This window comes from Pseudomonas retamae, assembly GCF_043496865.1.
Classification (GTDB): domain Bacteria; phylum Pseudomonadota; class Gammaproteobacteria; order Pseudomonadales; family Pseudomonadaceae; genus Aquipseudomonas; species Aquipseudomonas retamae.
The window spans coordinates 1-113,657 of the sequence record NZ_JBIEIL010000008.1 but is presented as its reverse complement, the minus strand read 5'-3'; the positions used below and the strand labels follow the sequence as shown (position 1 = coordinate 113,657).

Genomic DNA, 113,657 nt, shown 5'->3' with positions numbered 1-113,657 from the left:
ATCGGTAAGGTAGGGGTCACAATCCAAGACCCGCGAGGAGTAGTGATGAGCGAGGCGTTGTCCATCCACCATGACCAGGCTGGTCATCAGTTCGAGACCACCGTGGACGGTCATCGTGCCTACCTGACCTATATGGATCTGGGGAAACAGACCCTGGATATCTACCGCACGTTCGTGCCCAACGCCCTGCGTGGCCGTGGCGTCGCTGCCGCGCTGACCGAAAGTGCGTTGAATTACGCTGAAGAAATGGGCTACACGGTGATCCCGTCGTGCTCCTACGTCGAGCGCTACATGGAGCGTCACCAGCGCCGCGCTGCGAAGATCTGAGCCGCACTCACAAAAACGCCGGGCAATGCCCGGCGTTTTTTTATGCCTGCGAAACGTCGATCAGGTGCGCTGACGTTTCGGCAACACGTCCTTGAGCTTGGCGTGCATGCTGCGCAGGGTGGTCTCGGTGGCGGACCAGTCGATGCAGGCATCGGTGATCGACACGCCGTATTGCAGATCGGCGAGGTCTTTCGGGATTGCCTGGCAGCCCCAGTTCAGATGGCTCTCGACCATCAGACCGATGATCGACTGGTTGCCTTCGAGAATCTGGTTGGCGACGTTTTCCATCACCAGCGGTTGCAGGGCCGGGTCCTTGTTGGAGTTGGCGTGGCTGCAATCGACCATGATGTTCGGCTTGATCTTCGCTTTGTTCAGCGCCTGCTCGCACAGGGCGACGCTGACCGAATCGTAGTTCGGCTTGCCGTTACCACCGCGCAGCACCACATGACCGTAGGCGTTGCCTTTGGTGGTGACGATCGACACGCCGCCTTCCTGGTTGATCCCGAGGAAGCGGTGCGGGCTCGACACCGACTGCAGAGCGTTGATCGCCACGGTCAGGCCGCCATCGGTGCCGTTCTTGAAGCCGACGGCCGAAGACAGGCCGGAAGCCATTTCCCGGTGGGTTTGCGATTCGGTGGTGCGCGCGCCAATCGCCGACCAGCTGATCAGGTCCTGCAGGTACTGCGGCGAGATCGGGTCGAGGGCTTCGGTGGCGGTCGGCAGGCCTTTTTCCGCCAGATCCAGCAGCAACTGGCGACCGATATGCAGGCCGTCCTGAATCTTGAACGAGTCATCCAGGTACGGGTCGTTGATCAGGCCTTTCCAGCCCACGGTGGTGCGCGGCTTTTCGAAGTACACGCGCATCACCAGATAGAGGGTGTCGGACACTTCTTCAGCCAGCAGCTTGAGGCGATCGGCGTATTCGTGGGCGGCCTTGATGTCGTGGATCGAGCACGGGCCGATCACGACGAACAGACGGTGGTCGGTGCCGTCAAGAATGTTGCGAATCACTTCGCGGCCCTTGGTGACGGTGCGCAGGGCGGCGTCGCTCAGAGGGATATCGCGCTTGAGCTGATCGGGAGTGATCAGGGTCTCGTTAGAGGCGACGTTCAGGTCGTTGATCGGTAAATCAGCCATCGTTTACTCGTCAGGTCACGGGTGCCGGCCGCCAGCGATCCCCGCGCGGCGGGGCACAGCAGATTTAGCGCGTCGGGGGAGCCGAACCTTAGCGCGTCGGGCGCGGCTCGACAATGGGCAAACGGCGCTTTAGTCCAATGTCGGCGGCATAAAAGCCTTGCGCACGGTGTCGTGGGAGAACTCGTCGGCGTGCTGCTCGACCCATTGCAAGGCCAGCGCCTGAATATCCTGCAGATCGTCGTGGCTGTTTTTCATCCGGTAGAAGCGCTCGATCTGACACACTTGCTCACCCATTCGCGCACTGAACAGCGTCTGCTCATCGGTGAAGGCGATGCCTACCAGATAGCCTTTCTTGCGGCGCAGACACCACGCCACATAGCCCGGATAACACAGCTCGGCGTTGACGCTGGGCATGCGCACCTGCAGGGCGGTGCCATGGCGCCACGCGCGGTGGTAATTGCAAGCGATGCCGCCGAGGCTGATAGTGTGCAGCTGTTGTCTGGAAATGCATTCAGGCTTGAGCAACGTCAATTCAACCGGCACTTCGTCCGGATGAGGAATGAAACGTCCCATGAGCACAGACTCCCTGTGTCGGCCATCTGACATTGTTTCCCCCAGTATAGTGGTCGAATCCGAACTGACCGATTTCGACGCCGACCAGCGCCTGTTGGCGATGAGCGGCGTTTCTCTGGTGATATTCACCAGCGTCGGCTGCGCCAGTTGCCGCTATGCCCGCGAAGTGTTGCCGGGGCTGCCACTGGCCGTTGATCGACTGTGCTGGATCGATGCCGGCGACAACGGCGGGCTGGTTGAGCGTTATCAAGTGTTTCATTTGCCGGCGCTGTTTGTGGTGCGCGACGGCGAGTTCTTTGGTGCGTTGCACACACGCCTGACTGCCGGTGCGCTCAACGCCGCGCTGGCGCAGGCACTGGATCGAACTGCAGAGGAGTTGCCGTGATGGGGGCAGTGCACAAACCCGTGGTGGGGATTATTGGCACCGGGGCGATTGGGGGTTTTTACGGGGTGATGCTGGCGCATGCTGGCTTCGATGTGCATTTTCTGTTGCGCAGCGAGTTTTCAGCGGTGGCCGAACGCGGCTTGCAGGTCAACAGTGCCGTGCATGGCCCGCTTGTACTGAACCCGGCGCAGGCCTATCGCGGCGCCGCCGACATGCCCAAATGCGATTGGTTGCTGGTGGGCGCCAAAACCACCAGCAACGTCGACCTGGCGCCGGCGATCATCGAGGCGGCCAAGCCAGACGCAAAAGTGTTGTTGCTGCAGAACGGCCTGGACGTTGAGGACAGCTTGCGCCCATTGCTCCCCGATTCTCTGCATCTGTTGGGCGGCTTGTGCCTGGTCTGTGTACATCGAGAGGGGCCTGGGGTAGTCACCCATCAAGCCTTGGGCGCGGTAAACATCGGTTATCACAGCGGCCCGGCCATTGATGAGATGGCGCGCATGGCGATTGTCGAGGAGGGCGCCGGGTTGTTTCGCACTGCCGGCATCGATTCCCAGGCGATGCCCAACCTGCATCAGGCGCGCTGGCAGAAACTGGTGTGGAACATTCCCTACAACGGGCTCTCCGTGTTGCTCGGCGCCGGTACCCGCGCGCTGATGGCCGATGCCGACAGTCGCGCATTGATCCAGGCGTTGATGGCCGAAGTGGTGCGGGGCGCCAAGGCCTGTGGCCACGACATGCCGCCGGGCTACGCTGATTACCTGTTCAGCATGACCGAGAAAATGCCCGACTATTGGCCAAGCATGTACCACGACTTTTTACACAAGCGGCCAATGGAGCTGGAAGCGATCTATGCTCGCCCACTGGCGGCAGCGCAAGCGGCGGGCTGCGAACTGCCGCGCATCGAATTGCTGTACCGCACTTTAGGATTTATCGACCGACGCGACCTTTAACCGGTCGCTCTGGGGGAGAACATGGCCAATAACATCGATGACAAACTGGTGCTGGCGATTTCGTCGCGCGCCTTGTTCGACCTGAGCGAAAGCCACAAGGTCTATCTGTCGAGTGGCGTCGAGGCCTATCGGCAATATCAGATCGAACACGAGGACGAGATTCTTGCGCCCGGCGATGCTTTCCCGCTGGTGGAGAAACTGCTGAGCCTGAACAGCCGCCTCGGCCGCGCGCGGGTCGAAGTGATCCTGGTCTCGCGCAACAGCGCCGACACCGGGCTGCGTGTGTTCAATTCTATCCATCATTATGGTCTGGCGATTTCCCGCGCGGCATTTGTTGGCGGGCGCAGTCCTTATCCTTATCTGAAAGCCTTTGGCTGCGACCTGTTTCTGTCCACCCATGCCGAAGATGTGCGCGCCGCGCTGGACGCCGGGTTTGCCGCGGCGACGATTCTGTCCGGTGGCGCCAGCCGTGCTGCCAGTGACGAATTGCGCATCGCCTTCGACGGTGATGCGGTGATTTTTTCTGACGAGTCGGAGCGTATTTATCAGTCCGGCGGCCTCGCCGCGTTCCAGGCCAAGGAGCGCGAGTCGGCGCGCGAGCCGTTGCGCGGCGGCCCGTTCAAGGGCTTTCTCGCGGCGCTCAATCTGCTCCAGCGCGAGTTTCCCGACGATGCCTGCCCGATCCGCACCGCGCTGGTCACCGCACGCTCGGCGCCCGCTCACGAGCGGGTCATCCGCACGTTGCGCGAGTGGGACATTCGTCTCGACGAATCGCTGTTTCTTGGCGGCCTGACCAAGTCGGCATTCCTCGAAGCCTTCGCCGCTGACGTGTTCTTCGACGATCAGACCGGACACTGCGAACTGGCCCGTGAGGTGGTCGCCACCGGGCACGTGCCCCACGGCATCAGCAACGAGCCGTCAATTTAAACCCTTTGGCTCAAGACGTTGCGTCGCCCGTCGTACTCGTCAAGGCACTGCTAAGCTGAATCAATCTCCGCCATGTTGGCTTGCGAGGAGGTCATATGATTCGTTCGATGCTGTATGCCACTGACCTCGGTCTGTACGCCCCGTTCGTGATGCAGCATGCCCTGGCGTTGGCGCGCACCTTCAATGCCGATCTGTACGTGGTGCACGCGGTGGAGCCGATGGGGCTGTTCGCCGAATCGGTGTTGCAGAGTTATCTCGACGAGCAGGCATTGAACGAATTCCACAGTCAGGGTCTGAAAACAGTCATCGCCAATATCGAGCAGCGCGTGCTGGAGAGCTTTCGCGAAGAACTCGGCGACGATGGCGAACTGGACCTGCAGCGCATTCGTGCGGTGCGCGTACTGCAGGGCGATCCGTCGCAGGTGATTCTCGACCAGGTGCAGAAACTCTCGGTCGATCTGCTGATCGTCGGCAGTCATAGCCACGGGGTCGGCGCGGAAACACCCTTGGGACGGACGGCGGCGCGGGTTCTGCAATTGGCCAAGGTGCCGGTTTATCTGGTGCCATTGGTCGAGCGTCGGCGGCGTGAAGATCGCTGAGGCAAAATAATGGCGCTTCGATGAAAAAGTTCTAGATTTATTCTTCAAACCATTAATATAGTTATATACCGTCGCTGATGCCCGTGGCGTCTACCTGCTTTGAGGGATTGATATGAAGCTTCAACAACTGCGCTACATCTGGGAAGTGGCGCACCACGACCTCAACGTTTCCGCTACAGCCCAAAGCCTTTACACCTCGCAACCGGGCATCAGTAAGCAAATCCGTCTGCTGGAAGACGAACTGGGCGTCGAAGTGTTCGCCCGCAGTGGCAAACACCTGACCCGCGTGACCCCGGCCGGCGAGCGCATCATCACCACCGCTGGCGAGATTCTGCGCAAGGTCGAGAGCATCAAGCAGATCGCCCAGGAATTCTCCAACGAGAAAAAGGGCACCCTGTCGATCGCCACCACGCACACCCAGGCCCGTTATGCGCTGCCACCGGTGATCAGCAATTTCATCAAGCAATATCCCGACGTGGCCCTGCACATGCATCAAGGCTCGCCGATGCAGATCGCCGAAATGGCCGCTGATGGCACGGTCGATTTCGCCATTGCCACCGAAGCGCTGGAGCTGTTCGGCGATCTGGTGATGATGCCATGCTACCGCTGGAACCGTTGCGTGGTCGTGCCCCAGGGTCACCCGCTGACCAAGCTGCCGAAGCTGACCCTGGAAGCCCTCGCCGAATACCCGATTGTGACCTACGTGTTCGGTTTCACCGGCCGTTCAAAGCTCGACGAAGCCTTCAGCCATCGCGGCCTGACGCCGAAAGTGGTGTTCACCGCTGCCGACGCCGACGTGATCAAAACCTACGTGCGGCTGGGTCTGGGCGTGGGCATCGTGGCGAAAATGGCGGTCGACACCAAACTCGACAACGATCTGGTGGTGCTCGACGCCAGCGAGTTGTTCGAGTCGAGCGTGACCAAGATCGGTTTCCGTCGCGGCACGTTCCTGCGTGGTTTCATGTGCGACTTCATCGAGAAATTCGCCCCGCACCTGACCCGCGAAGTCATGGCCAGAGCCATTCAATGCCACAACAAGCAGGAACTGGAAGAACTGTTCGACGGCGTCGAACTGCCGGTTCACTGATCCGCTGTCTCAGAGCACCTCGGTAACAGCAAATTGTTGCCGGGTGCCCGCCACCAGAATCTCCACCTCATCGCCCTCGAACTTGCCCAGCAGGCTTTTGCCCAGCGGCGAGCGCGGGGTGATGACGGTGATCGGCTGACCCACCACATCGACTTTCAGGCCCGCCGCGTCCGGCGCCAGGAACAGCCATTGCTCGCGGCCCTTTTCGTCTTCCAGACCGAGCAGGGCGCCGATCTCGATGCCACGCTGTTCATCGTAGGCACGCAGCGTCAGGTTCTGGCACAGCGCCAGCGACTGGCGAATCTCTTCGACCCGTTTCGCCTGACCCGCCGCCAGATACGACGCCTCCAGCCCCAGTGTGTCGTACTTGTTTTCGGCAATGTTCTCTTCGTGAGTCGCGGTTTCGTAAGCGGTCTGCGCAGCGCGCTCGGCGATGTCGAGGTCGATGCGCAGTTTGCCGAGAATCAGCTGGTGGACGGTGTGTTTATTCATGATCAATCGCAAAATTGTAAAACGTTGGCGCGGCTCTTTTCGCTGGGCGCGGTCTGGTCCTGCTGCAGCCAGAACTGGCATTTGGGGTTGGACGCGTTGCGCGAATTGGCGCGCGCCTGATCCAGTCGAGCCTGCTGTTCGTTCTTGCGCAGGTTTTCTTCGTACTGCTCGAACAGCGGATTCTGCGGCGGGATGTCTGGCCGGGCTTGCACAGACGCAGGCGCAGGCGCAGGCGGATTGGCGATTTGCTGCACGGCCTGCGCGACCGGCGCAAGCTGCTCGGCAAAGATGAACCGCGACAGCAGCCAGCAGGTCAGAGCGATGGCGAGGAAGCCCAGCCACATGCCCAGGGCGATGCTGCCGATCAGATGCAGAGCGCTAAGCTGAACAGGCAAGGGGCGACGCGAACGGGGACGGTAGGGCATGGCTGCCTCCTGGCGGTTGAATGCGGGCAAGTGGCGATTGTCGCACGAAGATTAATCGGCGTCGGCTCTTCTGCGCGAGGGCATTTATGCGGACAATCGGCGCTTTTGCCAACGGGAGCCTTGAATGACTGAAACGAACACCCGCTGGGATATTTTCTGCACCGTCGTAGATAACTTCGGCGACATCGGCGTGACCTGGCGCCTGGCCCGACAACTGGTTGCCGAGCATTCATTGACAGTGCGCCTGTGGGTCGATGATCTGCGCGCCTTCGAACGTATCTGCCCACAGATCGATATCGACGCCGCGCAGCAATTTCAGCAGGGCGTCGAGGTGCGGCACTGGCCCGAGAAATGGGTGCACACCGACGCCGCTGACGTAGTGATCGCCGCGTTCGCTTGCAATCTGCCCAGCGATTACATGGACGCCATGGCCACGCGTGAACGGCCGCCGCTGTGGCTGAACCTCGACTACCTTAGCGCCGAAGACTGGGTCGTCGGTTGCCACGGATTGCCCTCGGTCAAATACAAAACGGTGCAGAAGATTTTCTTCTTCCCGGGCTTTCAGTCAGGCACCGGCGGACTGTTGCGTGAGCGCGGCTTGCTTGAGCAGCGTCGGCAGTTTCAGCAGGATGCCGCAGCGCAGCGACAATTTCTGCAAGGGCTGGGCATCGAGCGCGCACCTGATGCGCAACTGATTTCGCTGTTCGCCTACGAGAACCTCGGGCTGGCCAGTTGGCTCGACGTACTGGCCGCCGCCGATACACCGACCCATCTGCTGGTGCCGGAAGGCCGGATTCTCGGCGATGTTGCGCGTTGGCTGGAGGTGGAGACGCTGACCGTCGGCGCCATCCATCAGCGTCAGGCGCTGACCGTGCAGGTGCTGCCGTTCGTCCGTCAGGATCAATACGACCATTTGCTCTGGTGCTGCGATTTCAACGCGGTGCGTGGTGAGGACTCGTTCGTGCGTGCGCAATGGGCGGGGCGGCCGATGCTCTGGCACATCTATCAGCAGGACGAAGACATCCATCTGGACAAGCTCGACGCCTTCCTCGCGCTGTACACCAAAGGTCTGTCGCCGGCGGCTGCCGAGGCGATGAACGGTCTGTGGCGCGCCTGGAGCGCAGGCCAGCCGATCGGTGAGCACTGGCTCGCGGCCCGCAAACACTGGCCAGAGCTGCAGGAAAACGCCGAGGCGTGGTGTCTGGAACAGGCCTTGCAGGCGGATCTCGCCACGGCGCTGGTACAGTTTTACCTAAATTGGATATGATACGCGGCCTAGATTTTTGTAAATCCCATCCAAATTCGGATATTCGCAATGAAAACTGGTAAAGAACTCAAACCCGGTACCGTGATCCGTATCGACAACGATCCTTGGCTGGTTCAGAAAGCTGAATTCACCAAGTCGGGCCGTAACAGCGCGATCATGAAGACCAAGCTGAAGAACCTGCTGACCGGTTACAAGACCGAAACCGTTTACGGTGCGGACGACAAGCTGGACGACGTGATCCTGGATCGTAAAGAAGCCACCCTGTCGTTCATCAGCGGTGACACTTACACGTTCATGGACACCACTGACTACACCATGTACGAGCTGAACGCCGAAGACATCGAAAGCGTTCTGCCTTTCGTTGAAGAAGGCATGACCGACGTTTGCGAAGCCGTGTTCTTCGAAGAGCGTCTGGTTTCCGTAGAACTGCCGACCACCATCGTGCGTCAGGTTGACTACACCGAAGGCTCCGCTCGCGGTGACACTTCCGGCAAGGTGATGAAGCCTGCCAAACTGAAGAACGGTACCGAGCTGTCGGTTGCCGACTTCATCGAAATCGGCGACATGATCGAGATCGATACCCGCGAAGGCGGTTCCTACAAAGGCCGTGCGAAATAAGCACTGCTTTTTACGGAAAGAAAAAACCCGACCATTGAGTCGGGTTTTTTTGTGCCTGTGTTAACGCCCTGCATCCTGTGGGAGCGAGCCTGCTCGCGAAGCGGTGTGTCATTCAACGAAGCGTTGTCTGACAGGACGCCTTCGCGAGCAGGCTCGCTCCCACAATGGCGTTGGGTTTATTTCAGATGCTCTTTCAGCTCTTGCGAAGCCTGCAACATCGCCGAACGCACCGCTGGCACCTGGCTGACCACGTTGAGCAAACCGTAATCGTGGATCATGCCGTTGTAACGCACCGACGTCACCGGCACACCGGCTTCGTCGAGTTTGCGCGCATACGCTTCGCCTTCATCGCGCAGTACATCGGCGCTGGCGGTTTGCACCAGTGCTGGCGGCAGACCTTTGAGTTGCGCGGTGGTAGCGCGCAGCGGTGAGGCGTAGATCTCGTTACGCTGTTTAGCGTCGGTGGTGTAGTTGTCCCAGAACCACTTCATCATGTTGCGAGTGAGGAAATGCCCCTCGGCATACTGGTTGTAGGAGCCGGTATCGAAGTTGGCATCGGTCACCGGCCACAGCAACACCTGGTATTTGATCGCCGGTGTGCCCTTGTCTTTGGCCATCAGCGCAACCACTGCGGCCATGTTGCCGCCGACGCTGTTGCCGGCCACGGCCAGGCGTTTGCCGTCGACGTTGATCTCCTTGCCGTGTTCCGCCACCCATTTGGTGGCGGCGTAGGCTTGGTTGATTGCCACCGGGTAATGCGCTTCCGGCGAAGGGGTGTAATTGACGAACACCGCCGCCGCACCCGAACCGGCCACCAGATCGCGAACCAGGCGCTCGTGGGTCGGGAAATCCCCCAGCACCCAGCCGCCACCGTGGAAGAACATGAACACTGGTAGCTCGCCTTTGACCCCGGCCGGCCGGACGATGGTCAGGCTCAACGGTTGACCATCAACCTGGATGGTCTTCTCGCTGACATCGGCTTTTGGCAGTGTCAGTTTGACCCCGGACTGCGCGCCGACCAGCACGGCGCGAGCATCCTTGGGCGACAGCTGCTCGATCGGCTTGCCGCTGCCGGCATTCAGCGCATCGAGAAACGCCTGGGTGTTGTGCTCGACATCACCGGCGAAGGCGCTGTGCACGGACAGGGCGAGAAGGGTACCGGTCAAGACTTTGCTGAAAGTGTTCATGTTCATTTCCTTGTTCGGGCCGGGGCTCAGTGATTACACGGTGACGTGCAGACGGACGTCGACGTTGCCACGGGTGGCGTTGGAGTACGGGCAGACCTGGTGAGCAGCGTCGACCAGCGTTTGCGCATCGGCTTGTTCCAGACCTGGCAGGCTGATGTGCAGGTCGATGTCCAGACCGAAGCCACCGGGGATCTGACCGATGCCGACGTGGGCGGTGATCGACGCGTCATCCGGAATCTTGTGTTTGGTCTGGCTGGCAACGAATTTCAGCGCGCCGATGAAGCAGGCCGAGTAGCCGGCAGCGAACAGTTGCTCAGGGTTGGTCGCCGCACCGCCAGCACCGCCGAGTTCTTTCGGCGTGGCGAGTTTGACGTCGAGGATGTTGTCGCTGGAGATCGCACGACCATCACGGCCGCCAGTGGAAGTTGCGATTGCGGTGTAGAGAGTTTGCATGGTGTGAGCCTCATTGGGTGTGGTGTTGTGCGCTAATTGTTTGCGCGCTAAGTAGGTGTGAAGAAAATGTATAGCGCTAATGTTTAGTGCGCAAGATAAATTTTTGGAAAAAGTCCGATTTCATTAAGGGTCAAGGTGTTGAGCGGGGCTGCAAGGCTTGATCTAGAGCGGTTGGCGACGGGTTTTTCGATGTGAGGAATATTTTTGGTATCGCAGAAAACATTCTGGGAGCGAGCCTGCTCGCGAAAGCGGTGTGTCATTCAACGAAGTGTTGTCTGACAGGACGCATTCGCGAGCAGGCTCGCTCCCACAGGGGAATGTGGTGGGGCTTAATTCAGGCTGTCTTGCAGATGCCCGCGCAGTGCTTGTAATTCCGCTTGCAGCTTCTGTAGGCGTTCCAGAGTAAAGCCGCTGGCGCCAAGAATGCACTGGGGAATACTTTGCGCCTTATCGCGCAGCGTCCGGCCTTGTTCGGTCAGTTCGACGATGACCACCCGCTCATCCTCACGACTGCGCGTGCGGCTGAGCAGGCCTTCCGCTTCCAGACGCTTGAGCAGTGGCGTCAGTGAGCCCGGATCGGTGAGCAGGCGCGAGCTGATTTCTCCGACCGTCAAACCATCCTGTTCCCACAACACCATCATCGCCAGGTACTGCGGATAGGTCAGGTTCAGCGCCTGCAGCAGCGGCTTGTAGACCTTGGTCATCATCAGCGAGGTGGAGTGCAGGGCGAAGCAGGCCTGATTAGCCAGCAGCAGATCGTCGCAGGTGTCGCGTTCGGAAGTCATGGTGCAAGCCTTGTTCAGTGAAGCAATGAATCTAGCGCTCGAATCTTTAATGCGCCAGATAATTTTCCTTTGACCTTGAGCCTAGTGCCGGCCCAGATCCCGTTGCAGCGCCAGATCCCAGGGAGGCACAGGGCTGAAGCGGGTTTTCAGGTATTCCAGCAGCAAGCGACTGCGCGAGTGGGTTTGTTGGCCCATACGCAAAGCGTAAATGCCAGCGGATTCCGCCCCGGGCAAGCCGTTGTCGCAGAACAGCGCCAGCAGTTCGCCGCGCACCAGGTATTCACTGGCCAGCCAGGTCGGCAGGTGGGCGATTCCCAATCCGGCCAAAGCGCCGCAGACCAGTGCTTCGGCATTGTTGGCGCTCAGGCGGATGCGGCCTGGACGGTGCAACTGCAATTGCCCGTCGAGTTGAAAACGCCAGGCGAAGGGCGGGGCGAGGCCGTCCCAGTCAAGCCCGTCGTGTTCATTCAATTGCGCGGGATGGCTCGGCACGCCACGGCGTTTCAGGTAATCGGGGCTGGCGCAGGCGATGCGCACGATGCTTGCCAGCGGCGTGGCGACCAGGCGCGTGTCGGCCAATTGACCGGCACGCAGGACCAGATCGACTTTGCCCAGGTTCGACCCGTCCATGTCGATAAAGCTGTCGATCAAATGCAACTGCACGTCCAGGCCCGGGTATAACAACAGAAAGTCAGCGAGGACCGGTGCCAGATGGCGGCGTCCGAACGCGGCGGGCGCGTCGATGCGGATCAAGCCTTCCGGTGCACTGCTCAGGGACACCGCTTCGGCGCGGGCCAATTGCAGCTCGGCAACGATTCGCCGTGCGCGTTCGGCAAAGGCCAGCCCGGCTGGCGTTGCGCGCACCGCATGGGTGCTGCGCACGAACAGCTGGCTGCCCACCGCGCTTTCGAGATTGTCGATGCGTCGGGCGACCGCCGAAGGTGTGAGCGGATGGCGGCGTGCAGCGGCGGAAAAACTGCCGCTTTCCAGTACATCGAGAAACAGTCCGAGCTGATCGGTCAGTTGATTGGGGTTCATGGTATTGAGCGCTTATGCGGAATCGGCACAGCCATTGTGCGTTGCTGTGCGTTTCCCCGCCAGCCGCGACTGCGTAGCATGACGAGCCTGACGAAGAGGAATGTGCGGTGATGGAATTCTTATTGTACCTGTTGTTCGGCGCCGCGCTCGGCACACTCGGCGGCATTTTCGGTATCGGCGGCGGCTTGATCGCTATTCCGTTGCTCGGTGTGTGGTTCGGGCTCGATCAGCAGATCGCCCAAGGCACGGCGCTGGTAATGGTGGTACCGAACGTGATGCTGGCGCTGTGGCGTTATCACCAGCGCAATCGCATCGAGGTGCGCCATGCGCTACCGTTGGCGCTGATGGGCTTTTGCTTCGCCTGGCTCGGTTCGATCTGGGCGGTGGGCATTGATGCGCAAACCATGCGCATCGGTTTCGTGGCCTTTCTGGTGGCGCTGTCGGTGTACAACCTGCTGAAGATGTTCGGCCCGGCACCCGCAGCGACCTCGCAAATGCGCTACTCGTGGCCGTGGCTCGGTGTGCTCGGTGCCGCTTCGGGAACCATGGGCGGTTTGTTCGGCGTGGGCGGGGCAGTGGTGGCGACGCCCGTGCTGACCAGTCTGTTCGGTACTACGCAAGTGGTCGCTCAAGGTCTGTCGCTGGCACTGGCCTTACCCAGCACTGGCGTTACCCTGGTGACTTATGCAGTGCACCACGAAGTCGACTGGATGATCGGCTTGCCGCTGGCGCTTGGCGGTCTGGCCAGCATCAGTTGGGGCGTGAAAGTCGCCCACGCGATGCCGGAAAAACTCCTGCGCGGGCTGTTCTGCGGTTTCCTCGTGCTGTGTGCGGTAATGCTCGCGTTTAAAGTTTGAAACCTTCGACGATGTGCTCGGCCAGGCATTCAGTGATCGGCGACGGGTTGTTCAGGTTGCGGATCAGCATGATGCTGGCCTCGGGCAGCACCGGCAAATCTTCGGCGGCGCCCAGAATTCGAAGGTCCGGGGTGATCAGGCTCTCCAGTTGCGCGGTGATCGCCAGACCCGCGCTGACCACGGCCATCAGCGCCGACAGGCTGGTACTGTTGTAGGCGATGCGGTATTCGCGGCCCATCGCGTCCAGCGCATTGCACGCCCATAAACGGCAGAAACAATCACTGTTGAACATCGCCAGCGGCAACGGCGTCTGCTCATGGGCACTGAAGTTTTGCGCCTCGGCCCAGACGAAACGCTCCTTGCGCAGCAGTTGGCCAATCTCGTTACCCGGCTCGCGGGTGACGATCGACAAATCCAGATCGGTGCGCTGCAGCAACTGTTTGCTCGACTCGCAATGCACCTCGATCTGGATCAGCGGATAGAACTGCGCAAACCGCGAGAGAATCCCTGGCAGAAAACGCATCACGTAATCATCCGGCGTGCCGATGCGCACGGTGCCGACCATGTGCGGCTCGCGCAAAGTGTTGAACACCTCGCTGTGCAACTTGAGGATGCGCCGCGCGTAGCCGAGCAACACCTGACCTTCGGCGGTGAGACGCACCTGACGGCCATCACGTTCGAACAACTGGCGCTGCAACACGTCCTCTTCCAGACGCTTCATCTGCATGCTCACCGCCGATTGCGTGCGGTTGACCATCTCGCCGGCGCGGGTGAAACCGCCCTGATCGGCAATCGCTACAAAGGTGCGCAGTACATCGGTATCGATACTGGGGTAAGCGGACAATTGATGAATCTCCGTGATGCATGCCATCAGAAACATTCGTTGGATTGATCTTAGCGCCGGGACGAGACTTGAGCCATCCACAAAAGGAGGCAAGACGATGAAAGGTCAAAGAGAGTATGTGAACCAAGAGCAACTGTCCGGCCACGGCCATATCGTTTCCGATCTGCTGCACAAGTTTAGCCGCTGGTACGAACTGCACCGTGAACGGGAATTGCTCGCCAGTCTGAGTGACGAAGCGTTGAAGGACATCGGGGTCAGTCGTGCCGACGTTGAGCACGAAGCGGTGCGGCCGTTCTGGGACGATCCGATGCATAAATGATGAGGCCATCGCTACACAAACCCCTTTCAGGTGAGGTAGGTTGCGAGCAGACATGGAGGAATAAATGCCCGCGACGATGTCCTTTTCCCTCAAACAGGCGCGACGTCTGGCGCTGGCTGCCCAAGGGTTCAACGGGCGCCAGCCGCCGACCGTCAACGCGAACCATCTCAACCGGCTGATCGAACGGCTGGGTCTGCTGCAAATCGATTCCGTCAATGCCGTGGTGCGCTCGCACTACCTGCCGCTGTTTTCCCGTCTCGGTGCCTATCCCTCTGAGTTGCTCGACCAGGCTGCCTGGAGTTCGGGGCGTCGGCGCACGTTGTTCGAATACTGGGGCCATGAAGCGTCGCTGCTGCCGCAGTCGATGTACCCGTTGCTGGGCTGGCGCATGCAGCGCGCCAGACGCGGCGAGGACATTTATCAGCAACTGGCGAAGTTCGGTCGCGAACAGCAAGAGACCATTCGCCGCGTGCTGGCATCGGTAGAAGAGCAGGGCGCCTTGGGCGCTGGCAGTTTGTCGACTCGCGAAGACAAGGCCGGCCCGTGGTGGGACTGGAGCGCGGAAAAACTTGCGCTGGAATGGTTGTTCGCTGCCGGTGAAGTGACCGTGGCCGGGCGACGCGGTTTTGAGCGTTTATACGATTTGCCCGAACGGGTGATCCCCGCGGCGATCCTGCAACGGCCGATGCCTGATGAGGCCGAGGCGCAACGCGGGCTGTTGCTGCATGCGGCGCGAGCGTTGGGCGTCGGTACCGAGAAAGACTTGCGTGATTATTTCCGCTTGAGCCCGACGGATGCGCGGCCGCGCCTGGCCGAGCTGGTCGAGGCGGGGCAATTGCAGAGGTGCGAAGTCGCCGATTGGCGGCAAATTGCCTATTGCCTGCCGGAACCCAAGGTGCTGCGCAAGGTGGTTGCCAGTGCGCTGTTATCGCCGTTCGATTCGCTGATCTGGGAGCGCAGCCGCACCGAGCGCCTGTTCGATTTCCGCTATCGGCTGGAGATTTACACGCCGCAACCCAAGCGGGTCTATGGCTATTACGTGTTGCCGTTTTTGCACAACGAGCGGATCGCCGCGCGCGTCGATCTGCGTGCCGAGCGGGCGGCGGGGCAGTTGGCGGTGCATGCGGTGCACGAGGAAGAGCCGGGGCTGGACGAGGAGGGGATGCTGGCGCTGGCGGTGAATTTGCGCAGGATGGCGAGTTGGCTGGGACTGGCGCGGGTGCAGCTCAACTGTCAGCGCGAGAGTGCTGCGCGGTTGCGGGTGGCATTGGCGCAGATTGATGCTGGCTGAACTGACGCCTTCGCGAGCAGGCTCGCTCCCACAGGGCTCGCGACACGACGCTGAACGTGTGGGAGCGAGCCTGCTCGCGAATCGGGGCGACGCGATCTAGCGCCGGACTTGTTTCAAAGTCTCGGCAATCAAAAACGCCAGTTCCAGCGACTGATCGGCATTCATCCGCGGATCACAATGGGTGTGATAACGGTCGGACAAGCCATCCTCGGTGATCGGCCGCGCACCACCGATGCATTCGGTGACGTTCTGCCCGGTCATCTCGATATGAATGCCGCCGGCGTAACTGCCTTCAGCTTCGTGCACCTGGAAGAACTGCTTCACTTCACCAAGGATCTGCGCAAAGTCGCGGGTCTTGTAGCCGCTGCTGGCCTTGATGGTGTTGCCGTGCATCGGGTCGGAACTCCACAGCACTTGCTTGCCTTCACGCTGCACCGCGCGGATCAGGGCTGGCAAATGATCGCCGACCTTGTTCGCACCCATCCGCGCGATCAGGTTGAGACGGCCCGGATCATTGTCCGGATTGAGCACGTCGATCAGGCGGATCAGGTCGTCGGGGTTCATGCTCGGGCCGACCTTGACGCCAATCGGGTTGTTCACCCCGCGCAGGAATTCCACATGTGCGCCGTCGAGCTGACGGGTGCGGTCGCCGATCCACAGCATGTGCGCCGAGCAATCGTAGTAATCGTTGGTCAGGCTGTCGCGGCGCACGAATGCTTCTTCGTAGTTAAGCAGCAGCGCCTCGTGGGCGGTGAAGAAACTGGTTTCGCGCAGTTGCGGCGAGCTGTCCATGCCGCAGGCGCGCATGAACGCCAGGGTTTCATCGATGCGGTCGGCGAGGTGGCTGTACTTCTCGGCCAGCGCCGAGTTGGCGATGAAATCCAGGTTCCACTTGTGCACTTGGTGCAGGTCGGCAAACCCGCCCTGAGCGAAGGCGCGCAGCAGGTTCAGGGTCGCGGTGGACTGGTGATAGGACTGCAGCAGGCGTTCGGGATCGGGCACGCGGCTCTTTTCGTCGAAACCGATGCCGTTGACGATATCGCCGCGATAAGCCGGCAGCGTCACGCCTTCGATCGTCTCATCGTTGGCCGAGCGCGGTTTGGCGAACTGACCGGCCATGCGCCCGACTTTGACCACCGGGCAACCGGCGGCGAAGGTCATGACGATCGCCATTTGCAGCAACACTTTAAAGGTGTCGCGAATCTTTGCAGCGGAGAATTCGGCGAAGCTTTCCGCACAATCGCCGCCCTGCAACAGGAAGGCCCGGCCCTGGGTGACTTCGGCAAACTGCCGGCGCAGCTCGCGCGCTTCACCGGCGAACACCAGCGGTGGGTAGCTGGCCAGCGTTTGCTCGACCTGGCGCAGGTGCGCGGCGTCGGGGTATTGCGGTTGTTGCTGGATCGGCAGGGCGCGCCAGCTGTCAGGGCTCCACGGTTGGCTCATCACGGTCTCGAAATTTGATACGCAGGGAAACGCCATGGTAGCAGCAATTAGTGCGTGACCTGTTCCCGCCCCATCACCGACAATCGCCGCTTTGCCACGGCACCACAGCGGTGCCATCGCGTCACCGCGCCCGGTGACCATCAGGAGACGAAATGACTGAGGAGCGCGTCGAGCATCTGCTCGCCGAAGTACAGGATGAGTTCGGCGTGATTCGCGTGCTGGAAGTGGCCGATTACCGCTTTCTCGAATTCGGCGATGCGATCGAGCAGAGCTGCGTGTTCACCGCCGATCCGAGCTGGCTGGAGTACGACTACACCCGCGCGATGCTGATTGGCGCGCTGTGCCATGAGCAGCCGGAAAGTGCGCTGTTCCTCGGCCTCGGTGCCGGTACGCTGACTCAGGCCTGCCTGAAATTCCTGCCGCTGGAAGACGTCGAAGCCATCGAACTGCGCCCCGATGTACCGCGCCTGGCGATTGAATACCTGGGGCTGGATGACGATCCGCGCTTGTACATCCGGGTTGGCGATGCCCTCGAATTGCTGCCGAGCGCAGAGCCGGCGGACCTGATTTTTGTCGACCTCTATACCGACGTTGGCCCGGGCGTCGGGCATCTGGCCTGGAGTTTTCTCGGCGACTGTCAGAAGCGCCTGAACCCGGGCGGCTGGCTGGTGATCAATCAATGGGCGACGGATGACGGCAAGCCGCTGGGCGCGGCGTTGCTGCGCGGGCTCTATCACCGGCATTACTGGGAGCTGCCGGTGAAGGAGGGCAATGTGATTCTGATTGTTCCGGCGGACCTTGATCAGGTACTGGATGTGCCGGCGCTGACCGCCCGGGCTGAAACACTGGCGCCGCGGTTGGGCTATTCGTTGCAATCGTTGATCAACGCGATTCGCCCGGCTACTTGAGTTGTCAGTGCCGGCCCCTTCGCGAGCAGGCTCGCTCCCACATTGGAATGCATTTCCCTGTGGGAGCGAGCCTGCTCGCGAAGAGGGTCTGATAGCCTGCGAAAATTTCAGACCCCTTTGAAAACCCCGGGCCGCCGCTCCATCAACGACCGCACCCCTTCTTTGGCATCCTCACTGTTCAATAACTTTTTTACCAGTGCAGGCAAGCTCTGCGCCGCTGCCATTTCCCCCTCATAGCGCGCCTGCCGCGCCGACAGCAAAGTTGCCTGCACACCCAACGGCGCCTGCCGCGCAATCCGTTCGGCCAGCTCGATCGCCCTTGGCAGCAGATCCTCGCTGGCCATCACTTCCTGCACCAGACCCAGATGCAACGCGTCATGGGCATCGAATTCATCTCCGGTCAGCAGCCAGCGCATCGCGTTACCCCAACCGGCGATCTGCTGAAAGCGTAAAGTCGCGCCGCCAAACGGAAAGATCCCACGCTGTACTTCCATTTGCGCGAAGCGGGTATTGCTGGCGCAAAGGTTGATGTCTGCAGCCAGCATCAGCTCGATACCGATGGTCAGGCAGTAACCCTGCGCTGCGACGATCACCGGTTTGCTCACTCGTGGCCCGACGAACACGCCCCACGGATCGCACCCACCGGTCGGCACTTGCCAGCCCTCGGCAAGGGCTGCGCTGGCATTGAGCAGATCCAGGCCGGCGGTGAAATGCTCGCCATGGCCGAACACCACCGCTACTCGCGCGTCGCGGTCGGCTTCGAACTCGCCGTAGGCCAGACTCAAATCGTTCAGCAGGTCGAGGTCGAAGGCGTTGCGCTTGGCCGCTCGATCAAGGCCTATCAGGTGGACGTGACCGCGACGTTCGCGGCTGACGCGGCCGGGGCAGGGCTGATTCATGGCTGAATCCTCGGGCGGGAAGAGCGGCGCCGCGACGGTATGTCGCGGCTCAGTGAATCGTTTAAGCAGCATCGCAAGCAGGGGCGGGCCTTTGCAAAATAGACCCTGGCGCGATTATCTGCAAAACCCCATTACACAGCGCTGACACAGCGATCCGGCCAATAAAAAAAGCTCCCTTTTCGGGCAAAATCCGGTATAGTGCGCGCCGGCCTTTAACCGGGCCGCGTTTAGGTAGCGCAATTTCCCGAAGTCAGCTTCGGCTGCACGTCCGCACTGCGGGCTCTTCCTTGACGATCCATCTTCATTCATTCGTTTTCGCAAATCCCCGCCGACAAAGCTGCCAGGGCGACTCTTGAGTCTCAACACGGCATGCGCAGCTTTGGAGCATGGGTCTTTGCGGATGCACTTAGAGGCAGACCCATGACCCAGGAAACCGGCGGATTCGCCGCTTTTAATCTCAACCCGAATATTCTTGCAGCCGTCGCAGCGACTGGCTACGAAGAGCCTTCGGCGATTCAGCAGCAATCGATCCCGATCATCATGGCCGGCCAGGACATGATTGGCCAGGCGCAAACCGGTACCGGTAAAACCGCCGCGTTCGCACTGCCTATCCTGCACCGCATCGATCCTGCCAAGCGCGAACCGCAAGCCCTGATCCTGGCGCCGACCCGAGAGTTGGCGCTGCAAGTAGCAACCGCTTTTGAAACCTACGCCAAGCAAATGCCAGGCGTTACGGTCGTGGCCGTTTACGGCGGCGCGCCGATGGGCCCGCAACTCAAGGCTATCCGTAATGGCGCACAGATCGTTGTCGCCACCCCGGGTCGTCTGTGTGATCACCTGCGTCGCGACGAGAAAGTCCTGTCGACCGTGAACCATCTGGTTCTCGACGAAGCTGACGAAATGCTCAAGCTGGGCTTCATGGATGACCTGGAAGTCATCTTCAAGGCGCTGCCAGCGACACGTCAGACCGTTCTGTTCTCGGCGACCCTGCCGCAGTCGATCCGCGCCATTGCCGAACGCCACCTGCGCGATCCGCAACACGTCAAGATCCAGACCAAGACCCAGACCGTTACCGCGATCGAACAGGCTCACCTGTTGGTTCACGCTGACCAGAAAACCTCGGCCGTGCTCAGCTTGCTGGAAGTCGAAGACTTCGACGCACTGATCATGTTCGTGCGCACCAAGCAAGCGACCCTGGATCTGGCCAGCGCCCTCGACGCCAAAGGCTACAAAGCCGCGGCGCTGAACGGTGACATCGCCCAGAACCAGCGTGAGCGCGTGATCGACTCGCTGAAAGATGGCCGTCTGGACATCGTTGTCGCCACCGACGTTGCTGCCCGTGGTCTGGACGTTCCGCGCATCACTCACGTATTCAACGTGGACATGCCGTACGACCCGGAATCCTACGTGCACCGTATCGGCCGTACCGGCCGTGCCGGTCGCGAAGGTCGTGCGCTGCTGCTGGTGACGCCGCGTGAGCGCCGCATGCTGCAAGTGATCGAGCGTGTAACCGGTCAGAAGGTTGCTGAAGTCCGCCTGCCGGACGCTCAGGCCGTTCTCGATGCGCGCATCAAGAAACTGACCAACAGCCTGTCGCCGCTGGTTGGCGATGCCGAGTCGACTCACGGTGACCTGCTCGATCGCCTGACCGCTGACATCGGTTGCACCCCGCGTGCCCTGGCTGCAGCCTTGCTGCGCAAAGCCACCAACGGCCAAGCGCTGAACCTGGCGGCGATCGAGAAGGAACGTCCACTGGTGCCGAACAACGCACCGCGTGGCGACCGTCCCGAGCGTTCCGGTGATCGTCCTGATCGTGGTGACCGCGAGCGTCGCGCGCCAATGCCGTTGGGCGAAGGCCGTGCTCGTTGCCGTACCGCGCTGGGCGCGCGTGACGGTATCGCCGCGAAAAACCTGCTGGGCGCGATCCTCAACGAAGGTGGTCTGGCCCGCGAAGCGATCGGTCGCATCCAGGTGCGTGACAGCTTCAGCCTCGTCGAGCTGCCGGAAGACGGTCTGGATAAACTCCTGACCAAACTGAAGGACACTCGCGTTGCCGGCAAGCAGCTGAAACTGCGTCGCTACCGCGAAGATTGATCCGTCCTCGGGCTGATTGATCGCACATAAAAAATCCCCGACTGGTTCGGGGATTTTTTTTGCCTGCTTATCGGGCGACACAACACCCTGTGGGAGCTGGCTTGCCAGCGATAACGTCAGCCGAAACGATAAATATCCATGCCCAGCGCCCCCATCGTGAAACCCTGATGCGCCACGCTGTAAACCCCGCCGGCGCCGCGCGCAAAATACAACGGCAGCAAATGCTCATCACTCGGATGACTGCGCACGGCATGCGGCGCCTGCTGGCGATAATCATGCAGCGCGGTTTCATCGTCGGCCGCCAGCCTGTCGATCATCCAATCACGGAATTCCCGTGCCCACGGCTCGACGCTCTCGGGGCCGGCATGCCAGTCGAGTTCGCGCAGGTTGTGGGTGATGCTGCCGGAGCCGATCAACAGAATACCCTGTTTGCGCAGGCTCGCCAGCGCGCGGCCAACTCGCGTTTGCAGCACCGGCCCCGCGTGGCTCGGCAGAGACACCTGCACCACCGGAATGTCCGCTTGCGGATACATCAGCGATAGCGGCACCCAGACGCCATGATCGAACGGGCGTTGCGGGTCGAGGCGCGCCGGCAAGTGGTTGGCCGCCAACAGGGCGGCGACTTCGCCAGCCAGTTGCGGATTGCCCGGCGCCGGATACTGCACTTCGAACAATGCGCGAGGAAAACCGCCGAAGTCGTGCCAGGTTTCCGGCTGCGGATGACTGCTGACCAGTAACTCCTGGCTTTCCCAGTGTGCGGAAACCATGACAATGGCTTTGGGTTCAGGCAGTTCGGCCGCCAGCCGCGCCAATGCCGGGCCGCTGGCGCCGGGTTCCAGGGCCAGCATGGGTGAGCCATGGGAAATGAACAGGCTGGGCAACATGGTTGATTCCTGAGGGTTAAGATGACTCATCTTCGGTCAGTTCACCGATTTGAATCTAATATAAGTTTTCGCGGTTTTTCATCGATTTTTCGGGAGTGATGCATGCAGCCTGAGTTTTGGTACAAGAAATGGAATGCGAACCAGATCGGCTTTCATCAGCCCGAGGCCAATGCGTATTTGCGACGCTATTGGCCCGACCTGTCGATCGAGCCCTTGGCGCGGGTGCTGGTGCCGCTGTGCGGGAAAAGCCTGGATTTGCTGTGGCTTGCCGAGCGCGGTCATCAGGTGCTCGGAATTGAGTTGTCGGAGAAAGCGATCGAGGATTTTTTCAGCGAGCATAAGGTTGAACCGCAGATCAGCCAGAAGGGCGCTTTCAAGGTTTACCGCAGTGATGCCATCGAGTTGTGGTGTGGGGACTTTTTTACGCTGACGGCGGAGGATGTTGCCGGTTGCACGGGGTTGTACGACCGCGCCGCGCTGATCGCCTTGCCAGCGCCGATGCGTGAGCGTTATGCCGAGCATTTGCAGCAGATCCTCGTGCCGGGCATGCGGGGGTTGTTGATCACTCTCGATTACCCGCAGGCGCAAATGTCCGGCCCGCCGTTTGCGGTGGATGATCAAGAGGTGCAGCGGTTGCTCGGTGAGGGCTGGCAGGTGCAGAGGCTGGAAGAGCAGGATGTGTTGGCCGAGAGCCCGAGGTTTTCCGATGCGGGGGTGACGGAGTTGGTGGAGCGGGTTTACCGCGTGTCTTCCACATAGTTCTGTGCAGGCCGTTCCGGCTTCATCGCGAGCAGGCTCGCTCCCACAGGGTTATGCGGTGTTGATGCCATCTGTGGCACAACACAATGCTCCTGTGGGAGCGAGCCTGCTCGCGAAAGGGCCGGCATTGTCGACGCATAATCCAAGCGATATAAAAAAAGGCCCGCATCACTGCGGGCCTTCTTTTTATCGCTTTCGGAATCAACCGCGACGACGCAATGCGTCGATACGCTCTTCCAGCGGTGGGTGGCTCATGAACATGCGGGCAAAGCCCTGTTTGATGCCACCGTTGATGCCAAACGCATTCAGGGTGTCCGGCATGTGCACCGGCAGGCCCTGTTCGGCGCGCAAGCGTTGCAGTGCGCCGATCATCGCGCTGGTGCCAGCCAGGCGTGCGCCGGCTTCGTCGGCGCGGAATTCGCGCTTGCGCGAGAACCACATGACGATCGCGCTGGCGAGAATGCCCAGTACCAGTTCAGCGAAGATGGTCGCCACGTAATAGGCGATGCCCTGACCTTCTTCGTTCTTGAAGATCACCTTGTCGACGAAGTTGCCGATGATCCGCGCGAAGAACATCACGAAGGTGTTCACCACGCCCTGGATCAATGCCAGCGTGACCATGTCGCCGTTGGCGACGTGGCCGATCTCATGGGCCAGCACGGCCTTGACTTCGTCGGGCGAAAACCGCTCGAGCAGGCCCTGGCTGACCGCGACCAGTGCGTCGTTCTTGTTCCAGCCGGTAGCGAAGGCGTTCGCTTCGTAGGCAGGGAAAATACCCACTTCGGGCATCTTGATCCCGGCTTCGCGGGACAGTTGCTCGACGGTTTGCAGCAGCCATTGCTCGTGCCGGGTCCGCGGCTGGCTGATGATCTGGGTGCCCGTGCTCATCTTCGCCATCCACTTGGAGATGAACAGCGAGAACAGCGAGCCGGCGAAACCAAAGACGGCACAGAAAACCAGCAGCTGACTGAGGTCGAGGTCGACCCCGTTGGCCGCCATGAACCCGTTGAAGCCGAACAGGCTCAGGGTGATGCTGGCTATCAGCACGACCGCCAGGTTAGTGGCCAAAAACAGCAGGATGCGCATCATGGTTGTAGAAATCTCCTCAAGCTAAAGATGTAGCGTACTGCGGGGTATATAAGGTGCCGCACCGGGCTATTCAACTGAGTGACTATTTCAAACTGTGTCCTACAGCGAATTCCTTGGTATCCGGCACATTTCCCACGTCAGATCGAGACAGGGATGACGAGCAGCCACGACCCGTCGTCATTACCCCGGGCGCGGTCAGCGGGTACGAAACGCAAGTGTAGAAGGCCTAAGGGCAGGCGCAGCGCAGAAGTGTTGCTGAATCAGACAGTGCGCAACATTGGGCTGTTGCGCACTGCTGGCCATTTACTGGCGATAGGACTTGAGGAAGTTGCCGATGCGGCCGATGGCCATTTCCAGATCGTCCACGCGGGGCAGGGTGACCACGCGGAAGTGGTCCGGCCAAGGCCAGTTGAACGCCGTGCCTTGGACAACCAGCAGTTTTTCCGACAGCAGCAGATCGAGAACGAATTTCTCGTCGTTGTGAATCGGGCAGACTTTCGGATCGATTCTCGGGAATGCATACAGCGCGCCCATCGGCTTGACGCAGCTGACGCCGGGAATGTCGTTGAGCAATTCCCAGGTACGGTTGCGCTGTTCCAGCAGGCGGCCCTGTGGCAGCACCAGATCATTGATGCTCTGATAGCCGCCCAGCGCAGTCTGGATCGCGTGCTGACTCGGCACGTTGGCACACAGGCGCATGTTGGCCAGCATGTCGATGCCTTCGATGTAGCTCTGCGCGTTGTGCTTCGGCCCGGATATGGCGATCCAGCCCGAGCGGAAACCGGCTACGCGGTAGGACTTCGACAGACCGTTGAAGGTCAGGCACAGCAAGTCCGGCGCCAGCGAGGCGGTGCAGACGTGCACGGCATCGTCGTAGAGGATCTTGTCGTAGATCTCGTCGGAGAACACCACCAGATTGTGCGCCCGGGCGATTTCCAGCATGCCCAGCAGCACTTCCTTCGAATACACCGCGCCGGTCGGGTTGTTCGGGTTGATGATCACCATCGCTTTGGTGTTCGGCGTGATCTTGGCCTTGATGTCGGCCAGATCGGGGAACCAGCCGGCGCCCTCATCGCACAGGTAGTGCACGGCGTTACCGCCGGCGAGGCTGACGGCGGCGGTCCACAGCGGGTAATCCGGGGCCGGCACCAGCACTTCGTCACCGTTGTTGAGCAGCGCCTGCAGCGACATCACGATCAGCTCGGACACGCCGTTGCCCAGGTAGATGTCTTCGATGCCGACGCCTTCGACGTTTTTCTGCTGGTAGTACTGCATCACGGCCTTGCGCGCACTGAACAGGCCTTTGGAGTCGCTGTAGCCTTGCGCGGTCGGCAGGTTGCGGATCACATCCTGAAGGATTTCGTCCGGCGCTTCGAAACCGAACGGTGCCGGGTTGCCGATGTTCAGCTTGAGGATGCGCTGGCCTTCCTCCTCCAGACGTTTGGCGTGCTTGAGCACCGGGCCGCGAATGTCGTAGCAGACGTTGGCGAGCTTGTTCGATTTGCTGAACTGCATGGCGATGTGATCCTGAAAATGAACGATCCAGGCGGCGAATGGACAACCGTACTGGGAATCCTGCGTCTTCACACAGGCGGACCGATCGAGCCGCGGCTCGGATAATCCGTTTGAATGCGCCCGGTCTGGCTGCCAGACTGGTGCGTGACGAGGCGCAATCATACGTGCCACCCGATCCGTGGAAAAGGTACAGATCGGGCTTTTTCAGCCGCTGAGGTGTGATGATGGAAAAGTTGCAGAAAACCCTGGAAGAATGGAAAGCCATGCTCGATCCCGAGCAGTACAACGTGTGCCGCCTCAGTGCCACCGAGCGCCCGTTCTCCGGCAAATACAACGACACCAAGACCGAGGGTGTCTATCACTGTGTCTGCTGCAACGAGCCGCTGTTCGATTCGAAGACCAAGTTCGATTCCGGCTGCGGCTGGCCAAGTTTCTATGAGCCGATCGGCGCAAGCGCGATGACCGAAATCCGCGACACCAGCCACGGCATGATCCGTACCGAAGTGAAATGCGCGCGCTGCGATGCGCATCTGGGCCATGTGTTTCCTGACGGCCCGCCACCGACCGGCCTGCGCTACTGCATCAACTCGGTGTGCCTGAATCTCGAGCCACGCGAGTAAGCATCAACAAGGCGATCGTCAGGTCGCCTTTTTATCGGGTAATTAAATTGCACGCAATTGAATTGATCGCTATGTTTAGCCTTTGCCGACCCTTCGTGGAGCCTGTCTCATGAGTGACAACCTGCTGAACATTCCGTGCACCACCATCAAGGGTGAGCAAAAGACCCTGGCCGATTTCGCCGGCAAAGCGGTCCTTGTGGTCAATACGGCGAGCAAATGCGGCTTCACCCCGCAGTACAAGGGTCTCGAAGAACTGTGGCAGACCTACAAGGACCAGGGCCTGGTGGTATTGGGCTTTCCCTGCAACCAGTTCGGCAAGCAGGAGCCCGGCAACGAAGGCGCGATCAGTGAGTTCTGCGAGTTGAACTTTGGTGTCAGCTTTCCGCTGTTCAAAAAGATCGAGGTCAACGGCGCCGGTGCTCACCCGTTGTTCGTGCAGTTGAAGAAACGCGCGCCCGGTGTGCTCGGCTCGCAAGGCATCAAATGGAATTTCACCAAGTTTCTGATCGGCAAGGACGGCCAGTTGGTCAAGCGTTTCGCCCCGGCGACCAAGCCGCAGGACCTGAGCCGCGAGATCGAAGCTCTGCTCAAATGAGCAGCCTGCCGGTCGATTCGCTGAAGCTCGACAGCCAGTTGTGCTTCAAGCTGTACGCCGCTTCGCGAGCGGTGATTCGCGCCTACAAGCCGATGCTCGATCAACTCGGCCTGACCTACCCGCAATACCTGGCGATGCTGGTGTTGTGGGAGTGGCAGGACGCCGCGCCGCAGCAACCGACCGTCAAAGCGCTGGGCGAGCGGCTGGCGCTGGACTCGGGCACATTGACGCCGCTACTCAAACGTCTGGAGCAATTGCAGTTGGTGCAGCGCCAACGTTCGGCCCGTGACGAGCGTGAAGTACATCTGAGCCTGACGCCTGCGGGACAGGCGCTGCGTGAACGGGTCGGGCCGCTGAAGGCCCGCCTGTTGTGCGACAGCGGCGTGGACCTGGACCGGCTCAATGATTTGCGTGACGGCCTCGACCATCTGTTGGGGCAGATCAAGGCGCTGGCGTAGTCGGTACCCACTGATCGAGCAGGGCCGCCAGCTCCTCGCGGCGGAACGGCTTGGCCAGATAATCACTCATGCCGGCCGCCCTGCAGCGTTCACGTTCCTCGGACATCGCGTTGGCGGTCAGGGCGACAATCGGCAGCTGCGGCCAGCGGCCGCTCTGGCGGATCTGTCGGCTCGCCTCGTAACCGTCCATGACCGGCATGTTGCAATCCATCAGCACCAGATCGAAATCATTGAATTCAAGTTGATCCAGCGCTTCGGCACCATGGGCGGCGACCACGACCTCGCAACCCAGCTTGCCGAGCATGCCCTTGGCCACCAACTGGTTTACCGGATTGTCCTCGACCAGCAACACCCGCCCGCGACGGACTGAGGCGGCGGTGTCCTGCTGCGCATCGTTGATCGCGACCACCTCTGGCTGCAGAGTGCGTCGCAGGTTCTGGTACAACGCATTTCGCGCCAGCGGGCGTGCCTGTTGCTGCAAAGGGGCGAGGGCGGCGGCTTCTTCACTCGGCAGGAAGCTGCCGTAGGCTGTCACCAGCAGAATCGGCGCGGTGATGGCCGGTCGCAGCCCGAACAGACATTCGGGGCAATCGGTGATCAGCACATCAGGTTTGAGACCCAGCAGCGAGTCGTCGATGGTGCGTTGCGTGTATTCCAGACCCCAGACTGGCAGCAGGTTCTGCAACAGTTCCGCCAGACCACTGCTGGCCGCGGTAATGGCGAGGATCTTCCCTTGCAGCGGCGCCAGCGCCAGGGCGCGGGTGTGACAGGGCAGCGGCAGCTCGGCGCAGAATTGACTGCCGAAACCGATTTCGGAGCTGATCGTCAGCCGACCCTGCATCGCTTCGCAGAGGTTGTAGGTCAGCGCCAGCCCCAGTCCGGTGCCGCCGTACTGACGGGTGATGCCGGCGCCCGCCTGGGTGAACGGCTGGAAGATTTTCAGCTGCGCTTCCTGAGCGATGCCGATGCCGGTGTCGCAGACTTCAATGCGCACGCCTTCCTTGTAAGTCGACAGGCGCACATCGACGCGGCCGAAGCGGGTGAACTTGAGCGCGTTGGACAGCAGGTTGCTGACGATCTGCCGCACGCGGGTCGGGTCGCCGAGTACCAGCGCCGGAAAGTGCGGATCGATCAGGCAGGTCAGTTCGACGCTTGGCGCGGCGTTCTGCGACAGCAGGTTGGCGGTGTCCTCGACCAGCGAGCCGAGGTCGAACGGGATGTGTTCGAGCTCCAGTTGCCCGGCATCGAATTTCGACAGGTCGAGAATGTCGTTGAGCAACTCGACCAGCACCTTGCCCGAGTCATGGGCGATCGACAGCTGTTGCTGCTGCTCGGCATTCAGCGGCCCGTCGAGTGAAAGCGCGATCATCCCCAGCAGGCCATTGAGCGGCGTGCGAATTTCGTGGCTCATGTTGGCGAGAAACGCCGAGCGCGCTTCGGCCATGTCCAGCGCAGTGCTGCGCGCGACTTCCAGTTCCTGGTTGGACTGGCTGAGCCGCGCGTTGATGGCCTTGAGTTCGGCAGTGCGCGCCGAGACGATGTTTTCCAGTTGACCGAGGTAGTCGGTCAGACGGTTTTCCGCATTGCGCCGCTGCTGGATCTCGGTAGCGATGTTCTCGAATTGCTGATTGGCGACTTTGACCAGTACGCCGATTTCATCGTTGGCATGCCCCGCCGGGCATTCCAGGGTGGTTGGCTCGGCGCTGCGCGGGTCGCGGCCGCTGAGTTCGCGGATGACCCGCACCAGCGGTTTGGTCAGCATCACATAGAACAGCGCGAGCAGAATGCCGGTCAGCAGCAGGCTGCGGGCGAAACCGTTGAGCAGGGTGATCTCGGCGCGGCGCAGGAAACGGCTGCCGAAGGCGTAGGTGTCGACTTCCAGATTCAATACGCCAAGCGATTCGTTGGGCAGATGATCCAGATACAGGCGATCCTCGAACTGGCGCTTGGCGCCAAACAGAAAGTCGCTGATCACCCGATAGCCGCTCTGCAGCTCCGGGCGTTTGACATTGGCCAGCACCGTGCCGTTGTTGTCGGTGAGAGTGGCGGAGATGATCGCTGGCGAGCGTAACAGGCCGAGGGTCAGTTCCTGCGCCAGTTCGGCATCGATGTTGTAGGCGATGCGCGAGGCCGGATTGTGGCTGATTTCCAGCAGAGACAGGATTTCACGGTTGATGGAGGCGTCTTCGCTGGCATAATCGATGCCGATTTGCAGCAGGCTGAGCAGCGTGCCCAAAATGAACCCGACCAGCACGGTAAGCCTGGCTTGTTTGAACGACAGCCGGTGGGTGAATTTGATATCCATGGGGTGTTGAACCACTTCCGTTTCCCTTCGCTGCTCAAGCATAGTCGATCATGTATGGATACCGAGGTTCCCGAATCGCCTTGTAACAAGGCTTGCTCGGGTGATTGGGGTCTGTGTGTCGTCGCTGGATCGTCATCATCACTGTGAACGTGCCCGAGGAGAAGACGTGGATTCCCGATTGAATGCTTTTCTTGAACGCGCCGAGTCGGTTCTGGCGCGCATCGAACCGTTGTTGCCGGCACCACGGCCGGTCATCGACTGGGGCACGTGTCTGGCCGCGCGCTGGCAGCGCGACGGGCGCAGCGGCTATCTGCTGCCGCTGGAAGTCAGCCTCGACATGCGCTTGTCCGACCTGATCGGTGTCGACCGGCAACTGGAACAACTGGGCCGCAACACCCAACAATTTCTCGATGGCATGCCGGCCAACCACGCGTTGCTCTGGGGCTCGCGCGGTACCGGCAAGTCGTCGCTGGTGCGCGCGCTGCTGGCGGAGCACGCCGCGGCCGGCCTGCGCCTGATCGAGATCGAGCGTGACCATCTGGCGGATCTGCCGCGGGTGGTCGAGCAGATCGCCAAGCTGCCGCAACGTTTCGTGCTGTTTTGCGATGACCTGTCGTTCGAATCCGGCGAAGGCGATTATCGCGTGTTGAAAAGCGTACTCGACGGCTCGCTCGAACAGGCGCCGGACAATGTCTTGCTGTACGCCACCTCGAACCGCCGCCATCTGGTGCCGGAAAAGGAAAGCGACAACGAAAACTGGAAGCGCGTCGACGGCGAACTGCACCCCAGCGAAGCCGTTGAAGACAAGATCGCGTTGTCGGACCGTTTCGGCCTGTGGCTGTCGTTCTACCCGTTTACCCAAGAACACTTCCTTAACGTCGTCGAACACTGGATCGGCCAGTTGGCGGCCAAGGCCGGCCTGAGCTGGCAGCGTGACGAAGCGCTGGACATTCTCGCCGTGCGTTGGGCCACCGGCCGCGGCAATCGCAACGGACGTTGCGCGTATCAATTTGCCCGCTATTGGGTGGGCCTGAAATTGCTGGAGCACAAGGCATGATCGATTTGCAACAAAGTGGCCAGGGCCTTGAAGGCTATGGCCTGTTGGCGGCACAGCTGGAATCGCTGCTGGCGGACGAACGCGATTTTATCGCCAACGCCGCGCAGTTTTCGGCCTTTCTGTTCAACCAGCTCGATGACCTGAACTGGGCCGGTTTTTACCTCAATCGCAACGAAGAACTGGTGCTTGGCCCGTTTCAGGGCCAGATCGCTTGCGTGCGCATTCCGTTCGGCCGCGGTGTGTGCGGTGCGGCAGCGGCCACCCGGCAAACCCAGCGCGTCGAGGACGTGCATGCTTTTCCCGGTCATATCGCCTGTGACAGCGCGTCGAACAGCGAACTGGTCGTGCCGCTGGTCAAGGCCGGCCGCCTGATCGGTGTGCTTGATCTCGACAGTCCGAAACTTTCGCGTTTTGCTGAAGAGGATCAGGCCGGCATCGAGCAACTGGCGGCGATTTTCCTGCGGCTGACCGATTGCTGATCACGGATCGAGGCCAGCCTTGAGCAACAGGCTGGCCGGGTCGACGCTGTCGATTTGCGCCGGGTCGAGAAAACGCTCGGCGTACTGCCGGTACACGCCTTCGTTGATGAACAGGCCAAACAGCTGCGCGTCGATGTGCGCATCGCGGCACATGGTGGCCATGATCGCCAGGGCTTCGCTCAGGGTCTTGGCTTTCTTGTACGGGCGATCGGCTGCGGTCAGTGCTTCGAAGATATCGGCAATCGCCATCATCCGCGCCGGCAGGCTCATTTCTTCGCGCTTGAGGCGCTTCGGGTATCCGGTGCCGTCCATTTTTTCGTGATGGCCGCCGGCGATTTCGGCAATGCTCTCGAGGTGACCGGGGAAGGGCAGGTGGCTGAGCATCATGATCGTCTGCACCATGTGATGGTTGATCACATAGCGCTCCTCGCGGGTCAACGTGCCGCGGCTGATGCTCAGGTTGTACAGCTCGCCGCGATTGTATTTATAGCGCGGCACATCGAGCTTGAAGCCCCACGGATTGTCTTCGGGAATCAATTCGTTGGGGTCGCGTTCAAGCAAATGTTCGGGCTTGTCCGCCAACAGCTTTTCCCGGGTCGGCAAGCTCGGCGCGGGTGTGCGCGCCTGCCGCCGGTTCTCCTCCCACGACACACCCAGACGGTCATCCAGCGTACGCATCCAGGTGCGCTGCGCCAGTGTGTTCAGACGCTGCAGATCGGCGTCAGCCATGGCCTCGCTGCCCAGGTTGCAACGTGCAACAAACGCAAAGTCTTCATCCAGCGCCGCCAGCGTCGTATCACGCAGACCCGCGAGAGCTGACTCATCGCCGCCCAGAGCAAGCGCCTGCCAATAGCTGACCCAGGCATCGCGCTTGAGCACTTCAAAACGCGTACGGATTTCGTGGATGCGGTCGTTGATGGTTTCCAGTTTGGTGGCCTTGTCGACCACGTATTCCGGTGTGGTCACCTTGCCGCAGTCGTGCAACCACGCGGCGATGTGCAGGGCTTCCCATTCATCTTCGCTGGGCTGGTAGGCACGGAAGGCCGGTGCATCGCTGGCCGCTGCCGCCTGAGCGAGCATCAGTGTCAGCTCTGGCACGCGTTGGCAATGCCCGCCGGTGTAGGGACTTTTCGCGTCGATGGCGCCGGCCAGTAATTGAATGAACGCATCCAGCAGTTGTTTCTGGCGCGCTTGCAGACGCTGACTCTCGATGCTCACCGCGGCTGCGCCGGAAACGGCCTGCAGAAAAGCGATGCGATCGGGCCGAAGTTTTTCCAGATCGGCAGTGGTGCCGCTGTCGTTGACCAGCAAAATCAGCAGGCCGATGGTTTCGTCATGGCGATTGTGCAGACGGATCCCGATCAAATGAATGCGTGGCGCTTGCATCGCCAGCAGGACTCGCTGCAGATCCCCGGCCTGATCGAAACCCAGATGGCTGACGACATTGTTGGCGCTGATCAACTGTTCGAACCACTCGGGGCCGTTGCTGTGTTGCAGGTCGTGTCCCTGTAAATCGAAGGTTTCCAGTGCCTGGGGGGCGCCATCGATGACCAGTCCGTAAGGCTTCATGCGCGTACTGTCGCTTTCGCGCAAGTAGATCAGCCCGGCCTGCGCCTGGGCGATCTGCACCGTTTCGAACAGCACCCGTTGCAGCAGGGAGGCGAAGCGCGTTTCAGCGCCGAGGGTGTCGGTGATGCGGAAAAAACTTGCCAGGGTGTCTTTCATGCGCGCCATCGACACGCTCAACTGATCGACTTCCAGCACCGGTGAGCGACGTGCCGAGGGAAAGTCGAATTTGAAACTGCGGATTGCATCGGCTTCCTTGACCAGCGCGTGGAGGGGTTTGACCAGAATCCGCGAAATCACCCAGCCCAACGGTAGACACAGCAGCAGGATCGCCAAGGTGATCAGTGCGCCTTGCCAGCGCAAGCGGTAGGCATCGACGAGCAATTCGTCTTCTGGCACCAGCAGCGCCAATTGCAAGCCCTTTGGCCCGCCTTCCTCGACGGTGCTGCGCGCGACGATCCACTGGCGGCCATCGGCGCTCACACGATTGCTGGTCTGGGCGCCCGTCAGCAGTGCATGCAGGGCGGGGCTCAGATCGGCGGCCTTGGCCAGACTGGCCGAGCTGCCCTCGACGATCAGGCGTAGGCTGTCGGGGTAGGCGACGGCATTGCCGTCGGCGTCGAACAAGGCGATTTCGGTGGACGGTGTGACCACATGCTTGCTCAAGGTTGCTGAAAGCGCGACCAGCGTCAGATCGGCGCCGATCACTGCGTTGGCGCCACTGCGTCGAGCCAATGTAGTGCCGACATTATGGGTGGAGAAAAACACGTAGGGCTCGGTGGTGATCTGTTCGCCCTGCTCGCGCGCCTGGGTGAACCAGGCACGACTGCGCGGATCGTAGCGGTCGGCGAGGTTGTCCTGACGGCCGACCGGGAGAAGAGCCGGGTCGAAAAAAAGCGACTGCGAGTGCAGGTTGCCTTGCGCATCATGCTCGATGCTCCAGACCTGGAATGCTGCGGCTTCGGGCGCTTTTAGCAGTGTTTTAAGCGCGGCGCTGCGTAATGGCCGCACCATGAAAAAGTCGCCGTTGGCATAACCCAGATACAACGACGCCAGACTGGGGTTATCGGTCAGCGACTGGCTGAACGGCCTGAGCAACGCCAGGCGTTGCTCCAGATTGTCTGCCTGCGTGGCAGGATCGCCCGCCAGCAGACTCAGCAGATGACGGATCGGTTGGTAGGTGGCGGCCATGTCCAGACGCACGTCCTGTTCGATCCGGTTGAACAGTTTTTCGCTGCTCGACAGAATGATCTGGGTGGTCTGGCGATAATTGAATACCCCCAGCACGATCCCGGTGAGCAACAGCAGACAGGTGAACATGACGCTGATGTGCACGTGCAGCGGTAACCGGCGTTGTTCCGGGCGCAGTGGGCTGGGCATTTCTGGCTCTCCATGATGTTTAACTCACTGCTCAGCACCCAGCATAGTTAAGGCAAGCTCATTGTGCTTTGCTCCGACAGTGTCAATTGTTGTTGCAACGCCTGCTCCAGCTCGAGCATCGCCATCTCGCTCGCTGCACAATGGCGCAGAAGCTCGGTTTTTTCCGCGGCGTTGACGCAAGCCTGCTCCAGGGCTTCGCAACATTCGATGACCCGTGCGGCCTGAGCGATTCTTGCGGCGCCCTTGATCTTGTGCGCGACCGCCGCCAGCGCTGCGCGGTCATTGGCCGGCGATAATGCCAGTAGCTCCTGGCGGTCGAGGCGGCTGCTCTTGAGCAGCTCGGCGAGCAGGCGGCGGGTCTGTGCCGGATTGCCGCCGGTCAGCATGTCGAGGTTTTGCAGATCGAAGGCCGGGCCTGACGACGCCGGCGTGATGCCGTCCACCCATTCACTGAGCAGGCTCAGACTCAGCGGTTTGAACAGGCAATCGTCCATGCCGGCCTGTCTGCAACGCTGGACTTCCTCCGGTTGCGCATTGGCGGTAAATCCCAATACAACGCAAGGGGGGCAGCGCGTCTGCATTTCATGCTGACGAATGGCGCGGGTCAGCTCATAACCATTCATCACCGGCATGTTGCAGTCGACAATCACCAGATCGAAGTTGCCGGCTTTCCATTGGTCCAGCCCGATGCAACCATTTTCGGCAACACTGAAACGATGGCCGAGAAACTCCAGCTGCTGGCACATCAGCAGGCGGTTGGCCGGGTGATCATCCACCACCAGCACGCTCAGTGGCGTTCGCGCTGGCTTTATCGCGGCTTCGTTTCTGGCGGCGCTGACTTGTGCCGGCAGTGTTTCCACAGCCAGCGAGATGCACACCTGAGTACCGATCCCTGGCTGGCTGTTCAATTGCAGTTGCCCGCCCATCATTTCGCACAGGTTGCGACTGATCACCAGGCCCAGGCCAGCGCCGCTGCGGCCTTGCCGATTAGCGTTCTGCGCCTGGGCGAATGGTGCGAACAGACGTTGCTGGTCTTCGGCGCTGATACCGATGCCGCTGTCCTGCACGGTCAGTTGCATCAGCGCACGGCCGGACAGCTCGGTGTTCATCAGGTCGAGGGTGATCCGGACATGCCCCTGCTCGGTGAATTTGATCGCATTGCTGATCAGATTAGACAGCACCTGTTTGAAGCGCAGCGGATCCAGATACACATCGACCGCCAGCTCCGGTGGATTGAGCTGGGTTTGCAGGACGAGATTTTTCTGCCGGGCGAGACCGTCGAAAATGCGTGTGACCGATGCCACCGTATCGACCAGATTGACCCGCTCCGGACACAGGCTCAAACGCCCGGATTCGATGCGCGCAATATCGAGAATGTCGCCGATCAGACCCAGCAGATCCTTGGCCGAATGGTAGGCGGTGTCGATCGACGAGCGATCCGGGTGATGTTGATCGATGCGTTTGAGAGTCAGTTCGAGCATGCCGATCACCGCATTCATCGGCGTGCGGATCTCATGACTCATGGTCGCCAGAAAGGTGCTTTTCGCCCGGTTGGCCTCGTCCGCCTGTTCCTTGGCTGCGCGCAGCTCATCAAACAGCTGACGGCGCTCGCTGATATCGATCCAGCCGCCGATGATGCCTTGCACAGCGCCGCAGGAATCGCGGTACGGCAATATCCAGTGGTAAATCGTCAAACGGCGGTTGCCAATGTGCAATGGTCGGTCGACCACCATCGGCGTACCTTCGGCAACGACTCGCTGGTAGTCGGCGTGAAAGGCCTGCGCCTCGAAAGCGTTGCTCAGGGTACCTTCCACGACGCTTTTGCCTATCACATCCTCACGCCTGGCAGCGAATACTTCCAGGTAGCTTTCATTGCAGCTTTGCAGCAAGCCCTGGCGGTCGCGCACGTAAATCGGATGCGGGGTGCCGTCAACCAGTGAACGCATGAACTCCAGCTGGTCGTTCAACGCGCGTTCCGCAGTCTGGCGTTGCTTGATCTGGTGGCGCATGTAGGCGTTCCAGGCCAGTAGCAACAACAACAGCAGACAGGCGACCAGAATGACCTGATAGAACAGGCGCTGATAGTTGCGCCAGATGTTTTGCGAGGCGGTGGAGTAACCGCGCCAGCGGCCATTGATCACGCCCAGTTCATCCGGGGCGATGCTCAATAGCGCTTTGTTGATGATCGAGGTCAGCTCGGTGTTGTCGCGCGCCGTTGCCAGTGAAAATGCAGCCTGACCGGTACCGATGGTGGTGGTGATCTGCAGGGGCTGGTTGAAGATCCGCGAGGATATGAAATAGTTGGCGATGACCAGCGAGTTCACCGCGCCGTCAACCCGGCCTTCGGCGAGTAGCGACACCGCACTGAACGTATCTGCGGTTTCAATCAGGTGGATGCGCGGATACTCCTCGCGCAGGTAGTCGATTATCGGATTGCCTTGAGCAATCGCTAATTGCTTGCCGCGCAACTGGCCGAGGTTGGTCGGCCCATCGGCGCTCTTGCGGGTCAGCAGGACGTAGGAATTTTCCAGATAGGGCCGACTGAAACTGAGGTGTTTCTCGCGTTCTTCCGACGGCAGCAGCGCGGCGATCAGGTCGGCCTGGTGGCGATCGATCTGCTCGATCATTTCCGCGTCGTTACGGCTGCGCCGGATCTCGAAACGCAGGCCGGTACGCAGGCGGATAAGCTCGAGCAGGTCGGCGCTGATGCCGCGGAAGTTGCCGTCGTTATCGAAAAACGTCAGCGGTGCAAATGCCTCGTTGACCACAACGCTGACCACCGGATGCTGTTTGAGCCAGGCTTCTTCGCGCTCGGTCAGTTGCGGTTTCTGCTCACTGAGCAGCAGATCGCTGCCAGCGCTCCAGCGTTTGGCAATGCTGTCACGTTCGCTGGCTGGCACAGCTTTGAGCACGCGGTCGATAATGCCCAGCAGTTGCGGGTTGCTGCGGCGCACGGCGAAACTGAAACCTTGGGCTTCCTGCTTGCCGAAATTGGCCATGCGCACGTTGTTCAGGTAGCCCTTGTTGATCATGTAGTGGGTAGAAAGGGTATCGCCAAGAAACACATCGGCCTGATCGAATGCCACCGCGTTGATCGCGTTCTGGTAGGAGGGGTAACAGGTGATCAGTGCTTTCGGATACAGCGCCCTGATCTCGGGCAGCGGCAGGTAGTGATAGACCATACTCAGCCGCAGCCCGGCGAGGCCTTCGCTGAGCGAGCGGGTTTCATCCTCGCGGGTGACCAGCACGGGCTGGTCGAAGGCATATGGGGTGGAAAGAGCGAGGTTGGCGTTGCTGGCTTCGAAACCGTTGGCGGTCCCGAGCAGGTCGACCTGACCGTCGAGCAGGGCGCGAATCGCCGCATCGCGCGAAGGAAACCGCTGCACCCGGATCGGCAGCCCGGTGGCCTGGCCGAGCAGCCCGGCGTAGTCGGCGGTGAGGCCTTCGTAATCCTTGCCGCTGACCGTCATATCGAAAGGCGGATAGTCGGGTGCAGAGGTGCCCAGCACCAGTTGTTTACGTTCAAGTAGCCACCGGCGCTGGGACGAGTCGAGCGTAACCGCTACCGTTTCGCTCGCCGACCGGCTGAGCAAGGCGTAGTCCGGCGAGATAGCGGGTTGGGCGAAGACGTTGCCGCTCAGGAGCAGACTTGCACTCAACGCCAATAGATAGTTCTTCAAACGACTGGGCATGAGGCTCTCACACGAGTGCGTTGCGTTTGGCCATCTCGATAAGTTCTACCAGGGATTTGGCTTTGAGTTTTTGCATCAGGCGTTTTTTGTAAGTGCTGACGGTTTTATTGCTGAGAAACATGCCTTTGGCGATTTCCTTGTTGGTGCGACCCTGGGCAAAAAGTTGCAATACCATCAATTCACGATCATTGACGGATTTGAACAGTTCAAGTTCGGCATAACGAACGTCGTCATTGCGAACCGGATTCAATGCCTGACTCGGGAAGTAGTTGTAACCGGAAAGTACTGCTTTGATTGCGCTGACCAGTTCGCTCAGATCTTCCTGTTTGCAGACATAGCCCGAGGCGCCCGATTGCATGCAGCGAATGCCGAAGAGGGTCGGGCATTGTGCGGTCAGGATCAGGATTTTCAGCGGTGAGCCCATGGCGTTGAAGCGAGCCAGTACTTCCAGGCCGTCCAGCTTGGGAATACTCACGTCGAGGATGACCAGATCCGGCATGCATTCGCGAACCATCTGCATGGCGTCGACTCCGTTGTCGGTCTCGCCGACGACCTTGTAACCTTCATGTTCGAGCAGCATACGAACGGCGAGACGGATGACCGGGTGATCGTCGACGATAAAAACGGAGTTCATAATAAAATCCCATGCGAACACGAATAAAGCGCGCACCTTAGCTCAGTTATATGAGCACTCGCAGGGAGTGACGGGGTCTTAGTCGTTGTATCGGATAAGTCCTACAATCAATGAGGAAGCGGACTACGGTTGAACTGGGTTTGGCGTAAGGAAGTGCAGGATCTGGGCGGGCTTTTAGTTGGACTTGATCGAGTTGTAAGTGTTGGCGAGGGATCGTGTTTTTCTATTGTTTAAAGTTGCGGGTGTGTGGGGTGTTGTTTGGGTGAATATCCGTTGCTGCGGGTGTTGGTGCTGGCGGTTTCGCCCTTACGGCGAGGCACTTTTTCCAGACGCCGAAAAAGTACCCTAAAAGGCTTGCTCCTGCGTTCGGCCCTCGCAGGCTCGGGTCCCTTCGCTCCGGGATCGATCCGGGCGCAGCGGCTACGGTTTGCTTCGCTGCACCTCCTTCCGCTGTGTACGACTTCGTCGTACGGTCGCTGCGCTCCCACGCCCCGATCGATCCCTGCGCTCAGCCTTCCGATGTCGCTGGTTAGGCAAGATCAAGATCAAGGGCACGCGAGCTAACGCTCATTGTTGAGTGGTTAGAAGCGTCGCATGGCTTGAGATTTTCGGTGGATTCGCCCCTCACCCCAGCCCTCTCCCGAGGAGAGGGAGCCGATCTGCGTGCCATTCAAAATTTGAATACGACTCGGTATCGAACGTCGGCATATCTCTCACATTCACCACGGTCAGTCCCCTCTCCCTCCGGGAGAGGGCTAGGGTGAGGGGCTGTTGATCTTGGCGCGGCGTGCTCGGCCTCAGTGGCTGGAGCGTCCGGTCATTTCCAGTGCCATGTCGCTGGCGTAGCTGTCGGTCATGCCGGCGATGAAGTCGATCATGCGCAGGAACGAGGTGTGCAGCGAGCCTCGCGGGTCGGGGGCGTTGCTGCCGAGCAGGTCGAGGATGCGCCGGCTTTTGAACGACGGGGTGCGGCCGTTGTGTTGTTCCAGTGCGGCGCCGCAGAAGGAGTTGAGGAGGATTTCCAGGGTGGTGTAGGCGCCGATTTCGTGCAGGGTCTTGCGTTTGTCCTGGAAGATTTTCTTGCGCGCAATGTCTTTGGCGTTGAGTACGCAGCGTTTGGCCGGGCCGTGCATGTGTTCGACCAGGTCGCCGTGCAGGGTGCCGGCGAGGAGGGCGTCCTGTTGTTCGACGAAGGCGCGTGCGGCGGCGTTGGTCAGGTGCTCGATGGCTTTGCCGCGCAGGATCGCCAGTTTGCGTCGGCGCGAGTCCTGCGGGCCGAGCAGGCGATAGGTTTCCGGCAGGTCATCGCCGACCAGACCGAGCAGCAGCGCTTCGACTTCGGCGTATTCCAGTAGCTCCATTTCGAGGCCGTCTTCAAGATCGATCAGCGCGTAGCAGATGTCGTCGGCGGCTTCCATCAGGTACACCAGTGGGTGGCGTGCCCAGCGCTGATCTTCGATTTGCGGCAGGCCGAGCTTGTTGGCGATCTGCTCCAGCAGCGGCAGTTCGCTCTGATAGCAGCCGAATTTGTGCTTTTTGTAGCCCAGGGAGTCGGCGTGGCGTGCAGTCCACGGGTATTTCAGGTAAGTGCCGAGGGTGGCGTAGGTCAGGCGGGTGCCGCCGTCGAACTGGTGGTATTCCAGTTGCGTCAGGACGCGGAAGCCTTGGGCATTGCCTTCAAAGTTGAGGAAGTCGCCGCGTTCGGCGTCGCTCATGCCGTCGAGCCAGCCGCGTCCGGCGGCCTGCTGGAACCAGTGGCGAATGGCATCTTCACCGGAATGGCCGAATGGCGGGTTGCCGATGTCGTGGGCCAGACACGCCGATTGCACGACCATGCCGAGGTCGGCCGGGTCGCACCATTCGGGCAGCACGCTGCGCAGGGTTTCACCGACGCGCATGCCCAGCGAGCGGCCGACGCAGCTGACCTCCAGCGAGTGGGTCAGACGCGTGTGAATGTGGTCGTTGCTGGTGACCGGATGCACTTGGGTCTTGCGCCCGAGCCGGCGGAAGGCGCCGGAGAAGATGATTCGGTCATGGTCTTTGTGAAAAGGGCTGCGGCCAAGTTCTTGCGGGCTGTGCAGCGGCTTGCCGAGACGTTCGCGGTTGAGCAGGGTGGGCCAATCCAAGGCTGTTTCTCTCCGTCAGGAAAACTGGAATATTGGCCGCTAGCTTCCCGGTTCGTGCACGCGCCTGCAAGCGGAACTACAGGCCGGCAGCGTCGATGTCGATCAGCAGCAAGCGCTCGCCATTGTCGAAAAATTGCCCGGCGGTGAGGCAATACTGATTGCTGGTGGCATCGCGGTAAGTGCTGGACAGGGTCAAACGGCGTTCCTCCCAGCCCTCGGCGAGCAGGTGATAGAAATACGGCCGCCACGACCAGTTGTGGCCCAGGTAACGGTTGTCGGCGACCCAGCCGTGCTGGCGCCACTCCAGATTGGGCGTCAGTTGCGTACCGTGGCGATCGCATTGATAAAACCGCAGCAGCCAGGGAAAGGCGTCCAGTCTTGGCAGCGCGCTCAACGGTGCGTGGGCTTGCGCCCAGGCTTGCAGGATCGACATCAGTTCGGCCAGTTGCTGGCGCATCTGCATCAGCCGTCCGCGCTCGGCGAGTTTCTGCCGCACATAGCGCTGGCGCAGTTCGGCGAAACGCTGCACGAATGCATCGGTGGGGAAGAACGCCTCTTGCGCGCGGGCAAACAGAAAACCCTGCACATAACGCGAGCCGCACTCGAGGGCAAAATTGAGCTGCGCTTCGGTCTCGACACCTTCGGCAATGATCCAGCAGCCGGTCTTCTCAGCCATCTGCGCCAGCGCCTTGACCACATCGCTGCTCGGCCCGCCCAGCGCCGCGGCCTGAAACAGGCGCATGTCGAGTTTGAGAATGTCCGGTTGCAATGCCAGCACCCGATCAAGCTGGGAGTAACCGGCGCCGAAGTCATCGATGGCGATTCTGGCACCGGCCTCGCGATAACGCGCGACCACCTCGGCCAGGCGTTGGTCATTGCCGCCCAGCTCGGTAATTTCGAAGACGATGCGCTGCGGGTCGACCGTGTGACGCGCCAGTTGTCTGAGGCTGGGTAACGCTTGGCCGGCGCGCAGGCGGCTGATCCAGCGCGGCGACATGTTCAGACTGAGAAACCAGTCGGGCGGGGCTTCGTGCATGCGGCTCAACGCGTTGTCACGGATCTGACGGTCGAGGCGACGCAGGGCAATCGCTGGCGTACGCGGATCGGCGAACAGCGGCCCGACCGAAGTCAGTTGGCCGTCAGCCTGGCGCAGGCGGCCCAGCGCTTCGACGCCTGCAATCAGTCCGGTGGCGGTATCGATGAACGGTTGAAAGCAGGCGAGCGGTTGCCCGTCGATCACGGGGCCTCCTTGGTTCTTGTTTTGATGAACCCCGCCGGCCGGGTAGGCGCACGGGATTGAACCTGCGGATTAACAGGTTCATCCCGCCGTCAGTGCAAGAATGTAGCCAGATGGTTCGCTTCAGCGTTTTGCCGAACTCTGCATGACCAGTTTGATCAGTGGCCCCAGCGTAGTGCCGAGCCGGATCAAGCGGCTGACTCCACCGCCGCCGCTTTTCGCACCTTTGCCGGTGAGAAAACCCAGCAGCGTAACGGCGGCCACGCCCCATAACGGCGCGTGCTTGATGCCGAAACCGCTGTGCAGACCCTGCGTCATGCCACGCACGCGCTGCAACGGTTGCAGCACTTGCCCGGCCTCATGGCGGATTTCCTGGCGATGCATTTCCATGCGCAGGCGAATCAGCGCCTTGCGCATTTCCCGGCGAGAGCTGTTATGCGGCAATTGCGGATGGCTCATGGCAGCAGGCGCTCCCGGTCGTTGGCCAGCTCTTCGAGCGTGCCGTGGAAAGGTGAGGACTCATCAAAAATCGCCGCCTTGAGGCGCAGTCCGCAGAAGATCGAGGCTAGCGTATAAAAAACGCACAGACCAATGATCGCGGCCAGACGATACGTGTCCCAGAACAGGATCATCACCAGCGTCGATAACCCCACCAGCAACAACAGGGCGAAGACCAGCGCCAGCCCTGCGAACAGCAGCAGGCTGACGGTGCGCGATTTCTGCTCCTGCAATTCGATGCCGAACAATTCGACATGACTGTGCAGCAGACCCAGAACGGCGGCGCCCAGGCGTCGCGTGGAAGAGGCAGTGCCCGTAGTCGGGCCGGATTCACCGATCGACATGATCAGCGCCGAGTGGCCAGCAGGCCAATCAGAAAGCCGACACCGGCCGCAATACCGACCGACTGCCATGGGTTGGCCGAGACGTATTCTTCGGTGGCGGTCACCGCGGCCTGACCGCGTTCGCGCAGGCTGTCTTCGGTCAGTTTCAGGGTTTCGCGGGCACGCAACAGGCTGTCGTGGATCTGCGCACGCAGCTCATCGGCCTGATCACCGGCCAGGGTGGCGGTGTGCTCGAGCAAGCGCTCGGTGTCGGCGACCAGGGTCTGGAAGTCGTTCATCAGGATGTCTTGAGCAGTCTTTGCCTTGATGCTGGCCATTGGGTGGATCTCCGTAGTGACGTCTGAAGCGTTCGAGTATGAGCCTTGCGCGAAGGTTCAGTAGAAATGACTGGTACGACAATTGCTGTGTTGTGGTGCGTCGCTCGGCCATTGTGCGCTGTTGCCGAGCGTACGCCACGGGAAACCTTATCCCGAATGATCGCGGTTCCCGTCAGCACGTCGACCGGATGCGCCAAAGCAGTTCGCCGAAGATGCCGTTTGGTGCCTGCCTGGTTGCAACTTGGTGCATGAAATGTGCGCTTGAACCGCTTTGGTGCCTTTTTCTGCCGTTAGGTCTGCCTGCTTATGGAAAATCTGCAAAGCGCTGTGGACACGCTGGTTCACAGCTCCAATACCCTGTTCATTCTGATCGGTGCCGTGATGGTGCTGGCGATGCACGCCGGTTTCGCCTTTCTGGAGGTCGGAACGGTGCGGCAGAAAAACCAGGTCAACGCGCTGGCGAAGATCCTCAGTGATTTCGCCGTCTCGACGCTGGCCTATTTCTTTATAGGCTATTGGATCTCTTACGGTGTGACGTTCATGCAGCCGGCAGCGGTGTTGAGCGCCGATCACGGTTACGGGCTGGTGAAATTTTTCTTCCTGCTGACCTTTGCCGCGGCGATCCCGGCGATCATTTCCGGCGGCATCGCCGAGCGCGCGCGCTTCGTACCGCAGTTGTGCGCCACAGCGCTGATCGTCGCGTTCATTTACCCGTTTTTCGAAGGCATGATCTGGAACGGCAACTACGGTCTGCAGGCTTGGCTGACGACGCAGTTCGGTGCGCCGTTCCATGATTTCGCCGGCTCGGTGGTGGTGCATGCCATGGGCGGCTGGCTGGCGCTGGCGGCGGTGTTGCTGCTGGGGCCGCGCAACGGCCGCTACCGCGACGGGCGTCTGGTGGCGTTCGCACCGTCGAGTATTCCGTTTCTGGCGCTGGGCTCGTGGATTCTGATTGTCGGCTGGTTCGGCTTCAACGTGATGAGCGCGCAGACGCTGCAAGGCGTCAGTGGGCTGGTCGCGGTCAACTCGCTGATGGCGATGGTCGGCGGCACGATGGCGGCGCTGATCGTCGGGCGCAATGACCCAGGGTTTCTGCACAACGGCCCGCTGGCCGGGTTGGTGGCGATCTGTGCCGGTTCTGATCTGATGCACCCGGTCGGCGCACTGCTGACCGGCGCGATTGCCGGCGCATTGTTTGTCTGGTGCTTTACCGCCGCTCAGGTGAAGTGGCGCATCGACGATGTGCTGGGTGTGTGGCCATTGCACGGATTGTGCGGCGTGTGGGGCGGGATTGCCTGCGGGATTTTCGGCCAGACCGCGCTCGGCGGTATCGGCGGTGTCAGCCTGATCAGCCAGTTGATCGGCACCGGGCTCGGCGTTGCGGTGGCGCTGCTCGGCGGCTTCCTCGTGTACGGCGTGATCAAGGCATTGCATGGTCTGCGCCTGAGTCAGGAACAGGAGTATTACGGTGCCGACCTGTCGCTGCACAAGATCGGCGCGGTGAGCCAGGATTAAGTCTCAGCATCGTCGGCACCCGGATAAAAACCGTGCAGCAGGCGATAGCGGTCGATGCGCACTTGATCGACTTGTTCCTGCACTTTATGCGCGGGCAATCCGAGCATGATCAACGCGTGAGACGCGAGCATCAGGCTTGACTCCAATAGCTCTGGCACCACTTCGGTGGCGCCGGCCGCTTTCAATTCGGCCCACTGGCTGTCGTCGCGGGTGCGCACCAGAATCGGCACATGGGCATTCAGCCGCCGCGCTTCCTTGAGGATGCGCAGGGCGACATCGCTCTGATCCACGGCGACCACCAACAGCCGCGCGCGCAACAGGCCGACGGCGGTCAGCAGGTCGCCGCGCGACGAATCGCCGTAATGGACGTCACTTTCGCCGCTGCTGGCTTCCTGTACGCGCACCGGGTCATTGTCCAGAGCGATGTAAGGCTGCCTGGCATTGCTCATGAACCGCCCGATCGATTGGCCGACACGGCCGTAGCCGCAAATCACCACGTGTTGATTGAGGTCCGCATTGAGCGCGCTGATTTCTTCGATCTGCGCTTCCTGATTGGGTTTGCGGTGCAGCGCTGCGGCGATGCGTGGCGCTGCACGCAGCAACAGCGGGGTCAGCAACATCGAGCAGAATGTCGCCGCCAGCAGCAGGTCGCCCAAGCCCTCGGGCAGCATGCGGTTCTGTTGCATCTGCGCCATCAGTGCGAAGCAGAACTCGCCGCCTTGGGCCAGCGCCAGACCGCTGCGCCATGCCGTTTCGCTGTCGCTGCCGCGCCATTTCACCAGCACGGCCACAACGATGCCCTTGATCACCATCAACCCGACGGTGAGGCCGAGGATCGCCAGGCTGTGGCTGAGAAACAATTGCAAGTCGATCAGCATGCCGATGCTGACGAAAAACACCCCGAGCAGGATATCGCGGAAGGGCCGGATATCGGCCTCGATCTGGTGACGGTAATGGCTTTCACCCAGCAGCATGCCGGCGAGAAACGCGCCGAGGGCAGGGGACAGGCCCAGCAGGTGGGTCAGCCATGCGGTCAATAAAACGATCACCAGCGCCAGCAGCACAAACAGCTCGGCCGAACGCGAGGCCGCCACTTCGTGAAACAGCCGCGGCAGCAACCAGCGACTGGCCAGCAGCAGGCCGACGAACAGCACCACGGTTTTTCCCAGCGTCAACGGCAGCGCCCAGTACCAGGCCTGTTCGCTGCTGCCGGCGAACACCGGGATCAGGGTCAGCAGCAACACCGCCACGACATCCTGGAACAGCAAAACCCCCACCGCATTCTGCCCATGGCTGCTGAACACTTCGCCGAGGCTGCCCAGTTCCTTGGTGACGATTGCCGTCGACGACAGCGAAAGCCCGGCGCCGAGCAGCAGCGCAGGCGTGACCTGCATGCCCAGCAGTATCAATAGCAGCCCGAGCAGCGCGGTGCTGATCAGCACCTGCTGGCTACCAAGGCGAAACACCACCTGACGCAAGGCAATCATCTTCGAGAGGGAAAACTCCAGACCCAGCGAAAACAACAGAAACACCACGCCCAACTCGGCGACGTCCGGCAGGTGCTCGCTCTCGTTGACCCAGTCGAACGCGCTCGGCCCGACCAGCAGTCCGACGCACAGATAGCCCAGCACCGGCGGCAATCGCAGCCGTCGAAACAGGGCAATCACCACGAGGGACGAGGCGAGGATGATCAACAGATTGGCGAACACTGGACACTCCGGCAGCAGCTTCAGGCTTTTCAAGCTTAGAAGCAAAAAGACCGCAAGCATCGCGCAATGTGCTTTTCTGCGAGCTGATGTGCGTCAGGGTTTTGCCAGCGTTGCGCTGTTGCGGCGCTGGAGCCTTTGGGCGGTGCTGGCTCGACGGGTTTTGCGCACAGGCCTAGAATGAAGCCCCACTCATTTTGCGGTTGAGCGAACATGCCTCCTGAATGTCAGCTGTTCGGCACTCTCGGGTGTCATCTCTGTGAAGTCGCTGAAGCCGAGCTCATGCCTCTTGTCGAGCATGGGCTATTGGTCGAGTTGATCGATATTGCTGAAGATGAAACCTGGTACGAGGCTTACAGCCTGAGGATTCCAGTGCTGCGCCGAATCGATACCGGGGCGGAACTGGACTGGCCGTTCAGCGCGGACGAGGTTGTCGCGTTTCTGCGTTGATCCGGATTCCCTGGCTTTTCCGCCGGTCGCCACAGGTTCCATCCCTTGGCTTTTTGCGGTTTGTTCGGTTACTGTATGCCCATACAGTAAATGCGTCAGAGGAATGAACCGTGGTCAATGTCGAACAGTTGAAGAACAGCGTGAACCGGATGTCGGTTGACGTGGTGCGCGAGGCCGTTCTTGAATTGCGCCTGGACGGGCTGGTCACGGAGGGCAAGACGCCTTTCAACAAGCTGCATTTCAACACCTGTTTTGCCGAAATCGAGGCGTTGTTTCAGCGTGCCGGTTATCACAAGCAGCTGGATGTGGTCGGCTATCAGGGCTTGCTTTATGCCTTGTACGATCCGGGTCGCTGGGAGGCGGTCGACGTGCTGCGCTGGCTCAAGGAATTCACCGAGGCCGCAGCGCTCAAATCGATCCCGGCGTAAGTATTCTGCGCTAGGTAGGTTGCCCTCAGTGCTGGATAATACTACTTCGCATTGAGGGTCCGAATGTCCATATGTCCACTCCAACATTTTCTGCCGCTCACACTCAGGCGAGCACGCTTTATCTACCGCCAGGTCCATGGCTGACCGTACTCGATTGTCTGTGCGAGCATTTCCGTGCCATTGGCCGCGAGCAATGGCTGGACCGGATTGCCCGAGGCCGGGTACTGGATGGCGACGGTCAGCCGATCGACGTGAACCTGGCTTACAGGGAAGGTCTGCGCATCCATTACTTTCGCGAAGTGCCGGACGAAAAGCCGATTCCGGTGGTCGAGACGATCCTTTACGCGGATGAACACCTGGTGGTGGCGGACAAACCCCATTTCCTGCCGGTGACGCCGGCGGGGGAGTACGTCGAGCAAACGCTGTTGCGCCGCTTGATTCGCCGGCTGGACAACCCTCACCTGGTGCCGCTGCACCGTATCGATCGACATACCGCAGGGCTGGTGATTTTCTCGGCTAATCCGCAGACCCGTTCGGCCTATCAGTCGTTGTTCCCTACGCGCCGGATCGACAAGCGCTATGAAGCGATCGCCCCAGCGCTGGCGCATCTGGAATTTCCCTTGGTGCACAAGAGTCGTCTGGTCGACGGCGAGCCGTTCTTCCGCATGCAGGAAGGTCCGGGTGTCAGCAATACCGAAACGGCGGTGGAAGTTCGGGAAAAGAATGGCGAACTGTGGCGCTACGGGCTGTTTCCGGTGACTGGCAAGAAACATCAACTGCGCGTCCACATGACCGCATTGGGTGCGAGCATTTGCAATGACCCGTTTTATCCGCAGGTCTTGAAAGATGCCGAAGATGACTACGCCAACCCGCTAAAGCTGCTGGCGCAGGGGCTGAAATTCATTGACCCTGTGACGGGAGAAGCGCGTGAGTTCGAAAGCCGGATCTCCCTGCAGTGGTGACAGCCCGGCACTTTTCTAACGCCCATGAAAAAGCCCGCAATCAATGCGGGCTTTTTTGAATCAGGTTGACCAGAACTTACAGTTCTTTAACGGTACGCACCTGATCCTTGTTGATGCGGGTCTCTTTGCCGTCCAGTTGCTGGAACTCGTAGAAGCCCGAATCGTCATCGTATTTCGGGGTGTCGACGGCCTGGATTTCGCGACCGTCATTCAAGGTAATCACTGTAGGCGAGGAGCAACCGGCGAGGGTAGCCAGGCCCAGTGCGAGCATGAAAGTGGCGAGGGTCCGTTGAGTCATGAGTGTGTCTCCGAATGGGAATTCTTTTGGTTACTGAGCTTGAGACGTATACAAGGCGTGAGAGTTCCTTGAATAGTGTCAGTCTGACACAGTGTTGTAAGCGTTTAACAGTTCGGGGGTATTGAGGTTGGCCAGGCGGGGGTCGTTGTCCGGGCATTGCAGGGCCGTCGCGCCGAGACTGCGCATCACCCGGCCAGGGCTGCGTTCACCGGCGTTCCAGGCGTCTTCGAAGGCCGCCGAAAGGCTTAGCGGGATTACGCAGAGCAGCGGTTCCCAGTGTTCGCCATGACGCAACATTAAAGGTTTTTCAGAATTCAGCTGCGCCGTCTCGCGCATGCTCTGCAGCAACCTGGTGTCGATGCGCGGAACATCGCAGGGCAATACCAGCAAGTGCGTATGGCGCGCGGCTTTCAGGCCCGCGCGGATCCCGGCTAATGGCCCGGGGAAATCGCCTTCATCGTCAGCGACCAGTTGATCGGCAAAAGCCGCGTAGCGCTCGCGATTGCGGTTGCAGGAAATAATCAGGTCGTCGCTCAGCGCACGGACCTTGCGCTGCAGATGCGCGATCATCGGCTCGCCCAGCCATTCGACCAGTCCCTTGTCCTGGCCGCCCATGCGCTGTCCGCGTCCGCCCGCCAGCAACAGGATCGAGCAGGGCGGCGGTGGCGTGTTTATGGTCATGGAAGCTCTCCACGGGGGCGGCGAAAAAAGGGGGTGCTGTGATATAACACCGGGCTGTTTCTCCTACAACTGGAAGAGCCTATGAAAGCCAAGGCTGATGTACCTTTCGTGCCGCTTAATATTGCGGTGCTGACTGTCAGTGATACCCGGACTCTAGAAACCGACACTTCCGGTCAGGTCTTTGTCGACCGCTTGACGGCGGCGGGTCATAACCTGGCGCAGCGCGTGTTGCTCAAAGATGATCTTTACAAGATTCGTGCACAAGTCGCCAACTGGATTGCCGATGATGTCGTGCAGGTGGTGTTGATCACCGGGGGAACTGGTTTCACCGGCCGTGACAGCACCCCTGAAGCCGTTGCCTGCCTGCTTGACAAACAGGTCGACGGTTTTGGCGAATTGTTCCGGCAGATCTCGGTCGCCGATATCGGCACTTCGACCGTGCAATCACGCGCGCTGGCCGGTCTGGCCAATGGCACGCTGGTGTGCTGCCTGCCGGGTTCGACCAATGCGGTGCGCACCGGTTGGGACGGCATTCTCGGTGAGCAGCTGGACGCCCGCCATCGTCCGTGCAATTTCGTCACGCATCTGAAGCAGGCGGCGCCGTGTGAAACCCGTGGCTAAGCCGGGCAAGACCGGAGCCTTGATGCCGGTCGAAGTGGCGCTGGCACGCTTGCTGGAAATGGCCGAGGCCGCACCCATCGTCGAGCATGAGCATCTGCCGCTGGCGCAGGTCCAGGGAAGAGTGCTGAGCGAAGATCTGTTTTCCACGCTGGATCTGCCACCTTGGCCGAACTCCGCCATGGATGGTTACGCCCTCAACCTCGGCCAATGGAATGGACAGCCGCTGTCGGTCAGTCAAAAAGTGTTTGCCGGCCAATCCCCGCAACCTTTGAAGCCTGGCACGTGCGCGCGCATCTTCACTGGCGCGCCGGTACCGGCGGGCGCCGACTGTGTGGAAATGCAAGAGAACGCAGAGGTTGAGGCCGACGGTAAAGTACGTTTCCTCGAACCGATGAAGGCCGGGCAGAACATTCGGCCGCAAGGGCAGGAAACCACCGTCGGTGAGTTGATTCTGCCGGCCGGGACCCGGCTCGGCCCGATCGAGCAAGGGCTCGCTGCGTCGTTGGGCTGTGCCGGACTGAAGGTGGTGCGCAGGGTTCGCGTGGCGGTGGTCTCCACTGGTGATGAACTGGTTGAGCCGGGTCAAGCGCTGGGACCGGGGCAGATCTATAACAGTAACCGGGTTTTGCTATGCAGCTGGCTACAACGGCTGGGCTGCGAGGTCATCGATGCCGGCATTCTTCCGGATGACCTCGCCACCACCCGCGCCCGGCTCGGAGAGCTACAGGACGTCGACCTGATTCTTTCCACCGGTGGGGTGTCGGTAGGTGAGGCGGATTTTCTCGGCATTGCGTTGCGCGAAGAGGGCGAACTGGCATTGTGGAAGCTGGCGATCAAGCCCGGAAAGCCGCTGACCGTTGGCCATTTTCGCTGCGTACCGGTTATCGGCCTGCCGGGTAACCCCGCTTCTACGCTGGTGACCTTTGCGCTGCTGGCTCGGCCGTATCTGTTACGACGCCAGGGCGTACGTGAAGTCGAGCCGCTGAAATTCACTGTGCCAGCCGGTTTTGCCTGGCCTGTGGCCGGCAATCGGCGTGAGTACCTGCGCGGACGTCTCGAGCAGGGCCGGGCGACGGTATATCGCAATCAGAGCTCTGGGGTCCTGCGTAGCGCGGTTTGGGCCGATGGTCTGGTGGAAGTAGTTGAAGGTCGCACCTTGAGCGAAGGTGATGAAGTGGCGTTCATCCCGCTCAGTGATCTGCTTGGCTGATCGCGATCCAGCAAAGGCAGGCGTCGGCTGACTCAGGCGGCGCCTGCAATGACTCACGTGATCAATTGCTCATCAGGGTAACGAGCTGATCGAACCGGCTGTTCGCGACCCAGCCCAACAGTCCCAGCACCACTGCCATGGCACCCGCCGAATAGGCGAGCCGGTGCTTGATCGTTCTGACATCACTGCGGACTTCGTCCATGTCCCGACGAAGGTATTTGAGATGGGTTTCCAGCTCGGTTACACGAGGTTCCATATCAACTTCTCCGGTGGTTCTGGCGCTGTTTTTAAAGTCCGATTTCTGATTGGTGCGACTTTCAGCGAGGGGGCCAACCGGACTCACTGGCATTCGGGCTTCATGGCTTGGCATGGAAGCGTCCACCGGCTGGTTCGAATATTCGCTTGCAAGGTTTTTGGGCTCCCCGACTGACAGGAGCACTGAGGGTGTATCCACTCATTACATGCACATCCTTGTGTATTTGATTTGAAGATTGATACCGCCAGCACACGGTGACCCAATGCTCGAAGCGGGTCAATTGAGCCGATTCCGCATGTTTTGTAAGAAAAAGTACCGCCGTGTAGGACGCCTGCCGTGCAAAGCAGAATTTATTGAAGGTAGCGGGGCTTTTTTGCTTGTCGCAGTGGTCAAGATGTTTCAATCGATTCGATTCTGGAGAGTGACGCGATGAACGAGCGCCGGGCGCTGTTGATTCTGCATGGCAAGCAGGCCCTCAACGAGGCGGTTCGCACCGCCGTCGAGGACAAGCGCAAGCAAGGCTGGGAGTTGGCCGTGCGCCTGACTTGGGAAGCAGGGGACGCTCAGCGATGGGTGAATGATGCGTTGGCGCAGGGCTATCCGACGATCATCGCCGGCGGAGGCGATGGCACCCTGCGCGACATCGCCGAAGCGCTTGCGGCGCAGCCGGGCAAAGCCAGTCTGGTGCTTTTGCCCTTGGGCACGGCCAACGATTTTTCCCGCGCCGCCGGGGTGCCGCTGGAGCCTGCCGAAGCTCTGGAACTGCTTGATGTGCCACCGCACGATATCGATGTGGGCGAGGTTGGCGGGCAGATCTTTCTCAACATGGCCACCGGCGGTTTCGGCAGTCAGGTCACGGCCAATACGTCTGAAGATTTGAAGAAAGTCCTTGGCGGTGCGGCTTATCTGTTCACTGGGCTATCGCGCTTTAGCGAGTTGCATGCCGCCTATGGCGAACTGCAAGGACCGGACTTTCACTGGAGCGGCGAGCTGTTGGCGCTGGGTATCGGCAATGGCCGTCAGGCTGGCGGCGGACACGTGCTGTGCCCGCAGGCGTTGGCCGACGATGGACTGCTCGATATCAGCATCCTGCCGGCACCACAGGAACTGGTGGGAACATTGAAATCACTGCTCAGCGAAGGTTTCGGGCTTGACAATCTGTTTGTGCGAACCCGTTTGCCGTGGGTCGAAATCAAGGTGGCCGAGGGGCTTTGCATGAATCTCGACGGCGAGCCGCTGGAGTGCAGCAGTCTGCGCTTTGAGGCGCGTCCGGCGGCATTGCGCGTGCATTTGCCGGAGCATTCACCCTTGTTGAGCAGTACCGAAGCGATCAGTCGTCAAGGCTGATGATCTGCTCGCGCACCGCAAACAGCACGAGGCCCGCCACATCGAAGATCTGCAGACGTTTCATGATCTGCGCCCGATGGGTCTCCACGGTTTTGATGCTCAAGCCCAGGCCGTTGGCGATTTCGCGGGTGGATTTGCCGCGCACGATCAGACGCAGGATCTCCAACTGGCGTGCGGTGAGGTTATGCGAGTCGGCGATTTCCGGCTGCTGCTTCTGATTGCGCGTCAACGCCTGATTGATCACGGTATGGGCGATGGCCGGACTCAGATAGCGCTCGTTGTTGCGCAAGGCTTCCAGAGCATGTTCGAGTTCGGTGGCGGTGGTGTCCTTGAGCAGATAGCCGTGGGCGCCGGATTCCAGCGCCTGCATGATCAGCGCCGGATCGGTATGCATGGACAGAATCAGCACCTTGCTTTGCGGGCGCACACGCTTGAGGCGCTGCAGCGCTTCCAGGCCTCCGGTTTCTTTCATGGAGATATCCAGCAACACGATATCGGGATTCAGTTGCTCGACCATCTCGAGCAATTGCGAACCATCGCTGGCCTCGCCGATCACCGCGTAACCGGGAATATCCAGCACCAGAGCGCGCACGCCGGCCCTGATCAGCGAGTGGTCATCCACCAGAAGTAAGTTGCAAGTCAACGCATAACCTTATTCGTACTGGCCCGTTCGAGTGCGCGTGGCGCCCACGGGAAAAGTGCTTCGATCTGGGTGCCTTTGCCCGGCTCGCTGACGACGCTCAGGGTGCCACCCAGTTGCTCGATTCGTTCGGCCATCCCGGCCATGCCGCGTTGTCCCTCGCGACCCGGATCGGTCGCTGGGGCAAATCCCGCCCCGTCGTCACTGATCGACAATGTCAGGCCTTCAGGCAGACGCTGCAAGCGTACCATCAGGTTTTTCGCCTGTGCATGACGAAGGATATTGGTCACCGCTTCCTGAGTAATGCGAAAGGCGGCGACCGCCATTTCCTCCGGAATGCCATTGAGCCGTTGCTGGCAATCCAGGCTCCAGTGCACGCTGGTGTTGGCCAGCGTCTTGAGCAGATGCGCACGCAGACTGGCTTCAAGTCCCAGACTGGTCAATTGGCGCGGATTGAGAATGGCTGAAACGTCGCGCACCTTGTTCAGGGTTTCTTCGAGGGTGTCGCACAAAACCGTGCATTGTTCCTGCGAGTCTGGCGGCAGGCGGCGTTTGAGCCACTCGCTCTGCAGTTTCGCGGCCGTCAGCAACTGGCCGATATCGTCGTGCAGTTCGCGGCTGAGGCGATGGCGCTCGTTTTCCTGGACTTGCAGCAGACGGTCGGCGAGTTCCTGTGGCTGAAACTTGATTGACTTTCGCGATAACCGATATTGCACCCAGACACAGGCGGTAGCGCCGATCTGAAGTAACAGTAGAGGCATGCTCAGAGAGGCTGAAAACCCATAGGTCAACAAACTGCCCAATGTGGCCGCTACCGACAGGATCAGCGTGAACCGGCGCGCGTTTTCCCGCGAGGGCGGCCATTGAGTAATTGACTTGAGGCTGGCGTACATAACGGATGGAGCCAATGAATGTTCGCTGCGGGCAGACCGGCCAGTTCCTGACGGATCTCTGTGTGAAAATACTGTCAAATATGGCAATGGTTTCAACATGGCTGTAAGCCCTTGTTGTTTGCGAACTTCAGCGGATCACGCCCGACTGAAATCACCGTGCCATTAATTCGAGAACAACTAATGGTCGGCATAATACCACTTAAGATACCGTTGGTCGCGCTCGCTATATATGTCCGTTCAGTCAGGAAATACATAGGTTTGCACGCCAGTTCCATAAGCAAGAAAGTCGGTATTGATGAGGTTCGAAGGGAGATCGACGATGTCCGAAGTTGCGCTTCCCGATACACAGGCAAACCCTGAGATTGATGGGAAACATGGGGGTCGATCAATGCTGATTATTTATATCGTTTTGTCGCTGGCAGGTATGGACTATTCAATTGCGACATTCAACGCGTGCGTCCGGTAAAGCCAGCCGCGTCACGGCGACAAGTCAGGCCTGTCCCGAGTAGGGCAGTTGCGGCAAACGTTTGCTTGCAAGCGGCGGCTGGAGCGGGTTTTGCCCGACCTGAAACGCCAGTGCTTCGAGCAGGGATGCCTGCTCGCTTTCATCCAGACTCAGTTGTCCGGTCTTCTGATCGACCAGTTCGAGTTGCCAGGCCATCAGGGTGAAACAATCCTGCAAGGCTTGCAGGGCCTGATCATGAAGATCGACACGCGCATGATTGAGGTCAAGCAGGCTGTGGATATGCAGGGAGAATTCGGAAATCGACTCCAGTGCCAGAGCTTCCGCCCGGCGCGCAAGCTTGAGCAGGGTAGTGAGCATGCACTCAATGGCGTCCTTGTCATTGCTGATCAATTGCAGATGGCTCAGGCATTCCTCGGACTTGGCCAGGAGTGTTTCAGCCTCGACAAGAAATTCGGGGAAGCGTTGTACCCAGTCTTTGCGGTCGATTGGCATGCTTATCTCCACAACGTCACGTTTGATGAACGAATGCCGTGTGTGACGACGATCATGAACCGTCGGCAGATCGCGCCCGGCCGTACAAGTGCACAGACTGAGAGTTTCCAGAGGGTTTGTTGCCACTGAACTGCGATCGCACACAATAGCCTGACTCCGTTCATGCAATGAGAATGGCGTCACATTAATGGCTATTGGATACTGCGAATATCAGGTTGGGCCTGATTGTCCCTAGGGGAATCCCTTAGGTGCGGGAACCTATGACGCAAACCGAGGTCGCGCCGTATAGAAATGTAGCAGATGAAAATCACTGCGCCAGTAAAGCATGATGTTAATGTGACATCAATGGCTGTTCGTGGCATTTTTAACGGGCATGATATGGCCATCAAGAAGCGCCATATGCAGCCGATACCCCCATATAAGTGAATTCATCAGAAACAAGCCCAGGAGTCATAGATGGCCGGCATTCTCGACACGGTAGACCAACGCACGCAACTGGTGGGTGAGAATCGCCTGGAAATCCTCATGTTTCGACTGGCCGGGCGGCAGTTGTTTGCGATCAACGTGTTCAAGGTTCAGGAAGTGCTGCAACTGCCGAAGCTGACCCTGATGCCGCAGCGTCACCCGTTCGTTTGCGGTGTGGTCAACCTGCGCGGGCAGACCTTGCCGGTGATCGACCTGTCCCAGGCGATCGGCATGCGCCCCTTGGTGCCAGGGCCAAACAGCACCATCATCGTCACCGAATATAACCGTTCGGTGCAGGCCTTCCTGGTGGGCGGCGTCGATCGTATCGTCAACATGAACTGGGAAGCCATTCTGCCGCCGCCAACCAGCGCCGGTCGCCAGCATTATCTGACGGCCATCAGCAAGGTCGACGATCAACTGGTGGAAATCATCGACGTGGAAAAAGTCCTCGCCGAAATCGTTCCGTACAACGCCAAGGTCTCGCGCGACAAGCTTGACGATCCGGTGCTGGAGCGCGCCCGCGGCCGCGAAGTGCTGCTGGTTGATGATTCCAACGTGGCGCTTTCGCAGCTGCGCGACACCCTCGGCCAGCTCGGGGTGAAAATGCACATTGCCAGCGACGGCCTCAAAGCACTGAACATGCTCAAGGCCTGGGCCGATACCGGCGTGCACATGACCGACAAACTGCTGATGATCTTCACCGACGCGGAAATGCCGGAAATGGACGGCTACCGTCTGACCACCGAAATTCGCAACGACCCGCGTCTGCGTGGCCTGTACGTGGTGCTGCACACCTCGCTGTCCGGCAGCTTCAACGATTCGATGGTGAAGAAGGTCGGTTGCGACAACTTCCTGTCCAAATTCCAGCCGGACAAACTGGTCGACGTGGTGCGCCAGCGTCTGATGCTCGACGAAGTTCCGGCCTGAGCGTCATTGCGCCGCGGAGCGAGCCCGCTCGCTCCTGCAAGAGTTGCCCTTTGATTCCGTATTCAAGCTCGTATAGGGTGGCGGCTTCCACCACAAGGAGCTGGCCATGCTGCGTCTGAGCGCGCTTTATCGTTACCCGTTGAAATCCGGCAAGGGCGAAGTGCTGCAAAGCGCCGAGCTGGACAAGCTGGGTCTGGCGGGCGACCGACGCTGGATGCTGGTGGACGAGGCCAGTGGGCGATTTCTGACCCAGCGTGCCGAAGCGAAGATGAGTCAGTTGTCGGCGCTGGGGAATGCAGCGGGTGGCTTGAACCTTGCTGCCCCGGAACAGGGGATGATCGAAATCCCCTTGCCGGGTGAAAGTGCAGAATTACGCGGCGTGACGATCTGGCGCGACACCTTGCGTGTGCCGGACGCCGGCGAAGAAGCGGCGCGCTTCGTCAGCGATTTTCTTGGCAAGCCGACACGTCTGGTGTACATGCCGCTGGATCGAGCACGCACGACACAAGCGGGTTTCGGCAAAGACGACGATCAAGTCGCGTTCGCCGACGGCTACCCGTTGTTGCTGATCGGTGACGCTTCGCTGCAGGATCTTTCCAGCAAGGTCGGACGCTCGCTGGAGATGCTGCGTTTCCGCCCGAATCTGGTGATTGAGGGCAGCGCGGCTTACGCTGAAGATGGCTGGAAGCGTATTCGCGTTGGCGATATCGAGTTCCGCGTGGTCAAGCCGTGCTCGCGCTGCATCATGACCACCGTTGACCCGCAAACCGGCGAGCGCAGTGCCGATCGCGAACCGTTCGCCACCCTGCAAAAACATCGCGCCACGGCCGATGGTGCTATGTTCGGACAGAACCTGGTCAATGACAGTAACGGTCGACTCGAAGTCGGGATGCCGGTGGAAATTCTCGAATAAATTTGCACGCAAATAAAAATGCCCGCGTTTTTACACGCGGGCATTTTTTTTCGCTGGATTAAACCGCCGTCTCAGCCGCGGTATTCGCACAGGTAGGCAGTGTCGACCGCGACCTTCAGCTGGAACTTGCTGTTGGCCGGTACGTTGAACTGGCTGCCAGCAGCGAAGGTTTCCCAGTCGCTGCTGTCCGGCAGCTTGACGGTCAGTGCGCCCGACACAACGTGCATGATTTCACGCTGGCTGGTGCCGAATTCGTATTCACCCGGAGCCATGACGCCGATGGTCGCCGGACCCTCAGCGGTGCCAAAGGCGATCGACTTGACGGTGCCGTCGAAGTACTCGTTGACTTTAAACATGGGCGATTCCTCGAAAAGGGCTGAAAAGGGGCCGGCCAGTATGCCCAAGGCTTTCAGCCTCGTCACGTTTCTAAAGCGGCAGCACCAGCGGCAATAACCGTGCAGTGTTGCGCGCATCCTCCAGCGCCCGATGCTGCTGACCGCTGAATTGCAGACCGGCCAGCTGCAGCGCACCGTTGAGGCCCAATGGCCGCTCGAGGCGCCGGGCCTTGGCGAAACGTTGTTTGAGATTCATGTGCGGCACCCGGCTGAGGCCGCTGTCGATGTGCAGACGCTGCCATTCCTGCAGCAATTGCTTGCGATCGTAATCGCCCCAGCTGACCCAGCCTTCGAGGCGCGATTGATGCTGGGCCAGCCAGCGCTCGAACGCCGGCCAGACCTCATGCAGCGGTTGTGCGGCATCGATATTGGCCTGGGTGATGTGCGTCAATTCGCGGCAGAACGTGGTGAGCAAAGGGCGCCGCGTCGGTTTGACGAAGCGCTGGAAGTGATCCTGCTCGCGCCCGGCGCGATCGACCAGGGTGGCGCCGATCTCGATGATTTCCATTTCGGTGACCGGCCAGCCACCCTCATCGGTGGTGGCTTCCAGATCTATGACCAGCCATTGGGGCATCGCAGGGTTCCTGATTTTCGCGTTCTGATATCTCAGAGCGTAGTCAAAACCCGCACCGGTGTGTGGGCGACTACTCGACCTGCAACAGAACCTGACGATTTTTTACCTGATCGCCAACCTTGACCTGCACCCGCTTGAGCACGCCGTCGATGCCGGCCTTGAGCGGGTGCTCCATTTTCATTGCCTCCAGCACCACCAGCAACTGACCTTTGCTGACCGCGCTGCCTTCGCTGACCAGGACGTCGACGATGGCGCCGTCCATCGGCGCTTTCAAGGTGCCAGAGCTGACGCTGGTCTGACTGTCGATCACCGCATGAGTTCGATCCTCCAGACGCAGACTGCCGGGATGGCTGAAGAGCCAGAGCTGTGCGCCCGTCAGTCGGAAGGCATGGCGCTGGCGTACGCCATTGACGGCCAGTGTCAGCGAATGTGCGTCGAGACCGATGAGTTGCAGGTCGAGCGCGCGTTCACCGACGGTGACCTGAAACATGTCTGGCCCTTGAGCGTGCAGTTGCAGGGTCCAGTTCTGCTCATCGAGGCCGAGGCGATAAGTCAGCGGTGCGCTGGCGTTGTTGCGCCAGCTGCTTAGCGGCGCGCGATGGTGGTGCGCGCTGGTTTGATAGAACAGCAGCGCCGCGATCGCCAGTTCCTCGGCGCTGGGCACGTAACGATGCAGGTCGAGGTGATCGCTGAAACGCTGGGCAATGAAGGCGGTACTGAATTCGCCGCTGACGAACTGCTCATGCTGCAACAGGCTGGCGAGCAGGCGCTGATTGCTTTGCACGCCTAACAGCACGGTGTCCTGCACCGCGCGCAACAGCTTGCGCCGCGCCTCTCCCCGGGTGGAGCCGTGGGCGATCAGTTTGCCCAGCAGCGGATCATAGAACGGGCTGACCACTTGCCCTTCAAACAAGCCGTGATCAATCCGCGCACCGTGGCCGAGCGCCGGCTCCCAGCCTTCGATACGTCCGGTTTGCGGAAGAAAATCCTGCGCCGGATCTTCGGCATACAAGCGCACTTCCATGGCATGCCCGCTGAGTTGCACCTGATCCTGAGTCAGCGGCAGCGGCTGGCCCTCGGCAATCTGTAATTGCCACGCCACCAGATCGACACCGGTGATCAGTTCGGTGACCGGATGCTCGACCTGAAGACGTGTGTTCATTTCCAGAAAATAAAACTGCCCTCGCGCGTCGAGCAGAAACTCCACGGTGCCGGCGCCGACATAATTCACTGCGCGGCCGGCCTTCAACGCCGCTTCGCCCATGGCTTGGCGTAACTCGGCGGTCATGACCGGGCAGGGCGCTTCTTCGATGACTTTCTGATGGCGACGCTGGATCGAACAGTCGCGCTCGCCAAGGTAGATCAGGTTGCCGTGATGGTCGCCGAACAGCTGCACTTCGACATGCCGGGGTTCAAGCACGGCCTGTTCGAGAATCAATTCGTCGCTGCCAAAACCGTTCAACGCTTCCGAGCGTGCAGTGCGCAGTTGCGCCGGCAGTTCAGCCGCGTTGTGCACCAGGCGCATGCCGCGCCCGCCACCGCCGGCACTGGCCTTGATCATCAACGGGTAGCCGATGCGCTCGGCTTCACGCAACAAGGTCGCGTCGTCTTGCGCGGCGCCCTGATAGCCGGCGATGCACGGTACACCGGCATCGAGCATGGCGAGCTTCGACAGGCGTTTGCTGCCCATCAGTTCGATGGCTTCGACGCTGGGGCCAATGAACGTCAAACCGGCCTGTGCGCAGGCGCGGGCGAATTCGACGTTTTCCGAGAGAAAGCCATAGCCGGGATGGACCGCGTCGGCACCGCTGCGGCGGGCGGCGTCGAGGATTGCCGGGATGTTCAGGTAGGACTGCTGCACCGGGGCCGGGCCGATACGCACGGCCTGATCGGCGATTTTTACGTGCAGCGCATCGGCGTCGGCATCGCTGTAGACCGCGACGGTGCGGTAGCCGAGGGCTTGGGCGGTGCGCTGGATGCGGCAGGCGATTTCACCGCGGTTGGCGATCAGGATTTTGTGAATGACGGGCATGTTGATCTTCCTGAGTATTTGGCGGTGGATTGGCTGGCCTCTTCGCGAGCAGGCTCGCTCCCACAAGGGATTTGCGTCGTTCACAAAACCTGTGGGAGCGAGCCTGCTCGCGAAGCTTTTATGTGGCCCACCGCGGTTTGCGCTTTTGCATGAATGCCAGGGTGCCCTCGATCCCTTCTTCGCCCGTCACCGCCTCGCTGAACCACTGCGCGGCCTGATCAAGCAATTCACTCGACGGCTGCCCGGCACTGACCAGCAGCAATTGCTTGGTCACGGCATTCGCCTGCGGCGCGCAACGCAGCACCTGCTGCAGCACCTCATCCAGTCGTTCTGCCAACGCCTGCGCATCGCGCTCGACAAAATGCACCAGCCCCAGTTGCCGAGCCTGATCGCCATCGAAACGCGCTGCGGTCAGCGCCAGGCGTCGGGTTTCGCTGAGGCCGATGCGCTGCAGCACAAACGGTGCAATCTGCGCCGGGATCACGCCGAGACTCGTTTCCGGCAAGCCGAATTGCGCCTGATGGTCGGCTATCGCGACATCGCTGACGCAGGCCAGGCCCAATCCACCACCCAGCACCGCGCCTTGCAGCACGCTGATCAATACCTGCGGCGTGCGCTGCGCCTCTTCGAGCAAGGCGCCGAATGCCCGATTCAGTTCGCGGTAAGCCTCGCCACCCTGAGCACGCGCGCTGGCCATGTCCTTGATGTCACCACCGGCGCAGAAATGCCCGCCGGCGCCGCTGAGCACCAGCGCGCGAACATCGCGCTCATCGCGGACGGCGGCGAGTACCGCGCGCAATTCGCTGACCATTTGCAGGCTCATCGCATTGCGGCTGTCCGGCCGGTTGAGCGTGACATGCAGCACCCCGCCATGCAGTTCCAGCAGCAGCGTCTGGCACTCGGGCAGGCGGTTCATTTCTTTTTCCCCGGCAGGATGCCCATCAGCTTGCAGATGATCCCCAGCATGATTTCATCCGCACCGCCGCCGATCGATACCAGCCGCACATCGCGATAGGCGCGGGCTACCGGGTTGTCCCACATGAAGCCCATGCCGCCCCAATATTGCAGGCAGCTGTCGCTGACCTCACGGCCCAGTCGTCCGGCCTTGAGCTTGGCCATCGACGCCAGCCGCGTAACGTCCTGACCTTTGATGTATTGCTCGGTGGCCTGATAGACCAGCGCGCGCAGGCACTCGATTTCGGTCTGCAATTCGGCGAGGCGGAAGTGAATCACCTGATTGTCGATCAGCGCATTGCCGAAGGTCTTGCGCTCCTTGCAGTACTCGATGGTGCTGTCGACGCAATACTCCAGGCCCTTGATCATATTGGCCGCGCCGAACAGCCGTTCCTCCTGAAACTGCAGCATCTGCATCATGAAACCGGCGCCTTCGTGGCCAATGCGGTTGCGCTGCGGCACGCGTACGTTATCGAAAAACACCTGAGCGGTTTCCGAACTGCGCATGCCGAGCTTGTCCAGATGCGAACTCAGACTGATGCCGGGCGTGTTCATCGGCACCATGATCAGCGACTTGTTGATATGCGGTTTGTCATCCGACGTGTTGGCCAGCAGACAGATGAAATCGGCGCTCGGCGAGTTGGTGATCCACATCTTGCTGCCGTTGATCACGTAGTCATCACCGTCCTTGCGCGCCGTGGTCTTCAGCCCGGCGACGTCGGAGCCGGCGCCGACTTCGGAGACGCCGATGCAGCCGACCTGCTCACCGCTGATCGCCGGGCGCAGGAATTCTTCGCGCAGTTCATCGGAGCCGAAGCGGGCCAGCGCCGGGGTGCACATGTCGGTCTGCACGCCGATCGACATCGGAATGCCGCCGCAATGAATGGTGCCGAACTCCTCGGCGGCAACGATCGAATAGCTGTAATCGAGGCCCATGCCGCCAAATTTTTCCGGTTTGGAAATCCCCAGCAAACCCAGCTCGCCGGCCTGACGGAAAATCTCGTGGATTGGAAAGCGTCCGGCCTTTTCCCATTCGTCGACGTGCGGGTTGATCTGATTGTCGACGAACTGGCGAACGGTACGGCGCAGCGCTTCGTGTTCCGGGGTGAAGATCATTGTTATTGTTCTCCGTGAGATCCGTGGCGGTCAGAAGCGGCTGACGCCGAAGCTGTTGGGTTGCAGCGTACGAGTGTCGGCTTCGTGGCAGATGTCCAGCAGATAGCCGAGCAGGGTGCGCGTGTCGCGCGGGTCGATCAGCCCGTCGTCCCACAGATTGGCGCTGCCGTAAAGCGCCGTGGACTGGCTGTCGAGTTTCTGCGCGGTGACCTGTTCGAGCATGTCGAGCATTTTCGGGTCCGGCACCAGGCCGTCTTTCAATTGCTTGGCTTCGGTGACGATACGCAACACCTTGCCGGCCTGTGCGCCACCCATCACTGCGGTGCGGCTGTTCGGCCAGGCGAAAATGAAGCGTGGATCGAGACCGCGTCCGCACATCGCATAGTTGCCGGCACCGTAGGAGCCACCGACCACCAGCGTCAGTTTAGGCACGCGCGCATTGGCCACCGCTTGAATCAGTTTCGAGCCGTGTTTGATCACGCCTTGCTGTTCCGATTCGGTGCCGACCATGAAGCCAGTGGTGTTGTGAAAAAACAGCAGCGGGATCTGGCTCTGGTCGCACAGCTGGATGAACTGCGCCGCTTTGCTCGCACCGTTCGGGGTGATCGGGCCGTTGTTGCCGATGAAACCGCAGGCGCGGCCCTGAATTTTCAAATGGCCGCACAGTGTCTGTTGGTCGTATTCGCCCTTGAACTCGACAAAGTCTGATTCGTCGGCGATGCGCGCAATGATTTCGCGCACGTCGTAGGGCTTTTTCGGATCGTCCGGGATCAGCCCGAGCAATTCGTCGATGGGGTAGAGGGGCTCTTGGTATTGCGGCTCCGGCCGCCACGGCAGTTGTTCGTTCCACGGCAGCATGCGCAGGATGTCGCGCACCTGGCGCAGGCCATCGGCATCGCTTTCGGCCAGGTACTCGGCGGTCCCGGCGACTTGCGCGTGCATCTCGGCGCCGCCGAGTTCTTCATCAGTAGCCACTTCGCCGGTGGCGGCCTTGAGCAGCGGCGGCCCAGCGAGAAACAGCTTGGCCTTGCCGCGCACCACCACTACATAATCCGACAAACCGGGTTGATAGGCGCCGCCAGCGGTGGCCGAGCCGTGCACCACGGTAATCTGCGGCAAACCCAGCGCCGACAGCCGCGCCTGATTGGCAAAGCTGCGCGCGCCCTCGACGAAAATCTCCGCGGCGTAATTGAGATTGGCGCCGCCGCTTTCGGCGAGGGTGATCATCGGCAGTTTGTTTTCCAGGGCGATCTGTTGCAGACGCAGTGATTTTTTCAGGCCGCTGGGCGAGATCGTCCCGCCCTTGATCGCGCTGTTGTTCGCCACCACCATCACGCGAATCCCGGACACGTAACCGATGCCGGCGATCAGGCCGCCACCGGCCGCGCTGCCGTCCTTGTCGTCATGCAGTTTGTAACCGGCCAGACTCGCCAGCTCCAGAAACGGCGCGCCGGGGTCGAGCAGCAGGTTCAGCCGTTCGCGCGGCAACAGTTGCCCGCGCTGATCGAACTTCGTCTTGGCTTCGGCGGCCTTGATCAGCAGGTTCTGTTCCAGTTGCTGCACGTGTTCGATGGCTGCGAGCATCGCCGCACGGTTGCGCGCGAAGGCTTCGCTGTGCGGGTCGAGTTGCGACTGGATCTGCGCCATGGCTTATTCCTTGTCCTTGAGGACGTCAGGCAAGTACGCCCGATGAAATCCGTTGAATGACTCGCTGTGCGTGGCTTTATGCAGGGGCCATGCGCGACTGCCGAGGCTGGCCGCGCCGTCGATTTTCAAGGTGCTGCCACTGATGAACGCCGCCGCCGGGCTGAGCAGAAACACGATCGCTGCGCTGACTTCCGATTCGGTGCCGATGCGCTTGAGCGGCACATGCTCGCGCAGGGTCGGAATCACCGCTTTGAATGCGCCCTGGTAAGTGTCCATGCCGCTCGAAGCAATCCAGCCCGGCGCCACTGCGTTGACCCGCACCCCGGCGTAACCCCACTCGATGGCTGCGGTTTTGGTGAAATTGTCCATGCCCGAGCGCGCGGCGCCAGAGTGGCCCATGCCGGGCATGCCGCCCCACATGTCGGCGAGCATGTTGACGATGTTGCCGCCGTGTTTGCTCATCGACTGATTGAACACTTCCCGGGCCATCAGAAATCCGCCGACCAGATTGGTCCGCAGCACGGTTTCGAAACCTTTCTGATTGATCGAAGCGAGCGGCGATGGATATTGGCCGCCGGCATTGTTGACCAGACCGTGGATCGGCCCGTGTGCGGCGATCAGCTCACTGACCAGCTGTTTTACCGCTTCTTCATCGCGGATATCGCAGGCCTGCCAATGCGCACGGCCACCGTCCTCGGCGATTTCGGCGGCGACGCGTTCGAGTTTTTCAGGCTTGCGCCCGACCAGCAGCACGTGGGCGCCGAGCGCGGCCAGTTCATGCGCGGTGCAGCGGCCGATGCCGCTGCCGCCACCGGTGACGATAATGCTCTGGCCGCTGAACAACCCGGCTTTGAAAATCGATTCGTACGCCATGAAGCTCAACCTCTAGTCGAGTTGTTCGGCGATGCTCTGCGGCACCGGAATGCGAATTTCCAGCAATTGCTGGGCGAAGGCCTTGCCTTGCGGATCGATGCGCAGACTGGCGACACCGCCGCCGCCGAGGGCGTTTTCCAGCAGGAAGTTAAGGCTGTGGGTGCCGGGCAGGTACCAGCGCTCGACCCGCCCGTCATGCGGATCGAGCACATGGCCCATCCAGTCTGCGACCACCGCTGGCGTCAGCGCTGCGGCGATCCACGGCAGGTATTCGGGCTGGCGCGGCATGACGCCGATGTTGCTGTGGTTGCCTTTGTCGCCGGAACGGGCCACCGCGAGTTTTACCAGCGGCACATCGGTATCGGCGCGGCCCTGCGGTTCGGGCGGTTGATCGGGCAGGGCTGAGGTCGGGGTTTGTGCTGCGGCGGGCGTGGGCAGACTGCACGGATGACGTTCGCCAGCCATCTCGACTTGCAACGTGCAGGCATTTTTATCGATCAGAAACGAGAACAGGCGGATCAGCGGATACACCGTCGGACGGCCGCCGACGATGCCGGTCAATCCCGGCGCCATGCCGGTCGCGGCCTGAGCGATTTCTTTGGAAAACACGACCAGGGCTTTTTTATCGGGATGGCGCACGGCGAGTTTGATCACCACTTCGCGGCTGTCCTGACGCTGACCGTGCGGGCCATAAGTGGCCTCGCTGCCAAGCAGTTCGACATGGGTTTCGCTGTAGGGCGCCCAGCCGCGCTGGCTGAACATTTCTGCGGTTTTGTCGATGATCGCCTGGCTGACGCGCCGCGCCTTGGCGACCGCATCGATGCCGGCGATCAGGCAACTGGCGGTGCAGCGAAAACCGTCCGGGTAAGTCGCGCTGACCTTGTATTGATCGCTGGGCGGCAGGCCCTTGGCGCCAAGCACATGAACGGCGTTTTTGCCGTGTTGCCGGAGTTCGACCTGAGTGAAATCACAGATCACGTCGGGCAATAAATAAGCCTGTGGATCGCCGATTTCATACAGCATCTGCTCGCCGACGGTCAGCGGTGTGATCAGGCCGCCGCTGCCTTCGGGTTTGCTGACGATGAACTGGCTGTCGGCGCTGACTTCGACGATCGGAAAACCGATGTGTTGGTAATCCGGCACGTCGCGCCAATCGGTGAAGTTGCCGCCGGTGCATTGCGCGCCGCATTCGATGATGTGCCCGGCCAGCGCGGCCTGGGCCAGTTTGTCGTAGTCGTGCCACGACCAGCCGAATTCGTGCACCAATGCCGCGCTGACCACGGCGCTGTCGACCACCCGGCCGGTAATGACGATATCGGCGCCGAGCTTCAGCGCTTCGACGATGCCCGGTGCGCCGAGGTAGGCATTGGTCGACACGCACAGCGGCGGCAGTGGGGCGCCAGTGAACATCTCGCTGATACCGCTGAGCTGTTTGAATTGCGGCTGCAGGTCATCGCCAAGCAGCACGGCGATTTTCAACGCGACGCCGGCGCGCTCACACGCGGCTTGCAGGGCGGCCGCGCAGGCCTGCGGATTGACCCCGCCGGCGTTGCTGATGACGCGGATATTTTGCTCGGCCAATTGCGGGAGCAGTGGCGTCAGCACTTCGATGAAATCGCTGGCGTACCCGGCCTGCGGGTCTTTCATGCGCGCGCCGGCCATGATCGACATCGTGATCTCGGCAAGATAATCGAACACCAGATAATCCAGACGCCCGCCGGCCACCAGTTGCGCGGCGGCGGTCGACGTGTCACCCCAGAAGGCACTGGCGCATCCGATCCGCACGGTATTTGGCATTTTTATCTCCGACTCAGCGATCTGCGACAGAAGTGTCTGGAGGCTACCAAGCAAGCGCTTGGTTTGTAAACAGTTGAAACTATCTTCTGCCCAAGCGCTTGCTTGGTTGCCGCTGGCGGCTTAAATTGCGCGCAACCCTGCGGTTTCAGGGGGGCAAGACACTGATCGACTGTAGGAGAGAACGGGTGGACGAGCAAAAAGCCCTGAGGGTCATGCGCGATTTGGTCGACAGTGGCCAGTTGACCGACCCCGACAGCGCGCGTGGCAAATTGCTGCAAGTGGCGGCTCACCTGTTTCGCAACAAAGGCTACGAACGCACCACGGTGCGTGATCTGGCGAGCGCGGTCGGCATTCAGTCGGGGAGCATTTTTCATCACTTCAAAAGCAAGGACGAAATCCTGCGCGCGGTGATGGAAGAAACCATCCGCTACAACACCGCTTTGATGCGCGCGGCGCTGGCCGATGCCGCCGATGTGCGCGAACGCGTACTGGCGCTGATCCGCTGTGAATTGCAGTCGATCATGGGCGGCAGCGGCGAGGCCATGGCGGTGCTCGTTTATGAGTGGCGCTCGCTGTCCGAAGAGGGCCAGGCCAAAGTACTGGCGCTGCGCGACGTTTACGAAGAAATCTGGTTGCAAGTACTGGGTGAAGCCAAGGACGCCGGATTTATCCGTGGCGACGTTTTTATTACGCGACGTTTCCTGACCGGCGCACTGTCCTGGACCACTACCTGGTTCCGTGCCGGCGGCAGTTTGAGCCTCGATCAGTTGGCCGACGAGGCACTGATTCTGGTCCTCGAAGAGCGCTGAACGACTTTCTATCCAGCCGGGAAACTGGCTAACTGGGCGAAACCGCCTAGCTTGAATGCATTGATCGGTATTTTTTCGGGGAGTGGGGTGTTTTGAAGTCTTTGCCAATTCGGACCGTCGCGGGGTTGATGCTCGCAGCGCTGGCTGCATTATGGGTATTGCCCGCTCAGGCCGCGCAATTGGTCCGGGTCGGCGCGGCGCATTTTCCGCCGTACACCATCCGCCCGGAAAACGGCGCCGATACCGGTCTGCTGCCGCAATTGGTCGAAGCGCTGAACCGTTTGCAAAGCGACTATCAGTTCGTCCTGGTGCCCACGTCGATTCCCCGGCGTTTCGGTGACTTCAAGCAGGGCCGGATCGACATGGCGATCTTCGAGAACCCTGAATGGGGCTGGAAAGACATCCCCCACAGCGACGTCGACATGGGCCTTGAAGATGCGGAGATTTTCGTCGCCCAACGTGCAGACGGCCGTCAGCAGAACTACTTCGCTGACCTCAAAGGCAAACGCCTGGCGCTGTTCAGCGGCTATCACTACGAGTTTGCCGCCTTCAACGCTGACCCCAAATACCTCGCGCAGCAATTCAACGCGACGCTGACCTATTCCCACGACAGCAACCTGCTGATGGTGCTGCGCTCACGCGCCGACATCGCTTTGGTGACCCGCTCGTACCTGAGCGATTACCTGCTGCGTAACGAGAAGGTCCGTGATGAGTTGCTGGTCTCGCAGCGCGTCGATCAGATCTACCATCACTATGCAATTCTGCGCCCGGCGGCGCCGATCAGCGGCGTGGCCTTCGGCAAGCTTTTGCAGGCGCTTCGCGACAACGGCGAAATGCTGAAGATTTTCGATCCGTACAAAATCGCCGTGGTGCCGGTGCTCAATCGCTGAGACGCCGATTTGCGCTGAAAGCCTAAATTTCCCCCTGCCGCTCACGTCACATCGTCTAACTGTCGACGATTAACGTGAGCCCGCCCCATGTCCTATCTGAATGACCTGACTGCCCTGGCTTTACCCTCGGGCAGTCAACTGAGCGCTGACGCCAGTGAAAGCCGTTTGAGCCTGAGCCTTGACGGCCAGCCGTTGATTCGTCTGCGCCTTGATCGCGACGCGAAGGGCCCGATCCAGATCGATGAGCGCTTCGCGTTGCCGCCCGGCCAGGCGCTGTGGGCGGCTTGTTACTGGCTGTTCGCGCGCGATCCTGAGTGTCAGCAGCTGACCTGGCAGCTGGATCAGCCACCGACCGAAGCTTTGCTCAGCGGTTTGTTGGTGAGCACCGAGATGAGCGGCGAATATCGCTGCGAACGCACGCTGTTCTGGCAATTACCGCAACCCTGGCTCGGGACTTCGTTGACCGGCAGCTATCCGCAGCAAATGATCATCAGCGAAGGCAAGCGCCATCCACGGCGCCCGGTCAAACCGCGCGGCGAAGTCTATCGGCGTTTCGACGCGCGGCTCGGCGCGTGGATTTCCTTGCGCACCGTTGAAATCGAGGGCGATTTATCGCGTTTCAATCGTTGGCAGAACAGCCCGCGCGTGGCCAGTTTCTGGCAGGAGGAGGGCAGCCTCGACAAGCACCGCGAGTACCTCGGCAAACTCGAGGCTGACCCGCACACGTTGACCTTGATCGGCTGTTTCGACGATCAGCCGTTTGCCTATTTCGAAGCCTATTGGGCCAAGGAGGATCGCATCGCGCCGTTCTACGACGCCGATGATTACGATCGCGGGATCCACATGCTGGTCGGCGAGGAGGACCACCGCGGCCCGCACAAAGTGGCGAGCTGGTTATCGGCCTTGGTGCATTACCTGTTTCTTGATGATCCGCGCACGCAACGGGTGGTCGCCGAGCCGCGTGCCGACAACGCGAAGATGATCGGCCACATGCACAACCAGTGTTTCCACTGCGAGAAGGAATTCGACTTTCCGCACAAGCGCGCGGCGCTGATGATGCTCGGGCGTGAGCGGTTTTTTGATCGGTGCAAGCTGGCTTGAAATGATCGGGCTTGAGATCTGTTGTGCTCTCAAGTCCTCTTCGCGAGCAGGCTCGCTCCCACATGGGATTTGTGTTGTTCACAAAACCCTGTGGGAGCGAGCCTGCTCGCAAATGGCGTGACGCAAAATCCAGATCCTAACGACGACCCACAGCCACCGTATCGCGACGGCTGCCCGAAACCTTGCGGCAGTGCACCAGCGCATCGCGAATCATGAAGTTGACCAAGGTCGGCGAGACGCCGAGTTCCTTGGCGATGTCCTTTTGCGGTACGCCATGCAGGCGGTACATCTCGAACGCGTAGCGCGTGCGGCTCGGCAGTTCGGTCAGGGCGTCGGCGATGTTTTCCAGGGTCGAGAAATTGATGTGCGAGGTTTCCGGCGAAGCACCCTGAATAACCACATTCAGCCCTTCCTCTTCAGGGCCGGAGTATTTCTGCTCGAGCGCCTGTTTGCGGTAGTGATCGATGGCGAGGTTGCGCACGATCTGGAACAGATAACTCAGTTGCGCCTTGATCGACGAGGTGATCGGTGGCGCCGATTGCAGGCGGAAAAACGCATCCTGCACGACGTCCTCGGCGCGCGAGCGACAACCGGTAATGCGCGCGGCGATCTTGACCAGAATCAGCCGATTATCGACGAATGCCTGAAGTAGCGGTGAATCGCACCTGCTTGTGGATACTTGTTCCGTCATGGAAATCACCTTGCTGCCAAATTGGTTAGTGGGACGCCCCTGGGGGCAGGGCTGTCCTACACATCGAGCGACAAATTATGTTGAATGATAATGATTGTCAATTGAGAAAGAGAACTAATGCTGCAAGCAATTGTGTTTTGCGAACTGCGACACGCCGCCGCACCCCAGCCCCGTTGAGGGGCGCGGCTGTCGACTAATTATTTGCAGACGTCATCCGTTCTCATCTGTGAATGGCTGCGGGTATTGCTCTTGGCCAGACAGCATTCCGATGCCTTGCGCGGTCGGCACTGACCGCGCCCCTGCATGCCTTTTCGCAAGGCGTGACGCAGCAACCCGATTCCATCAGCAAGCCGAATTCAGGCAGGAAACCTCATGACCGACGCGTTCGAACTCCCCAGCACCCTGGTCCACGCCCTTCAGCGCCGCGCGGCCCTGACGCCGGATCGACTGGCCTTGCGTTTTCTTGCCGAAAACCAGGAGCAGGCTGTGGTACTCAGTTATCGCGAACTCGATCAGCGGGCGCGGACCATCGCCGCCGCGTTGCAGGCTGAGGCGCAACCGGGCGACCGCGCGGTGTTGCTGTTTCCCAGCGGCCCGGATTATGTCGCGGCGTTTTTCGGTTGCCTGTACGCCGGCGTGATCGCAGTGCCGGCCTACCCGCCGGAATCGGCACGGCGGCATCATCAGGAACGACTGCTGTCGATCATTGCCGATGCCGAACCACGCCTGTTGCTGACCAGCGCCGATCTGCGCGACGCCTTGCAGCAGATCGAAGGCGCGCCGCCGCTGCTGTGCGTCGACAACCTCGATGAGGCGCTGGCAGAAAACTGGCTCGAGCCGACGCTGACTGCAGATCACATCGCCTTTCTGCAATACACCTCCGGCTCCACCGCATTGCCCAAAGGCGTGCAGGTCAGCCACGGCAATCTGGTCGCCAACGAACAGTTGATCCGCCACGGTTTCGGCATTGACGTCAATCCGGACGATGTGATCGTCAGCTGGCTGCCGCTGTACCACGACATGGGCCTGATCGGCGGTTTGCTGCAGCCAATTTTCAGCGGCGTGCCGTGCGTCCTGATGTCGCCGGCGTATTTCCTTGGCCGACCATTGCGCTGGCTCGAAGCGATCAGCGAATACGGCGGCACCATCAGTGGCGGGCCGGATTTTGCCTATCGCCTGTGCAGCGAACGGGTCAGCGAATCCGCCTTGGCGCGCCTCGATTTGAGTCGCTGGCGCGTGGCGTATTCCGGCTCCGAACCGATCCGCCTCGACAGCCTCGAGCGCTTCGCCGAAAAATTTGCCGCGTGCGGTTTCAGCACTGACAGTTTCATGGCCTCGTACGGCTTGGCCGAAGCCACACTGTTCGTTGCTGGCACACCGCGCGGCACCGGCATTCCAGCGTTGCGTGTCGACGATCAAGCCTTGGCGCAGAACCGCGCCGAGCCGGGTGATGGCAGCGCGATCATGAGCTGCGGCATCAGCCAGCCGGAGCACGCGGTGCTGATCGTCGAACCGAATTCGCTGGAAGAACTGGCGGATAACGCCGTCGGCGAAGTGTGGGCCGCCGGGCCGAGTATCGCTCACGGCTACTGGCGCAACCCCGAGGCCAGCGCCAAGACCTTCGTCCAGCACGCTGGCCGTACCTGGCTACGAACCGGTGATCTGGGTTTTCTGCGCGACAGCGAGCTGTTCGTCACCGGACGCCTGAAAGACATGCTGATCGTGCGCGGTCACAACCTCTATCCGCAGGACATCGAGAAGACCGTCGAGAACGAAGTGGAAGTGGTGCGCAAAGGCCGCGTGGCCGCGTTCGCGGTCAATCACGAGGGCGCGGAGGGCATCGGTATCGCCGCGGAGATCAGCCGCAGCGTGCAGAAAATCCTCGCGCCGCAAGCCTTGATCAAAGCCATTCGCCAAGCGGTGGCCGAGGCGTATCAACAAGCGCCAAGTGTGGTGATCCTGCTCAATCCGGGCGCCTTGCCGAAAACTTCCAGCGGCAAGTTGCAGCGCTCGGCATGCCGCAGTGGTCTGGTCGATGGCAGCCTCGACAGCTATGCGCTGTTCCCGTCGACGACGGCTGAATCCCGGGCCGCGCCCAACAGTGGCTCGGATCTGCAAGCGCGGATCGGGCAGATCTGGGCCGAGCAATTGAACGTTGAAGAGATTGTCGGCGACGATCATTTTTTCCTGCTCGGCGGCAACTCGATTGCGGCCACGCAAGTAATCGCCCGGGTGCGCGAAGAACTCGCGCTGGAATTGAACCTGCGCCTGCTGTTCGAAGCGCCAACCCTGTCAGCGTTCGCTGCTGCCGTGGCGCAACAGCAACAGGCCGGCGGCAGCGCCCAAGATGCGATCGCCGTGCTGCCGCGCAGCGAGCCGATGCCGCAATCGCTGGCACAGAACCGCTTGTGGATCACCTGGCAACTCGATCCGCACAGCAGCGCCTACAACATTCCTGGCGCCCTGCGCTTGCGCGGCGAACTCGACGAGGTCGCGCTGCGCAGCAGTTTCCAGCAACTGATCGAGCGCCACGAATCCCTGCGCACACGCTTCTTCGAGCGCGACGGCGTCGCCCTGCAACACGTCGTGGCCGCCGGCGAATTCAATCTGCAGGTGATCGACCTCAGCGACCTGCCGGCGAACGAGCGCGAAGCCCGCGCCCAGCAGATCCGCGAAGACCAGGCGCATACGCAATTCGATCTGGAAAAAGGCCCGCTGCTCAGGGTGAGCCTGATTCGCCTCGACGACGAAGATCACCAATTGCTGGTGACGATGCACCACATCATTGCCGACGGTTGGTCGTTGAACATCCTGCTCGACGAGTTCTCGCGCCTGTACGCCGCCGTCAGCCAAGGCGCGACGGCTGAACTGCCAGCGCTGCCCACGCAATACGCCGACTACGGCAACTGGCAGCGCCAATGGCTGGCACAAGGTGAGGGCGAGCGGCAACTGGCGTACTGGCAGGCACAACTGGGCGACGAGCATCCGGCACTGGAACTGGCCACCGATCACCCACGCTCCGTCCAGCAAAAACACAGCGCAGCGCGGCATAGCCTGCGGCTGGACGCGAGCCTCAGCGCAGCCATCCGCAACACCGCGCAGGCGCACGAAGCGACCACCTTCATGCTGTTGCTCGCCGCTTGGCAAAGCCTGTTGTATCGCTACAGCGGTCAGCGCGACGTTCGCATTGGCGTGCCCAATGCCAACCGTCCGCGCCTGGAAACCCAAGGGCTGATCGGTTTCTTCATCAACACCCAGGTGCTACGTGCGCAGATCGATTCGCGCCAGTCGTTTGCTAAATTGCTGGCCGAGACACGCCTGGCGGCACTTGGCGCACAAGCGCATCAGGATCTGCCGTTCGAACAATTGCTCGAAGCTTTTCCGCAGGCCCGCGAACATGGGCTGTTCCAGGTCATGTTCAACCATCAGCAGCGGGATCTGAGTGCGCTCAAGCGCTTGCCGGGGCTGCTCGCCGAAGAACTGCCGTGGCACAGCCGCGAAGCCAAGCTCGACTTGCAACTGCACAGCGAAGAAGACCGCAACGGGCGCCTGACCCTGTCCTTCGATTACGCCAGCGAACTGTTCGACGCGGCCACCATCGAGCGACTGGCCGAGCACTTCTGCAACCTGTTGCGCGATGTCTGCGAGCAGCCGCAGCAGGCGATCGGCGATCTGCAATTGCTGGCGCCCGATGAGCAGCAACACCAACAACACTGGAGCGCAGCACCCTGCGCTCCGGCGCAACAATGGCTGCCGGAACTGCTCAATCAACAGGCAGGCCTGACCCCGCAGCGCACGGCGCTGGTGTGGGACGGCGGCCGCCTCGATTTCGCCGAACTGCATGCGCAAGCCAACCGCCTCGCACATTATTTGCGCGATAAAGGCGTTGGTCCGGATGTTTGCGTTGGGATCGCCGCCGAGCGTTCGCCGCAACTGCTGATCGGTCTGTTGGCAATCATCAAGGCTGGCGGCGCCTACGTGCCGCTGGACCCGGATTATCCGGACGAGCGGCTGGCCTACATGCTGCGCGACAGCGGCGTCGAATTGCTTCTGACCCAGACCCGATTGCTCGAGCGCTTGCCGGCCAGCGACGGCGTCAGCGTGATCGCCATGGACGCCCTGCATCTGGAAAACTGGCCGAGCCAGGCACCGGGTCTGCACCTGCATGGCGACAACCTCGCTTACGTGATTTACACCTCGGGCTCCACCGGCCAGCCAAAAGGCGTCGGCAATACCCACGCGGCACTGGCCGAACGTCTGCAATGGATGCAGAACACTTACCGTCTCGATGAAACCGACGTGCTGATGCAAAAAGCGCCGATCAGTTTCGACGTCTCGGTGTGGGAGTGTTTCTGGCCTTTGATTACTGGCGCGCGGTTGTTACTCGCCGGTCCCGGTGAACATCGCGATCCGCATCGCATCGCCCGGCTCGTGCAGCAGTTTGGCGTGACCACGCTGCATTTCGTGCCGCCGCTGCTGGCGCTGTTCATCGACGAACCGCTGAGCATCGAATGCACCAGCCTGCGCCGGGTCTTTTCTGGCGGTGAAGCGCTGCCCGCCGAACTGCGCAACCGCGTGCTGGCACAGTTGCCGGCGGTGCAACTGCACAACCGTTATGGCCCGACCGAAACCGCGATCAACGTCACCCACTGGCATTGCACTGGTGCCGATGGCGCACGCTCGCCGATTGGCCGTCCACTGGGCAACGTGATCTGCCGCGTGCTGGATGCTGATCTCAATCCGCTGCCGGCCGGTGTAGCGGGCGAATTGTGCGTCAGCGGCATCGGTCTGGCTCGCGGTTACCTGGGGCGTCCGTCGTTGACCGCTGAACGCTTTGTCGTCGATCCACTGGGCGAGCAGGGCGCACGTTTGTATCGCACGGGCGACCGCGCACGGTGGACCAGTGACGGCGTGATCGAATACCTCGGCCGTCTCGATCAGCAGGTCAAGCTGCGCGGCTTTCGCGTCGAACCGGAAGAAATCCAGGCGCATTTGCTCGCCCAGGATGGCGTCGCTCAAGCCGTGGTGCTGGCGCGCGAAACCGCTGCTGGCGCGCAACTGATCGGCTACTTCACTGCAACCGATCCTCGCGAAAACCAGGACGAGCAAATCACCCGTCTGAAAACCGCACTGGCCGCCGAGCTGCCGGAATACATGGTCCCGGCGCAACTGCTGCGCATCGACGCCATGCCGTTGAGCCCCAGCGGCAAACTCGACCGCCGTGCCTTGCCCGAACCGCAATGGCAGATGCGCGAGCACGTCGAACCGGTGACTGAGCTGCAACAACAGATCGCCGCGATCTGGCGTGAAGTGCTGGGCCTGACCCGGGTCGGCCTGCGCGACGATTTCTTCGCCCTTGGCGGTCATTCGCTGCTGGCCACGCAAATCATTTCGCGCACCCGTCAGGCCTGCGACGTCGAGCTGCCGCTGCGCACGTTGTTCGAACACAGCGAGCTCGGCGATTTCGCCGAGCAGGTTCGGCAGATTCAGCTCAGCGGGCGCACCAACGAACAGCCACCGATCGCCAAGGTTGATCGCAGCCAAGCGGTGCCGTTGTCCTTTTCGCAACAGCGCATGTGGTTCCTCTGGCAGATGGAACCGGACAGCCCAGCGTATAACGTTGGCGGCATGGCGCGGCTGCGCGGCGTGTTGCACGTCGAGCATTTTGAAGCAGCCCTGCAAGCGCTGATCCTGCGTCACGAAACCCTGCGCACCACATTCCCCAGCGTCGACGGCGTTGCCCGCCAGCAGGTGCATGGCGAAACGGGCGTGCGCATGGGCTGGAAGGATTTCTCCGGATCTGCTGCTGAAGTGCGTGAGCAACAGGTCCAGCAACTGGCCGACGAAGAAGCACATCGGCCGTTCGATCTGGAAACCGGCCCGCTGCTGCGCGCCTGTCTGGTGAAGACCGCAGAGCACGAGCATTACTTCGTCCTGACCATGCACCACATCGTCACCGAAGGCTGGGCGATGGACATCTTCGCCCGCGAACTCAGCGCGTTGTACGAAGCGTTTGTCGATGAGCGCGAATCGCCGCTGGAGCCGCTGCCGGTGCAGTATCTGGACTACAGCGTCTGGCAGCGCCACTGGCTGGAATCCGGCGAACGTCAGCGTCAGCTCGACTACTGGACCGCGCAACTGGGCCGCGAACACCCATTGCTGGAACTGCCGGGCGATCGTCCTCGTCCGGCGGTGCAAAGCCACCAGGGTGAACTGTTCCGTTTCAACCTCAGCGACGACCTCGCCGCGCGCGTGCGGACATTCAATGCGCAACACGGTCTGACCCTGTTCATGACCATGACGGCTGCGCTTGCCACCTTGCTGTACCGCTACAGCGGCCAGACCGATCTGCGCATCGGCGCGCCGGTGGCCAACCGCATCCGCCCGGAAAGCGAAGGGCTGATCGGGGCGTTTCTCAATACTCAGGTGCTGCGTTGCCAGCTCGACGGCATGATGTCGGTCGGCGAACTCTTCGAACAGGTACGCCACACGGTGATCGAAGGTCAGTCGCATCAGGACCTGCCGTTCGATCATCTGGTCGAGGCGTTGCAGCCGCCGCGCAGCGCTGCCTACAACCCGTTGTTTCAGGTGATGTGCAACGTGCAGCGCTGGGAATTTCAGCAGAGCCGCAGCCTGGCCGGCATGACCGTCGAGTACCTGGCCAACGATGCCCGCGCGACCAAATTCGATCTCAACCTGGAAGTCACCGACCTCGATCATCGCCTCGGTTGCTGCCTGACCTACAGCACCGATCTGTTCGACGAGCCGACCATTGCACGCATGGCGAGGCACTGGCGCAATTTGCTCGAAGCGCTGATCGCCGACCCGCAACAACGTCTTGGCGAACTGCCGCTGCTCGACCCAGCCGAGCAACAACAGGTGCTCGACAGCCTTGGTGTCGAAGCGGGCACGCACCGTCTCGACCAGTGCATTCATCACCTGTTCGCCGAACAGGCACTGGCGCGCCAGGATGCGCCGGCGCTGACCTTCGCCGGGCAAACCCTGAGCTATGCCGAACTCGACGCCCGCGCCAATCGTCTGGCCTGGGCCCTGCGCGAGCGCGGCGTTGGCCCGCAAGTGCGGGTTGGTCTGGCGCTGGAGCGTTCGCTGGAAATGGTCATCGGCCTGCTGGCGATTCTCAAGGCCGGTGGCGCGTATGTGCCGCTCGACCCGGAATACCCGCTCGATCGTCTGCACTACATGATTAAAGACAGCCGCATCGGTTTGCTGCTAAGTGATCGGTCGATGTTCGCCGCCCTCGGTGAACTGCCGCCCGGCGTCGTGCGCTGGTGCCTGGAAGACGACAGTGCGGCACTCGCCGATTACCCGGCGAGCGAGTTGCCGTTGATCAGCCTGCCGCAGCATCAGGCGTACCTGATCTACACCTCGGGTTCGACCGGCCAGCCGAAAGGCGTGGTGGTTTCCCACGGCGAAATCGCCATGCACTGCCAAGCGGTGATCGAGCGTTTCGGCATGCGTCCCGACGACTGCGAACTGCACTTCTATTCGATCAACTTCGACGCCGCCACCGAGCGTCTGCTGGTGCCGTTGCTCAGCGGCGCGCAAGTGGTGCTGCGTGCGCAGGGGCAGTGGGACGCGGAGGAAATCTGCGGTTTGATTCGTGACCATCGGATCAACGTCCTCGGCTTCACGCCGAGTTATGGCAGCCAGTTGGCGCAGTTCCTCGCCACGCAAGATCGAATCCTGCCAGTGCGGATGATCATCACCGGCGGCGAAGCGTTGACCGGCGAGCACTTGCAGCGCATTCGTGCAGCCTTCAAACCGGCGCTGTTCTTCAATGCCTATGGCCCGACGGAAACCGTGGTCATGCCGTTGGCCAGTCTGGCGCCAGAGGTGCTGGAAGAGGGCGCCGGCAGCGTGCCGATCGGCAGCGTGATCGGTGCGCGCGTGGCTTACATTCTCGACGCCGATCTGGCGCTGGTGCCGCAAGGTGCGACCGGTGAACTGTTCATTGGTGGCGCCGGGCTGGCGCAGGCCTATCACGATCGTCCGGGAATCAGCGCGGAACGTTTTGTCGCTGATCCATTTGCCGCTGATGGCGGGCGCATGTACCGCACCGGCGACCTGGTGCGCCAGCGTGCCGATGGTCTGGTGGAATATCTGGGGCGTATCGATCATCAGGTGAAGATTCGCGGTTTCCGCATCGAGCTGGGCGAAATCGAAACCCGCCTGCTCGATCACGATTCGATTCGCGAAGCAGTAGTGCTCGCGCTTGATGCACCGAGCGGCAAGCAACTGGTTGGCTATCTGGTGACTGAAGTCGCCGGGCAAAGCGAAGCCCGCCAAGCCGAACTGCGCGAAGCGCTGAAGGCGCACCTCAAGGCACAACTGCCGGATTACATGGTGCCGACCCACCTGATTCTGCTGGCAAGCATGCCGCTGACTGCCAACGGCAAACTCGACCGCCGCGCCTTGCCCGCGCCGGACCCGGAGCTCAACCGTCAGGACTATGTAGCGCCGAGCAATGAACTGGAGCAGAGCCTCGCGCAGATCTGGTGCGAAGTGCTCAACGTTAAGCAAGTCGGCCTTAACGACAACTTCTTCGAACTCGGCGGCGACTCGATTCTGTCGATCCAGGTGGTCAGCCGCGCGCGTCAGCAGGGCATTCATTTCAGCCCACGGGATCTGTTCCAGCATCAGACCGTGCACAGCCTTGGCGCCGTCGCCAGCCGCACCGAGCGGGTGACGGCCGAGCAGGGTCTGGTGACCGGTGAATCGCGCCTGACGCCGATTCAGCATTGGTTCTTCGACACGAACATTCCCCAGCGACAGCACTGGAACCAGGCGTTGCTGCTGGAGCCGAGCGTGGCGCTGCAACCGCAGATTCTGGGGCAAGCACTGCTGGCGGTGATCGAGCAGCACGATGCGTTGCGTCTGCGTTTCGCCGAGGTCGATGGTCAGTGGCAAGCCACCCATGAGCCACTGTCCGCGGCGAATTTTTTCTGGCACCGCCGCGTCGAGTCGATGGGCGCGTGCGAAGCCTTGTTCGCCGAGGCCCAGCGCAGCCTTGATCTGACGCAAGGCCCGCTGTTACGTGCGGTGCTGGTCGATGGCCCGCAGGGCCAGCAACGCCTGTTCATGGCGATTCATCACTTGGTGGTCGACGGTGTTTCGTGGCGCGTGTTGCTCGACGATGCGCAAACGGTCTATCGCCAGCTCGACACAGATCAGCCGCTGCAGCTGCCGGCGAAAACCAGCGCGTTCAAAGACTGGGCCGCGCGTTTGCAGGCCTACGCCGGCAGCGAATCCCTGCGCGAGGAACTGGGTTGGTGGCAGGCCCAACTGGCCGGCCCGAGTATCGATTTGCGGTGTGCGAACCCACAGGGCGGGCGACAGAATCGTCACGCGCAAACCGTCAGCGTGCGCCTCGATGCCGAGCGTACCCGGCAACTGCTGCAACAGGCGCCGAGCGCTTACCGCACGCAGGTCAACGACTTGCTGCTGACCGCGCTGGCCCGTGTGCTGTGCCGTTGGACTGGCGAGGCATCGGCGCTGATTCAACTGGAAGGCCACGGCCGCGAAACCCTGTTCGACGAGATCGATCTGACCCGTACGGTCGGCTGGTTCACCAGCGCTTACCCGCTGCGCCTGACGCCGTACGGCAGTGAAGAAAGCGCCGGGCAGGGCGCGTCGATCAAGGCGATCAAGGAACAGTTGCGGGCGGTGCCGCACAAAGGCCTGGGTTACGGCGTGCTGCGCTATCTGGCCGACGACGCCAGCCGTGCGAGCATGGCCGCGCTGCCGAGTGCGCCGATCACCTTCAACTACCTCGGCCAGTTCGACCAGAGCTTCGCCAGCGATGCGCTGTTCCGTCCGCTCGACGAGTCGGTCGGTGCCGCCCACGATCCGCGGGCGCCTTTGCCGAACGAGCTGAGTGTCGACAGTCAAGTCTACGGCGGCGAACTGCAGCTGCGCTGGACCTTCAGCGCCGAGCGTTTCGAACCACAGACCATCGCCGATCTGGCCGATGCCTACCTGGCTGAGCTGCACAGTCTGATTATCCATTGCCTGCAAGACGAGGCGGGTGGCCTGACGCCGTCGGACTTCCCGCTGGCGCAACTGACCCAGGCGCAACTCGATGCGCTGCCGGTGCCGGCCGCGCACATCGAAGACGTCTATCCGCTGACGCCGATGCAGGAAGGCATGCTGCTGCACACCTTGCTCGAACCGGGCACCGGTCTGTACTACATGCAGGATCGCTACCGCATCAACAGCGAACTCGACCCCGAGCGTTTTGCCCGGGCGTGGCAAGCGGTGGTTGCCCGGCATGAAGCGTTGCGTGCATCGTTCTGCTGGAACGTCGGCGAAGACATGCTGCAAGTGATCCACACGCCGGGTCGCACGCCGATCGACTACCTGGACTGGAGCGCCATCGCCGAAGTCGAGCAGGAGCCGCAGCTGCAAGCACTGCTGAAAGGCGAGCGCGAGGCCGGTTTCGATCTGCTCGCTCAAGCGCCGTTTCATCTGCGCCTGATCAAGGTTGGCGCGGCGCGTTACTGGTTCATGATGAGCAACCACCACATCCTCATCGATGCCTGGTGCCGTTCGCTGCTGATGAACGATTTCTTCGAGATCTACAGCGCCCTTGGCGAAGGCCGCGAAGCGCAGTTGAGTACGCCGCCGCGTTATCGCGATTACATCGGCTGGCTGCAACGCCAGAGCCTGGCCGAGGCGCGACAGTGGTGGCAGCAGAATCTGCAAGGGTTCGAGCGCACCACACCGATCCCGAGCGACCGTCCGTTCCTGCGTGAACATGCCGGCGAAAGCGGCGGGATGATTGTCGGCGACTGCTACACCCGCCTCGAGGTCGAGGACGGTGTGCGGCTGCGTGAACTGGCGCAGGCGCATCAGCTGACCATCAATACCTTCGCCCAGGCGGCTTGGGCGCTGGTCCTGCGCCGCCTCAGCGGTGATCGCGACGTGCTGTTCGGCGTTACCGTGGCCGGGCGCCCGGTAGAAATGCCGGAAATGCAACGCACCGTGGGTCTGTTCATCAACAGCATTGCCCTGCGCGTACAGATGCCGGCGGACGATGAGCGCTGCAGCGTACGGCAATGGCTGAGCGCGCTGCTCGACTGCAACATGCAGTTGCGCGAGTACGAATATTTGCCGCTGGTGAACATCCAGGAACAAAGCGAATTGCCCAAGGGCCAGCCGCTGTTCGACAGCCTGTTCGTCTTTGAAAACGCCCCGGTGGAAGTTTCGGTGCTGGACCGCGCACAGAGCCTCAACGCAACCTCGGATTCCGGCCGCACCCACACCAATTTCCCGCTGACGGCGGTGTGTTACCCGGGCGATGACCTTGGTCTGCACCTGTCGTATGACCAGCGCTATTTTGACGAGGCGACGGTTGAACGCATGCTCGCTGAGTTCAAGCGTTTGCTGCTGGCGCTGGTCGAAGGTTTCCATGGCGACATGGCCGAGCTGCCGCTGCTCGGTGTGCAGGAGCAGGATTTCCTCCTGCACGGTTGCAACCAGAGTGCGCAGGATTATCCGCTGGAGCAGAGTTACGTCGCGCTGTTCGAAGCGCAGGTCGCCGCACATCCGCAACGCATCGCGGCCAGCTGTCTCGATCAACAGCTGAGCTATGCCGAGCTGAACCAGCGCGCCAACCGCCTCGGTCACGCACTGATCGGCGCCGGGTTGAGATTCGATCAACCGGTGGCGCTGCTGAGTGAACGCAATCTCGATCTGCTCGGCATGATCATCGGCAGCTTCAAGGCCGGCGCCGGCTATCTGCCGCTCGATCCGGGCCTGCCGGGCCAGCGCCTGCAACGCATCGTCGAACTGAGCCGCACGCCGGTGCTGGTCTGCAGTCAGGCCTGCCGCGAACAGGCGCAAGCATTGCTCGATGAATGTGGTTGCGCGCATCGTCCACGGTTGTTGGTCTGGGAAGAGCTTCAGGCCGCGGTGACCTCGGTGGAGAACCCAGGTCTTTATAGCGGCCCGGACAATCTCGCTTACGTGATCTACACCTCGGGTTCCACCGGGCAGCCGAAAGGAGTAATGGTCGAGCAGCGCGGCATGCTCAACAACCAGTTGAGCAAGGTGCCGTATCTGCAACTGAGCGAAGCCGATGTGATCGCGCAGACCGCTTCGCAAAGTTTCGACATTTCGGTCTGGCAGTTCCTCGCCGCGCCGTTGTTCGGCGCGCGGGTCGACATCGTGCCGAACACCATCGCTCACGATCCGCAGGGTTTGCTGATGCATGTGCAAGCACAGGGCATCACTGTGCTGGAAAGCGTGCCGTCGCTGATTCAAGGCATGCTTGCTTCCGAGCGGCTGAGCCTGGATGGCCTGCGCTGGATGCTGCCAACCGGTGAAGCAATGCCGCCGGAGCTGGCGCACCAGTGGCTGCTGCGTTACCCCGACATTGGACTGGTCAACGCCTATGGCCCGGCCGAGTGCTCGGACGATGTGGCGTTCTTCCGTGTCGACATGGCATCGACGCGCGGCAGCTATCTGCCGATCGGCACGCCGACCGACAACAACTTGCTGTACCTGCTTGATGGTGCGCTGGAGTTGGTGCCGCTGGGCGCGGTGGGCGAATTGTGCGTGGCCGGTACCGGCGTCGGTCGCGGTTACGTCAGTGATCCGCTGCGCACCGCGCCGGTGTTTGTGCCGAACCCGTTCGGTGCGCCGGGCGAGCGTCTGTATCGCACCGGAGATCTGGCGCGGCGGCGCGCCGATGGCGTGCTGGAATACGTCGGCCGCGTCGATCATCAGGTGAAAATTCGCGGTTACCGCATCGAACTGGGCGAGATCGAAGCACGCTTGCATGAACAGCCGGAAGTGCGCGACGGTGCGGTCGGTGTGCAGGAGGGCGCCAATGGCAAGCATCTGGTGGGTTATCTGGTCGCTGCGGATTGCGCACTGAACCCGAACGAACGCCTGGAGCGAATCAAACAGCGCCTGCGCGCCGAACTGCCGGAGTACATGGTGCCGCTGCACTGGCTGTGGCTCGATCAGCTGCCGCTCAATGCCAACGGCAAGCTTGATCGCAAAGCCTTGCCGGCGCTGGAGATCGGCCAGTTGCACAGCCACGACTACCTGGCGCCGCGCAATGAACTGGAGCAGACCCTGGCGGATATCTGGGCCGAGGTGCTGAAGGTCGACAAGGTCGGTGTGCGCGACAACTTCTTCGAGCTGGGCGGGCATTCGTTGCTGGCCACGCAGATTGCCTCGCGGGTGCAGAAAACCCTGCAACGCGACGTACCGCTGCGGGCGATGTTCGAGTGCAGCACGGTGGAGGAGTTGGCCGAGTACATCAATGGACTGGCGGCGAGTGACATCACTGAGGAGAAGGTTGATCGGTTGAATGATCTGATGGCGGCGCTGGAGGGGCTTTGATTATTTAGTGTCTGCATTGGCCTCTTCGCGAGCAGGCTCGCTCCCACACAGGATCTTTGGTGTTCACAAAATCCCTGTGGGAGCGAGCCTGCTCGCGAATGGCGTCGGTCAATTCAACACAAATCAACCGGTAAGTGACTGTACATTTCGATCCTTGACGATCAGCAACCGGCAGCTCAGTCTGCCGGTTCTCTATTTTCTCGCGGGGGATGGTCGATGGCTTTTTTCACGATTGACGGACAAGCGCTGCATTACACCGATCAAGGCGCTGGGCCGGCGGTGCTGCTGGCCGGCAGTTACTTGTGGGATCACGCCATGTGGGCGCCGCAAATCGCCGCGCTGACACCGCATTATCGGGTGATTGCGCTGGACCTGTGGGGCCATGGCGAGTCGGGGCGGTTGCCGGAAGGCACCTCATCACTGAATGACATCGCCCGTCAGGCGCAAGCCTTGCTCGACCATCTGCAGATCGACCGCGTCACGCTGGTGGGCCTGTCGGTCGGCGGCATGTGGGGTGTGCGCCTGGCGCTTTCGGCGCCGCAACGACTCAACGGTCTGGTGCTGATGGACACCTATGTCGGCGTCGAACCCGAGCCGACCCGCCAGTACTATTTCTCGCTGTTCAAGCAGATCGAAGACAGCGGCGAAATTTCCGAACAACTGCTCGATATCGTCGTGCCGATCTTCTTCCGTCCGGGCATCGATCCGCAGTCGGCGCTGTATCAGGACTTCCGCGCGAAACTGGCGGCGTATTCCGCCGATCGACTGCGCGACAGCATCGTGCCGATGGGGCGCATCACCTTTGGTCGCAACGACTTGTTGCCACGCCTGGGCGAGTTGAATGCAGCAGCGACGCTGGTGCTGTGCGGCGATCAGGACAAGCCACGGCCGCCGGCGGAAGCCCGGGAAATGGCTGAGTTGATCGGCTGCCCATGCGTGCTGGTGCCCGAGGCGGGGCATATCTCCAATCTGGAGAATCCGCAGTTTGTGACGGATGCGTTGTTGAGTTTCCTGAACGAGCGCAACCGCTAGACCGCGTCATCGTTCTTCGCGAGCAGGCTCGCTCCCACATTTTGATCGCATTCCAGGTGTGGGAGCGAGCCTGCTCGCGAAGGCGTCGGTACACGCGCCCCAAATCAAAGGTTATTTAGGCCCCAGAATCTTCACCAGCTTCTCCGCCGTCGGCGCCCCTTGCTGCTGTTGCAGCTCACCCTTGTCGTCCATGTAGAAGATCGCCGGTGTCGCCTGCAGCTCAAGGTCTTCCATCAACTGCATGTTCGCCGCCAGCTTGGTCTGCACCGCCACCGGAATATCCTTCAAGGCTTTGAGCGAGCTGCCCTTGCCAGCCTTTTCGTGATCTTCCAGGGCCTTGGCCGGGTCTTTCGCCGCCAGCAGCGCCGCCGATTTGCCTGGGCTGTCTTCGCGAATGATGCCGACCATGATGTGGCGCAATTGCACCTTGCCGGCTTTCACCCATGGCCGTGCCTGCTCCCAAAACATGTTGCAGTACGGGCAGTTCGGATCGCTGAACAGGTACACCGTGCGCGGTGCATCCTTGTTGCCGTCCTGAATCCAGTTGCTCGCCTCGAACTTGGCCCAGACTTCCTTGGCCATCGGCGCGTAGACCAGTTTTTGCAGCGGCTCGCTGCTCAGGTCCTTGCCGTCGGCGTCGTACAGATTGCCCAGCAGCACATGTTTGCCATCTGGCGTCAGGTACAGCGCCATGCCGCGATTCTGGTATTGCGCCGCATAACCGCGCAGGCCGTCGGGGGCATCGAACTGGCCGACGATCTTCGCGCCCTTGGCTTCGATCTGCTTGATCGCGGCGGGCAGTTCTTCAGCAGCCTGCACCGACGGCAAGTGCAGCAGGGCGCCGCTCAGGGTCAGCGTCAGCAGGTGGCGGAGGCGGGGCATGGCAGTTTCCTTGCAGAGGTGGCCGGTGCGGTGGCCGGGTTCGAATGGGGGACGTTCGTGTCGAAGTTTTCCAGCGCACGGGCCAGGCTGGCGTTCGACAGTTCACCGAGGTGGCTGCTCAGCAGGCGACCGTCGGGGCTATAGAACAGCGTAGTCGGCAATGCCATCGACCCCACGGCCTGGCCGAGGCGACCGCTGCGGTCGAACAATACGTTGTTCAGGCTCAGGCCCTGAGTTTCGAGGAAAGTCGCCACGCTTTGCATGCTTTCGGCCTGATTGACGAACAGGAAGGTCAGGTCCGGGCGTTGTTGCTGGGCGTTTTCCAGCACCGGCATCTCACGCCGGCACGGTGGGCACCAGGTCGCCCAGAGATTGATCACCAGCGGTCCGCCCTGATAATCGCTGAGCTGGATGGTCTCGCCGGCCGCGTTGCGCAGGGTGATATCCGGCAAACGAGTACCTTGTTCGTAAATATTCAGCGATAGCGTGGCCAGCAGCCAGAACGCCACACCGCTCGCCACGCCGAAGCCCAGCGGACGACGCAGCCCGGGACGGCGCCAGCCGCGATACAGCGCCGCCAGCAACAGCACGATCACCCCCGGCCAGGCGAGGAAACCGCCGTCACGCAGGTCGATGATCTGCCACGGGTCAGCGCGATAGTGCGACCAGTACAGCGCGACGAAGGCCACCCGCGCGGCGAGCATGCCTAGCAGAAACAGGCTGAACAGTGCCGACTCGGGGTTATCGCCACCGCGCTTGGCCACCCGCCATCCGACAAAAGTCGCCAGCGCCAGGGCACTGATCAGCAGCAAATGGTTGAGTGCGATGGCAAAGGTGCCGAGGGTCAAAGTGAGCATCAGTTGGCGTCTCGGGTAGCGTTCCAGCGTTGCAGGAATGTATCGGCATCGACTTCGCCGGTAATCCGCTGGCTGCGACGTTCTTCACCGTCGCTGCCGATCCAGACGAAACTCGGCGGCCCCGGCACTTTGTAGCGGCTGAGCAGCTCACGGCTGGCGGCATTGTCGGCGGTGACATCGAGCCGCAGCAGGCGCACATCATTCAACGCCTGCATGACATTGGCCTTGCCGAACACCTGCTTTTCCATGACCTTGCACGACACGCACCAGTCGGCGTAGTAATCGAGCAACACCCACTGGCCCTGAGCCTTGGCCGCGTCGAGTTCGCGTTGCAGCGCCGCTGGCTCCTTGATCGTGGTAAACGCCTCATGCCCGGACGGTGCCACAGAACTGGCACGACCAGCGCTGTAGACCTGCAATGGTTGATACGGGTCGTCGCTGCCGCCGGCCGCGCCAATCACCAGCAGACTGCCCCACAACCCGAGCAGCAGCGAAGTGGCGCCGAACACCTGCGCGACGCGGCCAAAACCTTCGGACTGCTTCCAGGCGCAGAACGCGGCGATCAACAGCAACGCACCGCACAGGCCCAGCCACAACGACGCATCGAGTACCGGGCGCAGCATCAACAACGCGGTGGCCAGAAAGAGGAAGCCGAACACACCTTTGAGCAGGTTCATCCAGGCGCCGGGTTTGGGCAGGAAGCGGTTGCCCACGGTCACCAATAACAGTAACGGCACACCGATACCGATGCCCAGCGAGAACAGAATCAAGCCGCCATGCAGGGCATTGCCGGTCTGCGCGATATACAGCAAGGCGCCGGCCAGCGGTGCGGTCATGCACGGGCCGACCAGCAGACCGGACAGCGCACCGAGCATCCCGGCGCCGATCAGGCTGCCACCGCTGCGACTGCGCGAGGCGTGTTCGAGACGATCACGCAGGGCCACCGGCAACTGCAGTTCGAAGAAGCCGAACATCGGCAGGGCCAATATCACGAAAATCGCCGCAAACGTGCCGAGCAACCAAGGGTTTTGCAACCACGCCTGCAGGTTTGCACCGAGCAGCGCGGCAATCACCCCCATCGCTGCGTAAACCAGCGCCATGCAGATCACATAGCTGCCGGCCAGAGCAAAGCCTCGACGCGGCGTGGCGCCGCTGCCGACCACCATGCCAGCCAGAATCGGCAACATTGGCAATGTGCACGGGGTGAAGGCCAGCAGCAGACCGAGGCCGAAGAACACCAATAAACTCCAGCCCAACGCCCGTTGTTGCAGGCTGCTGGCCAAGGCCTGATCCGGTGCTTCTGCGCCCGGCGCAACGGCCGCCTTGCCGCCCAGGTCAATCACGCGGGTTTGCGGTGGATAGCACAAACCGGCATCGGCGCAGCCTTGATAGCTGACCTTGATCTGGCCGTTGGCCGCTGCCGGGATTTTCACTTCCAGACCCTGACGGTAGACCGGTTGCTCGCCGAAGAACTCGTCGCTGTGCGATTCGCCTTCGGGCAACGTCGGCTGCTGGTCGGCGGTGAGCCCGTCGAACTTCAACCGTTTCTGATACAGGTAATAGCCGTCGCTGATTTGCCAGAACAACTGGGTTTCCCCGGATTCAAGACGTTCTGACGTGAGCACGAAGGCTTTGTCGACCGGCAAGAACTCCGGTTTTGTATCGAATGGATTGTTTCCTGCCTGGGCCAGGCCCGAGATCAAGAGAGCAAACAAAAGCAAAAAATGACGCATGGAGGAGCCTTGTCCCTGTGCAAGTGAGGTGCAGATTGGGCGGCGGCGATTAACCGATAATTAACCCGTATCGTACAAGGCTCTCTCTTGCTCGGCCAATCAACCGCGCAGCAATCCGGGCCAGTTGCCGTCGTTGATCGTGTGCGGGCCGGACACCAGTCGATCAGTCTGAATGTTGTAGACCAGATACTGGTTGTTGGTCAGAAAGATGTACCAGTAGCTGTCGGCAAACGTTCGGTCATTTTGCGCAGCGGTAATGATGCGGTCTTTGTAGGGTTTCAACGCCCCCAATTGATATTCACCGAACGGTTTGCGCGTCAGGGTTTTTGCTCTGTAATTGAACGACAGATAATGTCCGTCATTGAGAATGAAGCGAAACAGAAACGCTTGCCCGGTCAGTTCGAACCAGGTGCCGGCAATGATCTGGTCGAAGTACGGCAGGATCGGTTTCCAGATCGAATCGGCGACTTTTTGAAAGCTGGCAACCGCATCTTTATCCTGATCGTACTTGCAGACCATGGGCGTTGAACCCTGGTAATGGAATAACCAGGCGATGTCTTCGTCGCCTGGGGCGTTGAAGCCGATTGACGTGGTGGTAAAACCGAAGCGCAAGTCCTTGACGAACGGGTCGAATTTATCCCAACTGCCCGCCGTAGACGCGGGGTAGATATCGGCAACCTTGTTGGCGCCCAGATCGAAGCGAGAGTAGGTCTCGCTGTCTTTGAAAAAGAAATAGATGCGATCCGGGCCGGCGCGCCAGTCGATGGCGACGCAGTTTTTTAGTTGAGGCATGTGCAGTAAGTCCTTTTAACAGTGGGTGGAAACTTCAACGCCAAGGCTAAATCAGCGGTGTTGGGCGATACAGGCGCAAAGTGTTTCCGCATGGGTGTACATATTTAAGAAGGTTTCCGGCCTGGTTTGCCGTCCCCGGATGCGGCTTCCCGTCAATGCCGCTGGAGGCCATAATTGCCGCTTAATCCTCGCCTGCTTCACTCGCCTTTTTATTTTCGGAGCGCCCATGCACGTACTGGTTTGCGAAGACGATGAGCTGATCGCCAGCGGCATCGTTGCCGGCCTCACGGCTCAGGGTTTGACGGTCGAGCACGTCAACACAGCGTCGAAAGCGCGGGCGATGCTTAAGGTCGCCGAATTCGACGTGATGGTGCTCGATCTCGGCCTGCCCGACGAAGATGGCCTCAAGTTGCTGCAGCAATTGCGTCAGGGCGGGCTGGAAATTCCGGTGCTGATTCTGACCGCCCGCGACTCGGTGACCGACCGCGTCGACGGCTTGCAGGCCGGGGCGGACGATTACCTGCTCAAGCCGTTTGACCTGCGTGAGCTGTTCGCGCGCCTGCAAACCTTGTTGCGTCGGGTCGCCGGACGCAGCGTCAATCTGATCGAACACGGCGCGCTGACCTATGATCCAAGCAGCCGCGAAACCACCCTGGCCGGGCAACCAGTGGACTTGTCGCGGCGCGAGCAATCGCTGTTACAGGCTTTGTTGCACAATCGTGGCCGGGTGCTGTCCACCGAGCAATTGAAGGACAGCGTCTACGGTTTCAACGATGAACTGGAGAGCAACGCGCTGAACGTGCACATCCACCATTTGCGCAGCAAACTGGGCAAGGGCATCGTCGAAACCGTGCGCGGTCTGGGTTATCGCCTCGGCCCGGCCGACGGTGGAGAGCAAGGCAAGTGATGAGTCTGCGGTTGCGCCTGAGCCTGACCCTCGGCGCTGCGTTTGCGCTGATCTGGGCGCTGGCGGCGGCATGGATGCTCAGTGATCTGCGCAATCAGATGATGTTTTCCCTCGACCAGCGTCTGGTCGCTTCGGCGCGCATGGTCGCCGGCCTGCTCGAGCAATTGCCGACGCTGCCGAGCAAAGGCGAGGGCACCCATTTCAGCGCCGAGCAACTGAATATTCCCGGCGGCATGGCCTGTCAGGTCAGCTCCTTGCGTGGGGAAATTCTGGCGCGCAGTCATAACAATCCCGAACAAGCGCTGGAAGCCGAGAAAATGGGCTTTCACGATCAGATGATCGACGGCGCGCCGTGGCGCAGCTTTACGCTGGCACGAGGCGATGTGCGGATTACCACGGCGGATCGGCAGATCGAGCGCGAGGCGCTGAACATGTCGATCCTGTTGGCTGCGTCGGTGCCGGTCGGTGTGGCGCTGCTCGGTTGTCTGTGCCTGTTATGGCTCGGCATCGGCCAGGGGCTGGCGCCCCTCAACCGCTTGCGTGAAGCGCTGATGCGGCGCAACGCCGATTCGCTGGAGCCGCTGCAGATTCAGGCGTTTCCCAGCGAATTGAAACCGTTGCTGGAAACCCAGAACCAGTTGTTCCAGCGCATCGGCAAGACCATCGAACGTGAACGACGCCTGACCGGCGACGCCGCCCATGAACTGCGCAGCCCGCTGACCGCAATCAAGACCCACCTGCAAGTGGCACGGATGACCGATGGCAGCGCCCGCGATCAATCGCTGGCGCGGGCCGAGGAGGGCGCCGATCGTCTGCATCGCACCCTTGAGCAATTGTTGTTGCTGGCGCGGGTCGAGGGCAGCCTGTCGTTCGACGACGGCTCGCAATACAGCGCCGAACAAGTGGCACGCCTGGCGATTCAGGACGCCACCGGCGGCGAGCGCACACGCATCCAGCTGCAACTGCCGACAGATCTGTCGACAGCGCCGCTGCAAATGCCCGCCGCGCTGGCGATTGCGGCGCTGCGTAATCTGCTCGACAACGCCCTGCGCCATACCGCCGAGGACTGCATGGTCGAGCTGAGCCTGATCACCCTTGGCAATCGCGTGCGCTTCGTCGTGCGTGACCATGGTCCAGGCATTGCCCCCGATGATCTGCAACACCTGACCCAACGTTTCTGGCGCAACGGCCAGAGCACCGGATGCGGCCTCGGCCTGGCGATCGTGCAGGCGATCGTGCAGCGCTGCGACTGTGCGCTGCATTTCGACAGCCGCGCCGATGGTTTGCGGGTTGAGCTGACCATGCCCTTGCAACGCGTCTGAACCCTGTACAAGTCCCCTGTAGGAGCGAGCCTGCTCGCGAAAGCGGTTTTACAGCCACATCGATGCTGTCTGTTGTGCCGTCTTCGCGAGCAGGCTCGCTCCCACAGGGACACATCAAATGTAACTTCTCGGCGTTCGCTATCCGCTCGGGGTGGGCGTAAGGTCGACGCAGCTTTGACTCAATGGATTGAGGGAACTGCGCCATGGAAGTGCCCATCTGCATCAGCCCGGCCACACCGGCCGACGCCGGCATCATCAGCCGCATCATCGAACGTTCGATCCGCTTTGGTTGTGCGCTCGATCACCGCAATGCGCCGTCACTCGTCAGCCGCTGGATCGGCCTGCAGTCCGCCGACTTCATCAGTGCCCGGCTCGCCGACCCGCAGTTTTACCTGGGCATGGCGTTGCTCGATGACAAGCCAGTCGGCGTCGGCATGGCGGCCGATGGCGGTCAGATTCTGCTTTGTCATGTCCAGCCGGAGTCATTTCGCCGCGGCGTCGGGCGGGCGCTGATGGCAGATCTGGAAGGCTGGCTGCGGGTTCGCGGAGACCTTCACGCGCAACTCGACAGCACGCGCACCGGCCAAGGGTTTTATCATCATCTGGGTTATCGCAACGCCACTGCGCCCCGCGAATGCCATGGCTTGCAGGTACAACCCATGTACAAGCCGCTGGCGTCGCCGGTCTGATGACTCGATCAAGGGCTAAATCCTCGACGCGCTTAAGCGTTTCCAGAACAGGAAAACCTGCCAGTGCGCCCCGTGACCGGAATGCGCACCTGTCCGGTGTGCTGTTTTGGGTCGCTATGCATTGCCAATCAAGGGGTCGAGAAATGTCAGTCGCCACCAGCCTTATCGAAGAGTCGTCGGCGCGGGTTACCCCGGCGCCTGCCGAAACGTTGTACCAGTTCGACGAATCGCCACTGCTCGCGCGCCAGGCGCAACAGGAGTCCAATGCACGCAGCTATCCGCGGCGCATTCCGCTGGCACTCAAGCGTGCCAGGGGGCTGTATGTCGAAGACGTCGAGGGACGCCGCTTCATCGACTGTCTGGCCGGTGCCGGTACGCTGGCGCTGGGGCACAATCACCCGGTGGTGATCGAGGCGATCCAGCAGGTGCTGGCCGATGAACTGCCACTGCATACCCTTGACCTGACCACGCCGGTCAAGGATCAGTTCGTCCAGGACCTGTTCGGTCTGCTGCCGCCGGCACTCGCCGGTGAAGCGAAAATCCAGTTCTGCGGCCCGACCGGCACCGACGCGGTGGAAGCCGCGCTGAAACTGGTACGCACGGCCACGGGGCGCAGCACGGTGCTGTCGTTTTCCGGTGGTTATCACGGCATGAGTCAGGGCGCTTTGAGTCTGATGGGCAGCCTGGGCCCGAAAAAACCGCTGGGCGCCTTGCTCAGCACCGGCGTGCAGTTCATGCCGTTTCCGTATGACTACCGTTGCCCGTTCGGCCTCGGCGGCGCGGCGGGAGTCAAAGCCAACCTGAGTTATCTGGAAAACCTGCTCAACGACCCCGAAGCCGGCGTGCAATTGCCCGCTGCGGTCATCGTTGAAGCAGTGCAGGGCGAGGGCGGGGTGATTCCGGCGGATGTCGAATGGCTGCGCGGGCTGCGGCGGATCACCGAGCAGGCTGGGGTGGCGTTGATCGTCGACGAGATCCAGAGCGGTTTTGCCCGCACCGGCAAAATGTTTGCCTTCGAACACGCCGGCATCATTCCGGATGTGATGGTGCTGTCCAAAGCCATTGGCGGCAGCCTGCCGCTGGCGGTGGTGGTCTATCGCGACTGGCTCGACACCTGGCAGCCGGGCGCTCACGCCGGCACCTTTCGCGGCAATCAGATGGCCATGGCGGCCGGTTCTGCGGTGATGCGTTATCTGCTCGAACACAAGTTGTGCGAACACGCCGAAGCGATGGGCGCGCGGCTCAGCGAGCACCTGCACATCCTTCAACGCGACTTCCCGCAACTGGGCGATATCCGCGGCCGCGGCCTGATGCTTGGCGTCGAACTGGTCGACCCCAGTGGCGCGATGGATGCGCTTGGCCATCCGCCGGCATTTGCCCGTCTCGCGCCACTGGTGCAGCGCGAATGCCTCAAGCGTGGCCTGATCCTTGAGTTGGGCGGGCGGCATGGCGCGGTGGTGCGGTTCCTGCCGCCGTTGGTTATCACTGCCGCTGAAATCGACCGCGTCGCCGAGATCTTCGGCCGCGCTTTGGCTGCGGCGACGACGGCGCTGTAAATTTTTTGCCGCGCCGAACGTTCTTTCTACATACCCGGCTGCACCGCGCGTGCGGCCCACCCTTACAGCGATGGAGAAGCAGCATGACGTCAGTATTCGACCGCGAGGACATCCTCTTTCAAGTCGTGGTCAACCATGAAGAGCAATACTCGATCTGGCCAGATTACAAAGCCGTGCCAGAGGGCTGGCGCACCGTGGGCAAGAGCGGCCTGAAGAAGGAATGCCTGGCCTACATCGAGGAAGTCTGGACCGATATGCGCCCACTGAGCCTGCGCCAGAAAATGGATGCGCAAGCGGCTGCCCAGTAAATCCAGGGCAAAAGAAACCCGCTGAACCTTTAAGGGGCAGCGGGTTTTTTCATGGCTGGATTTTGTGCCATCAGGGCTGGCCTCATCGCTAGCAGGCTAGCTCCCACAGGGGATTATCGCTGAACACAACCCTTGTGGGAGCCAGCCTGCTGGCGATGAACGATAATCCGGTCCGACTGAAGTTACGCTCCGCTCAACCCTTTGATCAGCGCATCCACATTGCCTTCCAGTTCCGCCACCGGATCCACTGCATCAGTGCTCAATACCAGCAAGCGGCTGCCCGATTCGGTAATCGCCGCCGTCACCGCTTCCGATGGCTGACGATGATGCAGCACGACGGCGACGTCGTTGTCCTTGAGGATCGCGGTAAGCTTCTTCAGTTCCTCAGCCGTCCATTCGGCATCCGGCCGCGCATCCTGACCGAGCAGTTCCAGATTGAGGCTGCCGATCAGATAGCCGAAGTGATCGCTCAAACTCATCACGCTAAGGTTGTCGGCACGTGCCAGGCGCGCCTCGCTGTCGGCGCTGAGCTTGAGCAGACGTTGTTTCAGCGTCGCCAGATTCGTCTCGATTTTCGCTTTCGCGGCCGGTGCCAGACGCACCAGATCGGCGGCCATCACATCGGCCATGCGCCCCATGTTGTTGCTCGCCAGCCATGGCTGGCTGTTCAAACCATCGACTTTGAGATCTGGCTGCACGGCAATGCCGGGCAGGGCGCCGTCGACCGGGCGCGCTGCGTCGACTTCGACGATGCGGATATTGCTGCGCCGGGCGATCGGGTACAGCTGATCATCCGGCCACAGCGAGCGCACGCCGATCACCGCGTCGGCATCGCTGGCCAGTTTGCTCAGCGCCGGCGCGCCACGCCCGGTGAAGTAGGCGCTCTGCCGGCTACCGGGCAGGTTCGCCGGTGCCGCGCGTTCAAGACTGACATCCGTGCCCTTGAGCAGAACCTCACCCAGACCATAGGTAATCGGCAGCGAAGCCAGGACCCGCAGCGGCTTGGCGCTTTCGGCGGCCAATAACGGGGTGCTAACCATGCCGCACAGGGCCAGGGCCATGGTCATTTTTCGCAACGATAAGATCATTTATCCAAGATTCCCTTTCAGGCTGGGGACAACGCCGCGAGCAATGGCGGCGAGGGCGAAGGCGATGCCGGCGACCAGAATGATCGCGGCGCCGGACGGAATCGGCAGATCGAACACGATCGGCGCGAGAATCCCGCACAGCGTGCTGACCGTGGCGATCAGCACCGAACACCAGAAAAAGCCCTTGAGCGATTGGCTGAGCAAGCGGGCGGCAGCGGCCGGAATCACCAACAAGGCACCGACCAGAATTGCGCCGATGACCTTCACTGCCGCCACGGTGATCAGGGTCACCAGAATCACGAACAGATAGTCGAGAGTCTTCACTGCGACGCCGCGCACCGCCGCCAGTTGCGGGTTGAAACTGGCGAGCATGATGCGGTTGTACAACGGCAACGCCAGGGCCATGACCAGCGAGCCGACAATCGCCAACACGGCAATGTCGTTGCCGTTGACCGTCAGCACTGAACCGAACAGCACGTTCTCGAGAATGTGCACGTTGATCTTGCCGGCGAGAATCAGCAGCAGACTTGCCCCCAGCGCCAGCGATACCGAGAGGAACACACCGATCAACGTGTCCGGCGCTAGACCGGTGCGGTTGCGCAGATAGTTGAGCAGGATGCCGAACAGCAGGCAGTAGCCGAACAGGGCGCCATAGGGGCCGGTGTAAGGTTCGCCGAGCAGAATGCCGATGGCCACGCCGGTCAGCGCCGCGTGGCCGACGGCTTCGGAGAAAAATGCGAAGCGCTTGACCACCACCAGCGTGCCAAGGCCGCCGAGCACCGGACCGATCAGCAAGCCGGCGAGCAGCGCATTGACCACGAATCCGTAGGCCAGCGCTTCCGGTAGATAACCCGAAGAGGCCCAGCCTTGGACCATCAAACGAAAGGCTTCGTAACTCATCAGGCAGCACTCCGCGGATGGGTGGAAAACAGGCTGAGCAGCCGTTCCGGGGTCAGTGCCTGTTGCGGCGTGGCGTCGAACAACACGCGACGGTTGAGCCCGGTAACTCGATCAGCCAGCCGGCCGACCGCTTCCAGATCGTGCTCGATCCACAGCACCGTGATACCCGCCGCGCGCCAGTCGCCGAGCAGGCGTTCGAACACTTGAATCCCCGCCTCATCGAGGGCCGACATCGGTTCGTCCAGCACCAGCAATTGCGGCGCCGGAATCAGCCCCTGCGCGAGCAGCACGCGCTGGCGTTCGCCACCGGACAGTGCGCCCATGCGCCGCTTGCGCTTGTCCTGCATGCCGACGCGCTCCAGCGCCTCACCGATGGCGGCGGCGTAGCGCTTGCTCAAACCGAGAAAGGCCGGGCGGCGCTGACACATCGCCGCCATGAAATCGTCGACCGTTATCGGCAAACCACGATCGAACTCCAGCGCCTGCGGCACGTAACCGATGGTGCCGGGCGCGCCGGGCCACCGCAGACTGAGTTGGCCCTGATGGGGCATTTGCCCAAGCAAGGTCTTGATCAGCGAACTCTTGCCGCCGCCGTTCGGACCGACCAGCGCATGCACGCTGCCGGGCTGCACCTCAAAAGTGACCTTGTCGAGAATGGTCGTGCGGCCCAGCGTCAGTGAGACTTCCGCAAAATCCAGAGTCGGCCCGCTTACCCGTTGTGGGAGCGAGCCTGCTCGCGAATGCGGCGTGTCATTCACCACAGATGTCGGCTGGCCCGGCGCTTTAGCGAGCAGGCTCGCTCCCACAGGGGACTCAAGTGGATTGGAGATCGTTTCCCTGGAAGTCATGCGCCAGACTCCTGAATCGCCCGCACCACGGTGTTGAGGTTGCCGGTCATTTCCTTCTCGTATTTGTCGGCGGTGTATTCGCCGTAGGAAATGTGCGACAGCGGATACAGCTTCACCCCCGACTCACGCTGAATGGTGTCGACGTAAGTGGACGGGAAATCCATCTCCGAGAAGATCACTTTCACGTCCAGCTCGCGCAGTTGGTCGATGGTCTTTTTCAACTGACTCGGGCTCGGCTCGATGCCGTGGGCCGGTTCGACCACCGCGGTGACTTCCAGGCCGAATTCGCGCAGCAGATAGTCATAGGCCGCGTGAACCGTGGCGACGCGCAATTCGGCGTTGGGTGCCTGGGTCAGTTTCGCCAGGGCGTCGGCGCGCATCTTTCGCAGGCGTTTGCCATAGGCGCGGGCGTTCTGCGTGTAGGTCTTGGCGTTGTCCGGGTCGAGTTTGCCCAGTTCGCGAGCGATGTTGTTGACCTGGGCGATGGACGCGCTGATCGACAGGAACGTGTGTGGATTAACCACCTTGCCGGCACCGCGCGCGGCCACCCCGGTGGCCGCCAGCAGCGGTACGTTTTCGTTGGCTTCGATAGTCTTGATGTTCGGCGTTTCGCTGGCGGCGATCATGCGGTCGGCGAAGTCGTCATGGCCGACGCCGTTGAGCACGATCACATCCAGCCCGCTGATGCGCTTGATGTCCTCGGCGCGCGGCTCGTAGGCGTGCGGGTTGAAACCGGCAGGAATCAGCGGCACCACTTCGGCCTTGTCGCCGACGATATTCGCCACATAGCTGTAATACGGGTGCAGGGTGATGCCGATCCGCAGGCGCTTGGCCTGATCGGCGCTGACCAGCGGGCTGAGCAGGCAGGCGCAGAGGCCAAGCAGAAACGAACGCAGCAACGGACGGCGAGGTAATGAAATGGACATGAGCAAGCAGTCTTCTCTTGAAAATGGGCGAGGCATCAATGGCGATGTTCGCGGGTTACCCCGGCATCGTATTGCGCGACAATCTGTTTCCAGCCAGCGGCGGCGAGGGCCGCGTCGGACAATTCGGCCGGTGTTTGAAGATCCCCGCCACGGTTGAGCCAGATGTCTGGCGCCGCCTGGTCATCGCTACTCAGGCGCATCAGGAACGAACCGGCGACGCTGCTCGACTGGCTGTGACCGAAGTAGGCGGTGTCGCCGAGCAGTTGCCAGGCATGCCCGCCACGGCTGATCGAACTGGCATCGCGGGCAAACGGCGCAAACCCTTCGTCGGCCAGATGTTGCGGCGTCGGCAGCGCTTGCTGTTCTTCACGCAGCAGACGGATTTCATCGAGGGTCACGCGCAGGTCGGCATAGATGCCTTGTTCGGATGCGGTGAGGTCGCGGCGGGCGTCGAGCTGATTGCTGGCCACCGGCTCCGGCTCATGGGACACCCCACGCCAGGCCACCACGGAAGCGGCGACCGCCAGAATCAACAGGCACAGCAGCAAGACATTCAGGGTTTCATGGCCGGCGCCGGCCGGTCGCACGACTTGCGTGGTTGGCGTACTCATGGGGCCTGGATATCCGCTTGGTCGATTTCGACCACATGGCCGGGGCCGGCGTCGAACAGTACGTAGAATTCGGCGCCGGGCTTTTTGAACGTCAGAGTCGAATCGGCACCGAGCTTGCCCGGCACCAGGATCGTTTCGTCGTAGCCGATCACATCGAGGGTCACCCCCGGAGCGCCGCTGCCGTCGGAGAAGCCGCCGGTGCATTTGATCTGTTCGGCGTCGATGGCTTTGCATTCGCACATCGGGTTATGCGCCAGTGCGCCAGTGCTGAAAGCAGCGCTCAGTACCAGCAACGCCGCGTTGAAATGCAGGCGCGAAGCACATTGAAAGCGAGTCATGGTCGGGCTCCTTGTTTGTTCAGCCAGTCGAGGGTGGCGGGCGAGGCCTGGCTCAGGGGGATAGAGGCCTGGTGCATGCTGCCGTCCCAGCCTTCCATGGTGATCCACAGTTCGGCATCGGCCTTGGTTTTTTCTGGCACCGGCAATTGCGCGCCCATGCGATAGGGGGTGCCGAAAAACAGCGCGCCGGCTGCGCGCAGGCTGCGCGGTTTGCCGATCCGCAGGTAGGTGGCCTTGACCTGGTTGATGCAGGTATCACAGAGCGCAGCGTTGAAACCTTTCATGTAGCCGGCCGGGCCTTCGAGGCGTGGCGCTTCGTTGCGTAACTCGGCCAGGCGCAGGCTCCACGGGCCGACGGCGATCTCGCCGACTTCGCGCTCCCCCAGACCGATATCGCCGCGAAACAGCGCGGCATCGGCGAAGTATTTGGGCATGAAGCCCAGCGGAATCAGCAACAGCAGAACGTTGATGTGGAAGCGCCATTTATGCCAGAACCGGCTCAGGCGCGAGGGATGCGGTGCCGCAATGGACTTGCTCACGGGTTGACCTCCGCAGGTTCACGATTGATGGCCGGTTGCGCCGTCACGCGGGTTTTCTTCGATTCACGCTTGAGCGCATTGGCGGTGGCCAGCGCAGTGCGTTTGGTCCAGATCAACAGGCCGCTGAGCACCATCATGCTCAGCACCAGACCGAAGAAGAACCAGATCAGCTTGATCCATAACCCACCGAAGTCGCCGGTGTGCAGGGGGCGCATGGATTCGGTGACGAACTCCAGCGCAGTGCGATCGGACAACAGCCGCGAAGCGGCCAGATCACCGTTGAACGGGTTGAGCGTGGCGGACTGGAACATCAGCGGATACCAGCCACGGCCACCGAGGTTCATATGGCTGTAGGCATTGCCCGGCAGGCTGACGAAGCTGACTTCCAGGCCGGGGATTTTCTGCTGTGCGACTTCAATCGCGCGGTCGAGGCTGATGCGCGGCGGTGGTGTGCCGTCGGCGGAGATCGGCACCGCTTCACGGGCCATCGCCGGAATGACCGGCTCGCTGGAAATGGAAATGTGATTGTCGAACAGCAGCGCTTCGATCAGGAACCAGATGCCGGTGATCGAGATTACTGCGATGAACCAGATCGACCAGATGCCGCTGAGGCGGTGGAAATCGCCCCAGAAGATCCGTGCACCGTGGCGAAAACGCAGAGTCGGGCTGAAGAAGCCTTTCCAGAAGCGTTTATAGACCACCAGCCCGGTGATCAACGAAGCCAGCAACGGCAAACCGAGGAACGACACCAGATACCAGCCCCAGCTGAATCCGTTGGTAAACGGCACCAGCCACCAGCCATGCAGCGCACGGGTGAAGGCCTTGAAGTTGAAGTCCGGCGCGCCGCCCTGAATGACCCCGGTATAGGGATTGACGTAAACGGTCTGCGAACGCCCGTCGGGGTAGCTGACGTTAACGTCGAGGGCAAAATGCGACTCATCGGGCCGGCTGATGCGCTGCACTACGGTTTGCGGTTCGGCTTGCTTGATCGCGGCCAGAATCTGGTCGTAGCTGAGTCGTGGCGCATCGTCTGCCGGCTGGCTGGCGCGCATCTGCGGGTTGGCCAGCCAGACGATTTCCTGGCTGACCACCGCCAGCGTGCCGGTGACACAAACGATCAGCACAAAAAACCAGATGGGCAAAGCGAGCCAGCTATGCACCAGGAACCACAGTTTGGAACGGGATTTCTTCGACATGGTTGTGCGTCTTGTTTTCCGGTGAAAGGGGCATGACTACGGGCTTCGCAGCGCTGTTTCCCTGGAAGGTCCGGCCGTGGCTTTTGCCTACGCGGCCGGCCCGCATCTATATAAGACGGACGAGCGCGGCAAATCCCGATAAACGATATGAAAGAAAATGTTTCGCGTTTCGCCTCATGCACAAGAAGTCCCCTGTGGGAAAATTTTGGTGTGTCGGGATCGAACACGCTTCATGAACGACGCCATCACCCTCTGCCAATTGATGGCCCGCGCATGCTCCCTATGATGGGTATCACCGGATTCCTCAGTGAGCGCCCCGTGATGACCGCCAGAACCCTCTATGTCAAACACATCGATTCGCACACGGTGTGCCGTCTCGACGATCAGGGCCATGTCCTGCTCTATATCGATCGCCAGGTGATCAACGAATACACCAGCCCGCAGGCCTTCAGTGGTTTGCGCGCTGCCGGGCGCAAGGTGTGGCGGCCGGGCACGGCGCTGGCAGTGGTCGATCACGTCAACCCGACCGCACCGCTGCGCATTGCCGCCATGCCCGACGCGGGGGGCGCCCGGCAAGTGTCGTATCTGGCAGAAAACTGCCGGGACTTCGGCATCGAATTACTCGACATCCTCGACAAGCGCCAGGGCATCGAACATGTGATCGCCCCGGAGCAGGGCTTTATTCTGCCGGGCATGGTGATTGCCGCTGGCGACAGCCACACCACGACCTACGGCGCCCTCGGTGCGTTCGGTTTCGGCATTGGCACCTCTGAGATCGAGCACCTGCTGGCGTCACAGACGCTGATCTACAAGTGTCTGAAAACCTTGCGCGTAACCATCGACGGCGCGCTGCCGCCGGGCCTGACCTCCAAAGACGTGATCATGGCGCTCATCGGCCGGATCGGCGCTTCCGGGGCCAGCGGTTACGCGATCGAGTTCTGCGGCTCGACCATCGACGCCTTGAGCGTTGAGGCGCGCATGACCATCTGTAACATGGCGGTCGAGGCCGGCGCACGCGGAGCGTTCATGGCGCCGGATGACAAGGTGTTCGCCTACCTCAAGGGCAAACCAAGGGCGCCGGTTGGCGCGTTGTGGGAGCAGGGCTTGGAAAAGTGGCGCGAACTGCGCAGTGATCCGGGCGCGGTGTTTGACCGCGAGATCCACCTCGATGCCAGCGTCCTCGAGCCGATGGTCACCTGGGGCACCAGTCCCGATCAGGCCGCCGCCATCGGCGCGCGCGTACCGGACCCGCAAGCGATCAGCGATCCGATCCTGCGTCAGGACATGCGCCGCGCCCTGAGCTACATGGGGCTCGAAGCGGGCATGGCGCTCAGCGAGATCGCCATCAGCCACGCCTTTATTGGCTCGTGCACCAATGCGCGTATCGAAGACTTGCGTGACGCCGCCCGAATCGTCGACGGCCGGCAAGTGGCCGGGCACGTGCGGGCGATGATCGTGCCCGGTTCCAGCGAAGTCCGCGCCCAGGCGGAGGCGGAAGGGCTGGCGCGGATCTTTATCGACGCCGGTTTCGAATGGCGCCAGTCCGGTTGCTCGATGTGTCTGGCGATGAACGACGATGTGCTCGCGCCCGGCGACCGCTGTGCCTCCAGCACCAACCGCAATTTTGAAGGCCGTCAGGGCACCGGCGCGCGCACCCATCTGATGAGCCCGGCGATGGTCGCCGCCGCGGCGATCAGTGGCCGACTCACCGATGTCCGCGATTTTGGAGAACGCCCATGAGCCTGCAACCCTTCAAGCAAGTCAGTGGCCAGGCCGCGCCGTTGCTGGCGGCCAATATCGACACCGACGTGATCATGCCCAAGCAGTTCCTCAAAGGCATTGATCGCTTGGGCCTGGATCGCGGGTTGTTTTTCGATCTGCGCTTTCTGCGCGATGGCCGTCCCGACCCCGATTTTGTGCTCAACCAACCGGCGTGGCAGGGCGCCAATTTTCTGGTTGTCGGGCCTAATTTTGGCTGCGGCTCCAGCCGTGAACATGCGGTGTGGGGGTTGCAGCAAATGGGCATCCGCGCGCTGATCGGCAGCAGTTTCGCCGGAATCTTCTATGACAATTGTCAGCGCAATGGCGTGTTGTTGATCACTCTGGAAGAGGCCCAGGTGCAGCGGATAGGGCGGCTCGTCGGGCAGCCGGAAACGGCGCGGATCAGCATTGACCTTGAGGCGCAGCAGATCAGCCTGGCCGATGGCTCGGTTGTGGATTTCGAGATCGACACCTTGCGCAAAAGCGCATTGTTGCTGGGGCTCGATGCGATCGGCAGCACCTTGCAGCGGCGCGAGCAGATCGAGGCGTTCGAGCGCGAGCATCTGGCTAACAACCCGTGGCTTTCCTGACCCACCAATAATCCCCGTGTAGGAGTGAGCCTGCTCGCGATAGCGGTTGATCATTCAGAGTTGCTGTATCTGACACACCGCTATCGCGAGCAGGCTCACTCCTACACGGGGTTGTGTTGTTTCGGCCTACAGCGACAGGCCTTTGAAATGCTCCTGCAAGAACTCCACGCACGCGCGCAATTTCCCCGAATGCGCCAGGCGCGTCGGGTACACCGCCCAGACGTTGGCGCTCTGGCTGTAAGCATCGAGCACCTGCACCAGGCGGCCTTGCTCCAGCAGCGGTTTCACGTCCCATAAGGAACGCAGCAAGATTCCACGCCCATCCAGCGCCCATTGCAGGACGATCTCGCCGTTGTTCGAGCGACAATGGGCCGCTGACCCGCACGTCTTCCGCGCCGTTGTCTCCCTCCAGATTCCAAATGCCGAAGGCGTTGTCGCGCTCCTTGATCACCAGGCAATCATGCGCTTGCAGGTCTTCGAGGGTCTGCGGTGTTCCGCGGCGTTGCAGGTACGCGGGGGCGGCGCACAGCACGCGGCGATTACTGACCAGACTGCGGCCGATGTGCTGGCCGGGAAGGTCATCGCCCACGCGAATTTCCAGATCGAAGCCTTCGTCGATGATATTCACCACCCGGTCAAACAGGTCGAGACGAATCTCCAACTGTGGATAGCGTTCCGCCAAGAGCGACACCGCTGGCGCCACGTGATTGCGGCCGAAGCCGAAGCTGCTGCAGATGTGCAGACGCCCACGCGGACTGGCGTGGGCGTCGGACAATTCGTCGTGCAATTGCTGAAAGTCATCGAGAATGCGCAGCGCCCAACGTTGCACGCGCTCGCCGTCCTCGGTCAGGGACACGCGACGGCTGGTGCGGTGCAGCAGGCGCGTGCCGAGAGTGCTTTCGAGAATCTGGATGCGTTTGCTGACATAGGCCGGTGACAGCCCCAACTCATCCGCCGCGGCCGCGAAGCCGTTCTTGCGAATCACCGTGAGCAACACACGCAGGTCTTCGGGCAGGGGCAAGGCGTCTTTATTCCGGGACATGGCAAAACGGATACTGGCGGCACAAGCCGCCAGCATAGCACCGCGTTGTGCAGGCGCGGCTCAGCGCAGAAACGCCAGCGCTTCGGCCAGCAGCAATTCGGGGACTTCTTCGGCGATGTAATGGCCGGCGGGCAAGGCTTTACCGCTGACATCGGCGGCTACCTGTTGCCACTCCTTGAGCGGATCGAAACAGCGCCCGACCGTGCCTTCGGCGCCCCACAGCACGCGCAACGACAGATTCAACCGATGCCCGGCGGCGATATCGGCGCGATCATGCTCCAGATCGATGCTCGCGCTGGCGCGGTAATCCTCGCAGAGGCCGCGGGCACTGCCCGGTTGTTGCAGGCAACGCAGGTATTCGCCAAACGCCTCATCGGTGAACGGCTTGAACCCGGCACTGCGACTGCCCATGACACTGCGCAGATAGCCTTCGGGATCGGCTTCGATCAGAGTTTCCGGCAGTGGCGCCGGGCGGATCAGGAAGAACCAGTGCCAATACGCGCGGGCGAAGGCTTCGTTGGTTTGCGCGTACATTGACAGGGTCGGCGCGATGTCCAGCAGCATCATGCGTTGCACGGCTTCGGCGTGGTCGAGCGCCAGACGATGCGCGACCCGGGCGCCGCGATCGTGAGCGAGGATCGAGAACTGCGCAAAACCCAGCGACTGCATCAACTCGACATTGTCGCGAGCCATTTGCCGTTTCGAATAATTGCTGTGCGCGTCATCCGCCGGCGGACGGCTACTGTCGCCATAACCGCGCAGGTCGGCGGCGACCACGGTGAAATGCTCGGCCAGCGGTTCGGCGATCTTGTGCCAGATCACATGGGTCTGCGGGTGGCCATGCAGCAGCAATAATCCCGGGCCGCTGCCACCGATGCGGTAAGCAATGTCGACGCCGTTGACGTGACGCTGGTCTTTGCAAAATCCGGCAAACATCGGGCTGGTCCTTCTTTCAGGGTTCTTGTTGGATGCATCCTGAAATCGTCCGGAGTGTGTGGCAAGGGCTAAAGCGTGGTGAGCAGGTTCATGAACTGTGTTCAGGGAGTTTTGAATTCCCTTTGCCGGCGCTATCGCGAGCAGGCTCACTCCTACAGTTGAAATGCATTCCAAGTGTAGGAGTGAGCCTGCTCGCGAAGGGGCCAGCCAGACACCCAATAATTTAACTCTGCTGGAACATCTCCATCGCCCGCTGCCTGATCTGTTCTTCAGTCAAATCCTCCTTGCGCGTAGCCAGAAACCACAGATGCCCATAGGGATCCTTCAACGTCCCGCTGCGATCGCCGTAGAACTGATCCTTGACCTCTGACACCGTCGTCGCCCCGGCATCCAGCGCCTGTTGAAACGATTGATCAACATCGGTCACATACAGATGCAAACCGACCGAAACCGCTTGATCCGGATTGCTCAACGGACCCTGATCACACGGCGAGCCGAGCATGATCGCGCTGTCGCCGATGCGCAGCTCGGCGTGCCCGATGGAGCCGTCGGGCATGGCCAGGCGCATGACCTCGGTGGCGTTGAAGGCTTTTCTATAGAAATCGATGGCCTCGGCGGCTTTGTGAATGCCCAGGTACGGGGTAATGCTGTGATACCCCTCGGGAATGGGTTTGACGCTCATGACGTTCTCCCTGATTTTGTTCTACGAAATTGCTCTCACCGGATGGGTGGAGAAATCACTATAGAACGCTCGGCGCGGTGCAGAGTTTGGCCCGACGAGCCGTCAATCGTTGGGGAAATGTGGCCCGGGCCCCTGTTCACCAAGCACATCGCCGTGATTGCGCAGCGGGCAGGCCTCCATCGATAAACACCCGCAACCGATGCAGCCGTCGAGGCGGTCGCGCAGTAACAGCAACTGTTCGATACGCTCATCCAACTCCTTGCGCCAGCGCTCGGAGAGAATCTTCCAGTCGGCTGCGGTCGGCGCGCGATCGTCAGGGAGCATTTGCAGCGCGTCGCCAATCTGCGCCAATGGAATGCCCAGGCGCTGCGCCACTTTGATCAGCGCCACCCGGCGCAGCACCTCACGCCCATAGCGGCGCTGATTGCCCGCGTTGCGCTGGCTCTTGATCAAGCCTTTGGTTTCGTAAAAATGCAGCGCGGTGACCGCGACACCGCTGCGCGCCGCCACTTCCCCGACGGTCAACGGTTTACGCACCTGTTCTTTACTGATCATCGAAACAGCTCTTGACCTTGACTTAACTGGAGGTTTTACCCTGCTGGCCTTCGAGTCGCAAGATTCGCCTGACGATAAGTGGGGACACCATGCAAGCATCCGCGCAAAACCGCAGCTTCACGCAGTTGATCGAATTCGAAATCGAACCGGTGCAGCAGCCAGCCCTGGTGGCGGAGCTGGCGCTACAAACCGAACGCCTGGCCCAGCGTTATGCCGGCTTCGTCAGCGCCAGCGTGCAAGCCAGCGATGATGGCCGGCGCGTGCTGGGGTTTCTGCAATGGCAGACCCGTGAGGCGGGGGAAGCGGCGTTTCGCAGTTTCGAGACTGGTGAGCAGGATTTCTGGCAGCTGATTCGCCGTCATCGGGCGAAAACCATCAGCTTCAATTCATTCCAGGTGCTCAGCAGCATCGCCCGCAGCCACGATGACGCGCTGCATTGCCGGTTGCTCGGTTAGGCCGATTTGGCGATTCATTACTGTTCGTGGCGAATTACTGATAGCCACTATTGAGAGCGTTGATTTCTGCGCGAGCCTGCCGCGGCGTAGCCTTTCTACATCGACCAACACTGCTCGCCAGGACGCTCCCATGAATCGTTTACTGACTGTTTCGCTGCTGCTCGCTGTTTCCGTACTCGCCGGATGTGCCGGCCACGTCGCGCCGGAATTGCGCCCTTACACCGCCGAAGAATCCCGCGAACTGGCGCTGGAAGCGCTGAACCGCAGCGGCCTGTCCTTCGACGAATACCACGCGAAAAAAGCCGCACTGTTGGGGCAGCCGCAGAAATCCTACGGTTTCGATCAGCAAGGCGAGATGAGCGCCGAGCGTGCCGTACAGCTGCACGGTCGCCCAAGCTGAATAGCAACTGTACTGCTGCAAGTTTTCCGTAACTGTCCGTGGGCCGGGCGGGCGCAGTGGGATAGGGTCTACCTATGAATGACCCTGACGGACTGCCCGCTATGACCCTCTCGCTTGATCTGCTGCTGGGCTTTGCCCTGTTTGCCCTTGTCACCTCGATAACGCCGGGGCCGAACAACACCATGTTGTTGGCATCGGGGGTGAATTTCGGCTTCAACCGCACCATTCCACACATGCTCGGCATCACCTGCGGCTTCTTCGTGCTGGTCGTTGCGGTGGGTTTTGGCCTGGGCGCGGTGTTTCAGAACTATCCGATTCTTTACACGATCCTGCGTTATGTCGGCGCGGCGTATCTGTTGTATCTGGCGTGGAAAATCGCCCACTCGGGGCCGGTCGGCGACAGTGTCGAAGGCGAGGCCAGGCCGATCAGCTATCTTGGCGCTGCGGCGTTTCAATGGGTCAACCCGAAAGCGTGGATCATGGCCATTGGCGCGATCAGCACCTATACGCCGATGCAGGGCTATTTCACCAACGTCGTGGTGATTGCTGCGGTGTTCGCCATCATCAACCTGCCCAGCGTCGGCGTCTGGGCCGCCTGCGGAACGTTGCTGCGCAATGTGCTGAAGGAGCCGCGCTGGTTGCGCGTGTTCAACTGGGGCATGGCCGCGCTGCTGGTGATTTCCCTGTACCCGTTACTTCTCGAAAGCTTTAGCTGACGCATTGCTTCAACCGCAGGCCGGATGCCTGTTAAGCTCGGCTTCAGGAGCGTTCCTACGCACTTTTAAATGAAGTTGTCCTTCTTTAACGGCATCCGATCAGGTATTGATGACGCTCTCGAACCGACGCGCAGCTCACAAGGCTGCGCTGTGCCGTTTGCAGACACGAGCCTCCTGATCCCGGAACACGCTCTGCGAGTCTTTTATGAACACACGTCCGTTGTATTTCGATTACGCCGCCACCACCCCGGTGGACGAGCGGGTCATCCAGGTGATGATCGAGTGTCTGGGGTTTCACGGCAATTTCGGTAACCCGGCCTCCAGCTCCCATGCCTTCGGCCAGCAGGCCCGGCACACGGTCGAGCAGGCGCGCCGGCAAGTCGCCGGACTGGTCGGCGCCGATGCCGAGCAAATCGTCTGGACCTCCGGCGCCACCGAATCCAACAACCTTGCCCTCAAGGGCGTGGCGCAGGCGCGCGGTGTGCCCGGCGGCCACATCATCACCAGCCAGATCGAACACAAAGCCATCCTCGATACCGCCCGCCAGTTGCAGGACAGCGGCGTCGCCGTGACGTATCTGGTGCCCGACGCCAATGGTTTGATCACCGCGCAAGCGGTCAGTGAAGCGCTGCGCGACGACACTTTTCTGGTGTCGCTGATGCTGGTCAACAACGAGTTGGGCACCGCCAATGATGTTCAAGCGATTGGCGAAGTCGTGCGGGCTCGCGGCGCTTTGTTTCATGTGGATGCCGCGCAGGGTGCCGGCAAAATCGCCATCGATCTGGGGCAGTGGCCGGTTGATCTGATGTCCTTTTCCGCGCACAAACTCTACGGCCCCAAAGGCATCGGCGCGTTGTACGTCGGCCCGCGGGCGCAGCAGCGTTTGCAGGCGCAGATTCACGGTGGCGGTCATGAAGGCGGTCTGCGCTCCGGGACACTGGCGACGCACCAGATTGCCGGCATGGGTGCCGCGTTTGCCTTGGCCGCCGAAGCCTTTGACGAGGAGAAAACAACCATCGTCGCGCTGCGCCAACGTCTGCTCGATCAGTTGCTGAGCCTGCCTGGCGTGCGCCTGAATGGTTGTGCTACGCAGCGCATTCCGCACACCTTGAGCCTGACCTTCAGCGAAGGTGAGTTCAACAGCGCGGCGTTGAGCCACTCGATTGCCTTCTCCGCGACATCGGCCTGCAATTCGGCAAGCAATGCGCCATCCCACGTACTGCTGGCGTTGGGGCATGACGCGCGTCTGGCCGGCCGCACCATCCGCTTGAGCCTTGGCCGTTTCACCACGGCCGGGGATGTCGACAAGGCCGTTGAACTGATCAAGAGCGCTTGCGCCAGTGCCCCGGCATTCTGGGCGACAGGGCTTTAAACGAGCCGGATAAACGGCTACGAACAATAACGATGAAGTGATTAGCAGGAGACATGATGAGTACCCAGACCTCGACCGAAGGATTGGTGCCCCAGCGCCTGGCGCAGACCCGCGAACTGATGCGCCGCGAAGGCATCCATGCGTTGCTGGTGCCGTCCGCCGACCCGCATTTGTCGGAATACCTGCCGGGCTACTGGCAGGGTCGGCAATGGTTGTCGGGTTTCCATGGTTCGGTCGGCACGCTCATCGTCACCGCCGATTTCGCCGGGGTCTGGGCCGACAGCCGTTACTGGGAACAGGCGACCAAGGAACTCAAGGGCAGCGGCATCGAACTGGTCAAGATGCAACCGGGGCAACCGAGCCCGCTGGACTGGTTGGCCGAGCAAACCCCGGAAGGTGGTGTGGTCGCGGTTGATGGCGCGGTAATGGCCGTGGCATCGGCGCGTACCTTGAGCGGCAAGCTCGAAGCGCGGGGTGCGCGTTTGCGCACGGACATCGACCTGCTGCAGGAAGTCTGGAGCGACCGCCCGAGCCTGCCGAATGCCCCGATCTATCAGCATCTGCCACCGCAGGCGACGATCAGCCGTGGCGAAAAACTCGCCCGACTGCGCGAAACCCTGCAGGAGCGCGGGGCGGACTGGCATTTCATCGCCACCCTCGACGACATTGCCTGGCTGTTCAACCTGCGTGGCGGCGACGTGTCGTTCAACCCGGTGTTTGTTTCGTTTGCGTTGATCAGTCAACAGCAAGCGACGCTGTTTGTCGCGCTGAGCAAAGTCGACGCGGATTTGCGCGCAGTGCTGGAGGAGGAGGGCGTGACGCTGCGCGACTACAGCGAAGTGGCGGCCGCGCTGCGTGACATTCCGACGGGCGCAAGCCTGCTGGTCGATCCGGCGCGAGTGACCACCGGCCTGCTGGACAACCTCGACAGCGAGGTAAAACTGGTCGAAGGCTTGAACCCGACCACGCTCGCCAAATCACAGAAAAGTGAAGCGGATGCGCAGCACATTCGACGGGCAATGGAGCAGGACGGTGCGGCGCTGTGCGAGTTTTTCGCCTGGCTGGAATCGGCCTGGGGACGCGAACGCATTACCGAATTGACCATCGACGAGAAGCTCACCGCAGCTCGCGAGCGGCGTCCTGATTACGTCTCGCTGAGTTTCAACACCATCGCCGCGTTCAATGCCAACGGCGCCATGCCCCACTATCACGCCACCGAAGAGGAGCATGCGGTCATTGAAGGCGATGGCTTGCTGCTGATCGACTCCGGCGGCCAATACCTGGGCGGCACCACCGATATCACGCGGATGGTGCCCGTCGGTACGCCGACCGAAGAACAGAAACGCGATTGCACGCGGGTGTTGAAGGGGGTGATTGCCCTGTCGCGGGCACGCTTCCCGAAAGGTATTCTCTCGCCGCTGCTGGACGCCATCGCGCGTGCGCCGATCTGGGCGGATAACGTCGATTACGGTCATGGTACCGGCCATGGCGTTGGTTATTTCCTCAATGTCCATGAAGGTCCGCAAGTGATTGCCTACCAGGCCGCACCTGCGCCACAAACGGCCATGCAGCCGGGGATGATCACTTCCATCGAGCCGGGCACCTATCGCCCGGGTCGTTGGGGTGTGCGCATCGAAAACCTGGCGATGAACCGCGAGGCGGGCAGCAGCGAGTTCGGTGAATTCCTCGAGTTCGAAACCCTGACGCTGTGCCCGATCGACACGCGTTGCTTGTTGCCTGCTCTGCTGACGGAAGAGGAAAAGCAATGGTTCAACGCTTATCACGCCGAGGTGCGTGAACGTTTAAGCCCATTGCTGGAAGGCGCTGCATTGGAATGGCTGAACACGCGGACCGCGGCCATTTAAGCGATTGACGCTCGGGCGCTGTTGCCAGCGCTCGGGTTTTTGCTTTGCTTTAGAGCTGGCGCAACGCCGCTTCGACAAAATCCAATCGATCCTGTCCGAAGAACAACTGGTTGCCGACAAACATGCTCGGTGCGCCGAAAACACCGCGTTTAACGGCGGTTTCGGTATTGTCCTTGAGGGCTGCTTTGACTGTTTCGTCGTTTACCAACGCCATCACTGTCTGCGGGTCGAAACCGTGTTCACTCAATACGGCCGCTACGGTTTCTGGCTCATTCAAGCTGCGTCCTTCAACCCAAAGCGCTTTGAACAGGCAGTCGATAAAAGCCTGGAAGCGTTCGGGATGACGAAGCTGAACGCCCGTCACCGCGCGCATCAGCATCAGCGTATTGATCGGAAAGTGCGGATTGAATTTCAGCGGCACTGCGTAGCGTTTTGCATAGCGGTCCAGATCCTGAAACATGTAACGACCCTTCGCCGGAATCATCGCCGGTGAGGCATTGCCGGTCGCCTTGAACACGCCGCCAAGCAGCATCGGAATGTAGCGTAATTCACTGTCGGTTTCGGCGCAGATCTTCGGCAACTGGGTGTAGGCCAGATAGGTGGCCGGGCTGCCGAGGTCGAAATAGAACTCCACGGTTTTGCTCATTATCGCGTCTCTCTGCTTATTGTTATGACGAGTGGTTATGGCGAAGGTTTACCAGCGTTCATTCCACGGGCGCAGATCCAGTTCGAAGGTCCATGCGTCCCTTGGCTGACTGTGCAGAAACCAATAGTTGTCGGCAATGTGTTCGGGGTTGAGTATGCCGTCCTGGTCCTTGGTGGCGTACTTCTCGGGAAAACTGGTGCGAATGAAGTCAGTGTCGATAGCCCCATCGACCACAATGTGGGCGACATGGATGTTCATCGGTCCCAACTCCCGCGCCATGCTTTGCGCCAGCGCGCGAATACCGTGTTTGGCCCCGGCGAACGCAGCGAACCCCGCAGCGCCACGCAGCCCGGCGGTTGCCCCGGTGAACAGAATCGTGCCGCGCTGACGAGTAACCATGCGTTTGGCCACTTCGCGGGCATTGAGGAAGCCCGAGAAGCAGGCCATTTCCCAGATCTTGAAATATTTGCGCGCGGTTTCTTCAAGAATGCTGCAGGGCACGTTGGCGCCAATATTGAAGACAAAGGCTTCGATCGGACCGAGGCGGGTTTCGATGTCTTCAATCAGTGCGATGACATCCTCTTCCTTGCGCGCATCGCAGGCGAAACCGTGGGCTTCACCGCCTTCAGCGTTGATTGCGTCTACCAGCGGTTGCAACTTGTCGGCGCTACGCCGGGTAACGCAAGCGACGAATCCCTCCCGGGCAAAACGCTTGGCTATCGCTCCGCCCGTTGAGTCTCCAGCGCCAACCACCAATACGACCTTCTTGTTATTCATGGGTGAATCCCTTTATTAAACGATCGTTAAGTGAACGAACGTTATGCTAGGATTCGGGCAACGTCAAGGTCGTCGATTCGAGGGTAATCCCATGCGCTATTCCGCCAGTCACAAGCTGGAAACCCGAGAGAAGTTATTGCAGAGCAGTGCGCTGTCGGCAAAACGCTCCGGGTTTTCCACGGTCGGCGTCGATGCGCTGATGAAGGCGATCGGCTTGAGTGGGGCGGCGTTTTACAGCCACTTCTCATCAAAAGATGAATTGTTTACTGAGATTGTCGAACGCGAGTTGAGCCATAGCCTTGAACGCTTGGGCGGGGAGGGTAAGCAGGATCGCGAACGTTTGCAGCGCTGCCTCAAACACTATCTGAGCATGTCTCACGTCGAGCAGCCTGAAGTTGGCTGCGCGTTGCCGGCGCTGGGCGCGGAAATTGCCCGCTCGGATGTACAAGTGCGCGAGCAAGCACAATTGTGGATTTGTCGGTTGCATGAGCGCTGGGCTCAGATATTGGAAAGCGACAGCCTGGCGTGGTCAATTCTGGCGCAATGTGTCGGCGCGCTGGTGGTGGCGCGCATGCTGGTCACGCCGGACATTCAGCAAGCGGTGCTGAAGTCCAGTCATGACGAGATTGGCCGTCAGATGGCCGAACCACGCTGAGCTATTTGCAAATGACGATCATGCTGCGGCTGGTGTAGCCGGCAGGGTTGAGACCAAACGGATAGTCGCCGGGCTCTTCGACGGCGTCACCGGATTTGGCAATCACCTTGTAGCCCTTCGGCAAGCAGGCATTGGCGGCGCTGGTGTAGCACTTGTCCCAAGAGGACGAGAGCCCCGAACAGTTGATATGCAGACCTTTTTTTCCGCGTTTGACTTGAGTTTCCGAAGTCGCCGCACAACCCGCAATTGCCAGGATGGCGATCAATAGCAAAATTCGTTTCATTACCGTCCTTATAGCGGCCACGAGTCTGTCGCTCGGGTCTGCCTGTGTTCGCTACGCGTTGAGCGTTGTCCGTCCCTGTATAAAAAATCCATGTCCGACATTGGGTTACCGGGCTAAACATGGCCTAAATGCGCCGCAATTGCCAGACCTTCGTCACTTGCACATTCAATCGGCCGCGATTGCCGGTTTCGCGGCGCTGCCCATGGTCATGGTGGCGCCGACGGAAGCCAGAATAATGCACAGAATGGCCATCCATTGTGACAGCGTGAGGAATTCCTGCAGAAACAACAGGCCGGACAGCGCGCCGAAGGCCGGCTCGATGCTCATCAACGTGCCAAACGTACGCGCCGGCATGCGCGTGAGTGCAACCATTTCCAGGGTGTAGGGCAGGGCGGTGGACAGGATTGCGACACCGATAGCGATCGGGATCAACGAGGGGGTCAGTAGAGCTGCGCCTGCATGAACGATGCCGATCGGCGCTACGAACAGCGCGGCGATCATCACCCCTAGCGCGGCGGTGGTTACGCCGTTATCGGCTCCGGCTTTTTGTCCGAACAGAATGTACAGCGCCCAGCAGATGCCTGCGCCCAGTGCGTAGCCAGCGCCCACCAGGTCGATCCCGGCGCTGGTGGCTCCGGTAGGGATCAACAAGAACAAACCAACCGCGGCGAGGGCGATCCACAGAAAATCGATTGCCCGGCGAGATGCATAGATAGCTACTGCAAGTGGGCCGGTGAATTCAAGGGCAACGGCAATGCCCAGCGGGACCGTGCGCAACGACATATAGAAGAGGAAGTTCATGCCGCCCAATGCCATGCCGTAGACGATTACGGTACGTAGCGATTTGCCCGTCAGCTTTGCCCGCCACGGTCGCAGTATCAACAACATGATCACGCTGGCAAAGACAAGGCGCAGCGTGGTGGTGCCTTGGGCGCCAACCACGGGGAACATGCTTTTCGCCAGAGAGGCGCCAGACTGGATCGAAGCCATGGCTATTAACAGCAGGCCAACCGGAAACAGCATGGAGGCAAGCGATCTTGGTTGGTCATTCATTGCGCGGCATCGTCCAAAAGGTGAGAGCGGAGAGGCTGGTTTTTAGTATTGAGCAATATACTGCGCATTGGTGGTGGCTACGTCTATATGCAGGATGCGTTTTTGCCATTTTCGATAGAAAAGTATAATTAACGGTTGACGGCGAATTTCAGATGCCTATAATTCGCCCCACTTCCGGCGCAGTCGAAACGGAAAACTCCTTGAGATTCAACGAGTTATGTAGGTTTCGGCAGCGGGCGGCTTCAGTTCATCGAAGCCCGAAAGGAAGTTGAAAAAGAGGTGTTGACAGCAGCGTGTAACGCTGTAGAATTCGCCTCCCGCTGACGAGAGATCGGAAGCGCAAGTGGTTGAAGTTGTTGAAG

104 protein-coding genes and 1 pseudogene are annotated in these 113,657 nt (G+C 60.9%); 46 read left to right on the top strand and 59 right to left on the bottom strand.

Annotation, left to right across the window (positions count from 1 at the left end; all coding sequences use genetic code 11):
• Positions 1-45 precede the first annotated feature (45 nt).
• Positions 46-327, top strand: coding sequence for a GNAT family N-acetyltransferase (locus tag ACGSLL_RS17035; RefSeq protein ID WP_203418892.1), 282 nt, complete (start codon positions 46-48; stop codon positions 325-327).
• A 60-nt stretch (positions 328-387) separates the two neighbouring features.
• Here the strand turns inward: ACGSLL_RS17035 and ACGSLL_RS17030 are convergent, their stop codons facing one another.
• Positions 388-1,464 (bottom strand): 3-deoxy-7-phosphoheptulonate synthase, encoded by a 1,077-nt coding sequence (locus ACGSLL_RS17030; protein ID WP_394507223.1) that lies wholly within the window; start codon positions 1,462-1,464, stop codon positions 388-390.
• A gap of 129 nt (positions 1,465-1,593) precedes the next feature.
• Positions 1,594-2,037 (bottom strand): PilZ domain-containing protein, encoded by a 444-nt coding sequence (locus ACGSLL_RS17025; protein ID WP_208940296.1) that lies wholly within the window; start codon positions 2,035-2,037, stop codon positions 1,594-1,596.
• On the opposite strand from ACGSLL_RS17025, the gene ACGSLL_RS17020 reads away from it, so the two are divergent.
• The 5 genes from ACGSLL_RS17020 to cysB all read left to right on the top strand — a co-directional run bounded on the left by ACGSLL_RS17020 (position 2,036) and on the right by cysB (position 5,988).
• Complete coding sequence (locus ACGSLL_RS17020; protein WP_394507222.1) at positions 2,036-2,422, top strand: thioredoxin family protein; 387 nt, start codon at positions 2,036-2,038, stop codon at positions 2,420-2,422. The two genes, ACGSLL_RS17025 and ACGSLL_RS17020, sit on opposite strands and share 2 nt — an antisense overlap.
• Positions 2,419-3,375 carry a putative 2-dehydropantoate 2-reductase gene (locus ACGSLL_RS17015; protein WP_394507221.1) on the top strand — a complete coding sequence of 319 codons (957 nt, stop codon included), beginning with the start codon at positions 2,419-2,421 and terminating at the stop codon, positions 3,373-3,375. Before ACGSLL_RS17020 ends, ACGSLL_RS17015 begins: the two co-directional genes overlap by 4 nt.
• 21 nt (positions 3,376-3,396) lie before the next feature.
• On the top strand, positions 3,397-4,302 hold the full coding sequence (locus ACGSLL_RS17010) for a 5'-nucleotidase (protein WP_394507220.1): 906 nt from the start codon (positions 3,397-3,399) through the stop codon (positions 4,300-4,302).
• A gap of 95 nt (positions 4,303-4,397) precedes the next feature.
• Positions 4,398-4,901: a universal stress protein gene (locus ACGSLL_RS17005; protein WP_090284968.1), complete on the top strand. Its 504-nt coding sequence runs from the start codon at positions 4,398-4,400 to the stop codon at positions 4,899-4,901.
• Between the two features lie 112 nt (positions 4,902-5,013).
• Positions 5,014-5,988, top strand: coding sequence for an HTH-type transcriptional regulator CysB (cysB, locus tag ACGSLL_RS17000; protein WP_208940300.1), 975 nt, complete (start codon positions 5,014-5,016; stop codon positions 5,986-5,988).
• 9 nt (positions 5,989-5,997) lie between these two features.
• Here the strand turns inward: cysB and ACGSLL_RS16995 are convergent, their stop codons facing one another.
• Complete coding sequence (locus ACGSLL_RS16995; RefSeq protein WP_394507219.1) at positions 5,998-6,480, bottom strand: GreA/GreB family elongation factor; 483 nt, start codon at positions 6,478-6,480, stop codon at positions 5,998-6,000.
• Between the two features lie 2 nt (positions 6,481-6,482).
• Entirely contained in the window at positions 6,483-6,905 is a 423-nt protein-coding gene (locus ACGSLL_RS16990; protein ID WP_394507218.1) for a hypothetical protein, read from the bottom strand.
• Positions 6,906-7,029: 124 nt separating this feature from the next.
• On the opposite strand from ACGSLL_RS16990, the gene earP reads away from it, so the two are divergent.
• Together earP and ACGSLL_RS16980 are read left to right on the top strand one after the other, a co-directional pair.
• Entirely contained in the window at positions 7,030-8,172 is a 1,143-nt protein-coding gene (earP, locus tag ACGSLL_RS16985; protein ID WP_394507217.1) for an elongation factor P maturation arginine rhamnosyltransferase EarP, read from the top strand.
• Between the two features lie 48 nt (positions 8,173-8,220).
• Positions 8,221-8,790, top strand: coding sequence for an elongation factor P (locus ACGSLL_RS16980; RefSeq protein ID WP_003226785.1), 570 nt, complete (start codon positions 8,221-8,223; stop codon positions 8,788-8,790).
• Positions 8,791-8,966: 176 nt separating this feature from the next.
• On the opposite strand, the gene ACGSLL_RS16975 is transcribed toward ACGSLL_RS16980, so the two are convergent.
• From ACGSLL_RS16975 to ACGSLL_RS16960, 4 genes are all read right to left on the bottom strand, one after another.
• Positions 8,967-9,977: an alpha/beta hydrolase gene (locus ACGSLL_RS16975; protein WP_394507216.1), complete on the bottom strand. Its 1,011-nt coding sequence runs from the start codon at positions 9,975-9,977 to the stop codon at positions 8,967-8,969.
• Positions 9,978-10,010: 33 nt separating this feature from the next.
• Positions 10,011-10,430, bottom strand: coding sequence for an organic hydroperoxide resistance protein (locus ACGSLL_RS16970; RefSeq protein WP_394507215.1), 420 nt, complete (start codon positions 10,428-10,430; stop codon positions 10,011-10,013).
• A gap of 329 nt (positions 10,431-10,759) precedes the next feature.
• Positions 10,760-11,215 carry a MarR family winged helix-turn-helix transcriptional regulator gene (locus ACGSLL_RS16965; RefSeq protein ID WP_394507214.1) on the bottom strand — a complete coding sequence of 152 codons (456 nt, stop codon included), beginning with the start codon at positions 11,213-11,215 and terminating at the stop codon, positions 10,760-10,762.
• 81 nt (positions 11,216-11,296) lie between these two features.
• Positions 11,297-12,253 (bottom strand): LysR family transcriptional regulator, encoded by a 957-nt coding sequence (locus ACGSLL_RS16960; RefSeq protein ID WP_394507213.1) that lies wholly within the window; start codon positions 12,251-12,253, stop codon positions 11,297-11,299.
• Between the two features lie 107 nt (positions 12,254-12,360).
• Here ACGSLL_RS16960 and ACGSLL_RS16955 point away from each other — a divergent pair, with 107 nt between their 5' ends.
• Positions 12,361-13,110: a sulfite exporter TauE/SafE family protein gene (locus ACGSLL_RS16955; RefSeq protein ID WP_394507212.1), complete on the top strand. Its 750-nt coding sequence runs from the start codon at positions 12,361-12,363 to the stop codon at positions 13,108-13,110.
• Here the strand turns inward: ACGSLL_RS16955 and ACGSLL_RS16950 are convergent.
• Positions 13,100-13,954, bottom strand: a complete 855-nt coding sequence (locus ACGSLL_RS16950; RefSeq protein ID WP_394507383.1) for a LysR substrate-binding domain-containing protein — start codon at positions 13,952-13,954, stop codon at positions 13,100-13,102. The genes ACGSLL_RS16955 and ACGSLL_RS16950 overlap by 11 nt on opposite strands.
• A gap of 97 nt (positions 13,955-14,051) precedes the next feature.
• Here ACGSLL_RS16950 and ACGSLL_RS16945 point away from each other — a divergent pair, with 97 nt between their 5' ends.
• Both ACGSLL_RS16945 and ACGSLL_RS16940 read left to right on the top strand, forming a co-directional pair.
• A complete protein-coding gene (locus ACGSLL_RS16945) occupies positions 14,052-14,273 on the top strand; it encodes a DUF1127 domain-containing protein (protein ID WP_090284949.1) in 222 nt (73 codons plus the stop codon).
• A 64-nt stretch (positions 14,274-14,337) separates the two neighbouring features.
• Complete coding sequence (locus ACGSLL_RS16940) at positions 14,338-15,564, top strand: winged helix-turn-helix domain-containing protein (protein ID WP_394507211.1); 1,227 nt, start codon at positions 14,338-14,340, stop codon at positions 15,562-15,564.
• A 96-nt stretch (positions 15,565-15,660) separates the two neighbouring features.
• On the opposite strand, the gene ACGSLL_RS16935 is transcribed toward ACGSLL_RS16940, so the two are convergent.
• Entirely contained in the window at positions 15,661-17,007 is a 1,347-nt protein-coding gene (locus ACGSLL_RS16935; protein WP_090284945.1) for a class II 3-deoxy-7-phosphoheptulonate synthase, read from the bottom strand.
• Between the two features lie 152 nt (positions 17,008-17,159).
• Between ACGSLL_RS16935 and ACGSLL_RS16930 the strand changes: the two genes are divergently transcribed.
• Positions 17,160-17,915, top strand: coding sequence for a spermidine synthase (locus tag ACGSLL_RS16930; protein WP_208940311.1), 756 nt, complete (start codon positions 17,160-17,162; stop codon positions 17,913-17,915).
• A 107-nt stretch (positions 17,916-18,022) separates the two neighbouring features.
• On the opposite strand, the gene ACGSLL_RS16925 is transcribed toward ACGSLL_RS16930, so the two are convergent.
• Positions 18,023-18,814 (bottom strand): crotonase/enoyl-CoA hydratase family protein, encoded by a 792-nt coding sequence (locus tag ACGSLL_RS16925; RefSeq protein ID WP_394507210.1) that lies wholly within the window; start codon positions 18,812-18,814, stop codon positions 18,023-18,025.
• A gap of 420 nt (positions 18,815-19,234) precedes the next feature.
• Here ACGSLL_RS16925 and ACGSLL_RS16920 point away from each other — a divergent pair, with 420 nt between their 5' ends.
• The gene (locus ACGSLL_RS16920; protein ID WP_090284939.1) at positions 19,235-20,908 is read left to right on the top strand and encodes a DEAD/DEAH box helicase; all 1,674 of its coding nucleotides are present in this window, start codon (positions 19,235-19,237) and stop codon (positions 20,906-20,908) included.
• A 116-nt stretch (positions 20,909-21,024) separates the two neighbouring features.
• Here the strand turns inward: ACGSLL_RS16920 and ACGSLL_RS16915 are convergent, their stop codons facing one another.
• A complete protein-coding gene (locus ACGSLL_RS16915) occupies positions 21,025-21,792 on the bottom strand; it encodes a DODA-type extradiol aromatic ring-opening family dioxygenase (RefSeq protein WP_394507209.1) in 768 nt (255 codons plus the stop codon).
• A gap of 102 nt (positions 21,793-21,894) precedes the next feature.
• On the opposite strand from ACGSLL_RS16915, the gene ACGSLL_RS16910 reads away from it, so the two are divergent.
• Positions 21,895-22,551: a thiopurine S-methyltransferase gene (locus ACGSLL_RS16910; protein WP_394507208.1), complete on the top strand. Its 657-nt coding sequence runs from the start codon at positions 21,895-21,897 to the stop codon at positions 22,549-22,551.
• Between the two features lie 201 nt (positions 22,552-22,752).
• Here the strand turns inward: ACGSLL_RS16910 and htpX are convergent, their stop codons facing one another.
• Complete coding sequence (gene htpX, locus ACGSLL_RS16905; protein ID WP_007908619.1) at positions 22,753-23,640, bottom strand: protease HtpX; 888 nt, start codon at positions 23,638-23,640, stop codon at positions 22,753-22,755.
• Positions 23,641-23,943: 303 nt separating this feature from the next.
• Positions 23,944-25,155 (bottom strand): pyridoxal phosphate-dependent aminotransferase, encoded by a 1,212-nt coding sequence (locus ACGSLL_RS16900; RefSeq protein WP_394507206.1) that lies wholly within the window; start codon positions 25,153-25,155, stop codon positions 23,944-23,946.
• 224 nt (positions 25,156-25,379) lie between these two features.
• On the opposite strand from ACGSLL_RS16900, the gene msrB reads away from it, so the two are divergent.
• The 3 genes from msrB to ACGSLL_RS16885 all read left to right on the top strand — a co-directional run bounded on the left by msrB (position 25,380) and on the right by ACGSLL_RS16885 (position 26,828).
• Positions 25,380-25,775 carry a peptide-methionine (R)-S-oxide reductase MsrB gene (gene msrB / locus ACGSLL_RS16895; protein WP_394507205.1) on the top strand — a complete coding sequence of 132 codons (396 nt, stop codon included), beginning with the start codon at positions 25,380-25,382 and terminating at the stop codon, positions 25,773-25,775.
• A gap of 109 nt (positions 25,776-25,884) precedes the next feature.
• On the top strand, positions 25,885-26,370 hold the full coding sequence (locus ACGSLL_RS16890) for a glutathione peroxidase (protein ID WP_034155230.1): 486 nt from the start codon (positions 25,885-25,887) through the stop codon (positions 26,368-26,370).
• Entirely contained in the window at positions 26,367-26,828 is a 462-nt protein-coding gene (locus ACGSLL_RS16885) for a MarR family winged helix-turn-helix transcriptional regulator (protein WP_394507203.1), read from the top strand. The genes ACGSLL_RS16890 and ACGSLL_RS16885 overlap by 4 nt, the downstream gene beginning before the upstream one ends.
• Here ACGSLL_RS16885 and ACGSLL_RS16880 read toward each other — a convergent pair.
• Entirely contained in the window at positions 26,812-29,133 is a 2,322-nt protein-coding gene (locus ACGSLL_RS16880; protein ID WP_394507201.1) for a hybrid sensor histidine kinase/response regulator, read from the bottom strand. The two genes, ACGSLL_RS16885 and ACGSLL_RS16880, sit on opposite strands and share 17 nt — an antisense overlap.
• A 166-nt stretch (positions 29,134-29,299) precedes the next feature.
• Between ACGSLL_RS16880 and ACGSLL_RS16875 the strand changes: the two genes are divergently transcribed.
• Positions 29,300-30,190: an ATP-binding protein gene (locus ACGSLL_RS16875; protein ID WP_093099720.1), complete on the top strand. Its 891-nt coding sequence runs from the start codon at positions 29,300-29,302 to the stop codon at positions 30,188-30,190.
• Positions 30,187-30,669, top strand: a complete 483-nt coding sequence (locus tag ACGSLL_RS16870) for a GAF domain-containing protein (RefSeq protein WP_394507200.1) — start codon at positions 30,187-30,189, stop codon at positions 30,667-30,669. The genes ACGSLL_RS16875 and ACGSLL_RS16870 overlap by 4 nt, the downstream gene beginning before the upstream one ends.
• Here the strand turns inward: ACGSLL_RS16870 and ACGSLL_RS16865 are convergent, their stop codons facing one another.
• From ACGSLL_RS16865 to ACGSLL_RS16830, 8 genes are all read right to left on the bottom strand, one after another.
• Complete coding sequence (locus ACGSLL_RS16865) at positions 30,670-33,615, bottom strand: HD domain-containing phosphohydrolase (RefSeq protein WP_394507199.1); 2,946 nt, start codon at positions 33,613-33,615, stop codon at positions 30,670-30,672. It lies immediately after the preceding gene.
• A gap of 47 nt (positions 33,616-33,662) precedes the next feature.
• Positions 33,663-37,307 carry a transporter substrate-binding domain-containing protein gene (locus tag ACGSLL_RS16860; RefSeq protein ID WP_394507198.1) on the bottom strand — a complete coding sequence of 1,215 codons (3,645 nt, stop codon included), beginning with the start codon at positions 37,305-37,307 and terminating at the stop codon, positions 33,663-33,665.
• A 7-nt stretch (positions 37,308-37,314) separates the two neighbouring features.
• Positions 37,315-37,941: a response regulator transcription factor gene (locus tag ACGSLL_RS16855; protein WP_090284913.1), complete on the bottom strand. Its 627-nt coding sequence runs from the start codon at positions 37,939-37,941 to the stop codon at positions 37,315-37,317.
• A gap of 797 nt (positions 37,942-38,738) precedes the next feature.
• Complete coding sequence (locus ACGSLL_RS16850; protein WP_394507197.1) at positions 38,739-40,067, bottom strand: deoxyguanosinetriphosphate triphosphohydrolase; 1,329 nt, start codon at positions 40,065-40,067, stop codon at positions 38,739-38,741.
• A 76-nt stretch (positions 40,068-40,143) separates the two neighbouring features.
• Positions 40,144-41,307, bottom strand: a complete 1,164-nt coding sequence (locus ACGSLL_RS16845) for an EAL domain-containing protein (protein ID WP_394507195.1) — start codon at positions 41,305-41,307, stop codon at positions 40,144-40,146.
• Positions 41,308-41,427: 120 nt separating this feature from the next.
• On the bottom strand, positions 41,428-41,763 hold the full coding sequence (locus ACGSLL_RS16840; RefSeq protein WP_208940325.1) for a hypothetical protein: 336 nt from the start codon (positions 41,761-41,763) through the stop codon (positions 41,428-41,430).
• A complete protein-coding gene (locus tag ACGSLL_RS16835) occupies positions 41,760-42,146 on the bottom strand; it encodes a phage holin family protein (RefSeq protein WP_394507194.1) in 387 nt (128 codons plus the stop codon). Before ACGSLL_RS16835 ends, ACGSLL_RS16840 begins: the two co-directional genes overlap by 4 nt.
• 2 nt (positions 42,147-42,148) lie before the next feature.
• Positions 42,149-42,463: an ElaB/YgaM/YqjD family protein gene (locus ACGSLL_RS16830; protein WP_090284903.1), complete on the bottom strand. Its 315-nt coding sequence runs from the start codon at positions 42,461-42,463 to the stop codon at positions 42,149-42,151.
• Positions 42,464-42,769: 306 nt separating this feature from the next.
• On the opposite strand from ACGSLL_RS16830, the gene ACGSLL_RS16825 reads away from it, so the two are divergent.
• Positions 42,770-43,978: an ammonium transporter gene (locus ACGSLL_RS16825; RefSeq protein ID WP_394507193.1), complete on the top strand. Its 1,209-nt coding sequence runs from the start codon at positions 42,770-42,772 to the stop codon at positions 43,976-43,978.
• On the opposite strand, the gene ACGSLL_RS16820 is transcribed toward ACGSLL_RS16825, so the two are convergent.
• Complete coding sequence (locus ACGSLL_RS16820) at positions 43,975-45,687, bottom strand: cation:proton antiporter (RefSeq protein WP_394507192.1); 1,713 nt, start codon at positions 45,685-45,687, stop codon at positions 43,975-43,977. The genes ACGSLL_RS16825 and ACGSLL_RS16820 overlap by 4 nt on opposite strands.
• Before the next feature lie 210 nt (positions 45,688-45,897).
• Here ACGSLL_RS16820 and ACGSLL_RS16815 point away from each other — a divergent pair, with 210 nt between their 5' ends.
• The 3 genes from ACGSLL_RS16815 (at position 45,898) to ACGSLL_RS16805 (ending at position 47,524) form a co-directional block, all read left to right on the top strand.
• Positions 45,898-46,134, top strand: a complete 237-nt coding sequence (locus ACGSLL_RS16815) for a glutaredoxin family protein (protein ID WP_394507191.1) — start codon at positions 45,898-45,900, stop codon at positions 46,132-46,134.
• A 110-nt stretch (positions 46,135-46,244) separates the two neighbouring features.
• Positions 46,245-46,562, top strand: a complete 318-nt coding sequence (locus tag ACGSLL_RS16810) for a transcriptional regulator (protein ID WP_003226726.1) — start codon at positions 46,245-46,247, stop codon at positions 46,560-46,562.
• Positions 46,563-46,633: 71 nt separating this feature from the next.
• Complete coding sequence (locus ACGSLL_RS16805) at positions 46,634-47,524, top strand: pseudouridine synthase (protein WP_394507190.1); 891 nt, start codon at positions 46,634-46,636, stop codon at positions 47,522-47,524.
• A gap of 76 nt (positions 47,525-47,600) precedes the next feature.
• On the opposite strand, the gene ACGSLL_RS16800 is transcribed toward ACGSLL_RS16805, so the two are convergent.
• Together ACGSLL_RS16800 and mobA are read right to left on the bottom strand one after the other, a co-directional pair.
• On the bottom strand, positions 47,601-47,822 hold the full coding sequence (locus ACGSLL_RS16800) for a YgdI/YgdR family lipoprotein (RefSeq protein ID WP_016770600.1): 222 nt from the start codon (positions 47,820-47,822) through the stop codon (positions 47,601-47,603).
• 78 nt (positions 47,823-47,900) lie between these two features.
• Entirely contained in the window at positions 47,901-48,503 is a 603-nt protein-coding gene (gene mobA / locus ACGSLL_RS16795) for a molybdenum cofactor guanylyltransferase MobA (RefSeq protein ID WP_394507189.1), read from the bottom strand.
• A gap of 81 nt (positions 48,504-48,584) precedes the next feature.
• Between mobA and moaB the strand changes: the two genes are divergently transcribed.
• Together moaB and ACGSLL_RS16785 are read left to right on the top strand one after the other, a co-directional pair.
• Positions 48,585-49,124: a molybdenum cofactor biosynthesis protein B gene (gene moaB / locus ACGSLL_RS16790; protein ID WP_090284891.1), complete on the top strand. Its 540-nt coding sequence runs from the start codon at positions 48,585-48,587 to the stop codon at positions 49,122-49,124.
• Positions 49,108-50,334, top strand: coding sequence for a molybdopterin molybdotransferase MoeA (locus ACGSLL_RS16785; protein ID WP_394507187.1), 1,227 nt, complete (start codon positions 49,108-49,110; stop codon positions 50,332-50,334). Before moaB ends, ACGSLL_RS16785 begins: the two co-directional genes overlap by 17 nt.
• Before the next feature lie 61 nt (positions 50,335-50,395).
• Here the strand turns inward: ACGSLL_RS16785 and ACGSLL_RS16780 are convergent, their stop codons facing one another.
• Positions 50,396-50,704, bottom strand: coding sequence for a hypothetical protein (locus tag ACGSLL_RS16780; RefSeq protein WP_394507185.1), 309 nt, complete (start codon positions 50,702-50,704; stop codon positions 50,396-50,398).
• Positions 50,705-51,019: 315 nt separating this feature from the next.
• Between ACGSLL_RS16780 and yegS the strand changes: the two genes are divergently transcribed.
• Positions 51,020-51,937: a lipid kinase YegS gene (gene yegS / locus ACGSLL_RS16775; RefSeq protein WP_394507184.1), complete on the top strand. Its 918-nt coding sequence runs from the start codon at positions 51,020-51,022 to the stop codon at positions 51,935-51,937.
• Here yegS and ACGSLL_RS16770 read toward each other — a convergent pair.
• From ACGSLL_RS16770 to ACGSLL_RS16760, 3 genes are all read right to left on the bottom strand, one after another.
• The gene (locus ACGSLL_RS16770; protein ID WP_394507183.1) at positions 51,921-52,580 is read right to left on the bottom strand and encodes a response regulator; all 660 of its coding nucleotides are present in this window, start codon (positions 52,578-52,580) and stop codon (positions 51,921-51,923) included. The two genes, yegS and ACGSLL_RS16770, sit on opposite strands and share 17 nt — an antisense overlap.
• A complete protein-coding gene (locus tag ACGSLL_RS16765) occupies positions 52,577-53,470 on the bottom strand; it encodes a sensor histidine kinase (RefSeq protein WP_394507382.1) in 894 nt (297 codons plus the stop codon). The genes ACGSLL_RS16770 and ACGSLL_RS16765 overlap by 4 nt, the downstream gene beginning before the upstream one ends.
• Positions 53,471-53,960: 490 nt before the next feature.
• On the bottom strand, positions 53,961-54,428 hold the full coding sequence (locus ACGSLL_RS16760) for a hypothetical protein (RefSeq protein ID WP_394507182.1): 468 nt from the start codon (positions 54,426-54,428) through the stop codon (positions 53,961-53,963).
• A gap of 456 nt (positions 54,429-54,884) precedes the next feature.
• Between ACGSLL_RS16760 and ACGSLL_RS16755 the strand changes: the two genes are divergently transcribed.
• Together ACGSLL_RS16755 and ACGSLL_RS16750 are read left to right on the top strand one after the other, a co-directional pair.
• Positions 54,885-55,820: a chemotaxis protein CheV gene (locus ACGSLL_RS16755; RefSeq protein WP_090284879.1), complete on the top strand. Its 936-nt coding sequence runs from the start codon at positions 54,885-54,887 to the stop codon at positions 55,818-55,820.
• Between the two features lie 106 nt (positions 55,821-55,926).
• A complete protein-coding gene (locus ACGSLL_RS16750; RefSeq protein ID WP_394507181.1) occupies positions 55,927-56,733 on the top strand; it encodes an MOSC domain-containing protein in 807 nt (268 codons plus the stop codon).
• Positions 56,734-56,804: 71 nt separating this feature from the next.
• Here the strand turns inward: ACGSLL_RS16750 and ppnP are convergent, their stop codons facing one another.
• The 8 genes from ppnP to ACGSLL_RS16710 all read right to left on the bottom strand — a co-directional run bounded on the left by ppnP (position 56,805) and on the right by ACGSLL_RS16710 (position 66,121).
• Positions 56,805-57,089, bottom strand: coding sequence for a pyrimidine/purine nucleoside phosphorylase (ppnP, locus tag ACGSLL_RS16745; RefSeq protein WP_007940055.1), 285 nt, complete (start codon positions 57,087-57,089; stop codon positions 56,805-56,807).
• A 70-nt stretch (positions 57,090-57,159) separates the two neighbouring features.
• Positions 57,160-57,702: a 3'-5' exonuclease gene (locus ACGSLL_RS16740; protein WP_394507180.1), complete on the bottom strand. Its 543-nt coding sequence runs from the start codon at positions 57,700-57,702 to the stop codon at positions 57,160-57,162.
• A 70-nt stretch (positions 57,703-57,772) separates the two neighbouring features.
• Positions 57,773-59,734 carry an acetyl/propionyl/methylcrotonyl-CoA carboxylase subunit alpha gene (locus tag ACGSLL_RS16735; RefSeq protein WP_394507179.1) on the bottom strand — a complete coding sequence of 654 codons (1,962 nt, stop codon included), beginning with the start codon at positions 59,732-59,734 and terminating at the stop codon, positions 57,773-57,775.
• A 118-nt stretch (positions 59,735-59,852) separates the two neighbouring features.
• Positions 59,853-60,650: an enoyl-CoA hydratase/isomerase family protein gene (locus ACGSLL_RS16730; protein ID WP_394507178.1), complete on the bottom strand. Its 798-nt coding sequence runs from the start codon at positions 60,648-60,650 to the stop codon at positions 59,853-59,855.
• Positions 60,647-61,804 carry a citronellyl-CoA dehydrogenase gene (atuD, locus tag ACGSLL_RS16725; RefSeq protein ID WP_258448486.1) on the bottom strand — a complete coding sequence of 386 codons (1,158 nt, stop codon included), beginning with the start codon at positions 61,802-61,804 and terminating at the stop codon, positions 60,647-60,649. The genes ACGSLL_RS16730 and atuD overlap by 4 nt, the downstream gene beginning before the upstream one ends.
• A 30-nt stretch (positions 61,805-61,834) precedes the next feature.
• Complete coding sequence (locus ACGSLL_RS16720; RefSeq protein ID WP_394507176.1) at positions 61,835-63,451, bottom strand: acyl-CoA carboxylase subunit beta; 1,617 nt, start codon at positions 63,449-63,451, stop codon at positions 61,835-61,837.
• Positions 63,452-63,454: 3 nt separating this feature from the next.
• Complete coding sequence (locus ACGSLL_RS16715) at positions 63,455-64,324, bottom strand: SDR family oxidoreductase (RefSeq protein WP_394507175.1); 870 nt, start codon at positions 64,322-64,324, stop codon at positions 63,455-63,457.
• Between the two features lie 12 nt (positions 64,325-64,336).
• Complete coding sequence (locus ACGSLL_RS16710; protein ID WP_394507174.1) at positions 64,337-66,121, bottom strand: acyclic terpene utilization AtuA family protein; 1,785 nt, start codon at positions 66,119-66,121, stop codon at positions 64,337-64,339.
• Between the two features lie 185 nt (positions 66,122-66,306).
• On the opposite strand from ACGSLL_RS16710, the gene ACGSLL_RS16705 reads away from it, so the two are divergent.
• The 3 genes from ACGSLL_RS16705 (at position 66,307) to ACGSLL_RS16695 (ending at position 68,921) form a co-directional block, all read left to right on the top strand.
• Positions 66,307-66,930, top strand: coding sequence for a TetR/AcrR family transcriptional regulator (locus ACGSLL_RS16705; protein WP_394507173.1), 624 nt, complete (start codon positions 66,307-66,309; stop codon positions 66,928-66,930).
• Between the two features lie 92 nt (positions 66,931-67,022).
• Entirely contained in the window at positions 67,023-67,820 is a 798-nt protein-coding gene (locus ACGSLL_RS16700; protein ID WP_394507172.1) for a substrate-binding periplasmic protein, read from the top strand.
• An 87-nt stretch (positions 67,821-67,907) separates the two neighbouring features.
• Entirely contained in the window at positions 67,908-68,921 is a 1,014-nt protein-coding gene (locus tag ACGSLL_RS16695) for a GNAT family N-acetyltransferase (RefSeq protein WP_394507171.1), read from the top strand.
• A 136-nt stretch (positions 68,922-69,057) separates the two neighbouring features.
• Here the strand turns inward: ACGSLL_RS16695 and ACGSLL_RS16690 are convergent, their stop codons facing one another.
• Positions 69,058-69,612 (bottom strand): RNA polymerase factor sigma-70, encoded by a 555-nt coding sequence (locus ACGSLL_RS16690; protein ID WP_090284852.1) that lies wholly within the window; start codon positions 69,610-69,612, stop codon positions 69,058-69,060.
• A 372-nt stretch (positions 69,613-69,984) separates the two neighbouring features.
• On the opposite strand from ACGSLL_RS16690, the gene ACGSLL_RS16685 reads away from it, so the two are divergent.
• Both ACGSLL_RS16685 and ACGSLL_RS16680 read left to right on the top strand, forming a co-directional pair.
• Entirely contained in the window at positions 69,985-82,983 is a 12,999-nt protein-coding gene (locus ACGSLL_RS16685) for a non-ribosomal peptide synthetase (RefSeq protein WP_394507170.1), read from the top strand.
• Between the two features lie 216 nt (positions 82,984-83,199).
• Positions 83,200-84,015, top strand: coding sequence for an alpha/beta fold hydrolase (locus tag ACGSLL_RS16680; protein WP_394507169.1), 816 nt, complete (start codon positions 83,200-83,202; stop codon positions 84,013-84,015).
• A 111-nt stretch (positions 84,016-84,126) separates the two neighbouring features.
• Here ACGSLL_RS16680 and dsbG read toward each other — a convergent pair whose 3' ends face one another.
• The 4 genes from dsbG to ACGSLL_RS16660 form a co-directional block, all read right to left on the bottom strand.
• Complete coding sequence (gene dsbG / locus ACGSLL_RS16675) at positions 84,127-84,897, bottom strand: thiol:disulfide interchange protein DsbG (RefSeq protein WP_208940352.1); 771 nt, start codon at positions 84,895-84,897, stop codon at positions 84,127-84,129.
• Complete coding sequence (locus tag ACGSLL_RS16670) at positions 84,873-85,754, bottom strand: prolipoprotein diacylglyceryl transferase family protein (RefSeq protein WP_394507168.1); 882 nt, start codon at positions 85,752-85,754, stop codon at positions 84,873-84,875. Before ACGSLL_RS16670 ends, dsbG begins: the two co-directional genes overlap by 25 nt.
• Positions 85,754-87,487: a protein-disulfide reductase DsbD gene (dsbD, locus tag ACGSLL_RS16665; protein ID WP_394507166.1), complete on the bottom strand. Its 1,734-nt coding sequence runs from the start codon at positions 87,485-87,487 to the stop codon at positions 85,754-85,756. Before dsbD ends, ACGSLL_RS16670 begins: the two co-directional genes overlap by 1 nt.
• Before the next feature lie 99 nt (positions 87,488-87,586).
• On the bottom strand, positions 87,587-88,279 hold the full coding sequence (locus tag ACGSLL_RS16660) for a hypothetical protein (RefSeq protein WP_394507165.1): 693 nt from the start codon (positions 88,277-88,279) through the stop codon (positions 87,587-87,589).
• A gap of 226 nt (positions 88,280-88,505) precedes the next feature.
• On the opposite strand from ACGSLL_RS16660, the gene ACGSLL_RS16655 reads away from it, so the two are divergent.
• The 5 genes from ACGSLL_RS16655 (at position 88,506) to ACGSLL_RS16635 (ending at position 93,061) form a co-directional block, all read left to right on the top strand.
• Entirely contained in the window at positions 88,506-89,186 is a 681-nt protein-coding gene (locus tag ACGSLL_RS16655) for a response regulator (RefSeq protein WP_203418838.1), read from the top strand.
• Complete coding sequence (locus tag ACGSLL_RS16650) at positions 89,186-90,508, top strand: ATP-binding protein (protein ID WP_394507164.1); 1,323 nt, start codon at positions 89,186-89,188, stop codon at positions 90,506-90,508. Before ACGSLL_RS16655 ends, ACGSLL_RS16650 begins: the two co-directional genes overlap by 1 nt.
• Positions 90,509-90,711: 203 nt before the next feature.
• A complete protein-coding gene (locus tag ACGSLL_RS16645) occupies positions 90,712-91,197 on the top strand; it encodes a GNAT family N-acetyltransferase (RefSeq protein ID WP_394507163.1) in 486 nt (161 codons plus the stop codon).
• A 143-nt stretch (positions 91,198-91,340) separates the two neighbouring features.
• Positions 91,341-92,753 carry an aspartate aminotransferase family protein gene (locus ACGSLL_RS16640; protein ID WP_394507162.1) on the top strand — a complete coding sequence of 471 codons (1,413 nt, stop codon included), beginning with the start codon at positions 91,341-91,343 and terminating at the stop codon, positions 92,751-92,753.
• An 83-nt stretch (positions 92,754-92,836) separates the two neighbouring features.
• Positions 92,837-93,061 (top strand): MbtH family protein, encoded by a 225-nt coding sequence (locus ACGSLL_RS16635; protein ID WP_064120196.1) that lies wholly within the window; start codon positions 92,837-92,839, stop codon positions 93,059-93,061.
• A 182-nt stretch (positions 93,062-93,243) separates the two neighbouring features.
• On the opposite strand, the gene ACGSLL_RS16630 is transcribed toward ACGSLL_RS16635, so the two are convergent.
• The 8 genes from ACGSLL_RS16630 to ACGSLL_RS16595 are packed head-to-tail and all read right to left on the bottom strand — an operon-like array spanning position 93,244 to position 99,507.
• Entirely contained in the window at positions 93,244-94,149 is a 906-nt protein-coding gene (locus ACGSLL_RS16630) for a metal ABC transporter substrate-binding protein (RefSeq protein WP_394507161.1), read from the bottom strand.
• Positions 94,150-95,049 (bottom strand): metal ABC transporter permease, encoded by a 900-nt coding sequence (locus tag ACGSLL_RS16625; protein WP_258448503.1) that lies wholly within the window; start codon positions 95,047-95,049, stop codon positions 94,150-94,152.
• Positions 95,049-95,897, bottom strand: a complete 849-nt coding sequence (locus ACGSLL_RS16620) for a metal ABC transporter ATP-binding protein (protein WP_394507160.1) — start codon at positions 95,895-95,897, stop codon at positions 95,049-95,051. The genes ACGSLL_RS16625 and ACGSLL_RS16620 overlap by 1 nt, the downstream gene beginning before the upstream one ends.
• A complete protein-coding gene (locus ACGSLL_RS16615) occupies positions 95,894-96,823 on the bottom strand; it encodes a metal ABC transporter substrate-binding protein (RefSeq protein WP_394507159.1) in 930 nt (309 codons plus the stop codon). The genes ACGSLL_RS16620 and ACGSLL_RS16615 overlap by 4 nt, the downstream gene beginning before the upstream one ends.
• A 35-nt stretch (positions 96,824-96,858) precedes the next feature.
• The gene (locus tag ACGSLL_RS16610; RefSeq protein WP_394507158.1) at positions 96,859-97,434 is read right to left on the bottom strand and encodes a DUF6162 family protein; all 576 of its coding nucleotides are present in this window, start codon (positions 97,432-97,434) and stop codon (positions 96,859-96,861) included.
• Positions 97,431-97,772 (bottom strand): hypothetical protein, encoded by a 342-nt coding sequence (locus tag ACGSLL_RS16605; protein ID WP_394507157.1) that lies wholly within the window; start codon positions 97,770-97,772, stop codon positions 97,431-97,433. Before ACGSLL_RS16605 ends, ACGSLL_RS16610 begins: the two co-directional genes overlap by 4 nt.
• Positions 97,769-98,311 (bottom strand): thiamine pyrophosphate-binding protein, encoded by a 543-nt coding sequence (locus ACGSLL_RS16600; protein ID WP_394507156.1) that lies wholly within the window; start codon positions 98,309-98,311, stop codon positions 97,769-97,771. The genes ACGSLL_RS16605 and ACGSLL_RS16600 overlap by 4 nt, the downstream gene beginning before the upstream one ends.
• Positions 98,308-99,507 (bottom strand): PepSY-associated TM helix domain-containing protein, encoded by a 1,200-nt coding sequence (locus tag ACGSLL_RS16595; protein WP_394507155.1) that lies wholly within the window; start codon positions 99,505-99,507, stop codon positions 98,308-98,310. The genes ACGSLL_RS16600 and ACGSLL_RS16595 overlap by 4 nt, the downstream gene beginning before the upstream one ends.
• A gap of 321 nt (positions 99,508-99,828) precedes the next feature.
• Between ACGSLL_RS16595 and leuC the strand changes: the two genes are divergently transcribed.
• Complete coding sequence (gene leuC / locus ACGSLL_RS16590; RefSeq protein WP_394507154.1) at positions 99,829-101,247, top strand: 3-isopropylmalate dehydratase large subunit; 1,419 nt, start codon at positions 99,829-99,831, stop codon at positions 101,245-101,247.
• Positions 101,244-101,858: a 3-isopropylmalate dehydratase small subunit gene (gene leuD, locus ACGSLL_RS16585; RefSeq protein ID WP_394507153.1), complete on the top strand. Its 615-nt coding sequence runs from the start codon at positions 101,244-101,246 to the stop codon at positions 101,856-101,858. Before leuC ends, leuD begins: the two co-directional genes overlap by 4 nt.
• A 126-nt stretch (positions 101,859-101,984) precedes the next feature.
• Here the strand turns inward: leuD and ACGSLL_RS16580 are convergent.
• The 4 genes and pseudogenes from ACGSLL_RS16580 to soxR form a co-directional block, all read right to left on the bottom strand.
• Positions 101,985-102,936: pseudogene (locus tag ACGSLL_RS16580) on the bottom strand (LysR substrate-binding domain-containing protein).
• Between the two features lie 24 nt (positions 102,937-102,960).
• A complete protein-coding gene (locus tag ACGSLL_RS16575) occupies positions 102,961-103,836 on the bottom strand; it encodes an alpha/beta fold hydrolase (RefSeq protein WP_394507152.1) in 876 nt (291 codons plus the stop codon).
• Positions 103,837-104,059: 223 nt separating this feature from the next.
• Positions 104,060-104,518, bottom strand: a complete 459-nt coding sequence (locus ACGSLL_RS16570; protein ID WP_394507151.1) for a VOC family protein — start codon at positions 104,516-104,518, stop codon at positions 104,060-104,062.
• A gap of 102 nt (positions 104,519-104,620) precedes the next feature.
• Entirely contained in the window at positions 104,621-105,073 is a 453-nt protein-coding gene (gene soxR, locus ACGSLL_RS16565) for a redox-sensitive transcriptional activator SoxR (protein WP_093099831.1), read from the bottom strand.
• An 89-nt stretch (positions 105,074-105,162) separates the two neighbouring features.
• Here soxR and ACGSLL_RS16560 point away from each other — a divergent pair, with 89 nt between their 5' ends.
• The 5 genes from ACGSLL_RS16560 to ACGSLL_RS16540 all read left to right on the top strand — a co-directional run bounded on the left by ACGSLL_RS16560 (position 105,163) and on the right by ACGSLL_RS16540 (position 109,881).
• Positions 105,163-105,528 (top strand): antibiotic biosynthesis monooxygenase, encoded by a 366-nt coding sequence (locus tag ACGSLL_RS16560; protein ID WP_394507150.1) that lies wholly within the window; start codon positions 105,163-105,165, stop codon positions 105,526-105,528.
• Positions 105,529-105,658: 130 nt separating this feature from the next.
• Positions 105,659-105,928, top strand: coding sequence for a hypothetical protein (locus tag ACGSLL_RS16555; RefSeq protein WP_090284800.1), 270 nt, complete (start codon positions 105,659-105,661; stop codon positions 105,926-105,928).
• Between the two features lie 101 nt (positions 105,929-106,029).
• Complete coding sequence (locus tag ACGSLL_RS16550) at positions 106,030-106,644, top strand: LysE family translocator (protein ID WP_208940372.1); 615 nt, start codon at positions 106,030-106,032, stop codon at positions 106,642-106,644.
• 205 nt (positions 106,645-106,849) lie between these two features.
• Entirely contained in the window at positions 106,850-108,016 is a 1,167-nt protein-coding gene (locus ACGSLL_RS16545; RefSeq protein ID WP_394507149.1) for an aminotransferase class V-fold PLP-dependent enzyme, read from the top strand.
• A 56-nt stretch (positions 108,017-108,072) separates the two neighbouring features.
• Positions 108,073-109,881: an aminopeptidase P family protein gene (locus ACGSLL_RS16540; RefSeq protein WP_394507148.1), complete on the top strand. Its 1,809-nt coding sequence runs from the start codon at positions 108,073-108,075 to the stop codon at positions 109,879-109,881.
• Positions 109,882-109,930: 49 nt separating this feature from the next.
• Here ACGSLL_RS16540 and ACGSLL_RS16535 read toward each other — a convergent pair whose 3' ends face one another.
• Positions 109,931-110,527 (bottom strand): 2-hydroxychromene-2-carboxylate isomerase, encoded by a 597-nt coding sequence (locus ACGSLL_RS16535; RefSeq protein WP_394507147.1) that lies wholly within the window; start codon positions 110,525-110,527, stop codon positions 109,931-109,933.
• 48 nt (positions 110,528-110,575) lie between these two features.
• Entirely contained in the window at positions 110,576-111,304 is a 729-nt protein-coding gene (locus ACGSLL_RS16530) for an SDR family oxidoreductase (RefSeq protein ID WP_336357181.1), read from the bottom strand.
• Positions 111,305-111,395: 91 nt separating this feature from the next.
• On the opposite strand from ACGSLL_RS16530, the gene ACGSLL_RS16525 reads away from it, so the two are divergent.
• Positions 111,396-111,959, top strand: coding sequence for a TetR/AcrR family transcriptional regulator (locus tag ACGSLL_RS16525; RefSeq protein WP_394507146.1), 564 nt, complete (start codon positions 111,396-111,398; stop codon positions 111,957-111,959).
• A gap of 1 nt (position 111,960) precedes the next feature.
• Here ACGSLL_RS16525 and ACGSLL_RS16520 read toward each other — a convergent pair whose 3' ends face one another.
• A complete protein-coding gene (locus tag ACGSLL_RS16520) occupies positions 111,961-112,242 on the bottom strand; it encodes a hypothetical protein (RefSeq protein ID WP_208940378.1) in 282 nt (93 codons plus the stop codon).
• Positions 112,243-112,407: 165 nt separating this feature from the next.
• A complete protein-coding gene (gene rhtA, locus ACGSLL_RS16515) occupies positions 112,408-113,295 on the bottom strand; it encodes a threonine/homoserine exporter RhtA (protein ID WP_394507145.1) in 888 nt (295 codons plus the stop codon).
• Positions 113,296-113,657: the final 362 nt, after the last annotated feature.

Excerpts from the sequence above, each read along its gene's own strand:
- ACGSLL_RS17035 (WP_203418892.1), top strand. The coding sequence starts at position 46 with ATGAGCGAGGCGTTGTCCATCCACCATGACCAGGCTGGTCATCAGTTC.
- ACGSLL_RS17030 (WP_394507223.1), bottom strand. The coding sequence starts at position 1,464 with ATGGCTGATTTACCGATCAACGACCTGAACGTCGCCTCTAACGAGACC.
- ACGSLL_RS17020 (WP_394507222.1), top strand. The coding sequence starts at position 2,036 with ATGAGCACAGACTCCCTGTGTCGGCCATCTGACATTGTTTCCCCCAGT.
- ACGSLL_RS17025 (WP_208940296.1), bottom strand. The coding sequence starts at position 2,037 with ATGGGACGTTTCATTCCTCATCCGGACGAAGTGCCGGTTGAATTGACG.
- ACGSLL_RS17010 (WP_394507220.1), top strand. The coding sequence starts at position 3,397 with ATGGCCAATAACATCGATGACAAACTGGTGCTGGCGATTTCGTCGCGC.
- ACGSLL_RS17005 (WP_090284968.1), top strand. The coding sequence starts at position 4,398 with ATGATTCGTTCGATGCTGTATGCCACTGACCTCGGTCTGTACGCCCCG.
- cysB (WP_208940300.1), top strand. The coding sequence starts at position 5,014 with ATGAAGCTTCAACAACTGCGCTACATCTGGGAAGTGGCGCACCACGAC.
- ACGSLL_RS16995 (WP_394507219.1), bottom strand. The coding sequence starts at position 6,480 with ATGAATAAACACACCGTCCACCAGCTGATTCTCGGCAAACTGCGCATC.
- ACGSLL_RS16990 (WP_394507218.1), bottom strand. The coding sequence starts at position 6,905 with ATGCCCTACCGTCCCCGTTCGCGTCGCCCCTTGCCTGTTCAGCTTAGC.
- earP (WP_394507217.1), top strand. The coding sequence starts at position 7,030 with ATGACTGAAACGAACACCCGCTGGGATATTTTCTGCACCGTCGTAGAT.
- ACGSLL_RS16980 (WP_003226785.1), top strand. The coding sequence starts at position 8,221 with ATGAAAACTGGTAAAGAACTCAAACCCGGTACCGTGATCCGTATCGAC.
- ACGSLL_RS16975 (WP_394507216.1), bottom strand. The coding sequence starts at position 9,977 with ATGAACACTTTCAGCAAAGTCTTGACCGGTACCCTTCTCGCCCTGTCC.
- ACGSLL_RS16970 (WP_394507215.1), bottom strand. The coding sequence starts at position 10,430 with ATGCAAACTCTCTACACCGCAATCGCAACTTCCACTGGCGGCCGTGAT.
- ACGSLL_RS16965 (WP_394507214.1), bottom strand. The coding sequence starts at position 11,215 with ATGACTTCCGAACGCGACACCTGCGACGATCTGCTGCTGGCTAATCAG.
- ACGSLL_RS16960 (WP_394507213.1), bottom strand. The coding sequence starts at position 12,253 with ATGAACCCCAATCAACTGACCGATCAGCTCGGACTGTTTCTCGATGTA.
- ACGSLL_RS16945 (WP_090284949.1), top strand. The coding sequence starts at position 14,052 with ATGAAAGGTCAAAGAGAGTATGTGAACCAAGAGCAACTGTCCGGCCAC.
- ACGSLL_RS16940 (WP_394507211.1), top strand. The coding sequence starts at position 14,338 with ATGCCCGCGACGATGTCCTTTTCCCTCAAACAGGCGCGACGTCTGGCG.
- ACGSLL_RS16935 (WP_090284945.1), bottom strand. The coding sequence starts at position 17,007 with ATGAGCCAACCGTGGAGCCCTGACAGCTGGCGCGCCCTGCCGATCCAG.
- ACGSLL_RS16930 (WP_208940311.1), top strand. The coding sequence starts at position 17,160 with ATGACTGAGGAGCGCGTCGAGCATCTGCTCGCCGAAGTACAGGATGAG.
- ACGSLL_RS16925 (WP_394507210.1), bottom strand. The coding sequence starts at position 18,814 with ATGAATCAGCCCTGCCCCGGCCGCGTCAGCCGCGAACGTCGCGGTCAC.
- ACGSLL_RS16920 (WP_090284939.1), top strand. The coding sequence starts at position 19,235 with ATGACCCAGGAAACCGGCGGATTCGCCGCTTTTAATCTCAACCCGAAT.
- ACGSLL_RS16915 (WP_394507209.1), bottom strand. The coding sequence starts at position 21,792 with ATGTTGCCCAGCCTGTTCATTTCCCATGGCTCACCCATGCTGGCCCTG.
- ACGSLL_RS16910 (WP_394507208.1), top strand. The coding sequence starts at position 21,895 with ATGCAGCCTGAGTTTTGGTACAAGAAATGGAATGCGAACCAGATCGGC.
- htpX (WP_007908619.1), bottom strand. The coding sequence starts at position 23,640 with ATGATGCGCATCCTGCTGTTTTTGGCCACTAACCTGGCGGTCGTGCTG.
- ACGSLL_RS16900 (WP_394507206.1), bottom strand. The coding sequence starts at position 25,155 with ATGCAGTTCAGCAAATCGAACAAGCTCGCCAACGTCTGCTACGACATT.
- msrB (WP_394507205.1), top strand. The coding sequence starts at position 25,380 with ATGGAAAAGTTGCAGAAAACCCTGGAAGAATGGAAAGCCATGCTCGAT.
- ACGSLL_RS16890 (WP_034155230.1), top strand. The coding sequence starts at position 25,885 with ATGAGTGACAACCTGCTGAACATTCCGTGCACCACCATCAAGGGTGAG.
- ACGSLL_RS16885 (WP_394507203.1), top strand. The coding sequence starts at position 26,367 with ATGAGCAGCCTGCCGGTCGATTCGCTGAAGCTCGACAGCCAGTTGTGC.
- ACGSLL_RS16880 (WP_394507201.1), bottom strand. The coding sequence starts at position 29,133 with ATGGATATCAAATTCACCCACCGGCTGTCGTTCAAACAAGCCAGGCTT.
- ACGSLL_RS16870 (WP_394507200.1), top strand. The coding sequence starts at position 30,187 with ATGATCGATTTGCAACAAAGTGGCCAGGGCCTTGAAGGCTATGGCCTG.
- ACGSLL_RS16865 (WP_394507199.1), bottom strand. The coding sequence starts at position 33,615 with ATGCCCAGCCCACTGCGCCCGGAACAACGCCGGTTACCGCTGCACGTG.
- ACGSLL_RS16860 (WP_394507198.1), bottom strand. The coding sequence starts at position 37,307 with ATGCCCAGTCGTTTGAAGAACTATCTATTGGCGTTGAGTGCAAGTCTG.
- ACGSLL_RS16855 (WP_090284913.1), bottom strand. The coding sequence starts at position 37,941 with ATGAACTCCGTTTTTATCGTCGACGATCACCCGGTCATCCGTCTCGCC.
- ACGSLL_RS16840 (WP_208940325.1), bottom strand. The coding sequence starts at position 41,763 with ATGAGCCATCCGCAATTGCCGCATAACAGCTCTCGCCGGGAAATGCGC.
- ACGSLL_RS16835 (WP_394507194.1), bottom strand. The coding sequence starts at position 42,146 with ATGTCGATCGGTGAATCCGGCCCGACTACGGGCACTGCCTCTTCCACG.
- ACGSLL_RS16830 (WP_090284903.1), bottom strand. The coding sequence starts at position 42,463 with ATGGCCAGCATCAAGGCAAAGACTGCTCAAGACATCCTGATGAACGAC.
- ACGSLL_RS16825 (WP_394507193.1), top strand. The coding sequence starts at position 42,770 with ATGGAAAATCTGCAAAGCGCTGTGGACACGCTGGTTCACAGCTCCAAT.
- ACGSLL_RS16815 (WP_394507191.1), top strand. The coding sequence starts at position 45,898 with ATGCCTCCTGAATGTCAGCTGTTCGGCACTCTCGGGTGTCATCTCTGT.
- ACGSLL_RS16805 (WP_394507190.1), top strand. The coding sequence starts at position 46,634 with ATGTCCACTCCAACATTTTCTGCCGCTCACACTCAGGCGAGCACGCTT.
- ACGSLL_RS16800 (WP_016770600.1), bottom strand. The coding sequence starts at position 47,822 with ATGACTCAACGGACCCTCGCCACTTTCATGCTCGCACTGGGCCTGGCT.
- mobA (WP_394507189.1), bottom strand. The coding sequence starts at position 48,503 with ATGACCATAAACACGCCACCGCCGCCCTGCTCGATCCTGTTGCTGGCG.
- moaB (WP_090284891.1), top strand. The coding sequence starts at position 48,585 with ATGAAAGCCAAGGCTGATGTACCTTTCGTGCCGCTTAATATTGCGGTG.
- ACGSLL_RS16780 (WP_394507185.1), bottom strand. The coding sequence starts at position 50,704 with ATGCCAAGCCATGAAGCCCGAATGCCAGTGAGTCCGGTTGGCCCCCTC.
- yegS (WP_394507184.1), top strand. The coding sequence starts at position 51,020 with ATGAACGAGCGCCGGGCGCTGTTGATTCTGCATGGCAAGCAGGCCCTC.
- ACGSLL_RS16765 (WP_394507382.1), bottom strand. The coding sequence starts at position 53,470 with ATGTACGCCAGCCTCAAGTCAATTACTCAATGGCCGCCCTCGCGGGAA.
- ACGSLL_RS16760 (WP_394507182.1), bottom strand. The coding sequence starts at position 54,428 with ATGCCAATCGACCGCAAAGACTGGGTACAACGCTTCCCCGAATTTCTT.
- ACGSLL_RS16755 (WP_090284879.1), top strand. The coding sequence starts at position 54,885 with ATGGCCGGCATTCTCGACACGGTAGACCAACGCACGCAACTGGTGGGT.
- ACGSLL_RS16750 (WP_394507181.1), top strand. The coding sequence starts at position 55,927 with ATGCTGCGTCTGAGCGCGCTTTATCGTTACCCGTTGAAATCCGGCAAG.
- ppnP (WP_007940055.1), bottom strand. The coding sequence starts at position 57,089 with ATGTTTAAAGTCAACGAGTACTTCGACGGCACCGTCAAGTCGATCGCC.
- ACGSLL_RS16740 (WP_394507180.1), bottom strand. The coding sequence starts at position 57,702 with ATGCCCCAATGGCTGGTCATAGATCTGGAAGCCACCACCGATGAGGGT.
- ACGSLL_RS16735 (WP_394507179.1), bottom strand. The coding sequence starts at position 59,734 with ATGCCCGTCATTCACAAAATCCTGATCGCCAACCGCGGTGAAATCGCC.
- ACGSLL_RS16730 (WP_394507178.1), bottom strand. The coding sequence starts at position 60,650 with ATGAACCGCCTGCCCGAGTGCCAGACGCTGCTGCTGGAACTGCATGGC.
- atuD (WP_258448486.1), bottom strand. The coding sequence starts at position 61,804 with ATGATCTTCACCCCGGAACACGAAGCGCTGCGCCGTACCGTTCGCCAG.
- ACGSLL_RS16720 (WP_394507176.1), bottom strand. The coding sequence starts at position 63,451 with ATGGCGCAGATCCAGTCGCAACTCGACCCGCACAGCGAAGCCTTCGCG.
- ACGSLL_RS16715 (WP_394507175.1), bottom strand. The coding sequence starts at position 64,324 with ATGGCGTACGAATCGATTTTCAAAGCCGGGTTGTTCAGCGGCCAGAGC.
- ACGSLL_RS16710 (WP_394507174.1), bottom strand. The coding sequence starts at position 66,121 with ATGCCAAATACCGTGCGGATCGGATGCGCCAGTGCCTTCTGGGGTGAC.
- ACGSLL_RS16695 (WP_394507171.1), top strand. The coding sequence starts at position 67,908 with ATGTCCTATCTGAATGACCTGACTGCCCTGGCTTTACCCTCGGGCAGT.
- ACGSLL_RS16690 (WP_090284852.1), bottom strand. The coding sequence starts at position 69,612 with ATGACGGAACAAGTATCCACAAGCAGGTGCGATTCACCGCTACTTCAG.
- ACGSLL_RS16685 (WP_394507170.1), top strand. The coding sequence starts at position 69,985 with ATGACCGACGCGTTCGAACTCCCCAGCACCCTGGTCCACGCCCTTCAG.
- ACGSLL_RS16680 (WP_394507169.1), top strand. The coding sequence starts at position 83,200 with ATGGCTTTTTTCACGATTGACGGACAAGCGCTGCATTACACCGATCAA.
- dsbG (WP_208940352.1), bottom strand. The coding sequence starts at position 84,897 with ATGCCCCGCCTCCGCCACCTGCTGACGCTGACCCTGAGCGGCGCCCTG.
- ACGSLL_RS16670 (WP_394507168.1), bottom strand. The coding sequence starts at position 85,754 with ATGCTCACTTTGACCCTCGGCACCTTTGCCATCGCACTCAACCATTTG.
- dsbD (WP_394507166.1), bottom strand. The coding sequence starts at position 87,487 with ATGCGTCATTTTTTGCTTTTGTTTGCTCTCTTGATCTCGGGCCTGGCC.
- ACGSLL_RS16660 (WP_394507165.1), bottom strand. The coding sequence starts at position 88,279 with ATGCCTCAACTAAAAAACTGCGTCGCCATCGACTGGCGCGCCGGCCCG.
- ACGSLL_RS16655 (WP_203418838.1), top strand. The coding sequence starts at position 88,506 with ATGCACGTACTGGTTTGCGAAGACGATGAGCTGATCGCCAGCGGCATC.
- ACGSLL_RS16650 (WP_394507164.1), top strand. The coding sequence starts at position 89,186 with ATGAGTCTGCGGTTGCGCCTGAGCCTGACCCTCGGCGCTGCGTTTGCG.
- ACGSLL_RS16645 (WP_394507163.1), top strand. The coding sequence starts at position 90,712 with ATGGAAGTGCCCATCTGCATCAGCCCGGCCACACCGGCCGACGCCGGC.
- ACGSLL_RS16640 (WP_394507162.1), top strand. The coding sequence starts at position 91,341 with ATGTCAGTCGCCACCAGCCTTATCGAAGAGTCGTCGGCGCGGGTTACC.
- ACGSLL_RS16635 (WP_064120196.1), top strand. The coding sequence starts at position 92,837 with ATGACGTCAGTATTCGACCGCGAGGACATCCTCTTTCAAGTCGTGGTC.
- ACGSLL_RS16630 (WP_394507161.1), bottom strand. The coding sequence starts at position 94,149 with ATGATCTTATCGTTGCGAAAAATGACCATGGCCCTGGCCCTGTGCGGC.
- ACGSLL_RS16625 (WP_258448503.1), bottom strand. The coding sequence starts at position 95,049 with ATGAGTTACGAAGCCTTTCGTTTGATGGTCCAAGGCTGGGCCTCTTCG.
- ACGSLL_RS16620 (WP_394507160.1), bottom strand. The coding sequence starts at position 95,897 with ATGACTTCCAGGGAAACGATCTCCAATCCACTTGAGTCCCCTGTGGGA.
- ACGSLL_RS16615 (WP_394507159.1), bottom strand. The coding sequence starts at position 96,823 with ATGTCCATTTCATTACCTCGCCGTCCGTTGCTGCGTTCGTTTCTGCTT.
- ACGSLL_RS16610 (WP_394507158.1), bottom strand. The coding sequence starts at position 97,434 with ATGAGTACGCCAACCACGCAAGTCGTGCGACCGGCCGGCGCCGGCCAT.
- ACGSLL_RS16605 (WP_394507157.1), bottom strand. The coding sequence starts at position 97,772 with ATGACTCGCTTTCAATGTGCTTCGCGCCTGCATTTCAACGCGGCGTTG.
- ACGSLL_RS16595 (WP_394507155.1), bottom strand. The coding sequence starts at position 99,507 with ATGTCGAAGAAATCCCGTTCCAAACTGTGGTTCCTGGTGCATAGCTGG.
- leuC (WP_394507154.1), top strand. The coding sequence starts at position 99,829 with ATGACCGCCAGAACCCTCTATGTCAAACACATCGATTCGCACACGGTG.
- leuD (WP_394507153.1), top strand. The coding sequence starts at position 101,244 with ATGAGCCTGCAACCCTTCAAGCAAGTCAGTGGCCAGGCCGCGCCGTTG.
- ACGSLL_RS16575 (WP_394507152.1), bottom strand. The coding sequence starts at position 103,836 with ATGTTTGCCGGATTTTGCAAAGACCAGCGTCACGTCAACGGCGTCGAC.
- ACGSLL_RS16570 (WP_394507151.1), bottom strand. The coding sequence starts at position 104,518 with ATGAGCGTCAAACCCATTCCCGAGGGGTATCACAGCATTACCCCGTAC.
- soxR (WP_093099831.1), bottom strand. The coding sequence starts at position 105,073 with ATGATCAGTAAAGAACAGGTGCGTAAACCGTTGACCGTCGGGGAAGTG.
- ACGSLL_RS16560 (WP_394507150.1), top strand. The coding sequence starts at position 105,163 with ATGCAAGCATCCGCGCAAAACCGCAGCTTCACGCAGTTGATCGAATTC.
- ACGSLL_RS16555 (WP_090284800.1), top strand. The coding sequence starts at position 105,659 with ATGAATCGTTTACTGACTGTTTCGCTGCTGCTCGCTGTTTCCGTACTC.
- ACGSLL_RS16550 (WP_208940372.1), top strand. The coding sequence starts at position 106,030 with ATGACCCTCTCGCTTGATCTGCTGCTGGGCTTTGCCCTGTTTGCCCTT.
- ACGSLL_RS16545 (WP_394507149.1), top strand. The coding sequence starts at position 106,850 with ATGAACACACGTCCGTTGTATTTCGATTACGCCGCCACCACCCCGGTG.
- ACGSLL_RS16540 (WP_394507148.1), top strand. The coding sequence starts at position 108,073 with ATGAGTACCCAGACCTCGACCGAAGGATTGGTGCCCCAGCGCCTGGCG.
- ACGSLL_RS16535 (WP_394507147.1), bottom strand. The coding sequence starts at position 110,527 with ATGAGCAAAACCGTGGAGTTCTATTTCGACCTCGGCAGCCCGGCCACC.
- ACGSLL_RS16530 (WP_336357181.1), bottom strand. The coding sequence starts at position 111,304 with ATGAATAACAAGAAGGTCGTATTGGTGGTTGGCGCTGGAGACTCAACG.
- ACGSLL_RS16525 (WP_394507146.1), top strand. The coding sequence starts at position 111,396 with ATGCGCTATTCCGCCAGTCACAAGCTGGAAACCCGAGAGAAGTTATTG.
- ACGSLL_RS16520 (WP_208940378.1), bottom strand. The coding sequence starts at position 112,242 with ATGAAACGAATTTTGCTATTGATCGCCATCCTGGCAATTGCGGGTTGT.
- rhtA (WP_394507145.1), bottom strand. The coding sequence starts at position 113,295 with ATGAATGACCAACCAAGATCGCTTGCCTCCATGCTGTTTCCGGTTGGC.